The organism is Dickeya parazeae Ech586 (assembly GCF_000025065.1).
Taxonomy (GTDB): domain Bacteria; phylum Pseudomonadota; class Gammaproteobacteria; order Enterobacterales; family Enterobacteriaceae; genus Dickeya; species Dickeya zeae.
The window spans coordinates 115,344-230,686 of the sequence record NC_013592.1; the positions used below are offsets into that span (position 1 = coordinate 115,344).

The following is a 115,343-nucleotide window of genomic DNA, read 5'->3' on the forward strand; positions in this document are numbered from 1 at the left end:
TGAAACCGGGTGATGCGATACGCTATGAATAAACGGAGCAGGCGGTATGCTGCCTGTAGCACCGAAATGTGCGCTCATGGCAGGATACCGGCTGGCACTCCAGTTTCCCGCAACAGAGCCGTTAATAGTTACCACAGATCGATTATGCTGTAAGGGCATCACCGCAGGGGTTGCCTGCGGTGCCACCTGTTAGTGTAAATTTCAGTATGAACCAGAGTGATAAGGACCCGTATGGCGGATAAGCAACATATCCTCATTGTTGATGACGACGCACATATTCTGGCCAGCTTGCAGATGTTACTGTCCATGGAAGGGTATCAGGTCACACTGTGTTCTGCCGTTGAGCAAGTGCCTGTTCAGCTATCCCAGCACGATTTCGATTTGATCCTGATGGATATGAACTATCAGCGCGATACCACATCCGGGCAGGAAGGGCTGGTATTGCTCGAAGAGATCAAACGGTATGACGAGTATCTGCCGGTTGTCGCGATGACGGGCTGGGGAAGTGTCGATATCGCAGTCAGCGCCATGCGGGCGGGTGCGGTCGATTTCATCCAGAAACCCTGGGACAACGAGCGGCTGTTGAATGTTATTCGTCAGCAAATCTCCTTTAGCCTCAGTCAGCGTTCCGGTAAGCGGCTGAAAGAAGAAAACAAACTGCTCAAGCTGGAGCTGGAAGACAACTTCAATGGCGAGTGGGTCGTGGAATCCGCGCCAATGAAGCAGTTGATGCGGGTGGTGGAGCAGGTAGCCGCAACCGAGACCAACATCCTGATTCTGGGCGAAAATGGTACAGGCAAAAGTCTGCTGGCCCGGGTGATTCATCAGCTGTCTTCACGCCGTGACGAGAACATGGTGTCGGTGAACATGGGGTGTATCAACGAAAACCTGTTCGAAAGCGAGATGTTCGGTCATGTGAAAGGCGCGTTTACCGATGCGCGGGAAAGCCGTGTCGGGCGTTTCGAACTGGCGGACAAAGGGACACTGTTTCTGGATGAGGTAGGTAACCTGCCGCTGACCCAGCAAAGTAAATTGTTGCGTATTCTTGAGGAGCGGAGCTTTGAACGGGTTGGGTCATCCCGCACACTGAAGACCAATTGCCGGGTCATTGCTGCGACGAACGCCGACCTCGGTGCCAGAGTGGTGGAGGGGACGTTCCGACAGGATCTGTATTACCGTCTTAATACCATTGAGCTACGAGTGCCGTCGCTGGCGGAACGGCAGCAGGACATTATGCCGCTGGCGCTGAACTTCATTGAGCGATACGCCCGAAAATACAATAAGTCGGCGCCGGGACTCAGTTCGTCCGGACAGGCGGCGTTATATGGATACCACTGGCCGGGGAATATCCGCGAACTGAGCCACTTACTGGAACGGGCGGTGCTGCTGTGCGGATCGTCACGGCTAAACAGTGACGATATTTTTCCGTCACTCCCCACTGCGCCGCAAAAAATGGCGAAAGCCGAGCCGGAGTTCTCTTCCGATGCGACGCTGGCCGATATTGAAGAACGTCTGCTGTGTCAGCGTATGGCGAAATTTGACGGCAACGCCATCAAGGCTGCCCGCTCGCTGGGACTGAGTCGCAGTGCGTTCTATCGACGACTGGAAAAGTACAAAATTAACCATGAGTAAACTCGACTCCTCTTTTGAGCCTCCTCACCTGTTGTCATTCAATGTCGCAGCGATTGCGGGTTTGCTGGGGTATTTCCTGCTATGGCTGTTCCCCGATCAGTCGGTGTATCTTAAGGTACTGACAGTATTTATTATTTTTCTTTGTCTGATCTACAGCAGCTTTACGTTTTCTGAACGTCTGAATGGCAAAATCCATGTTGTGTCTAACCTGTTGGAAGCGCTGGAGCAGGAGAATTTCAGCCTGCGCGGTGTGACCAAGGGCAAAAGTGCGTTTGATAATCTGATCCGCCAGATTAACCAGCTTTCCGGTGCGATGGCGCGCAGCCGTCAGCAGCAAAAAGAAACCTACTATGTGCTGCATAAGGTGATCTCCAATATCAACATCAGCGTATTTGCGCTGGATGCAGAGCGTCGCATCATCTGGTGTAACGATGCGGCGGCGGCGTTGATCAATAAACCGTTGTCGTTACTGGTTGGGCAGCCGGCGGCAGAATTCGGCCTGGAGGGGTTGTTGCAGCAACCATCCGATGCCGAGCCCGTTGACTGGCGTTTTCCTGGGACTCGCGGCATGTTCCAGATTCGCCACGATTCCTTTATTGAAGATGGCCGACAAAACCACCTGTTATTTATCAGTGACGTGAGCAAACTGCTGCGTAACGAAGAGCAGAAAACCTGGCAGAACCTGCTGCGGGTGATTAGCCATGAGATTAATAACTCGCTGACGCCGATCGCCTCCATCAGCCAGACGTTGTTACAGGTATTCCGTAAGGATAACTCGCACCCGTCAGCGCCGGATCTGGTCAATGGGATGGAGATTATCAACAATCGTGCCCGCGAATTGATCACGTTTGTTGGCAGCTATCGTCAGTTAAATCGCCTGCCACCGGCGAACAAGCAGCCGTGTGATATCGCCGGGTTAATGATGCAAATGACGATGCTGTTCCCGCAGCGTAAGCTCGTTTTTGCCGGTGAAGCGCCGCAGCAGGTGATGGTTGATGCCAATCAAATGCAGCAGATGTTCATCAACCTGCTCAAAAATGCCGATGAGGCGATGCCGCCGGGGCAGGGGGAAATTGTGCTGCGTTGGAAAGCGATTGCCCGACAGTTGCACATCGAGATTATCGATCAGGGTAAAGGGGTCGCGAATATCGAAAACCTGTTCGTACCGTTTTATACCACCAAAACGCATGGCAGCGGCATTGGTCTGATTTTGTGTCGGCAGATTGTTGAAGGGCATGACGGACACCTGACGTTGGAGAACCGTAAGGATGCAGAAGGCTGTGTCGTCAATATCTTCCTGCCGTTGGGATGACCTGACGGCAAGAACGTGGCCGTACCCCCATTGTGTGGTGGTATCGCGTGCGCGAGAACCGGACCCGACGATCGTGATGCAAGCGCGTCAGGCCTGCGGTCTCGCGACTGATGCGCCGTTAACATCGCGTCAACTGGCAGAAGGCATGCTGCGTCTTTTGCTGGCACCATTATGCCAGCAGGATGCTTCTGCACTGTGTTTTGCGCGCAACCCGTATGGCAAACCGTTCTTACCACAGCACCCGGCTATTCAGTTCAATCTGTCCCATACCCGTAGCGCTTTCGCGTTTGCTTTTGCGCGTTACAGTCAGGTCGGCGTGGATGTCGAAAGTTGTCAGGGGCAGGCTGACCGTAAACGGGCCGTCGCGAAACGCTTTTTTCACCCTGATGAAATCCGCTGGCTGGAATCGCTTGATGACGTGCAATTTCTGTCGGCATTTACCCGCTTGTGGAGCCGTAAAGAGGCTTATATCAAAGCGCTGGGGATGGGGTTACACAAGCCGCTGGAGTCATTTAGCTGTCTGGCTGACCATCAAGGCGCACTCCAGGTGAGGGATTCCGGATGTGTGATTGCATGCAAACTGAGTGAGGAATGGATCGAGGGAGAACCGGCCGTCGCGTTGAGCTGTTGTCTGTTACCCGATGCATCGACTGACGCGGATGCATGGCGCTTATTGCTATTACAGGATGAAACACCACAAAATAACAGGACTGACTACAAGGTGAGCTGAGCACTGGATGCGTGCTGGCGCAATGAGACGCTGTCGGCTACCTCAGTAGCTAGCAACCATCATGCTCGACCAGTCCGGCGATACCATTGCTGGTCTGAACCAGCGTGTCTGGCGCGACCCGTACTCTGGCGCCTGTCGTGATAGTGCCGCTTAACTGTCGTACCTGACATAATCGTGCATCAACACCCATCGCGATATTCACGACGGCTTCTTGTGCCGAAAATGCCTGTTCATGGGATGTTTTTTCATGGGCGTTAAACGAGGCTCCCATCGCCAGCGACAAATCGAGCCGACGCGTTGTCCCCGCGACATTGACCGCTGTCCCCATACTGCCGTTGACCGCGAAGGAATCCGGTGAAACCGCACAGGCGGGGATGGACATCGTGACACCAGACTGCGCCTTAACCACCGTGATCGGCGCGCTGACCGTTATCCTGACTGTCGCGTCATGATCACGCAGGATGCTGTCATCGCTGGCGTGGTTTTCTATGACTAAACTCTGACCCTGGGGGCGGATGACCAGCTTCTCCAGAACATCCTGTCTGGCGCTGGTCTCCACGCGGTATCCATTACCGCAAACCAGTGTGACATTCAGGCCACGGCTGACATCCAATGTCGTAAAGGAGGGCACATCCACGTTTTGCTGATTCGTTGGTGAACAGGCCACCGTCAATGGCAGCAGTACCAACGCGGAACAAAGCAGCGCTTTCATTCCTCTCTCCTTTTCCGTCGCTATCCTTATCTGCCAGCCTGATATCCTTATCAGGAGGGAACCCGCGGCCAGCCAATCCTTGTCTGGCCAATCCGTCCGATCATTCATCCATAGTACCGGGCGGTGCGGGGCAGTTACGTCCTTGTCTCTTATCGTTGGCAAGCCAACGAAAGCTTTCCCTGATTGCTATTATGCATAGCAGAATTATCCATTGTTGTCTGAGATTGAGAGTTTCCCTAATAAATACGATTAAATGTTGTTCTAAGCCATCCGGCTAATCACACCGGGCTAAACCGCAAGGCATCAACCCGGCACGCCGGTATGGCTGATCCGACAACTGCCGATCCAGGCCCCCAGACCGACGGACAGCATGACATGCGGCTTGCCGGAGCGGATAGCGGGCAAGGCGGCGTGCAATAACAGCAGTGGATCGGTGGTGTAGCAATGGCCGATATCCGGCATCAGGCCCAGTGCGATATTTTCCAGCGGGTGCTGGTGACGACGGGAATAGTTGAGCCAGCTTAACCGATTGACGTTGTGGGGGAGTATAGATAATTGATGTCGCTCTACATCTGGCAGCTGTGAAAGCGCCCCCCATAGCGCGGTATTGACCATGTCGTCGTGAGCGAGATAAAAAGCCTTCAATGCCTCGTCACTGCCGTACAATCCTTCATGAAATTCTGTACGTTGCGTCATGAAGACGGGATCCAGTTGTAGCCCGCCAGGTTCTGATTCCAGCAATAATGCGGCGAAAGCATCTCCAGCAAGCGAGCAACCCGGTACATAACGCTCTTGTATCGGGTAGGCGGCAAAGGTATCGCCAGCAATAATCACCACCCGTTCTGCCCGTTGTTGCGATAACAGCCGTTGCGCCAGATCCAGTGCCCAGAATAGCGTCGCGCAGTTTTGCTGGTCCAGTTCGTAGCAAGGCGCATGTGCATGAATAAAGGGATGTTCACGGCCAAGCTGAGTCAGCCAGTGGGACTGTTCTGCCGACTGAACCGGCATGCCATGTGCGTAAATCAGTACATCAGCCGGGCGTTCGGGGTGTGCCGACTGGTGTTGTAATTCACTGAGCAGCCGATGGAATACCGACGCCAGCGGTATGTCATTATCGAGAGCGGCGACGTGTCGGAAGCCGAACAACTGCGAAAAGACCCGGGCTTCCGATGCGCTGGCACCCGCAGCCTGAATGATGTCGCTGGCACTCAGCCGACGCTCTGGTATCCAGGTAACAAAATGGGTCAGACGCACTATTCCAATCCTTGCAGAGCGACAGCGCTGAGCATGTCCTGATAGTGAACCAATAGCAGATAATCGCAGCCTGGCTGGTAATTTTCCGCCAACGCGACAAACGGTGCGGCACAGACCAAATGCGGATTGGTGGCGATGCCATTCATGGATGGCGGCAAGGTCGCCAGCAATAGCGGTTCTGCCACCACGCACAGGCGGTTTCGCTGTAGATCAAAACGCTGGCATAAGGCCGTGACGGTTTGCGGCAATGTCTGCGCTGTGGGTTGGGGATGACGGCAGAAGCCTCGGTAATGCAGTGCGCGCTCATGACAACAGACGGAAAACAGGCAGGCGTTATTTTCCGGGGCGATCGAGTTGAGCAAATCAGAATGGTATGGCAGGTTGCTTTGGTCGGCTACCAACAACAGCGAGTCGTGGTTATCTTCACGCTGGCAGTTGGCAATACTGGAGAGTGCAAACAGTGCCGCGTCCGGACCGCGATCGCTGATAGTCAGCGCCAGACAGGCCGGTAATCTCAGCGATTCAATAACATAGTTAATCACCGAACTGCCAAGATGCAGGTCCGGCGTCCAGTGTGCCATCAGCACACTGTCAATATGCGACAGATCGTTTCTGGCCCGGTAAACCGGCAGTAACTGGTTGATCATATTGATGAACGCTGTCATATCGCTGGTCTGGCTACCGTGTTGCAGATTGGCCAGCCGTTCATGCCAGTCAAGCCCGTTACTGGCGAAAAACCGAGAGGCATAGCTGTGCCAATAGTACTCCTGCGCCGGGCTTATCGCCTGTCGCGGCATACTGATGGGCGCTGTAAAGCTGCGGTGCAGTATTGACCGTGGGTCAAGATACGTGGGCACAGACGCCTCCCCTGGCGGTATAGCAGCGGAAGCTGTTCATCAGGTGAATATTGGCGGTACCTTCCATATATTCAAATGCCAGTGCGTCACGACAACGGCGGCGTAACGATGTGTCTTCCAGCCAGGCTTGTTCGCTCAACAGGTGCGGCATACGATGTGCAACCGTTTCCACGAACAGCGTGCAGTGCCGTTTGAGCTGGCTGGTGGTGTGATAGTGTGATTGACCTGACTGGTAGCGCACGGCGATGTCCGACAATTGCCGACGCAGCAGGTGGTAAGTTCGCCACTGCTGGGCACGCCAGAGCTGTTGGTCGGCCGTTAAAGGGGCGTTATCCAACACCTGTAGCAGCCCGTAGGCGGTGCCGAGCGCCATCGCGCTAACCATCGGGCGGTGGCGTTCAAACACTTGTCCCAGCGCGGCCAGCCCTTGATTGAGCCCTTTGCGGTCATGACCCAGAATCCGGTCCGGTGTGACAGCGAGTCCGTTAATTTCGAGTTCCGTCAGGTTGGAGCCCTGTAATCCGAACTGTTGCAGCGGCGTGATAGTCATATGGGATGCGGCCTGTTCCGGCTCGACCATGACCAGCAGTTGGCGGTTATCTTCACGGGCGAAAACTAGCCCGACGGATGCCAGCTGCCCGCCACCGATAAATTTCTTACGGGCATTCAGTATGTAACCGTTTTCTGTCGGCGTCAGTAGCGAGGCGATCGATTGTGTATCGGAACCGACATCCGGCTCGGTAACGGCAAAAAACGCCCAGCAAGGTGGCCTATTAAAGCGGGAAAAGAAGAACGCCTGTTGTTCCGGCGTACCCAGTGTCGCCACCGCTCGCGCTGACAGCGACGCCCCAGGCAACATCATCAAACCGCTGGCGTCAAAGCGGCTCAGGTATTCCAGCATATCGATGTGATCGCTGTAGTGGCAGGCCTGATAGTCCCACTGTCGAAAGGGAATAAACTCGGATGGGATGCCGATATAGGCGATGGTATAAAGCAGTTCATCCTCAAGACAGGACAGTGCCTGCTGACGATCGGATTCTACCTGATTGGCGGCGTGCCGTAATTTTTCGCCCAGTGCATCCAATTCTGTTAATACATTCCTGAACGTAAGCGCTTTCATGAGCTGTCCTGTTAGTCGAGTCGCAAAACATACCATTCGCACGATAACTATGTACCTTATCGGGAATAACGGCGGTGAATTGTCCGGTATTGCAATTAGGTCAAATTTCAATCAGCAGCGATGAGTAGGTGGCACCCAACCCGACGCTGACCAGCAATACGGTATCGCCTTTGTGCAGGCGCTGCTGTTGCTGCAACTGGTGCAAATTAATAAACGGATCGGCGCCAAAGCAGTGGCCATAACGCGGGACATTTTCCAGAAAGATTTTTTCCCGTGGAAAATGCATCAATTGCGCCAGACGATGCCATGACGCCAGGTTGACGTTATGCGGTGCTATCCAGTCGACACGGTCCATGGTGATCCCCGCTTTGTCGAGCGCTGCCTGCAGGTGCTGGCGGGTAAAATCCACATAATGTTGTCCAAAATCTGATGTTTCATGTTCATCAGCGCCTTGCTGGATACTGAAGCGGCCATCCTGACCAGTGTAGCGGCTGAGGATGGTAGGACCGTTACCATTACGGGTCAGTAATACTGCACAGGCTGCTTCACCCATCAGTGTCGTGTCTTTGATCAGTTTGACCCTGGGGTGAAACGCTTTCTCGCCGATCAGCATCAAACCAAAAGCGCCGGGTGAGAGCTGCCGGAGTAACCATTCCGCTGCGGTCAGTGGGGTGGCGCAGTGGCCCATGGTCAGGCTGGCAAACTCGGTCTGGCGTGGGAAACGCCCCAGCCATGAAGGGGTCAGGCTGGCGGTGTCGAACACCCGTACACAGGGAACGGTATGACAGTGCACAACATGGCTGATGGCGGAGAAAGCCTGCGGCTGGTTATGTTGTATCTGGTCGACAACCGGCGTCAGTAGATCGTCCAGCGTGCCGGGGCCGCTGTGAAAACGGCGTAGTCCGTAAAAGCGGTCAAACATGCGGACATCGAGTCGACTCAGGCCGACTTCCTGCGCGACATCCTCCAGCGACTGAATGTTGGGGGGAAATGCGATTTCTATCGCTTCAATGTGTCCCAGCACAAGTACGCTCCTGACAGTGGGCAAGGCGGAAAAACGCGAGCAGCGGGTCCGGCGTCGTGGTAAGGGGCATAAGCATGGTCGCGGTGGATAACGTTAGCGCGGGTAAAACCGGCAGTAGCGGTAGGTGACCGGTTGCGCGTCGGCACACGGGCTGACACGACTCAACGGATCGTTCAGGTAGAGTACGGCGCCATCGTGATCCAGCAACGTGCAGGCCAGATCGCGCTCGGCCAGTGCCTGCCCCTGAGCCTTGATCCCCAGACTGCGATGAAAGCCGGGTGCGGCATAGAGCAGGCTTTGCAACAGTGGGGTGCGAAACTGGGGCGGCACGCCATGATACTCATAGAGCAAGATGCTGTTGGCATGGCGGGCACAAAAATGGCGGCAGAGTGTGATCACCTCGGCGGCGTGCAGGCCGGATTCATCACTGTGAACCGGCTGGTGCAAAAACCAGGGAATGTCAGGGTTGGCGTCATTCAGGGCAAACCAGGGCAACAGCAAGGCATGCTGTTCTGCGGTGAGCGGTATGGCACGGGTGGCTACCGTCAGACTGCCGACTTCCTGTGCTACCGAATGGCTAATGGGGGAAATAACGGGAGCTTCCACACTATGCCCCCCGATAACCATGATTAATCAAGTGGATGAAGGTCGTGCCTTCGGTGTACTCAAAGGCCTTCACGTCACGCCAGGCTTTCGCCAGACGGGGATACTCGCCTAGTGCGGCAGGTGGCGCATGATGAATCGCGGCCATCACCACGTGCTCGGCTACCCGGGTGGCGGTAATTTTTGCCAGCCCGGCGTCGCGCCCGCAGTTTTCACCTTGTTCAAAACGCTCACAGACCATGCGTACCTGAGCCATCGCGGCCTGCAATTGGCGTCGGGCTTTCAGTAACCAGGCAGCACGTGGTGTAGACCAACGCTGTTGCAAGGTGAGATCGAGGACGGAACGGGCGATACCGAGCGCGATAGCACCGACGCAAGGGCGTAATGAATCGAACGTTACCATCGCGGAACGGGCAAAACGCTCGGTCGGCTTCAGGTGTTGTCCCAGTAACGCACTGTCCGGTACGAACACATCACGAAGCCTCAGGTGCGATACGTTGCAGCCGGGTATACCGTTGATGGGGATACGTTCGGCGAACACACCATCCTGATGGCGTGGTGAAAACGTGAAGACATTGATGCCGAGTGGGCCGGATGCCGTACGGGCAAACAGTACGCCGGTATCGGCAATGACACCGTTGCCAATCAGATACTTCTCGCCGTTGATCAGCCAGCCGCCCTCCACCTTGACGGCGTTGGTCTGGATTTGCTGAGCGTCGCTGCCGGCTTCCGGTTCGGTCATGGCAAAACAGCTCCAGGTCAGCTCGCGATTAAACTGGGAGAAGAATGCATCACGCTGTTCCTGGTTGCCCATGTTCTCGACGACCAGCGCCGCCATACCGGGGCCAGGGGCGGCGAATAGCAGGTTCGGGTCGATATAACCGAACGATTCATAGGCCTCGCAACGCAGGGGTAACGGCAGCATCCGCAGGGCGTCACCCTGTTCCTCCAGCCAACAGGTTGGCTGGTAATCCGCGGGGACACCCAGCGTATTAAGCATGGGGGCCAGTGAGTATTGCGCCGTCAGGCGCGCTTTCTCTGGGGCAACGTCGATTTGCCCGCCAAGGTGGCGCCCTTCAGACACGGTGTCTTCAATCAGGCGCTTTAAGGGCAAAAGGAAGCGAGCGTAATCATTCACGCGGTTTCTCCTTGTGCGATCAGGCTGGTACTGCCGGACATGATCTCCATGATGCCTGCCTCCGGTTTGTACAGATGACTGGCCAGCGGTCCTTGTGGGTAGGCATGGAACGGGCGCGTCAGCGCCAGCCAGCCATCTGCACGCAACTGCTGGTATTTCTGGTTGAAGTCATCGACTTCAAAACAAATGTGGTACGGCAGGCAATCTTTGCGTTCTTTGTCCAGCATGCCGCTTAACAGCCGGTTTTCCGGCAGCGGCTCCACCAGTTCGATCTGCATATCCTGACGGGTGGTATTCATGAAGGTGACGTAAATCTGCTGGGCGCTGACTTTCTTGCGATACACCGTGATCTGGGGGAAAAAAGCCGTCATCGCAGCGATAGTCGCGTCACTATCTTTGACGATATATCCAAGATGGCTGAATTTCATGACTTTTCTCCCATCAATGCCGTTTGTAACAGACTACCGGCAACAGCGGTTTTTTTTTATGTCTGCTTGCAGGTCGTACCGCTATTTTGGTGAGCTATAGAGCGTCGTGCTATTGCCTTGCTCTGGTGGCACATCGGTTTCGCATTGCTGCATCAACGCCTGTCGATCGGTCTTGCCATGTAATGTCAGGGGAAACGGACCGGTGAAGCGGATAATGCGCGGCATCATGTAAGCGGGTAGCCGTTGCGCCAGAGAACGCCGAAGGCTATCGCGCCGTTCGCGGGTATCGGACAAGAGGTGGATGAATAACACCAGTTCGGTTACATGGTTATCCTGTTTTCGGACAACAACGACAGCTTGCTGTACATCGTCCAATTGGTTTGCCGCCGCTTCGATTTCACCGATTTCTATCCGGTTACCCATCCATTTTATCTGGCCATCATTGCGGCCTTTTACAAATAGATTTCCCTGTGCGTCCAGATAGCCGAGATCGCCAGTATGGTAACTACGTTGGCCTTGCCGCCAGCTAAAAAGGCGATTGCGCTGATCAGATTCCGGCAGGTAGCCAGGGCTGATTTGTGGGCCGAGAAGTACAACTTCACCGGCCATACCGACAGGTAGTGGTTCGCCAAGCTCACCTACAATCATTGCGTTGTTATGACCGTTAGTATGGCCGAGTGATAAAGGAGGTGTGGCGGGGAGGTCGTCTGGTGTCACACGTGCAGCATGTGTCATACAGGTTGCTTCGGTTGGACCATAGCAATGCAACAAGGTCGCTTGTGGAAAACGTTGATGCAGAGTTTGTACCAGTGGTGGCAACAACGCTTCCCCGCCAATGGCGATACATGTCAGATAGGGCAGCGTGAGTTGATTGAAACTTGGGTCTGAGCACATCACTTCAAGAAAACCCGGTGTGGAAAACCAACTGTCTATCTGTAATGCAGGTTGTGTTAGCAGTGAGAGGTTCTTACGTGGGCGGATATTATTGACGTGGTCCAGCATGACCAATGCTTTACCTGCCGCCAGTGTCAGGAAAATATCCATGATGCCCAGATCGAACGATAAGCAGGCATGATTCACATGTACGCCAAGTCGTTGTCCATGCAGTGTCGGTATTGCCCAACTTGCCAACGCATCGTAATTCCTATAACTGATTTTCACCCCCTTCGGCTCGCCGGTGCTGCCGGAGGTGGTCAAAATATAAAATATCTGTTCAGGTGCAGGCCTGACCGGCTGGGTAAGCGACGGGGTATCCGGCAGCGAGGCAGTAGTACAGAGCGGGATGGATAGCGGCGGTAACGCGGTGCGTGGCGGGCAGGCCAGCAATAGCAGGTTCGCCTGTGTCACCGCGACAATATGCGCGATACGGGCAGCTGGATTGGCGATATCGACAAAGGTGAACGTGATGGCCTCAAACGCGCAGGCCAGCATGGCGGCGGCGGCGTCCAGTTGCTTGTGGCCGTAAATCATCACGCAATGCGGTCGGTGCTGCTTTAGCGCCTGACGTATGGCTTCCACCCGCACGCCTAACTGCGCAAAGGTATAGCTGCCTTCATCGTTAACGATGGCGAGATGCTGTGGGTTCTCCCGTATCCGGGTTTGAATCGGATTAAGAACTGACGAAAACATAGCGTTTACCCTTATCAAGCGCCTGTTGCGCGATACGTTGGCGGTCTAGCTTGCTGTTGTGGTTGAGCGCGGCGTGGTCTACCGGATACCAAAATTTGGGCACCATATAGAGCGGAAAGTAGCGGCGTAAATAGTCCGCCAACGCCGGCAAAATATCTGGCTGACTGGACAAGATAAACGCCTGTAACCCTTGAGGCGTATTGTGTAATAGCCAAGGGGTGACAATCGCGTCCTGCACCTGTGGATGTTCACGCAGTGCATTTTCGATGTCGTCAAGGGCGATGCGGTAGCCCTGTATTTTTAACTCGCTATCTTCCCGACCGTGAAAATAGAGCAGGTTATGGCGTAGTGAGCCCAGGTCGCCGGTGCGATAGTGACGCGTGCCGTCGGGATGAACCACAAAGCGTGATGCCTGAATCGGCGATGCGTTCAGGTAGCCTTCGCTCACCGCCGGGCCGCTGATAACGATTTCTCCACGCTCGCTGTCCGCCGGAGCCTCAATGTGCACAATGACGCCCGGGCGCACATAGCCCAGCGGCAGCGGTGTATCGTCATTGAGCATATCGGGGGTGATGTCGCAGGCGGTAATGGCGACTGTGCACTCCGTCGGGCCGTAGGTATTGACGATGCGGCAACCGGGGAAGGTGCGCCATAGCGTGCTGACGACCTCTTTTGTCAGCACTTCACCGCAAAAGATAAAGGTTTTCAGGTGCGGCAGATTGTCCTGACAAAATGCCCGATCCCGCAGATAGTTGCGGGTGAGCGACGGTGTGCTCACCCAGGTCTGGATACCCGCATCGGCATGGCGGGCGATCATTTTGCGGGTATTGATGAAGTCGCGGTAATCCAGCACTGAAATTGGCTGGCGATAATGCCACGCCAGCCACAGCTCGTACTGGGCGACGTCAAAACAGTAACGAATATTGCCGCTGATTGCGCCGGATAGGGGAAAGGCCTCGACTGCCCAGCGAATGAAGTGCGCCAGATTGGCGTAACTCACCTGAATGCCTTTGGGTGCGCCGGTGGTACCGGAAGAAAACATAATGTAGGCGATGCCGCTGACGGCGTGTTGGCCGAACGCCTGCCCCATCTGATGGCAAAAATCAGCCAGTTGGGCGGCGGGCCGACGGGGTGTGGCGTCTGTAGCGTTATTGCCTGCTGTCAGTGACACCGTCAGCGTCGGGATATCACTCTGCAGCCCAGCCTGACTGGTGGCGTTGAGCAGCAACCCGGCCTGAATGCTGCTGGCGATAAAACGCAGGCGCTCGTCGGTGTTATCGGTTTCGACCGGGACCACCGGGTGGCCGGTTAATAGACAGGCCCACCAAGCTACCAGACAGGCCGGGTGCTTGTGCCCGTAGAGGATAACCGGTGCCGGTTGCGTGCGACCACTGGCGACATGATGTGCGCGCAGGTGTTCCGCCAGCGCCAGCGCGCCGAGGTACAACTGGTGGTAGGTCAGTTCACCTTCGATGTGATGGCAGGCTGGGGTGTGCACGCCATCGAAGCGCGCCAGCAGGGAGGTGAGGTATTGCCACGATGCGATCATACACAAGAGACGCCATGCTCCCGCTGTGAGTGAATGAAACGGCTGAGCGAATCGATGGTGCTGAGCTGCTGGCTATCGAGCGTTACCGGGTCTATCGATAATCCCTCGATCATCTCTTCCAGATACATCATCAGCTCGATGAAAATACCGCTCTCAAACCCTAAATCCCGCTCCAGATCGGTGTGCGGATGCAATTCCGACAGATCATCGGTTTCAAGCACCATACCGATCGCCGTGACGATCTTCTGGTAATAAAAATCCGGGTTGTAGTCGGTGGTGGCGGGGCAATCAGTATCATGTGACATCGCGGTTACTCCATCAAACCGGGTTGTGGGCAGGCGGCTACCGTTGTCCCTGCCATCAGTTGTTCCTGCAGCAAAGTCCGGTTGACCTTACCATTGTGATTCAGCGGTAATTGCGGCATCAGCAGGAAACGGTGCGGCACCATATACGACTCCATCTGGGTTTTGCTCCAGCGCGACAATGCCTTTTCGTTCAGATCACCACGGGTAACGACACAGGCGATGATTTCATCGCCGTAAATCGCATGCGGTATACCGACAACGGCTACCTGCACTACTTGCGGATGACGGTTGAGCACGGTTTCCACTTCTTTGGGCGCGACTTTCTCACCGCAGCTTTTCAGCATTTCGTCCCGACGGCCGATGAAATAGAGCAGGCCCTGCTCATCCAGCCGACAGATATCGCCGGTGTAGAGGACGTTTTCGCCCGGCAGCAGACCGGGACGCAGTTTCTCGGCACTCTTCTCGTCATTGCGCCAATAGCCGCACATCACGGTCGCGCCGCGGATCACCAGCTCGCCGGTGGCATTGCGGGTATGGCGCTGACCCTTGTCGTCCACCACCCACAGTTCGGTATTTGGAATCGCGATGCCGACGCTTTGCGGATGGGTGGCAAGGTACTCTGGTGGCAGATAGGTGCAGCGGTGGCACTCGGTCAGCCCGTACATCGAGTAGATGCGTGCGTGTGGAAAGATATGGCGTAATTGGTCGATATCGCCGGTATGCAGCGCGGCGGCAGTGTTGGTGACGGTACGAATCGAAGCGAAGTTGTAGCGCGAGGCCAGCGGTGCTATCAGACGCAGCATGGTCGGCACGATAGGCAGCACTGTCGCGCGCAGGGTGACCATACGTTGCAGCGCTAACAGGGGCCGGCGGAAATCCGGCTCCACGATTAACGTACACTGCGCCAGCGCAGACATAATGACCTGATATAACCCGTAGTCGAAGCTCATCGGAATGAACGACATGATGCGGTCATCGCCGCGCAGTTGCAGGTAACCGGCTACTGAGCTGGCGGCGGTAATCATATTGCGGCGGCTGAGCATCACCCCCTTGGGGTGACCGGTAGAACCGGACGTGTAGATAATACACGCCAGATCAAGGTCAATACCTGTAGCGAGCCGCTCGCACTCAACGGAGATGCGGTACGGTTCGTTCGCCAGTGCCGCAGCCACCTCGTGGCTAAAACAGACCCGGGTGTGGCGATTAAACTGCTGCCAGTGCTCACTGACCTGAGCGATGGTGATTTCATCGTTAAGGGCTGGGTCGGCTATCAGCAGGCGACATCCGGCGTTATCCACCAGCCAGCTGAGTTTACCGGCCTTGGTTTCCGGGTTCAGCGGAATGAAGATCGCGCCCAGATATTGCAACGCCCAGAAATAGAGCACGAACGTCAGTGAATTTGGCATGTAGACGATCACCCGGTCACCTTTCTCCACCCCTTTTTCCCGCAAATAATCCGCCAGTTGTCGGGCTTGCAGGCGCAACATAAACCAGCTGATTTCGCGATCGGTATCGATGACGGCGGTTTTATTGGCCGCTTCTTTGGCGGCCCGGTCAAGCCAGTGAGTCAGATGGGTAATGTTCGTCATGGAGCATCCTTAATGGGGACAGGAGGAGCGGGTGAACATTCCGGTGTGGTGCGGCTGATAACGCAACACACAGGTGGTGAGATGACGCGCTTCGGGTACCACCAGCAAGTAACGGTGACCCGGTTGTGCCTGTTGTTTCAGGTAGACAAAGGGGGCCGCACACAGTAATGACTCTGGCACGCTTACCCGTTGGCAGTGAGGAACGCCGCCTTGCAACGCCTCAATCAGCGCCGGGCTACCCAGTAGTGTTAGCGGCAGCGTCTCTTGCATCGGCAAGCGTGCGAGCAGGTGGCGCAGAGTCACCGTCAGGTCGCCGTTATCGGCGTAAGGCTGGCGATAGTAGCCTTCAAATACCAGTCCGCTGGCCTGCCCGGCTGGCCGTTTTTCTATCCGCATCAGGCAGCAGTTTTTCTGGGGTTGCAACTGTGCCAGTCGTTCGCTGGGATAAGGCGCGATATCCTGATCGGCAATCATCAACAAGGCCTCATGCCGGTCATCTTCGCAGGCCAGATAGTCATCGATGACGTGCAGGGCGAACAACGGAGCTGCCAGGCTGCGATCCGAAACGGAAAACCCGAACGCACGGTGAGCCTCGCACGCGTGGATCAGAGCGTTAGAGACGGCGCAGCCGAGATCGCTATCCGGGGTCCAGTGAGCGAATACCACCACATCAAGCGGCTGTAATGTATGACGCGCCTGCAATTCAGGTAACAGTGCTTGCATCATTGCGGTAAAGGAGTGACCGCTGTTTAGCCAGCGGTTCAGCACCGCGCTGTCCGGTTCCCGCATTTCGCCGTGGGAACGAAAAAAAGCCCGCAGGTAATCCGCCATCAGCTCCTGGCTCGGGTGCGGTGCCAGTGATGCGGCATCACTTTCAGGTGCACTTGCCGATGTAAACGTGCGCCAGACCAGATCATCTGGCTGGATACACAACGTCATGATGCCTCTCCGTGCCAGAGTTCGACAGGCTGTTGACGAGCCAGTAATTGTGCTGTGGTTTCTGGCTGGCGAATCTGAATCAGCCGGTGACCATCCACCATCACTTCCGCCGGGTAACCAAAGCTGAGGAACAAACCGGGTGAGGCGGTTAACCCATAAGCACCGGAATGGGCGATGCCGATCAGGTCGTTGACCGCCAGCGTCGGCAGCAGCACGTTGTCACCCAGCAGGTCGGTAGGGGTGCAAAGCGGTCCGCTGACCTGATAAGGCTGCACCGGCCGGGAGTGATTATCACCCAGCCGTAGTAGTGGGAAATTTTTACGCAGCATGCTGTTCAACCCTGCCGCCGCACTGTGGCAATTGGCACCGCCATCGCAAATGGCGAATGTTTTTCCACCGGCGGTTTTCAGGGTGTTGACCCGGGTCACGAACAGGCCCGCTTCCGCTACCAGATAGCGCCCCAGTTCAATAATGATTTGCGTGTTGGTAGCCTGGCGGCGGAAGTCCGCCACAATCGGCGCGATAGCGTCACCCAGCGCGGGCAGATCCAGCGGCGTTTCCTTGGGGAAATAAGGAACGCCAAAACCACCGCCGATATCGACAAAGTCCAGCGTTAATTGATATTGATCGCGCAGGTTTAGCGCCAATTGCAGAATATTTCGGGTGTTGTTGGCGATAGCCTGAGCGTTGAGAATACGCGTTCCCAGATAGACATGAAAACCGCGCACGGCAAGGGAAGGCCAGCGTGACAGACAGGTCAGCACGGTTTGCAACGTATCCAGCGTCATCCCGAACTGGGTGGGTTTTCCGCTCATCACCAGTCTGGCGTGTTCACTGCTAAAATTCGGGTTGATGCGTAGCGCCACCGTCTGCACGGTGCCAGCCTGTGCCGCCAATTGGTTGATGTTATCCAGTTCGGTGACGGATTCCGCCACAATCGCCCGGATACCGCAATCCATCGCATGCGACAGCGCCGCTAGCGACTTGCCCGGCCCGACATACAGAATGTGTTGCGGCAAAACCCCGGCTGCCAGCGCGGTATCCAGTTCCGCCGGTGAGCACACCTCGCACCCCGTCCCTTGCTCCACCAGCGTTTTCACCACCGACAGGTTCGGGTTCGCCTTCAGAGAATAGTACACCGCGGTGTCGGCTGGCAGTTGCTGATAGAGATGCTGAAGCTGGCGACGTAGCTGGCGGGCGCTGTAGACATAAAAAGGCGTGCCGACATGCCGGGCGATCGTCGCAACCGGTATCTCTTCTACATAGCCGTTGGCAAATAGACCATCGTTAGCAAACAGCGCGTCAGGCTGGGTGGCGGGGTGAGCAGGGTCAGCCATGATGAAGCCGCTCACGCAGGAAAGCTGTCAGACTGGTCAGATTCTGGAAGGCATCGAACACGCGGTCGTCTGTCAGATCAAACAGGTCGCCGGTCAGGTTGTAGGCCGTTTCGCAGTGATCGCTGAGTACGGCAATCAGGCTGACGATATTGATGGAATCCAGCAGCCCTTCGGCACCGAACAGGGCAGCGCCTTGAAAGATCTCGGTTATACGCCCTTTATCGATGCCGATCGCGGTGAGTTTATCACGCAGAAGGGTATGCAATGTGTCATCATCGTGATGAGTCACTACCGTATAATCCATTCTACTCCCCTTATCGTTGTTTTTTTGGGAGTATAACCAGCGTTGTCTTCGGGCGTTTTGTTTGAGATTGCATGCCCGTTGATGTATCGGGAGTTATGTCGTCAGTTAGGCGGCAAAAGGCCCATAATGTATTCTGATGGCAGTATTTCGCGGCGTTTACCGGTGATTTATGTCAGAAGCCTGCGGTGGGGAGAGAGTGGAATAAGAGTGATGGAATAACCGTGGCGGATAAAATGACCTTTCCCCCTCCTGCGAACGGTAACAGGAGAGAGAAGGGTTAAGAATAAAATAACACTATTGACCTGTCATACTTCAGATGACCAGCAAGACTGGCGACCATAATCATCTCCCGTTAGCGGCTTAACACCTACTGTTGGCGATGCGTCTGGTGGCTGCCTGATGGCAATCGAATTATTCTGGGTATAATTAATAGACTAACAAATATTTCCCTGGTGTGCGCCAAATTGGCTTTCCGATCGCTAATAGCGATCAGCGTTTTTTATTTTCATATTTGATGTTATTTTTTGAAAATTCTAAGGATTTTGTATCGGGAAAGATAGTTAGACTTAGGTATAGGTTGATACTATACTTTCGTGCCGTCATGATCAGATTGCACTGTCGTACACGATTTTGGGAGAGTTAGATGTCTATATCATTCTCTAACGTTGACTTCATTAATAGCACAATACAAAACTATCTTAACAGAAAGTTAAAGAGTTATGGCGACCTGAAATACGCCTATTTGATCATGAATAAGAAAAAGCCGACGGATGTGGTCATCATTTCTAATTATCCATCGGAATGGGTTGAAATTTATCGGAATAATAATTATCAACATATCGACCCGGTTATTTTGACGGCGATTAATAGAATATCACCTTTCTCCTGGGATGATGATTTGGTTATCAGCTCAAAATTAAAATTTTCCAGAATATTCAATCTCTCCAAAGAATACGACATTGTTAACGGTTATACCTTTGTGTTACATGACCCAGCTAATAATCTGGCTACATTGTCTTTCATGTTTGAAGAAAACCGCAGCGGAGAACTGGAAGAAATTGTCCAGAATAATAAAGAAAAACTGCAAATGCTGTTGATTTCCGCCCATGAGAAGCTCACCTCCCTTTACCGGGAGATGAGCAAAAACAGAAACAACAGCAAGTCGCAGGAACCTAATCTTTTCTCACAACGAGAAAATGAAATTCTCTACTGGGCAAGTATGGGAAAAACGTATCAGGAAATTGCACTTATTCTTGGTATTACCACCAGCACCGTTAAATTTCATATTGGTAATGTTGTCAAAAAGCTGGGTGTACTGAATGCCAAACATGCTATCCGGCTTGGGGTCGAAATGAACCTGATCAAGCCAGTGGAACCAGTAAAGGCAAGGTCTTAAGCTGCTCGGACTCGGCCTGTGTCATTTGGGTAATTCGCTCAATCAGCGCGTGTCGGCTGTCGTCATCTGTGGGCAGATGCAGCAAATAAATGCGCTCCTGTTTTTCCGAGAGCCCTTGCTGAATGATGGAAATGCGCCAGCCTGAACGTTTTAACAAGGTCAACATCGGGTGGCTGACAATAGTGAGGATGCCGTCGTAGTGGTATTTTCTGGCATAATTAATCATAGCGAGGAATAACGTCAGACATGCCGGATTACGAGTACCAATTAAATTTCTTACCCGATCGCGATCAACAAAAAAACGGCTGGATTCAATATAATTCCCTTCGGGGATCTTGAGGTTATCGAAATAAGAGTAAAACGTACCGGTAATCATATTGGGGTATTTTATTTCTATAAACCGGACGCTACAAATCACCTTTCCCTCCTTGACGCCTAAAAGGTAGGTGGTGTGCTCATTATCATACTCGTCGAACTCCATTCCATTAATACAGTTGACGGCCCAGTCAAGACGGTCCTTAAATGTATCTTTGCGTAGTGTAAACACCTCATCCAGCTTGTTATTTGACATTAAGCTAAAACTCACATCAAATATTTCTAACATATTTCCCCCTGTCCTTAACTTCATGTCTTTTTTTCGCAGAAACTCACCTTGTGGGGAGATATTTTAACGTTTTTATTGCTTGATTTTCCAGCGTGATTATTTGATGTCATTTAAGGGAAACTGATTTTAATTAGTTGACATATTATTTCCCTATCCACTTTTGTGGCGTATGCCAGAAGTGAGATAACTCCCGCAGGGAGCGTGATAATATCCATCCCACAAATAATAATATTTGGAATAATATGCAGGCGTATTGAACAACGCCATGTGTTGTCTCTCCAGCACGTGCCTTATGAACGATGATGAATAGCGTAGCGAACTCGTCGGTAGGGTGGTGCTTATTCTGTGCCTGGGTTCCCAGCCCATGTGCCCGGCAGATTTTCTTTGTCTCCCCCACATACTCAAAAAAACATCCAATCAGATGCGCAGTAATCGACTGAATACACTGCGGTTTCATATTTCTGACATAGGAGTGTGATATGGATCGCACTTTTTGTGAAGTTGGGTATAGTTACCATAGTGATAATTGACTTGTCATTTACGAACACTCTTAACAACGAAGACGTAAAAAAGGAAACTATCATGAACATGAAAACTGTCTTTACTGCCATCGCATTGAGCACCCTGTCCGTCGGCGCTTTTGCTGCAACTGAAATCCAGTACCCGCAGGGTCAGGAAGTCGGCAGCATCTCCGCCAGTGCCAACACGCTCGATAGCCTGCAGGCTAAACTGGCTGCCAAAGCGGATGCCGCTGGCGCTAAATCATTCCAGATCACGTCCGTTCAGGGTGACGACACGCTGCACGGCAACGCGGTTCTGTATAAATAATGTGATTGACGAGGTGGGAAGGGCTCGCTCTTCCCATCCTCACCTGCTGTGATAACCCCCTCCCCTCTTCTGTGTTTATTTTTTAGGTTTTTATTAACCGGGCTCTGCCCGGTTTTTTTATGGCTGATGGGGGGTATGAGAGGGTCGGAGTCCCTGAAGTATCGGAAAGCTGTTGTAAAACATTGATATTTATTTGGGTTTTATGACATCAAAAAAGCCCGCTATGCGGCGGGCTTATTGGTTTTTTGATGGTGGGTGATGCGTTGTGAGGTGTTACTCAATATTCTGAATCTGTTCCCGCATCTGCTCAATCAGCACTTTCAGTTCGATGGCGGAGGCGGTGACGTCGGCGTTGATGGATTTGGAACCCAGCGTGTTCGATTCGCGGTTGAATTCCTGCATCATAAAGTCCAGACGGCGGCCGACGGCTTCCTGCTTGTTGAGGATTTTGTAGGTTTCCCGCACGTGGGCTTCCAGCCGGTCGAGTTCTTCGGCCACGTCGATGCGTTGCGCCATCAGCACCAGCTCTTGTTCCAGCCGGTTGCCGTCGAGCTGCACCTGCGCTTCTTCCAGCTTGCTTTGCAGTTTTTCCCGTTGCCACTGCAGAATGTTCGGCATGTGGGCGCGGACTTTGGCGACTTCGGCGCTGACGCCGACCAGGCGCTGTTCAATCAACGCTTTGAGCGCGTTGCCTTCGCTTTCGCGCGCGAGGATAAAGTCGTCCAGCGCGGCTTCCAGCGCCTGCATCAGCTCCGTGCTGATGACGTCCAGATCCTGCTCCTGTGCCGACATCACTCCCGGCCAGCGCAGGACGTCGAGTGGGTTGACCTCGCCTTCGTCACTTTGCATTTTCACCCAGTTCGCCGCTGCGACCAGCTGTTTGGCCAGCGGCTCGTTGAGGATCAGTTGCCCCTGTGAACGTGGGTCCAGTTCAAAACGCAGGCCACACTCAATTTTGCCTCGGGTCAGACGGTTGCGGATGCGTTCGCGGATTACCGGCTCCAGGCTTCGGAATTGTTCGGGTAAACGGATGTAGGTTTCCAGATAACGCTGGTTTACGGAGCGCAGCTCCCAAGCGGCGCTGCCCCATTCACCCTTGATTTCTCGCCGGGCGTAAGCGGTCATGCTACGAATCATCGGTGCATACCTGTTAAGAAGTGATGGGGTAATTATAACGGGCGCTTTACTAAAAGCGACAGCGGTAACGGGCTGACAAATCACGGCTTCCGGCCGGGCAGTGCCGTGGCCGGAAACGTAAGGAGGGAATCAGGCGGCGTCCAGCAGCGGCTGGCACTGGCTGGCGAGTTCACGGCACTTACTTTTCAGCACCTGTTTGAGTTGCAGGATTTCGCGAGATTGCGGGATATCGCGGCGGCTTATCAGCATCACTTCGAACGGCAGTGGCTGGCTGATGGGCACGATTTTGAGCTGGTCGGCGTAACGACGGGCGGTGAACAGGTCGACAATACCGGTGCCGCCACCTGCCAGTACCATGTCGGCGATCACCGAATAGGTTTTGATGTACAGCGACGCGGCGGGTTTAAGGCGGCGATCATGCAGTGCGCGATGTACCACCTGGCCCAGCGGGTCTTGCTGTTGCATCATCAACAGGTTGTTATGGCACAGCCATTCCAGCGATACCGGCCCTTGTTGCGGGCTGTCTTTCGGCAGGATCGCCACCATACGTGACTGGCACAGCGGTTCGGCCAGTAAATCTGGCGGCACCTGCTGGCCGAACACCAGCGCCAGGTCGAGCTGGTGCTGCTGAATGTTCTGGCACAGGGTGCTGAAGTGCTCGGTGACCAGCTCGATGTTCATGAGCGGCACCTGCTGCTGGAACTCGACCATCGCCGGGGCGACAATCATCTGGCCGAAGGCGTGAGCCGCACCGAGCCGCATGGTTTCGCACTGGCCTTTGCGAATGTTCTCGGTCAGGCGGGAAATCGCCTGCAACTGGCTGTAGAGCTGTTCTATCTCCGGCATCAGCCGTTGCCCTTCCACCGTGGGCACTAAGCCTTGCGAACGCCGTTCGAACAGCGCGAATCCTAATTGCTGTTCGGCGTGATTCAGCACCCGGCTGACGTTGGGTTGGGAAACGTTGAGTAGCCGTGCTGCACCGCTGATGGTGCCGGCCTGAACGATCGCCTGAAAGACTTCGATGTGGCGTAAACGCATAACCTGAGTCCTGTGTATGGTGTGTTCCCGACCGGCCCGATGGAGCACGATCCAACGTATAAACAAGCAAAATTCACGCCAGATAATTGAAAAACGCGGTGCAACCGCTGTAAGCCGCGCCCGCTGGCTATTCGCCCCAGGTGGCTTCCAGCACGCGCAACCAGTTGCCGTAACAGATTTTCTCCAGAAGAGTGCGTGAGTAGCCCCGCCCGGCCAGTGCTTGCACCAAAATGGGGAAACCGGCCACATCCTTCATGTCTCCGGGGATGGTGGTGCCATCCAGATCAGAACCGAAGCCGACGCCATTTTCTCCCAGTTTTTCCAGCAGATACTCCACATGACGGACGATCTCCTGCACCGTAGCTGCCGGGTCTTTACGGCCGTCGGCACGCAGGAAGGAGGTACCAAAATTGACGCCGACAAACCCGTCGCGTTCGCGAATCGCCGCCAGTTGGCTGTCCGTCAGGTTGCGCGACTGGGCGCACAAGGCGTGGGCATTGGAGTGGCTGGCTACCAATGGTGCATCGGAAACCGCCGCCGTTTGCCAGAAGCCTTTTTCATCCATGTGGGAGAGGTCCACCAGAATGCGTTTGGCGTTGCAGGCGCGTACCAGTCGCAGCCCGGCGTCGGTCAGGCCGTCACCGGTATTCGGGGAGGAAGGAAAGCGAAAGGGCACTCCCTGACCGAAGATATTCGGTCGGCTCCACAATGGCCCCAAGCTGCGCAGCCCGGCGGCATAAAGAATATCCAGCAGATCCAGGTCGGCATCCAGCATCTCGGCACCTTCAATGTGCATCACGGCGGCCACCACGCCTTCTGCCATGCAGCGGCGGATATCCGCCACGCTGCGGCAGACTCGCAGTTGCCCGCCAGACGCCGCTTCAAGACGTATCAGAGTGGAGAGCATCCAGAAGCTGATGTCACGCGCCTGCGCCATCGATGGAGTCGTTAATGAAACGTTACCATCTGGTATGGATGTTGCATCACCATTGGCAGAAGGAACGTAGGTGGCGAACAGGCCGCCAGCGAATCCGCCCTGCCGGATCCGGGGCAGGTCAATGTGACCTTGCGACGGCCCGTTCAGAAAGGCATCGGTCGGATTATCGCGATGAAGCCGCCACAGACGTGATAACACGTCGTTGTGACCATCAAAGACAGGGAGTGCGGCGTGCTGCTCAAGCGGCTTGTCTGACACAGGCGAATCTGACATGGATGAAGTACCGATACTGGATTGAAGGAAAATGATTTTCTGAGATGGAACCTGATGTGCACCTTCCTGGTGCAGGTCATTCAGGCGGAGAAATTTTGTTCGCCGCGTCACCATTTAAGCCAGCGCCCGTGATGTCTGTCAAGCCGCAAAAAGAAAAAATATCTTTTTTTGTATTTTAAAATCAGACACTTGGGGGATTAATGGTTACCAGAAGACGTTTTCTTGCCGGTTGCGCTACCGTACCTTTCCTGTCCTGGCTTAATGTGAACACCGCGTTCGCCGATACGCCGCCATCCATGCTGGTGATGGCGATGCAGCTTGATAACATGACCAGCCTTGACCCGCAGGAAGGGTTCGAGGCGGTGGGAACTGAAATTATCGGCAATCTGTACCAGCGTCTGGTGATGCCGAATCCGACCAACCCGCAAGAGGTGATTGGCGATTTGGCTGTCAGCTGGGAAGTGGCCAACGACAGCAAGACTTTTACTTTTCACCTCAACCCAAAGGCCCAATTCGCTGATGGCTCGCCGGTGACCGCCGCCGATGCGGCCTTTTCGCTGCAACGTGCGGTGAAGCTGGATAAAAGCCCGGCGTTCATCATCAACCAGTTCGGTTTTACCAAAGATAATGTGGAGCAGCACATTACCGCGCCGGATGACAGCACGCTGGTGATAAGCCTTGATAAACCGGCGGCGGAAACCTTCCTGTTGTATTGCCTGTCGGCCCCGGTGGGCAGCATAGTGCAGAAAAAAGCCGCACTGGCGAATCAGCAAAATGACGATCTGGGCAACCAGTGGCTGAAGCAGAATAGCGCCGGTTCCGGCCCGTTCTCACTGGTGAGCTGGAAGGCCAGCGAAAGCATCATTTTGCAGAAAAACGATCACTTCCCGGCGAACAACGCCTTCAAACGGGTGCTGATTAAACACATTGTTGACCCGTCCGCCCAGTTGCTGATGTTGCAAAAAGGGGACGTGGATATCGCCCGCAACCTGACCACCGAGCAGATCCGTCCGTTGGTGAACGACAGCAACTACCATTTGGTGCGCGAGAGCATCGCCAGCGTGATGTTGCTGTCTTGCAATACCGCCAACGAGTTCCTGAAAAAGCCGCAGGTATGGCAGGCTATCAAGTGGGCGCTGGACTACGACAGCATCCAGAAAAACATTCTGCCGCTCACGCACAAGGTTCATCAGAGCTTCCTGCCGGGCGGCTTCCCGGCGGCGCTGGACGATAACCCGTTCCACCTGGATGTCGCCAAAGCCAAAGCGTTGCTGAAAGACGCCGGTTATCCCGATGGTTTTGACATTACCCTGGATCACTACTCCGCGCAGCCGTACCCGGATATCGCGCAGGCAATCCAGACCCAGTTGGGCGCTATCGGCATCCGCGTGAAACTGATCGCGGCGGAAAACCGTCAGGTACTGACCAAAATGCGCGCCCGCCAGCAGCAACTGGCGCTGACAGCGTGGGGGGCCGACTATTTTGACCCGAACTCCAACGCCGAAGCGTTTTGCATCAACACCGACAACAGCGATGGTGCGCGCAACCGAACGCTGGCGTGGCGTTGCAACTGGTCGGATGAAAAATTCAATCAGTTGACCGAGCAGGCGCTGCATGAGCAGGACCCGGCCAAACGCATCGCGCTGTACGAAACCCTGCAACGTAACCACCGTGAGCAGAGCCCGTTCACACTGATGATGCAGGATGAGAAAACGCTGGCCTGTCGCAAGAACCTCAGCGACGTCACTATGACGGTCTTAAGCAAGGTGCCTTACCAGCAGGTGAAGAAAGCCTGATGCAGATACTGATTCGTTTTTGCAGTACGCTCGGCAGCCTGTTGTTGACCCTGTTGGGGCTTTCGGTACTGACCTTTTTCATCGGTCGGATTATGCCGACCGACCCGGTGCTTGCCGCCGTTGGGGACAATGCCCCGCAGGCGGTGGTGGAGCGGGTGCGTCAGGAAATGGGGCTGGATCAGCCCCTGTGGGTGCAATACGGTCACTACCTGAATCAACTGCTGCACGGCGATTTAGGTCGTTCGGTCCTGACCTCTAACCCAGTCACCACCGATATTGCTCGTTATTTCCCTGCCACGCTGGAACTGGCGACCGCGGCGATCATCGTCGCGGCGCTGGTCGGCATTCCGCTTGGGGTGTGGGCGGCGGTGCGCCAGGGGCGCTGGGTCGATCAGGTGATTCGCGTCATCTGTCTGGCGGGCCATTCACTGCCGGTGTTTGTGCTGGCGTTACTCAGCCTGCTGGTTTTCTATGCGGTGCTGGGCATTGCGCCGGGGCCGGGGCGGCAGGACATCCTCTTTCAGGATATGGTGCCGCATGTGACCGGGTTGCTGACGGTAGATTCGCTACTGGCGGGTGACTATGACGCACTGCGTGACGCGCTGGCGCACATGGTGCAGCCGGTGCTGATTCTGGCGTATTTCAGCATGGCGTATATCACCCGTATGACCCGTACCTTCATGCTGAATGCGCTTAGCGGCGAGTTTGTGATCACCGCCCGCGCCAAAGGACTATCGTCCCGTCGGGTGGTCTGGCGGCACGCGTTTCCCACGGTTGCGGTACAGCTGGTCACCGTACTGGCGTTGACCTACGCCGGGCTGCTCGAAGGCGCGGTGGTGACAGAAAACGTCTTCTCCTGGCCGGGGCTGGGCCAATACCTCACCACCGCATTGCTCAACGCAGACATGAACCCGGTGGTGGGTGCCACGTTGCTGGTAGGCGCAGTCTATGTGCTGCTGAACCTGCTGGCTGACATTTTCTATCGACTTTTGGATCCCCGCGTAACATGAGTTTTTTGGTCTCACGAGCCTGGTTGCTCGACGAAACGCCCGCCACGCGCCGTCAGGCGGTGTGGGGGCAGCGTTACCGCCTGTGGCTGGGGTTTCGCACCAATCCGCTGGCGGTGATAGGGTTGATTATCATTGCGGTGGTGATGCTGCTGGCACTGGTGGCCCCCTGGCTGGCCCCTTACGACCCCGGTTTTCAGAACCTGTCTAACCGGTTGGCCGCACCGTCTGCGGCGCACTGGTTCGGCACCGATGAACTGGGGCGTGATGTGTTCAGCCGTATTGTCTACGGCGGGCGTACCACGCTGGGTATGGTGCTTGCGGTGGTGGCGCTGACTGCACCCATCGGCCTGCTGGTTGGCTGTATCGCCGGTTATGCTGGTGGGTGGCTGGATAAAATCCTGATGCGGTTGACTGATATCTTTCTGGCCTTTCCTCGACTGGTGCTGGCGCTGGCGTTTGTCGCAGCGCTGAAGCCGGGAGTGGAAAGCGCCATTCTGGCGATTGCGCTGACCGCCTGGCCGCCGTATGCCCGGCTGGCGCGAGCGGAAACGCTGCAATTCCGTCATACCGATTTTATCGCCGCCAGCCGCCTGACCGGTGCTGCGCCGCTGCGCATCATTCTGCGTCACATCATGCCGTTGTGTGTGCCGAGCCTGATTGTGCGGGTGACGCTGGACATGAGCTCCATCATCATCACCGCCGCCAGCCTGGGCTTTCTTGGCATGGGGGCACAGCCGCCGTCACCGGAGTGGGGCACGATGATCGCCACCGCGCGTCGTTTCCTGTTCAACGCCTGGTGGGTGCCGCTGGTGCCTTGCGTCGCCATTTTCCTGACCTCGCTGGCCTTCAACTTTTTGGGTGATGGCCTGCGTGATGTGCTGGACCCGAAGGAGCGCTAAATGCTGGTGGAAATTGAGAATCTCCGTATCGCGTTTGCCAACCGGACGGAAACGTTTGAGGCGGTACGTGGCGTTAGCTTCAGCGTTGGTAAGGAAAAATTCGCTATCGTCGGTGAAAGCGGTTCCGGTAAGTCGCTGACGGCCCGTAGCCTGATGCAACTGCTGCCGGGCAGCGCCCGTGTTCAGGCCGACAAACTGAGTTTTGACGGTATCGACCTGCGCGGTGCCAGTGAAAAAACGCTACGCCAGATCCGTGGCAAGCGGGTCGGTTTTATCCTGCAAGACCCGAAATATTCGCTGAACCCGGTAATGACCATCGGCCAGCAGGTGGCGGAAGCCTGGCGCGAGCACAAAGGCGGTAGCCGCCGTGCGGCGATGGAGGCGGCCATCGACCTGTTGGATCAGGTGCGCATTCGCGACCCGCAGCGGGTGGCGGGGCGTTATCCGCATGAGGTGTCGGGCGGTATGGGGCAACGGGTGATGATCGCCATGATGCTGGCACCGGACCCGGAATTACTGATTGCCGATGAACCGACCTCGGCGCTGGATGCTACCGTGCAGGCGGAGATCCTCTGCCTGATTGACGATCTGGTTTCGCAACGTGGTATGGGGCTTATCCTGATCAGTCACGATCTGCCGCTGGTGTCGCACTTTTGTGATCGCGTCGCGGTGATGTACGCCGGGCGGATCGTCGAACTGCTGCGTGCCAGCGAACTGTTACAGGCGCAGCACCCGTATACACAAGGGTTGCTGGCTTGCCTGCCGTCGTTGAAACACCCGCGCGCCCGGCTGCCGGTGCTGCAACGCGACCCGGCCTGGAGGAATGCGTGATGGGGAAAATGCATGATTAACGTAGAAAACCTGCGCATTGCCTTCGGTAACCTCGAGGTGGTGAAAGGGGTGTCCTTCGCGCTGGAGAGCGGCGACAGTTTCGGGATGGTGGGCGAAAGTGGTTCCGGCAAATCCACCATTTTACGTGCGCTGGCCGGGCTCAATACCCACTGGCAAGGGCGCATCGAGTTTGGCGGTATGGCGCAATTAGCCCGACGGGATCGCAGTTTTTTCCGGCAGGTGCAGATGGTGTTTCAGGATCCGTATGGATCACTGCATCCACGCCAGACTATCGATCGTATTTTGCATGAGCCGCTGCTGGTGCACCGCTTCGATCGTGCCGAACAGCGTATCACCCAGGCGCTGGATGAAGTCGGCCTGCCTGCCGCGGCGCGTTTTCGTTTTCCCCATCAGCTTTCCGGCGGCCAGCGCCAGCGGGTGGCGATTGCCCGCGCACTGATCGCCGAGCCGGAAGTGCTATTGCTGGATGAGCCGACCTCGGCGCTGGATGTCTCGGTACAGGCGGAAATCCTCAACCTGCTGACAGACCTGCGTCAGGCGCGTAGGCTGACCTATATCATGGTCAGCCACAATCTGGCGGTGGTGTCGCATTTGTGCCAGCGCGTCGGCGTGATGCAGCATGGCGAAATGGTGGAACAGCTCAGTGTGGAAGACTTGCGGGCGCGTAACCTGCATCACCCCCACACGGCGGAACTGTACGATTTAAGCATGACGCTGGAGGAACCGGCATGACATTACACTGGCAGCGCGCCATTGATGAAGCGAAGGCGATCACACAATCCTGGCATCAACCCGGTGAGCCGGGCGGTGCTATCACATTATTCGATAGTGAACAGATCCGGGCTGCCTGTTGCGGTGGGTTGGCGGATTTGGCGCAGAACACCCCGTTTACCCCCCAGAGCGTGGTACGTTTCGCCTCAGTCACCAAGCACCTGTTTGCTTCACTGGTGACGGGGGCGGCCAGTCAGGCACTGGCGTTGACGGACCGTCTCGAGAGGCATCTGCCGCAACTGACTGGCGAAAACGGTCAGGTGACGGTCGGGCAGGCGCTGGATATGACATCCGGCCTGCCGGATGTGCGCGAAAGCCTGTCGCTGCTGGGGCTATCGGTGTACAACGCCACCTCGGCTGACAGCCTGCTGGCGTTTCTGGCGGAGAACGGCGAGCTGAACTACCCGGCGGGCAGTGAGATCTCCTATACCAACACCGGCTACCGGCTGGTGGAAGAAGCGTTGAAAGCCAAGGGCATTTATTTTGCCGACCTGCTGCGCCAGCACATCAACCAGCCGTTGGGGATTGCCCTCAGCGCGCCAGAAACCTGGTTTGATATCGTCCCCGGACTGGTGCCGGGCTACTGGCGAGCGCCGCAGGGCTGGCAGTTATCCTGCGCCGGGTTGCATCTGTCCACCTCGGGTTGTGTCACCGGTAGCGTGCATGACCTGACCGTCTGGCTGCAAGCGTTGTTAATGAATCAGGGGCCGGGTGAAGGCGTGCTGGCACGATTGTCCCAGCCGCGCTACCTGCGTGATGGCCGCGTGACCGGTTACGGGCTCGGTGTGGCGCACAGCCGCATTGGGTCGGCACAACTGGTAGGGCACGGCGGCTCCCATGCCGGTTACAAGAGTTACTTCCTGCTCGACCCGGTATCACAGGCGGGGGTCGCGCTGGTCGCTAATCGCGAAGATGTCGCTACCTACGACAGTGTGCTACGGGTGATGTCGGCGCTGCTGGGCCAGCCACTGCCCACGCGCGGCCATGACCTGACGCCGGGGCTGTATGTTGCAGAGCAGGGCGGGCACTGGCTGGAGGTGAAAGGCCCAGGCGCCTGCTGGCTGGGGGCGACGGAAACGCTGTATCGCGGCGAAGAGCCAAATGTAGCGGTGTCATTGTCCAGCCATCTGCCAATGAAATTACGGCAGGACGGCATGGCGATAGCCGGAGAAATCGGCCACGCACCGTGTCGTTTCTGGCCGGTGGAAGCTGACGATAGCGTGGCGCGGCTGCAAGGCCGCTGGTACTGGCCGGACACCCGTAGCGAACTGGTGATCGACGGTGACCGTATCGTGATGGGGCTCGGTCCGGCGGCGATAGCCGGTTCTCTGCAACCGCTCGGTAACGGCCGTGCACTGGCGACCGTGCAAGACGGGCCGTGGGAAAAACGGTTCTCGGTGTTGATACAAGACGGCTACCTGACGCTGTTACTGAATCGCAGCCGGGTGGTGCGGTATCAGCGCGGGTGACAGCAGTCACACAACCCATCATTATCATTAGCGGAATCGCTAATTCATAAATAAATTTAAAGTTTACATTGTTCTGGTCGTTAACCTCTTCAGTGTTTTATTGCTGATGACGTAGAGCCTATCCCAGTAGGCGTTATTGGCGTAGCCAGTTTGGACACGGACAGCGCGGAGAACCCGCAGCGTACACGGAGTACGTGAGGAGTTCGAGCACTGCCCAGGGCCAAAATGGCAAGTGAAATAGCCCTAATGGGATAGGCTCTTAAAGGGACTTTGCGTGAGCTGAGGTGTTCTTCACGGAAGACAAGGGCTGCAAAGTGACCGGGAAGGATTTACAGCACCTGCTGTAGACCGGACAGAGCAGGCGTGAGTGCTGCTCTGTGACAGAAATAATGTCAACACATGGAAACTATTAATATGTTAAGCAAAAAAAATATCCTGGGTGCCGCAATGACGGCGGTAATGATGTCTGCGGCGGGTGCTGCGTATGCAGGGCCTGCGGTGAGCATTACGTTTAAGAACTTGAGTGATGAAATCGCAACCTATAAGCCGATTACCACTAATGAAATTAGCACCAATGCTATTGCTACCCCAAAGCCTACGACTCAAGTAGCAGCTAAGAATTCGATTACTTATACCGTACAAAACACAATCAGCCCTGACGCTAACGCTGCTGTGGTGCGCTATACCATCGGTGGAAAGACCTGCGTATTTAGTACCACCTTTCTCAACACCATCGTGCCGGGCAGCGCGTTAACCGGCAAAATTCTGAAGTCGCCGAAGTGGACCAAGAATGCTGAAGCGAGTGGTGGGGCGGTATGTAATGCCACTATTACCTCACAAAGCCTTTCTACCTATGCGTGGAGCGTTGAGTTCACGATGAAGTAATCCCCATCTGGCGTTGCCTTTCTCCCCTGATGCGTATAGCGGAGAGGGGCAACCCTATCCTGCCGATAATATCAAGCCAGGAGCCTGATGAAACGACACCTTGCGTTATTAACAGGAGCAGATTATGACCAATATTAATACCTTGAATTCCTCCTCTGCCTATAGTGAGGCGGCGTCGCTGACGCGTTCATCAACAGCGGCACAGCCTGCTACCGCCAGCACCGTGGCAGACGCCGCGCAGGCAACCGGTAGCGGTGGTGTGCAACTCTCCGACATGGCGCGGTTACTGAGTGAGGCGGCGACACGTGCTGCGGCTCGCGATGCCAGCACGGACCGTAGTGGGCTGAAGGCGATAGCGGATGCGACTATCGAAAAACTGCTGGGGCCCGGTTATAACCAGAACAAGGCCGCCTACGATGCCGAAGTGCCGGACTCAACGGACCCGCAGCGGCTGGCGCAGGCTACACAGGCGACTGATTTTTTGAACGGTAAAGGGACGAACCCGTTCAAGGGGATGTCACGCGACCAGCTGGCGCTGATCACCTACGACGACAGCGGCGCGTTTACCGTCAATGAGCGTCGGGCTGCCTGGGAAGAAGCATATGATCAACATGCGAGTTGGTCACGTGAAGTATCAGCCAGGATAATGGAAGAATATGAGCGCAAAGGCCGGGTATCGTCCAGCACCTATCAGTCGATTCTGGATCACTACCAGTCGCTGCCAGCGATAGAAGAAGCGCAGTTGCCGGATGGTTACGCGTCGCAACTGATGACGCTGATCCAGCAAGGTGGCAGTGATGATGCCCTGACTCGCCAGCAGGAGGCGCTGCGCCCGTTACTGAATGCCCTGACACTGCGGGCCGAGCAGGCGCAAGCAGCCCAGTCCTGACAGGTGATAAGAACAACGATGGCTAACATCAATACTCTGAATTCGTCCTCTGCCTATAGTGAGGCGGCGTCGCTGACGCGTTCATCAACAGCGGCACAGCCTGCTACCGCCAGCACCGTGACAGACGCCGCGCAGGCAACCCCTAGCGGTGGTGTGCAACTCTCCGGCATGGCGCGGTTACTGAGTGAAGCGGCGACACGTGCCGCGGCTCGCGATGCCAGCACGGACCGGCAAGGGCTGGCAGCGATAGCGGATGCGACTATCGAAAAACTGCTGGGGCCCGGTTATAACCAGAACAAGGCCGCCTACGATGCCGAAGTACCGGATTCAACGGACCCGCAGCGGCTGGCGCAGGCCACACAGGCGACTGATTTTTTGAACGGTAAAGGGACGAACCCGTTCAAGGGGATGTCACGCGACCAACTGGCGCTGATCACCTACGACGACAGCGGCGCATTTACCGTCAATGAACGTCGGGCTGCCTGGAAAGAATCTAATGCCCAACATCAAGAATGGAAACGTGCTGTCGTGGCTAGGATGAATGAGGAGTACGAGCGCAAAGGCCGGGTATCAGGCAGCACCTATCAGTCGATTCTGGATCACTACCAGTCGCTGCCAGCGATAGAAGAAGCGCAGTTGCCGGATGGTTACGCATCGCAACTGATGACGCAGATCCAGCAAGGCGGCAGTGATGATACCCTGACCCGCCAGCAGGAGGCACTGCGCCCGTTACTGAATGCCCTGACGCTGCGGGCCGAGCAGGCGCAGACCACATCCAGATGACAAGGGTTGGGGATAGCGCTGAATGAGTCATCTATCTGAAGAAATAGTGCAGAGTAACGCACGATAAAAACAAAAGGATAAAGGACAGGATGCCTGAGGCTGGCATAACGGATGCGCTTTGTTTCGAACACATTACTTATGCCTATGCGGCAGGGACATCAGCGGTGCGACCGGTACTGCATGATGTCTCATTGTCCATCCCTAAAGGGCAGTCCTGCGCGATTGTCGGTGCATCGGGGTCGGGTAAAAGCACCTTATTGAACATCGCCGGTTTGCTGGATAGACCCACTTCTGGCCACTTGTGGCTGGCGGGTTATGAAATGACCCAGGCGAGCGCCGATGAACGAGCTGTGATGCGTAACCAGGCCATCGGCTTTGTGTTTCAGAGCTTCAACCTGCTGCCCCGGCTGGATATTCTGGACAACGTGGCATTGCCGCTGTGTTACCGGGGCATACCTTCCCATTCAGCCAGACAAAGAGCCCGGCACCAACTGGTGCGCGTCGGGTTGGCTGACCATCTTCATCATCGCCCTGCCAGTCTGTCGGGTGGGCAACGTCAGCGTGTCGCCATTGCCCGCGCGCTAGTGGGGGAACCGGCCCTGCTGTTGGCGGATGAACCTACTGGTAATCTCGATAGCGAAACCGCACGCGACATTATCGATTTGCTACTTACCCTTAATCGTGAGCAGGCGGTGACGCTGGTGATCGTGACACACGATAGGGAGATTGCCGGGCGCATGCAGCGGTGCATTCAGGTTCAGGATGGCCGGGTATGGGAGCGGTCTCATGCGTGAGATGGTGCCTGTGGCTTACGGGCCTTCACTGCGCCAGCGATTAATAGAACCGCTTGAGAGCCTGCGGATGCTGGGACGCCGTGCGGTGCTGGCGTTGTTAGGGATTGCTATGGGGTGTGGAGCCGTGGTGGCGTTGATCAATGTTGGCTATAACGCCGAGGCACAGGCGATGTCGGTATTCAGGAATATGGGCAGCGATCTGCTAGTGGCGAATATCCAGTTACCTGCCGGTAATCAAACACGACATTACACACCGGAAATACTGGACATCGCCGCGTTGTATCAGGTGATACCCGATATCCTGGGGGCCTCTGCGCTGACGATGACATCGGTTGAAGCCCGCGTGCAAGGGCGCTCCTTCAATACGGTGGTGGTTGGGGTAAATCCTGCACTGGTACGGGTGTTGGACTTACAAACGGCGCAAGGTCGCTTTCTGAGTCAGTATGATGCTCGCAGTACTTACGCCGTGTTTGGCGCTCATATCGCGGCTGAACTGCTCGCGAAAGGCATTTCTGTCACGCCCGGTGAGAGAGTGCAATTGGGCGATTATCTGTTTCAGGTGGTGGGGATCCTGCAACCCCGGGAGCAGAACCCGATGGTGGTGGTGTCGGTTGATGACAGCATTTTAGTGCCGGGAGAGAGTATGCGTCGTCTGGTTCCCTCGCCGCAAATCAATATGTTACTGGCCCGTAGCCATAGTAGCGATACGCTGGAGCGCATAGCGCCGCCACTACACGACTGGCTGCTGAGCGCACTGCCGGGTCGTCAGATAGAGGTACAAATACCACAACAATTATTATCGGGTATTGCACAACAGTCGCGTATGTTTTCCTGGTTGCTGGCAGGCCTGGGCGGTATTTCTCTGCTGGCAGGCGGCGTTGGCGTGATGAACGTGATGCTGATGAATGTCTCGGAGCGTCGGCGTGAGATTGGTGTGCGCGTGGCACTGGGGGCGCGTTCCCGTGATATTGCCAGCCTGTTTCTGCTGGAGGCCATCGCACTGGCGGTGGTGGGCGCGTTGGTGGGGGCTGTCGGCGGCATTGGTGCAGCCTGGTTATTTGTGATGGTTTCCGACTGGGCGAGCTTTGCCCTTTCCCCCCTCTCGTTGCCATTGGGAATAGGCAGTTCGGTGCTCACCGGCCTGTTTTTTGGTCTCAATCCGGCGTTGTCAGCGGCGCGCCTTCAACCGGTACAGGCGTTACGCGATGAATAAGGTGCTGTTCTGCTTGTGGTTACTCATGTTGTTCGGTGCGTGTGCCAGGGCGGATACGCGACTGACTCCCTCTCAGCCGACGCGTTCCGGCGCGTCTTCACCGGCCACTGCCCGTGTGTCGCTCAATGAACAGACCATTGATCTGACGCTCAGCGATGCCATCTACCTGGGATTACGCGATAACCGGGCTATCCGCAGTGCCTATCTGTATCGGGTGGCTCAAAAGTTCGATCTGCGTGTGGCTGAAGATCGCTTTACACCCAAGCTGGTGCTCAGCAGTAGCTATTTGTCGACCAGAAATCAGTCGGATCGTTATCGCCAGGGCAATCTGACGCCGACGTCAACCTTGCTCACACCTTATGGTACGCGTGTGAGTCTGGGATGGGCTTACCGGCGTACTGACGCGAATGTGGCAGGTGTGTCGCGTAATGATGGGGTAAATCTTTCAGTTATCCAGCCACTGCTGCGCGGTGCAGGACGAGATGTCGCAACCGCACCGGTACGGCAGGCCCGGTTGGCTGAACAGATGAACCGGCTCAGCCTGAAGTCGACGGTTTCACAGACCATTACCCAGATAATCACCGCCTATCGTGAGTTACTGCGCGCGCAGGAGCAGGTACAGATTGCGCGGGACGCGCTGGCGCGGGCCAGACAATTGGTTGAGGTCAACCGCGCCATGATAGCCGCCGGTAGGATGGCGGAGTTCGAGATAGTACAAACCGAGGCTGAAGTCGCCAATCAGGAACTGGGTTACGAAGATGCCCGTAATCAATTGGATACGACACGTCTGGCGCTACTGCAATTACTGGCTTTGAATCTGGATACGCCGATTGTAGCGACAGAGGCCATGCAGGCATCGCGCGTTGACGTGAATGCTGCGCAGGCGCTGGGCCAGGCCGAGTCGTTGCAGCCTGCTTATCTCAGCCATCTGATTGCCAGCGAGCAGGCGCAAATCAATCTGACGGTCGCGCGTAATGACCAGTTGTGGGACGTATCGCTGGTCGGTGGGACTAACCAGGTTAATGACCGAAACACGCAGAGCGGTAATGCGCGTACCTGGGAAAACTATGTTGGCGTTCAGGTGGATATTCCAATCGGCGATCTGAGCCGTCGGCAAGCCGAAGTGCAGGCGCAAGTCGGGGTGCGCGATCAGGCGCTGCAACTGGCTGAAGCCCGCCAGCAGCTTGAGCGTGATGTGACCAATGCGGTTCGGGATATTGGTGTGCGATGGCGGCAGTTTGAAATAGCACAGCGTGCCCGTGATTTATCGCGTCGCAAGCTGGACATTGAGCGGGAAAAACTCGCGGTCGGCCGCTCCAGTAACTTTCAGGTGCTGAGTTTTGAAAACGATCTGCGCAATGCGGAAAATGCGCGGCTTAATGCCCTGATAGGTTATATGAATGCTCAGGCGGTATTGGATGAGGCACTAGGGACTACGCTGGAAAGTTGGGATATCGCGCTGAATGATTAATATCAAGACACGAAAACAACGTTTACTGGCGCTGGGGATGGTTGTGTTAGCCCTGCTTGTCGCTGGAGTGTCTTTTCGCCATGCCGATACAGGGGCTGCCGATAGCGTACCGGCGCAATGGGTGCGTATTGAACCGCAGCGTCTGGAAAACCAGCTTGGTCTGGTTGGGCAAATTCAGGCAGCGACCAGGATAACGCTGGCGGCCCCCTTTGAAGGCGTTGTCCGAGAGGTGCGGGTACGAGAAGGTCAGTCGGTTGTCAGGGATCAAATCCTGCTTTCCCTCGATCCTGCCTTGCTTGAAATCCAGATGCGTCAGGCTCAGGCCGATGTCCTCAAGGCTCAGCGTGAGGTCCAGCAATACCGGCAATGGGAAAAAGGCGCTGAGGTGTCTCGTGCACGGCGCGCTGTCGCAAATGCCAGACAGGAATTGAGCAATACCGAAGCCAGTTTACGCGATACGCAAACGCTGTTTGCGCGCGGTATTGTGGCGCGAATGGAAGTGGATGCACTCACGCAACAAGTACGCACGCAGCGTCAGGAACTGCTTGCGGCACAGGAAGAACTTGCCACGGTGTTAGCGCGTGGGCAGGGTGAGGAACGTAAGATTGCCGAGATGGAGCTGCTCAATGCACAGGCGCGTTATCAGGCGCTGGAAGTGATGTACGCGCACCGGGATATTACCGCACCGGTCGCGGGTTTTATTGTCCGGCCCACCACACCGGAAAACAGCCGACCGGTGATGGTGCAGCCAGGCGTTCAGGTGGCGCAGGGAACGCCGCTACTGACGCTGATTGGACAGGATCGTTTCCAGGTACTCGCGCGTGTAGAGGAAACAGACTTGCACTTGTTGCAGGAAGGCATGCCGGTACAAATTACCGGGGATGGTTTTGCTGGTCAGGAACTGGTCGGGCACATAGCTTCTATCGCCGTTCAGGGTAGCGAAACGGATGTGCAGAGCGCTGGCGCGCGCTACGACATCGTGGTTTCGGTCGATAGCGCGTTGTCGGACTTTACGCCCCCCATTCGCCTCGGGATGAGTGCACGGCTGGCGGTTATCTTGTATCGCAGTGAACAGGGCATGGCCGTCGCACCAGAGGCGATACAGACTGATGAGCATGGCCAGCCCTACGTGTTTTACCGCCCGACACCGGATGCACCGGTTTCCAGAGTCCTTGTCACACCCGGTCGGTCTGTGGTTCAAGGGGTGGAAGTACAAGGTCTGCAAGCCGGTTATGTTCAGGTGTTTTCCCGATAAATCCCCACCACGATATGTTTGTTACTTTCCTGCTACTCGAATTATTTTTGATATAGTGAATTTTGATTGGGGGATTTATAATTATCTTTCATTGTCTTTATATGGATTTTCATCTAACAGATGTTCAATCTGATAAAGAAACGCCATAGCCAGTATAAAAGTAAAAAAGAAATGAATATTATAGTGCTTGTTTTTTTAAATCGCTCTTTAAAGAGAATTATAAAAAATGGAAGTATAAGAAGAAAAAATGAAATCGGTGCAGTAACATCACGTATATCATCAGTTACAAATGTCTTAAATGCCATGCAGGCGTTGAGAACCTCTTTTCCATCAATGTAGGATTCCTCCTTAAATAAAGAGAATAAATGTAACAACGAAATAAATAAGATAAAAATAAAAAATTTTACCTGGATTCGCATGTCATCTTCCTCTCAGTATTTTATTGATAGATTCTTTTCTCTCAACTATCTTTCTGCCGTAAGAGCTGTATTCTCGTTGTGGTGAACCAATGGGTGACGACAATGAATTGATAAAGTCTTCTTTTTTTCTCTCAATGCCTCTATTATACCTTGACCCAGCTAAAATGACTTGTTCATCAGTTAGGTGGCCGGTGTCAGCTATATCAGGATAGTCATGTAGGATGAGTGTTTTGATGTGTTTAGCAACGACTCTTATATTAAAATTATCTGATAATAAACAATTAGACAGTTGCAACTGCTGTCTTGATGTTAATGTCGCAGGGTTTATACCAATAGTTTCTGCTGCAGCTCTTAGCTGAATAGCGAGCGAACCTACTGACGTAGCATTTGAAGATGTATTGTTGCCGTTGAAATTGTCATTAATCATTTGCCTGATTTGTAATACACCATAGGCTTTAAATCGCTCTGGTGTGCCACCCACTTCCGCCAAGGCTATACCAGCTAATAAAAATGCTGGTATGTTTTCTTCATGCGCATATTGTATAATTCTTTCTCTGTTATAAGTCACATAAGCCGTTTTATAAGCCCATAAGTAGTATTTTCCGGTAATAAGTCTAGGGTTATCTGGTAGTTGCCATCTGATGACGTCGAATCCATTAAATTTTGGAAAGCCGAGCTCGTCTACATCACAGAATTGATTTTTCATGTTATTCCCTTAGAAGCCACTCTCTCCCCATATACTGTATCCTGATGTTCTGGCAATGTGGTGGCTCCACTGAATATCAGAGTATTTTATACTTATGAGTTCTTCAGGTTGGTTATCAGCATGATTTATAGCGTGGGGATAGATAACACTTAATTTAACAATAAAGGCTTTATTTATTTTTATTGAATAGTAAAGTTCAACTCCGCCGGTTTCTGATGTTCTATAAAACTTAAAGTGCAACGAGAGTTCCTCATTTTCTGTTATCGCTACACCAAGTAATGGGGATGATTTATCAATGAGTTTTGTGAACGAAACAGGCATGTGATTGATATTCATCGCCCTTGTCATGTCGTGCTCAAACGATAGGACAAATATTTCATCGCCATGTGCTTTCTGGTATTTATTACCTATTGATTCAAATGTAGAACATCCGGAAGAAATTAAACCTTGGTTTTTTCCTTCGATCGTTAAATAGATTAAGTTAGCCATAATTTACCAACGCTCCTTGTTGTTAATTAGCGCACTTAACCATATTTATATCCTTTTGTCTAAATTTTTTTATTTATGATATGGGTGTAAATATTAGCTGGAGGGTAATTTGAAAAGAAAACCGTGTTGACTCTGCCACTCGTTAACAATCAGCGCGGGTGAGGTTGATGGATTGATCTATTGGTACCAGAAAGGAAAACGGGTTTTCCTTTCTGGTGTGCTACTTCCTTCGCCGACGGGTGTTTAATCTCGATAAATCCCCACCACGGCTTCTTCGCCGACATAACCGTAACCGCGGTACATGCCTTCGCTGTTAAACGGCAGCGCGATGTTGCCCTGATGATCAACGGCGATAAGCCCGCCGCTACCGCCCAGTGCCAGCACGTTTTCCATCACGACTTTATCAGCGGCTTGCGACAGCGGCAGGTTGGCGTATTCCATCAGTGCGGAGACATCATAGGCGGCGACGGTACGCATGAACACCTCGCCGGTGCCAGTGCAGGAGACCGCGACGGTGCGGTTGTTGGCGTAGCAGCCAGCGCCGATGATCGGTGAGTCGCCGACGCGTCCAGCGCGTTTGTTGGTCATGCCGCCGGTGGACGTAGCCGCCGCCAGATTCCCGGCGGCGTCCAGCGCAACGGCACCCACCGTACCGAATTTGCGATCCGGATCGAGCGGATCGGCGCCCTGCTGTGTTTGTCGTTCGCCGTCGTGATCCAGCAGGATCTTGTCATTGCCTGCCTGCGCTTTTAGCAACTGCTGGTAACGTTCGTCGGTGGAGAAAAAATCTGGCTCGACCATTTCCAGACCTTGCTCACGGGCGAAGGTTTCTGCGCCTTCTGCCGTGAACATCACGTGCGGGCTGCGTTCCAGCACGGTGCGAGCGGCCAGAATCGGGTTGCGGATATGGTTTACCCCGGCAATGGCACCGGCGTCCAGCGAGCGGCCATCCATAATACTGGCGTCCAGTTCGTGGGTGCCACGGTGGGTAAACACGGCACCTTTGCCAGCATTGAACAACGGGCACTCTTCCAGCAGACGTACGGCTTCGGTGACCGCATCCAGCGCGCTGCCGTTGGCCGCCAGAATCTCCTGCCCGCGGGTGACAATCGCCTGCAACGCGGCGCGATAGCGCTGTTCTTTTTCACTGTCCATCGCCGTGCGGCTCAGCGCGCCTGCGCCGCCATGAATCACAATGACCGGTTTCATCTTGGATGTGCTTCCTTATGTTCAGGGCATTAATTCTGCGTGGTCGCCAGATAGGAAAAGGCACCCAGCAAGCTGACGATCGGCGCGATGGTGGGTGACTGGTAACCCACGGTGATGGCATCTTTGCGAACGACGCCGGGGATCAGGCAGAACAGGTCTGCCAGTACCGGTTTGGCGACCATCAGTTCCAGCTCATACGGTGGCTGCAAACGGGTGGTGGTTTCTTTATGCGCTTTTTGCACTGCCTGGGTTGCTGCCAGCCGGATAGCGTTGCGGGCGGCCTCCGGGCTGAGTGATTCCGCCGCGGTCTGGGAAATGGCGCGTTTCACGCAGGCATAATCGGCCGCCGGGTAGTAGCGGTTGATCCAGCTTTGCAGTGTGTCGTCGCCGCTGACCAGCCACAGCGGGGTGTTCAGTTCGGCACCTGCTGCGGCGTAGATATCGCTTTCGCCCATCACTTCGCCGTTGATACGCACCCGGTAAAACGCCCGGCCGTTAATGGTGTGCGCCAGTACGCCGTGCTCACCGGCGGCGCTGTGGTAACCGATGAACATCAAACCATCGAATTGCTGCTGTTGCAGCCCTTCCACCATCGACAAACCGCGTGGTTTGCCCTGCACCAGACGGGCGCGTGGATCGATGTTTTCAGCGCGCAGGTTGGTCATGGCAGCATGACTGTCGGCCACTACCACTTCGCTGGCACCACCGGCGAACGCGCCTTCGATAGCGGCGTTCACTTCCTGTTCCATCAACCCGCGTGCTATCTGGTGTTCCGGCGTGCCGGGGCTGCATTGTTCCGGTCGCATCACACCCGCGATGCCTTCGATATCCGCAGAAATAAATACTTTCATGTCAGCGTCCTTATCGCCTGTGCTCAGGCGGTTATGCGAAATCTTGTGCCAGACGGTCCAGTACCTGTGTCAGGGCCGGGCGATGGTGGCCGCGAAAACCGGTGACGGCTTCGGCGTGTAACAATGCATCCAGCACCGCGTGTTCGGTGGCGTCGGCCGCGGCATTCAGTAGCGGCTCCAGTTGCGCGTCTTCCGGTGGCCGCGGTGTGGGTTGGGTGGAAAAGGCCACCGCGATATCGCCGGAACCGTGACCCCAATAGCTGCCGAGTCGGCCGAGCCCGGCACCCGCACGGCGGGCGATGCGGGTCAACTGACGGGCATCAAGTGCGGCGTCAGTTGCCATAATAATGATGATGGAACCGGCATCCTGCTGCGGTGTCAGTTCCGGCAGCAGAGGTGCAATGGCGTCGCCAACCTGCACGCCGTCCAGCGTCAGGGCGGGCAGTGTGCCGAAATTGGCCAGCACCAGTACCCCGAGGGTAGCGTCCAGTTTCGCAATCTGCCGCGAGGCGGTGCCGATGCCGCCTTTGAGCGCGAAGCAACTCATGCCGCGCCCGGCGCCAACGCTGCCACGAGCGAAATCCGCCGTGGCGTTATCCAACGCGGCACGCGCCATCGCTTCGGTGACGGCCAGCGCCTGAATATCATTGAGCCAGCCGTCGTTGCACTCCAGCGCCAGCGGATTGACGGTCGGCAAACGGCGGCCCAGTTCGGGATTGCGGGCAATGGCGTCGCGTACCAGTGTGGTGAAGAGCGTGCCGACCGACAGGGTGTTACTGAGCAGGATGGGGGTTTGTAATTGTCCCAGTTCTTCAATTTGCACCAGCCCCACCGGTTTGGCGAAACCGTTGAGCACCGCCGCGCCGCAGGGCAGCGGTTGTATAAACAGGTTATCGCTGTTTGGCACAATGGCGGTCACGCCGGTCTGAATCTCGCCTTCGGCCAACGTAGCATGGCCCACCCGCACGCCGGGTACGTCGCTCAGGCGATTATGCGTGCCGCAGGGCAGGCGCGGTGTGCCGAGTTGTCGCTCTGTCCGCCAGCGTTGCAGCAGCGGTACCAGTTGCGCCTGTTGATAAGGTGTCATGTTCGGTTCGCTCAGCTTTTCAGTTTCGGGTCCAGCGTATCGCGCAGCGCATCGCCCAGCAGGTTAAAGGCCAGCACGGTGCAGAAAATCGCTAAACCGGGGAAGACGCTGACGTGCCACTGGCCTGCCATCATCATGCTGCGGCTCATCGCCAGAATGTTACCCCATTCAGGCACGTCCGGCTCCGGCCCCAGGCCGATGAAGCTCAGCCCGGCAGCGGTCAGAATACTGGTGCCGATACGCATGGTGAAATACACAATCACGTTCGGCAAGGTACCCGGCAGGATATGGCGCAACAGGATGACCCGGTCCGGCGCACCAGCGCAGCGGACGGCTTCAACGTAGGCCGCCTGTTTGAGTGAGAGTGTGGAGGCGCGCACAATGCGGGCGAACACCGGTACGCTGAATACCGCTACCGCGATAATCACGTTATTCAGGCCGGGGCCGAGGATTGCCACCACGGCAATCGCCAGCAACATGCCGGGGAACGCGAACAATACGTCGCAGCCGCGCATGATCAGCATGTCGATAGTGCGGCCATAGTAGCCCGCCAGCAAGCCGAGGGCGATGCCTACCACCATACCCAGCGTGACGGAGACAATACCGATGTACAGCGAAATGCGTGCGCCGTAAATGATGCGGCTCATCACATCGCGGCCCAGATCGTCGGTGCCCATCCAGTGGCTGGCGGAAGGCGATGCGCCGAGCGCCATCCAGTCCGGCTCCATCGGGTTCCAGGGTGCCAGCCAGGGTGCGAACACCGCCACCAGCACCAGCAGTAACACAAAACCGCCGGAGGCTAGCGCCATCGGGTTGCGGATGAACGCATGCAGAAAATCGCGCCACGGTGAACGAATCGTACTGTCGTTCAGGGCGGAGGAGGGTGCCACGATCGGTTCTTGAGAGGTGTTCATCGCAGCTCCTAACGCAGACGAATGGCTGGGTTCACCACTGCGTACAGCAGGTCGACCAGCAGGTTGATCAGGATAAATTCAAATACGAACAGCATCACCAGTGCCTGAATCACCGGCTGATCCTGGCTCTTGATGGATTCAATCAACAGCCAGCCGAGCCCCGGCCAGTTGAACACGCTTTCCACCACAATCGAACCACCCAGCAGAAAGCCGAACTGCAACCCGAGCATGGTGATAACCGGGATCAGCGCGTTACGCATCACGTGTTTCCAGACAATCAATCGCTGGCGCAGCCCTTTGGCGCGGGCGGTGCGCACGTAGTCTTCCTGCATGACTTCCAGAAACGCCGAGCGGGTAAAGCGCGCCATCACCGCCGCGACCGAAGCGCCCAGCGTCAGCGCGGGCAGAATAATGTCGGTCGGCTTGTTGAAACCGCTGACCGAGAAAAGACCGAACGGCATAGCGACAAACTGAATTAACAACAGGCCGAGCCAGAACGGTGGCATCGAGATGCCACCTACGGCCAGACTCATCAAAGACCAGTCCTGCCATTTTCCGCGTTTAAGCGCGGCAAACACGCCGATCAGCAGGCCGAGGATCACCGACCAGACGAAACCGGCCAGCGCCAGCCACAGCGTTGGCAGAAAACTTTTTTTGATGACACTCAGCACCGGCTGCTGGGTACGGTAGGTGATGCCAAGGTCACCGTGTACCAACCCGGTCAGCCAGTGGAGATACTGCTGCGGCAGCGGATCGTTCAACCCTAAATGCTCACGGGCGGCTTCCACCGCCTCGATAGGAGCGTCGGGGCCGGCATAGATCCGTGCCGGGTCACCCGGTAACAGCTTGATAAAACCGAACACCAACAGGGAGATCACCAGCAAAACCGGGATCATTTCCAGCAAACGTCGGACGATATAAGCAAACATGGCGATCCCCTGTGCGATTACTTGAACTCAGCCTGATCGAAAATCAGAGAACCGTCCGCCAGCATGTAAACGCCAGACAGATTTTTCACTTTACCGACCAGGTTGTCCGGTACACCCAGGAACACCACCGGCGCGTCTTTCCAGATCAGTTTCTGGGCATCGGCATACGCGGCAGCACGTTTGCTGTTATCTGAGGTAGCCAGACCGGCGACGATCGCTTTGTCCACATCCGGGTTGCTGTAGTAAGACACGTTATAGGCTTTCGGCACCCAGGACTCGGTCGCGAACAGCGGACGCAGCGCCCAGTCGGCATCGCCGGTAGACGGTGACCAGCCACCGTAGTACAAGTCGAATTCAGCCTGTTTCGGGTCTTTCACGCCGAACAGTTTTTCGTTACGGGTACCGGAATCCATCGGGGTCACGGTGACTTTGATGCCGACCTGCTCAAGCTGCTGTTTGAAGAACTGCGCACTGCGCACAGCGGAGGTAGCGTTGCTGACCCACAGTTTCAGTTCCAGCCCGTTTTCGTAACCGGCTTCTTTCAACAGCTCCTTGGCTTTCGCAGGGCTGTAGGTATAGTTCGGCTCGCTCTGGCTGGAGAAGAACTGCACACGCGGTGCCATGGCCGAGGCAGCAGGCAGGCCCATACCGGCGAAACCCACTCTCAGCCACATAGTCCGGTTGATGGCAAAGTTCAGCGCCTGGCGTACCCGCACGTCACTCAACGGCCCGTGTTGGGTATTGATAGCCATATAGTACAGATAGATGCTGGGGTCACGCTGGATAGCCAGCTTGGTGTCATCTTCAACGGTTTTCACCAGGTCGGACGGCAGCGGGTAGATAGCGTCAGACTGGCCGGATTTCAAGGCGGCGACGCGGGTGGCGTCTTCCGGCGACGGGTAGAAAGTCACGTTATCCACTTTCGGCCAGCCTTTCTGCCAGTAGTTGTCGTACTTGGTCAGTTTGACGTCTTTGCCCTGCTGCCATTCGACAAACTTGAACGGACCGGTACCGACCGGGTGTACGCGCAGTTGGGTTTCATCCGGGTACTGTTGTAACGCGGCCGGGCTGTGCATCACCGCAGACGGGTGCGCCAGGGTGTTGATAAACGCACCGAAGGATTTATTCAGCTCGACTTTGACCTGTGTCGGCGATACGACCGTCACGCTCTTGATCATATTAAACAGGCTGTTGCGCTTGAGCCCTTTGCTCTGGTCAGCCAGACGGTCAAGGTTGGCTTTGACCGCATCAGCGTTGAACGGCGTGCCGTCCTGAAAGGTCACGCCCTCGCGCAGCGTGATGGTGTATTCGGTCGCATCGGCGTTGCCGGTGTAACCGGTTGCCAGTTGCGGCACCAGTTTCATCTGGTCGTCGAACTGGAACAGACGTTCAAAGATCCCGCTCTGGATGGAGTAGCTCAGCGTATCCGAGGTGTCGTGCGGATCCAGCCCGGTGATGTCGGCGTACATGGAAATGCGCAGATCCTGAGCCTGAGCGGCAGCGGCGGCTAAACACAATGACAGCCCCAGTGCGACAGCGGAACGACGTGAAGTTACTGCGGGTAGTAACGATTTCATGGTGTCTCCTGTAAATGGTGTGAGTTGCTGGTTGTTGTGCTGCTTTCTATTATTGTTTGTTTTTATTACTGTTTAATTTTCACCGTGGTCAGTACGTTGCCGACGTGGTGACTGCCCTTGGGCAGTTAGGGTGTCCCTGGTGTTGGACGGTGCTACGGTTTACTACTGACGAGCAATAATGTCTTACGGTCAATAACGTCTTACGATCAATAACGTCAGGCCCCTGTTGATGGCGACCCGAACCCGGCTTCGCTGACCCAATGGTGCGGGGCGACTTCGCGATAGCGGGCTTTTTCCACCACCTCGTTCGCTTTACGCAACGGTGAGGGAATTTCGCTGTCGTCCAGTTCACGGGTATAGCGACGGTCAGGGTCGGCGATCGGTACCGAGGCCAGCAGACGCCGGGTATACGGATGCTGCGGGTTGTTGAACACCGACTGACGCGGGCCGATTTCCACTATTTGACCGAGGTACATCACGGCCACGCGGTTGGCGATGCGTTCCACCACCGCCATGTCATGGGAGATGAAAATCCACGACACGCCGGTCTTCTGCTGTAAGTCCATCATCAGGTTGACCACCTGTGCCTGAATCGACACATCGAGCGCCGACACGGCCTCGTCAGCAATGATCACCTGAGGGTGCAGCGCCATCGCACGGGCGATAGCAATACGTTGACGCTGGCCGCCGGAAAATTCGTGCGGATAGCGCTGTGCGTGTTCTGGTTGCAGGCCGACGCTTTTCAGTAGCGCCTGTACCTGCGGGGTAGCCTCTTCCAGCGACTTCACCAGTCCGTGCAGCAGCAGCGGCTCGGCAATGGTGAAACCTACCGTCAGACGGGGGTTGAGCGAGGCGTAAGGATCCTGAAACACCATCTGCATTTTGCGGCGCAGCGGCTGGAAGTCGCGGTCGCGTAAACCGGCAATCTCCTGACCGTCGAACAACAGGCTATCTGTCTGGCTTTCCACCAGACGTAGCAGCGCGCGCCCGGTGGTGGATTTGCCACAACCGGATTCGCCGACAATCGCCAGCGTTTCCCCCGGCCAGACGGCGAAATCAATTTGCTCTACCGCATGTACCCGGTGGGTGACGGAAGAGAAAATGCCGCTGCGGATGGGGTAGTACACTTTCAGGCCACGAATATCGAGCAACGGCGGAGCGTCATAACGCGCGGTCATGTGATCCGGTTCCGCCGTCGCGTTTTGCTGCCCTAGCAGCGGGAAGCGCCTGGGCCAGGCGCTGTCGCGCATATCGCCCAGCCGTGGCACCGCTGCCAGCAGTGCTTTGGTGTAGTCGTGCTGCGGACGATTGAAAATATCCTCGACCCGACCTTGTTCCACCACCTCACCGCGATACATGACTACTACGCGGTCCGCGATTTCCGCCACCACGCCCATGTCGTGGGTAATGAACAACACCGACATGTTGCTCTGGCGTTGCAGGTTGCGCAGGATTTGCAGGATGCGTGCCTGTACCGTCACATCCAGCGCGGTGGTGGGTTCGTCGGCGATCAGTAACTGCGGGTCGCAGACCAGCGCCTGGGCTATCATCACCCGCTGGCGCATCCCGCCGGACAGCGAATGTGGATAGCTGTTCATCACCCGGTCGATATCCGCGATCCGCACTTTGCGCAGCAGTTCGCGTGCTTTGCTATCGGCGCTGGCCGCGTCGCACATGTTGTGGTCCAGCAAGGCCTCGGTGAGTTGATCACCCACTTTCAGCACCGGGTTGAGGGAGGTCATCGGCTCCTGAAAGATCATCGCCATATCGCGACCGCGCAGGCGGCGACGGGCATCGTCCTTCAGGGTCAGCAGGTCATGGCGGCGACCGGTGCTATCGGTAAAGCGAATGCCGCCACGTTCAATACGGGCGGACGCGGCCAGCAGCCCCATGACCGTCAGCGAGGTGACGGATTTGCCGGAGCCGCTTTCGCCGACCACGGCGACCACTTCCCCTTTGTTGAGGCTGAAGGATACGCCCTTGAGCGCCACATGCGTGCCGGAGCGGCCGCTGAAGCTAACGCTCAGATCGTCTATCTCCAGCACCGGCTGCGGTGTCGGGGCAGACGCCGTCGCAGCAGGGATTGCGGTTAGGGTGGTATCCGTCATCGTCACTCCGGTAGGTTCTGTCACAGCCAGATGCGGCCAAGGTTATACGTCAGGTAAGGCGAGCTGTCGGCGGCCAGCCAAATCGGGCCGTCCAGATCAACGTGTTCAGCCGCCAGCGCTACTGGCAGAGCGGCTTCCATCGCCAGCGAGGAGCCGAGCATGCAGCCGACCATGATGCGTAGGTCGTGCTGGCGCGCTTGCGCCACCATCGCCAGTGCTTCGGTCAGCCCGCCGCATTTGTCCAGCTTGATGTTGATCATCTCGTAGCGGTCGCACAGCGCGGCGATGTCGCCCCGGTGATGGCAGCTTTCATCGGCGCATACCGCAATCGCGTGTTCAAACGTCGCCAGCGCGCTGTCCTGCCCGGCAGGTAACGGTTGCTCGACCATCGCGATGCGATGTGCGGCTAACTGGCGCAGCAACGATGCCAGATCCAGCCCGCTCCAGGCTTCGTTGGCATCGACAATCAACGTGACATTGGGGGCTGCCTGGCGGATTGCTGCCACTTTTTCCAGAATCTGATCCCGGTCGAGCTTGATTTTCAATAACAAGGCACCGCGCGACACCGCGTCTTTGGCGGCATTCGCCATGTTTTCCAGCGTGTCGAGGCTCAGGGTCTCGGCGGTAATGATCGATTGCGGCGGCGCGATGGCGAGGTGCTGCCACAGCGTTTGTCGGGCAAGCGCGGCATTCAGTCGCCACAGCGCGCAATCCAGTGCGTTGCGCGCCGATCCCGGCGGCAACGACTGTTGCAGTGCTTCCAGACTGATACCGTTTTCCACTGCCTGACGCACGGTTTCCAACTGACGGGTGACGCTGTCAGCCGTTTCCTGATAGTGCGCGGTGGGTGTGCATTCCCCCCGTCCGATAAAACCGCGCTCTTCCAGCGTGACCCGCACCACGGTAACGGCGGTACGGGTACCGCGTGAGATGGCGAACGGACGGGCCAGCGGCAGCTCTACGGTTTCAATTTGCATCTGTCGCATCGGGTTATCCCTGGGTTTTCAGCAGCGTCGCAATGTCATCAATACCGAAACGGATCGGGTCGGTGGCAGGAACACCGAAGCGTTCGCTCAGGCCGCGGCAGTACTCACGCGCTTCCTGTTCGCCATAGTTGGAGGTGTTGATGGCGAAACCCGCTAACTGCACCTCCGGGTTGGTCACACGGGCAGCGCGCAGGCAGGCATCCACACACTCATCCAGTTCCACCATCGGTTGATGCGGCAGGTGGCGCATGTGCGGGCGACCCATTTCGTGGCACATCACCAGCCAGTGCGGCTGGGCACCGTGGATAAGACCGGTGGTCACTCCAGCGTAGGATGGATGAAACAGCGACCCCTGGCCTTCAACGATGTCCCAGTGGTCATCGTCATTGGCAGGAGACAACGCTTCTGCCGCACCGGCGATAAAATCGGCGATCACAGCGTCAATGGCGATACCGTCGCCAGCTACCAGCACCCCGGTTTGACCGGTGGCACGGAAATCCGCCTTCATCCCCTGCGCACGCATGGCGGCTTCCAGCGCCAGCGAGGTGTACATTTTGCCAACTGAGCAGTCGGTACCGACGGTCAGTACGCGTTTACCGCTGCGTTTCTTACCACTGCCGACGGTTAATTCCGGGCGCATGTGACGAATATCGAACAGCTCCACCTGATGCTGCTCTGCCAGCGCCTGTAAACCGGGGACATCAATCAGCCGCTGGTGCAGACCATTGGCAACATTCATACCGGCCTCGATGGCGGTACGCACGGTGTCCAGCCAGTGTGGCGGCAGAAAGCCACCGGCGTTGGCGGTACCCAGTACCAGCGTTTTAGCGCCACGCGCCACCGCGGTGGGGATATCCAGATCATCGAGCCCCAGTGACACCGTGCTGCCCGGCAGGCGTAACTGGCCTACACACTGTTCGGGGCGCCAGGTGTGAATACCGCGTGCCGTTTTCACCGCCAGCGGGTCGGTCACATCGCCAAGAAAAAGCAGGTAAGGTTGTGGAATCAGCATGATGTCTTATCCGTGGTTGCATAGTGATGACATGAGAGAAGATGTCTAAGACTATTCCACGATGCTTTTTTTCTGACGAATGCTTGTTTATGGGTAGGGTATAACCTGATGTTATGGAGTTGTTTTTAATTAGTTATTTGTTATTTAAAGATTTTTTATTGCAAATACTCGCAGGGTATACCGATGGGTTATGCCAAAACAGGCAGATCAAAATCTTTTGTATTGACGATAAATCCGTTGAGGGATTGTGCTTAGCCAGTCGTGAACCCCACCAACAGGCTCAATGCCGTGACCAGCACCATAAGTACCAGCAGTTGCATCATTCGCATGGATTGCCGGGTACAAGGGTGACCATAGTGCTGTAGCGCGCGCAATCGCAGACGCGACCAGATATACGTGACCAGCGCCATCACCAGCAGGAACAACCCGGTAGCGAGCATCAGCGGCTGGGTGGTGATCGAACCGGCTTTGAGCAGTAAAAGGCTGTTGATCAGCAGCACAAAGGCGGTACGCGACCAGGCAAGCCGCGTGCGTTCCGGTTGCAGGCCAGGGTCGCGCGGCGGGGTATCGGCAGGTGTGGTCATGGCGGCTACATCAGCAGGATAATCAGCGCCAGTGCAACTGACGTCAGGCTCACGACGCTGGCGACGGCGACAAGTAGACGGGTATACGGCAGCGCTTGCCCGGCACGCATCGCCCGCTCGTTATCGGCCCAGCGTTGGTAAGCCATCCACGCCAGCAGCGCCGCTGCCAGCGCCAGAAAAGCTGACATACCGGCTCGGATGGTGGGTGACCCCAGCGTGGGGGCAAACTGGTCAATGGCGATGGCACCGGCCAGAAACGCCAGCGCGGTACGAATCCAGGCCAGAAAGGTGCGCTCGTTAGCCAGCGAAAAGCGATAATCCGGCGTGGTTCCCTGTTGCTGCCAGGGAATTTTCTTGCCTGACGGCGTGGGTGAAGGTGGTGAAGAGACGGAGTCACTCATGAACATCAGCAGCCTGCGGATAAATAATGCCGGTATTCTACATGGCTGACTGGCGGCTCTCCAGCCGATGGCACGGATGGCACCGGAAAAGTTGATGAAATTTTAATCGTGACTGGCGGTAGGCAGGGCAGGGGGAAGACCGTATAATGCGCGCCAGTTTAATGAACCTGCCCGGAGACGAGCCATGCGCCCAACAGGCCGAAGTGCCCAGCAAATTCGCCCTCTTACATTCACCCGTCATTACACCAAACATGCTGAAGGATCGGTATTGGTGGAGTTTGGCGATACCAAAGTGCTGTGCAATGCCACGGTAGAAGAAGGGGTTCCGCGTTTCCTGAAAGGTCAGGGACAAGGCTGGATTACCGCTGAATACGGCATGCTGCCGCGATCCACCCATAGCCGTAACGCCCGTGAAGCGGCAAAAGGCAAACAAGGTGGCCGCACGCTGGAAATTCAGCGTCTGATCGCCCGCTCGCTGCGTGCCGCCGTAGACCTGAACAAATTGGGTGAATTCACCATTACGCTGGACTGTGACGTATTGCAGGCCGATGGTGGCACCCGTACTGCCTCTATCACCGGTGCCTGCGTGGCGCTGGCGGATGCGCTAAACGGTATGGTGGCCAGCGGTAAGCTGAAAGCCAGTCCGTTGAAAGGCATGGTGGCGGCGGTATCGGTCGGGATTGTTAACGGTGAAGCGGTGTGTGACCTGGAATACGTGGAAGATTCCGCCGCAGAAACTGACATGAACGTCGTGATGACCGAAGATGGCCGCATGATAGAGGTGCAGGGCACCGCGGAAGGTGAGCCGTTCAGCCACGACGAATTGTTGTCGTTACTGGCGCTGGCGCGTCAGGGCATCGAAGATATTGTCAGAGCGCAGAAGGCCACCCTGGCCGATTGATTGTTAAAGCGACCCAGGTGGTCGCTTTTTTATGCCATCCATTTTTATGCTATGCAGTCAGAACGGTGGGAAACTACCGTCGTAACAGGAGAGGGAGTCATGAAAGCCTATCAGCGTCAGTTTATCGAATTCGCACTGAGCAAACAGGTTCTGAAGTTCGGCGAATTTACCCTGAAATCCGGGCGTATCAGCCCCTATTTCTTTAATGCCGGGTTATTCAATACCGGGCGTGATCTGGCGTTGCTGGGACGCTTTTACGCCGAGGCGCTGGTGGATGGCAATGTAGAATTCGACGTGCTGTTCGGCCCGGCTTACAAGGGGATTCCGATTGCTACCACGACGGCGGTGGCGCTGGCGGAACACCATGACCGTGATGTGCCCTACTGCTTTAACCGTAAAGAAGCCAAGGATCACGGCGAAGGCGGCAATCTGGTCGGTAGCCCGCTGAAAGGCCGCATCATGCTGGTGGACGATGTGATTACCGCCGGTACGGCTATCCGCGAATCGATGGATATCATCGCTGCACAAGGGGCGACGCTGGCTGGTGTACTGATTGCGCTCGACCGGCAAGAGCGTGGTCGTGGCGAACTGTCCGCGATTCAGGAAGTGGAACGCGATTATCAGTGCAACGTGACGTCCATCATCACGCTGGGCGACCTGATTAGCTGGCTGGCGGAAAAACCGGAAATGGCTGCGCATCTGGACGCGGTGAATGCTTACCGTGCGCAATTCGGCGTATAACCCGGCGGGGATGAAATAAGCGGCGTGGCGGTGCGCCACGCGGTGCATTTACTGAAGCTGGGCGGCCAGCAAGGGCCAGCGGGTTTCGAAATCCTGCGTGGGCAGGGTACGGAACTCGGAGCGGGTAAAGCGGGAGAGCATCCCTTCGCAGAACGCCAGTAACTGGCTCGCCAGCAACGTTTCGTCATGGCGAAACGCTTCGCCGCCGCGTAGTTTGTGTTCGCGCAGTACCTGACGCAATTGCGATTCAATGCGGTCAAACAGCTGGTTGATGCGACCCTGCAACCGGTCCTGTTCGAACATCAGCGCATGGCCGGTGAGAATGCGCGTCAAACCGGGGTTTTTCTCGGCAAAGCCGAGGATCAGCAACAAAATGAGCCGCAGCCGATTAAAGGTGTCTTTTTCATCCTGCAGGATCAGGTTGATACGGGTGGTCAGGCTGTCTTCAATAAATTCGATCAGGCTGTCAAACATGCGTGTTTTGCTGGGAAAATGCCGATAAAGAGCGGCTTCTGAAACGCCAACGGTGGCGGCCAGCTTAGCGGTGGTGATGCGTTGACTGCCATCGCTGGATTCCAGCATCTGCGCCAGTGCCTGCAGAATTTCCTCGCGACGGTTCCTTTTCGTATTTTCTTTCTCTGCCATGTCAGAAAAGACCCTTGATAAAAATGTGACGGACAAACACCAGATAGCGCCACAGTCGCATCAACGCTGTGGCTTTATAATTTTCCTGGGAGGCAGGGGAATGTGTCTTAGTGGCGACCGGAATGGCCGAAACCACCTTCTCCCCGCTCGCTGTCGACGAAATCGTTAACCAGATTGAATTCGGCCTGCACTACCGGTACGAACACCATCTGGGCGATGCGCTCGCCGGGTTCGATGGTGAAAGACTGACTGCCACGGTTCCATACCGACACCATCAACTGCCCCTGATAGTCGGAATCGATAAGCCCCACCAGATTACCCAGCACCACACCGTGTTTGTGACCGAGGCCGGAGCGAGGCAGGATCACCGCCGCTAATGACGGGTCGGCGATATGGATAGCCAAACCGGTCGGCACCAGCGTGGTTTCGCCTGCGGCCAGCACGATAGCGCTGTCCAGACAGGCGCGTAAATCCAGCCCGGCAGAGCCTGGGGTCGCATAGGTTGGCAGCGGGAACTGTTGCCCGATACGCGCATCAAGAATTTTTACGTCGATTTTTTTCATCATAACGGCTGACAATCTCGTCAATTAACTGTTGGCCCAACAGGTGTTTGCTGCTGTGCGGCAGGCGTTTGTCCCCACCCGGCCAGAAAAGGTGTAATGTATTATTTTCCGAGTTAAACCCCTGATCGGAAAGGGATACATCATTCGCGCAAATCAGATCCAGCTGTTTGCGGGCCAGCTTCTGGCGCGCGTATTCTTCCACATTACTGGTTTCGGCAGCAAACCCGATGACGTAAGGCCTGTTTTCGCTCATTGCCGCCACATCGGCGATAATATCCGGATTTTTGACCAGAGTGACACTGATTTCATCACCCTGCTTTTTGATCTTTTCATCAGCGACGGTGTGTGCCCGGTAGTCCGCTACGGCAGCGCACCCGATAACGATATGCTGCTGAGCGGCGCGCGACATCACCGCCTGATGCATATCCTGAGCACTGATAACATCGACACGAGTGACATGGTCTGGTGTCGGTAAATTGACCGGGCCCGCTATCAGCGTGACCTGTGCCCCACGTGCTGCAGCAGCAGCGGCGATGGCAAAACCCATCTTCCCTGAGCTGTGATTGCTGATGAACCGTACCGGGTCCAGTGCTTCACGTGTCGGCCCTGCCGTGACCATAACATTCAGGTGTTGCAGATCATTGACACGGGAAAAGTGTGCGTCGGCGTACGCCACTATCGTTAGCGGGTCAATCATGCGGCCTGGCCCGACGTCACCACACGCCTGGCTGCCGCTATCCGGCCCCCAGATCAGCATGCCGCGCGCCGCCAGCACGCCCAGATTGTGTTGTGTTGCCGCAGCGCGGAACATCTGCTGATTCATAGCAGGCGCGATGGCGATGGGCGCGGCAGTCGCCAGACAGACGGTGCTGAGCAGATCATTGGCCATACCCGCCGCCAGCCGGGCGATCAAATCCGCTGATGCGGGTGCCAGGATCACCAGGTCTGCCCATTTCCCCAGCTCAATGTGGCCCATCGCCGCCTCGGCAGCGGGATCCAGCAGATCGTTCGACACCGGGTGGCCGGAGACCGCCTGCAGCGTCAGTGGCGTGATAAACGCGCCAGCAGCGGGTGTCATCACCACTCGCACCTCAGCGCCCCTCTCGCGCAGACGCCGCACCAGTTCCGGGCCTTTGTAGGCAGCGATGCCGCCGCTGATACCCAGTACGATATGTTTTCCCGCAAGCGATGCGCCGGAAAGCCCGTGCAGACTGGAAGAATCTGTCATCGTTATATCCGTTTTTCAGCCCAAAAGAGCCAGCATTTTATCATAGTGTTGGCAATCCAGCGTGGTGATGATGGCATGCCCGGCGGCACGGTTTTCGTGATGCGATTTTACCGCCACGCTCACAAAGAGGGGCGTGGCACAGACGTAACGAGCGTTATTGGCACTGTTTAAATGCAGGCAGGTGATTCTGCTGGGAAGCATCGCGCAGCCGCTGGAAAACTAATGTGATGTCCTGATGTGAACTGACGGCAGGCAGTAGTGTTTTGTCATATAACACCTGATTAGCGATTTCTGCATCAACCCCCATTTTGCAGGCTTCCTTCAACGTCGCTGGCAGCGTGTTCTTCATTTCTGTACTGCCGGATAATGTGTTGGGCGGCACGGACATACCATGATTTTGCATCAGCTGCGCTAACGCATGGGCGTGATTCTGCTCAGCCCGCATGATGTTATTAAAAGGGGCAACCTGACCAAACTTCTCGATGGCCGCGGCATAGAGCGCTTCGGTGTGATATTCATGGTACAGCGCCGTCTGGAGTGCGTTTTTAGCCGCGTTATCCAACGGCTGCTGTGCATAAAGTGGGGTGATGGATAAGGTGACGAGTAATAGACAGGCTTTGCTAAGCAATTGGCTCTTCATCAAAAAAGATACTCCTGTGTGAGGTGTCACGATGATGCGTCAGTCACTTTTATCACTGCCGTGTGACGCAATAGCGTGAGCGGTATCTGGTTTATGAGGTTTTCTTCTGCTTGCAGAAATCATTGCGAGCGTTACCGCACTGGTGCAATACGGTTATCGAGAGCCGATTTCCCACGTGGGATGATGGGGCCATTCTGAAAAGGAGTGGCTATGACATGGAATGACGGTGGCGCACCACGTGAGAAATTGATGTCCCTTGGCGTAGAGGCGCTCAGTGATGCCGAGCTGCTGGCGATTTTTTTGCGCACGGGAGTGGAAGGGATGCACGTGATGGAACTGGCGCAGAGTCTGTTAGCGCAGTTTGGTTCGTTGTATCGGTTGATGACGGCTGATTGGGCGGCGTTTAATGCGGTGCGAGGGGTCGGCATTTCCAAATATGCCCAATTGCAGGCGGTGGCGGAACTGGCCCGCCGGTTGTTTTCTTCGCATCTGGCGCGAGAGGATGCCATGCTGAATCCGGACGTCACGCAACAGTATCTGCAATTGCTGCTGGCTCATCAGGAGCGGGAAGTTTTTTTGGTCATGTTTCTGGATAATCAGCATCGGGTGATTTGTCACCAGGAGATGTTCGCGGGCACGATAAGCCGTGTGGAAGTGCATCCGCGTGAAATCGTGCGCGAAGCGCTCAAAGTCAATGCCGCTGCACTGATTCTGGCGCACAATCATCCTTCCGGACGGGCAGAGCCCAGTCAGGCCGATCGTTCCATTACCGAAAAAATCGTACAAGCCTGCCAGTTAATGGAGATTCGGGTGCTTGATCATCTGGTAATCGGGCGTGGCGAGTACGTTTCTTTTGCCGAGCGCGGGTGGCTTTAAGAGATATTTCCGCGATCCTGGGGGATCTTTAGTTGTTCGGGACTTGAGCGCATACGCTTCAGAGCGTATACTACGCCACCTTTGAGAATCTTGGGTGTGGCGTTAAGAGCCTATCTCAGCAGGTTTATCCTGATGACAGAGTCTTTTCAGTGAAGTTGCTGAGATGGGCTCTAGAGCCTGACGAGGCGGCCAACACCCTATACGAAGCTCGAGCTGATTTGATTTTTGGAGAATAGACATGTCCCGAGTCTGCCAAGTTACTGGCAAGCGTCCGGTGACCGGTAATAACCGTTCCCACGCAATGAATGCGACTAAACGCCGTTTTCTGCCAAACCTGCATTCCCATCGTTTTTGGGTTGAAGGTGAGAAGCGTTTTGTAACGCTGCGCGTATCTGCTAAAGGTATGCGTGTTATCGATAAAAAGGGTATCGAAGCGGTTCTGGCCGATCTGCGTGCCCGTGGTGAAAAGTATTAAGGAACTGAATCATGGCTAAAGGTGTTCGCGAGAAGATCAAGCTGGTTTCTTCTGCTGGTACTGGTCACTACTATACCACTACGAAGAACAAGCGTACTAAGCCGGAAAAACTGGAACTGAAAAAGTTCGATCCAGTTGTCCGTCAGCACGTTCTCTACAAAGAAGCTAAAATCAAGTAATTTTAGTGGATCTGAAAAACCCGGCTTCGGCCGGGTTTTTTTATCGCTTCAATAAAACTCAAGTTACCCGTGACTTCAGCAAGATAGCGCTCAGGAGGATATATGCCTGAATTACCCGAGGTGGAAACCAGTCGTCGGGGCATTTCGCCCTGGCTGGTCGGCCGTACCATTTTGTATGCTGAGGTGCGCAACGCGCGTCTGCGCTGGCCTGTATCCCCTGAAATTCTGTCGCTGAGCGATACGCCGGTGCTGAGTGTGCAACGGCGCGCTAAATATCTGCTGCTTGAGCTACCGACGGGGTGGATCATCATCCATTTGGGTATGTCCGGTAGTCTACGCGTGTTGCCCGAATACAGTGAGCCGGATAAGCATGACCATGTCGATTTGGTGATGGATAGCGGCAAAGTGCTGCGTTATACCGATCCACGTCGTTTCGGTGCCTGGTTATGGTGTGACGATCTGGCAAACAGTTCTGTGCTGGCGCATTTGGGGCCGGAACCATTGAGCGATGACTTTTCAGGTGATTATCTGTTTAGCCGCTGCCATGGCCGTAAAACGCCAATCAAGCTGTGGATTATGGATAACAAACTGGTGGTGGGGGTTGGTAACATCTATGCCAGTGAGTCACTGTTTAATGCCGGTATTCTGCCGGAGCGGCCTGCCGGTTCCCTGTCGCAGCAAGAGGCGCATCAGTTGGTGCAGTCCATCAAGCAGGTATTGCAGCGCTCCATTGAACAGGGTGGGACCACGTTGCGTGATTTCCTACAGTCTGATGGCAAACCGGGTTACTTCGCGCAGGAGTTGCAGGTCTATGGCCGCAATGGCAAGCCTTGCCATCACTGCGGCACATTGATCGACAGCATTAAGCAGGGACAGCGCAGCACCTTCTTTTGCAAGCGGTGCCAGCGTTAGGAAACGGCTGTTCCCGCTTGATGTCGGTGGCTTTAGCAGACAGGACGTGCTGTCTTTAGGCTAATTTTTCCTGCAACGCGGCAGCGATAGGGGGCGGTAAAAAGTGCGACACATCGCCGCCATGACGAGCGACTTCTTTAACCAGCGATGATGAAATGAAAGACCACTGCTCTGATGGCATCAGGAATACGCTTTCCAGGGTCGGCATCAGGTGGTGGTTCATTTTGGCTAATTGCAGCTCGTATTCAAAATCAGAAACGGCGCGCAGCCCCCTGACCAGAATGGTCGCTTTCCGCTGCCGGGCGAATGTGGCCATCAGGTCGGTAAACCCCTCGACTTCGACATTCGGCAGATGTCGTGTGGCTTCTTTCGCCAGCGCGACACGTTCTTCCAGTGTAAACAGCGTGTTTTTGCTGGGGCTGGAGGCAATTGCCAGAATCAGGTGGTCAAACATGCTGGTTGCACGTGTCAGGAGATCCAGATGGCCGTTGGTCATCGGGTCAAATGTACCGGGGTAGATAGCTCTAGTCTTCATGGTGCAGGTGCTCCTGGCGAGTCTCCCGCCGGTTATTTAAAGCCCATAGTCCAGTATATTTGTTAAACGTGTACTGCGCATTCACGATAGCCAGTAGCCACCCTTGTTTTCCGTCGAGGAAGCCGGCGCGCAATAACCAGGTTTTGATGAAAGCGCCAAGGGTGTGCAATACGATCGCGGTGAAACCGCAGCGTTTGCCCTGAAGGAAACGCTCGTTGGCCCAGCTTTGCGCGTAAGCGAGCTGTTTTTTCTGAAAGCTGAACAAGTCGCGGCAGGTGAGGTGCTTCAGATCCCCGTCCAGAGAGACCACCCGGGCTGAGCCATGATCAAGGGATTCATGCACGGCATTGTTGTTGTAGTGGTAGTGCCTGGGATAGAGACGGATGACCTCATCGGGATACCAGCCGCTGTGACGCATGAAACGCCCCAGAAACAGGTTTCGACGGGCGCAACGGTAGACGACATCGCTCTGCGGGGATTCGAGCACCGCTTCGATGGAATGCCGTAGCGCTGGAGTGACCCGTTCGTCGGTATCAATCATGAAGATGTAATCGCCGCTGGCATACTGCTGCGCCAGTTGGCGCTGTTTGCCAAAGCCGGGCCAGTCGGTGTTCTGATAGACCTGTGCGCCATGGCGACGGGCGATATCCAGCGTGTCGTCACTGCTACCGGAGTCCAGCACAATAATTTCATCAGCCCAGGCCACCGACGCCAGACAGTCAGGCAGCAGTTCCGCTGCATTATGGCTTATCAGAACGACGGACAGACGTTTTCGGCTCATTACTGGCTCCGCGGCGGCAGATAGGGCTCCAGCAGGGTCAACAGGCTTTGCAGAGCGCCCTGATTTTTATGCAGTACGTCTACCGCGTGGTGGCCGTGGTAACGGCGATAGTCGTCATCCGACAGCAGAGTGGTGACCTGTTCCACCAGTGAAGCGGTATCCCGCACGGTGATCAACCCATCGGATTGCTGTAAGCGGGCACAGATATCCTTGAAGTTGAACGTATGCGGCCCCATCAGCACCGGTATAGCGTGTGCAGCAGGCTCCAGCGGGTTATGCCCACCTCGTTCAATCAGGCTGCCTCCGACAAACGCCAGGTCGGCAATACCGTACAGTAGCATCAATTCACCCATAGTATCGCCAATCACCACGTGTGATGACGCCGGGGGAACAGTGCCAGCGCTACGCAGGGTATATTCCAGACCAGCCTTACGGACGATGGCTTTGGCATCGTCAAAGCGGTCAGGGTGACGCGGCACCAGGATCAGCAATAGCGTGGGAAAGGTTTTCAGTAATTCAGTATGCGCGTCGACGATAATCTTTTCTTCGCCTTCGTGAGTACTGGCGGCTATCCACACCGGACGCTGCGGTGCCCACTGACGACGCAACGTGACGGCGCGGGCGGCCAGTTCTGGTGTGACAGAGATATCGAATTTCAGGCTACCGGTCACATTCAACTGTGAGCGCTTCAGACCCAGATTGATAAAGCGCTCGCCGTCTTCTTCATTTTGTACCGCAATGAGGGTAATACGGCGCAGCAGTGTGCGCATAAAGCGGCCGAGTTTGCGATAACCGTTAGCGGAGCGTTCTGACAGGCGCGCGTTGGCGATGATAAGCGGGATCTCACGCTGGTGAAGCGCGGTTATCATGTTCGGCCACAGCTCGGTTTCCATGATGATGACCAGGCGCGGTTTGACATGATCAAGAAAGCGCGACATCGCACCGGGCAGGTCGTAAGGCAGGTAAACGTGGTAAACATCTTTGCCGAATGCGGACAATGCGCGCTCGGAACCCGTCGGCGTCATGGTGGTGACGGTAATTGGTAATGACGGGTAGCGATGGCGTAAGGCGCGAACCAACGGTACTGCTGCTAAGGTTTCTCCAACAGAAACGGAGTGCAACAGTATGCCTTCGGGTTTTACCTGACTCTGGTAGAAGCCGTAGCGTTCCCCCCAGCGTTTGCGGTAAGCGGGGATTTTGCGACCCCGGAGCCATAGACGCAGCCAGATAAGCGGCTGGATCATGTAAAACAAAAAGGTGTACAGCGTTTGTAACATAATCATCGGTATTAGAGTCGGCGATAGCGAATTCTATATATTTATAGCGGCTAAATCTATCATTTTAACCGGGCATGGTCGGTGTACTCCTTTGTGCCAGAAAATCAGGAATTAGCGTTGGAATTTGTATCGTTACGGACTGGGTTACTGCTTGATGATAAAAAAGATTATTCATTAGGTGAGAGGGGTAAGACCGAGTAAATACGATAAAAAAATAAAATATAAAATCGGAGTGAATAAATATTATTTCTGATTTTTATTTTGCAGTTTTATGTATTTTCACGTTGATTTGGGAGCGTAGAAAATAATGTTTTTATTGTGATGGTTTATTTCCATTTATGTGCGTCTGGTATGGATAAACGACGCGTCGTTATCGAAAAATGGCAGGAAGTTGAACAGCCTGGCGGCATTCCGTTTCGTGGTTTCTATCTTAAATAAATCCTCTCTGTACGCTATAAAGAAGGCATTTTGTACAGGATTCTTCGCTAACCTTCATGTATTATAGGCGGTTTATGATTTAAGGCTTATCTGATATAGGTATAAAAGATGTTAGACACATCTTTAAATATATTACATACCGAGTCCTCTTGTGGCTGGGGCGGGCAGGAAATTCGTATTCTTACGGAATCTCAGGGAATGATGAAGCGTGGCCACAAGGTCACCATTCTGTGTTGCCCGCACTCGACTATTTATCGCGAAGCGCAAGCGCGCGGCATTGCCGTTGTCGGGCTACCGATTGAGAAAAAACGGCTATCGTCGTTGATGGCGCTGGTGGGCTGGTTGCGTCAGTATGGTGGCGCGTTTGATATTATCAATACCCACAGTTCCACCGATGCCTGGCTGGTGGCGGCGGCAAGCGTGATACTGAGAAAACGGGTGCCGCCGATGGTGCGTACCCGCCATGTTTCTACCGACATCAACCGCTCGCTGACCACCCGCTGGTTGTATATGACGGCTACCCGCCATATCGCCACCACCGGTGAGCGGTTGCGTCAGCAACTGCACCGGGATAACCGTTACCCGTTGTCGCACATGACGTCGGTACCGACCGGTATCGACCTGAATTTTTATCGTCAATCTGACCGGCAGACTGCCCGTAAGACCATTGCGGTACCGGACCGGCCGACGCTGGGGATTCTGGCGACCATGCGTTCCTGGAAAGGGCATACCTATCTGCTGGAAGCCTGGCAGACGTTGACGAAGGATTTCCCCGACTGGCAATTGCTGATGGTGGGCGATGGGCCGCAGCGTCAGGCTCTGGAACAGCAGGTTGTGGCGATGGGGCTGGCTGACAGCGTTATTTTCCTGGGTAACCGTGACGATGTACCGGATTGTCTGAACAGCATGAACCTGTTTGTGCTGCCTTCTTACGGTAATGAAGGTGTACCACAGAGTATCATGCAGGCGATGGCGTGTGGTTTGCCGGTGGTGTCGACCAACGTTGGCGCGATTGACGAAGCGGTAGTGAACGAGCAGACCGGGTACTTGATCGAGCCGAAAAATACTGCACTGCTGGAGCAAAAACTGCGACAACTGATGGGCGACGACGTATTGCGTGCCCGGTTTAGCGAAGCGGCGCTCAAGCGTGCATCCGAGCAGTTCGGCGCAGACATTATGCTCGACAAAATGACGACGATTTTTCGCAATAGTTTGCGCTCGGCACGTCCATGAGTAAATTCTCTGCCCGGTTGCGGATTTTTCCGCGTGCCTTGTTGGCGTTGTTGAAAAAGCCCTGGCGACGACCACCGTCGACGGTGAAGCGCATCCTGATCGCCCATAATCTGTTGCTGGGCGATACGGTGATGCTAACGCCGTTGCTGGCCAAATTACGTCGTCATTATCCACAGGCAGAGATTGTGCTGTTGTGCAAACCGGCGTTTGTCGAGGTTTATCGCCTGAACCCCTATGGTGTGGTACCCATGCCATATCAACCGGCGTCGGCAGCCTCGGTCGCGGCGATTGTTAACAGCGGGCCTTATGATCTGGCGTTGATCCCGGGTGATAACCGCTACAGCTGGCTAGCTTTGGCTGCGGGGAGTCGTTGGATAATAGCCCATCGTCCCGCTCTGCATAACGCTAAGAGCTGGCCGGTCAATGAATACCGCGACTATCCAGACGAACCGATGGCGTGGGGTGATGCGGTAGCGACGCTGGCGGACGGCGAATTGCCTTTTCCTCAGCGTTGGGCCGCTCCAGCGTATGATTTCCCGCCGCCTGCCTCGCCTTTTGTTGTGTTGCATGTCGGGGCCAGTAATCCGGTGCGTTTCTGGTCACCGGAACAGTGGCTGGCGCTGGCTGACTGGCTGGCGGCACAAGGCTATACCCCAGTATGGAGCGGTGGTGGCAACGAGCGACATATCGTTGATTCGATTGACCCAACCCGGCGTTATCGTAGTTTCGTCGGCGAGTTATCGTTGTCGCAATTGCTGGCGTTGCTGGCAGGGGCGAAAGCGCTTATCTGTGCTGATACCGGTGTGGCACATCTGGCGAAATGGGTTGATACCCCGACGATGACACTCTATGGCCCAGGTAATCCGATTGCGTTTGGCCCCGGCCATTTCTGGCGCAATAACCCGATTATCAACGTCGGTTTTCACCCCATTTCCTGTCGTGATCAACACACCCTGTTTGGTCGCGAATTACCCTGGCTTGAGCGGTGTAACAGGAATGAAGCGAACTGCCAGCAGTTTTGTAATGGACAGTCAGCGTGCATGCAACACATTACCCTTTCTGAAATTCAGACGGCTTTTATCCATTTGTTGAGAAAGATTCAATGACAACTCAGTTATCGTTTAGCACCCGACGTACCGATAATCAAGGCCTGTATTTTCTCAGCGCACTGGCTATCTTTGTTAACCCGTTGGCTGAAGCGCCCAAGAATATCGCCATGGCGTTGTTGTTGCTGTGGGTCATTGTCCAGGCGGTGATGAATAAGCAAACGCGCACATGGTCAGGATGGGATCTGTTTTTTGCTCTCTACATGCTCTCGTTCCTGGTGGGACTGCCCTTCGCTGCCTACCACACGGATATCGGCTCGCTGACTGATGTTGCCCGTTACAGTTTGTTTGGCTGGGTGATTTATCGCGCCAGCTTTAACGAGAAGCAGAAAATCGGTCTGGTGTTCTGGGCCATGATGGGCACGTTTGTGGGATTGATTTATGGGGCGTGGGCGCATTTTTACACCGGTAGCGAGCAGTACTGGACGCTCAACTCGGTCGGCCACGTCAACCATGCCGCTATCTATAACGCCATTATTTGTGGGATGGCGCTAGCGTTTTTGTTCAGCTACTGGACGGCGCTGACTGCGGGTAAGAGATTGATGTGGATTGTGATGCTGGCATTGTCTCTGGTTTATGTGGCATTCGGTGAGAGCCGCGCTACATTCGGTGCGGTTCTTGTCGTGGTGCTGATATTGGGTGTGGGTTTTGCCAAAAAAAGTAAAAAATTCCTGCTGTTGCCTGCGGTTTTTATTGCCGGGTTAATTGCCGTCGCCGTTCTCAGTAACGCGCGTGTGGTGGTGAAGCAGGAGCAAAATGAGGCTACTGATAACGTACTGAGTTATCGCGACGTTATCTGGAGTTCAGCGTTTGATGTCATCAAACAGCACCCTTTGTTTGGCATCGGGAAGGAAAACTTCAAGAAAATCGATATCAACAAATGGCCGGATAAGCCGCTGTTCACGCACGTTTCCCACGCCCATAATATCTTTATCAACGTATTGACAGAGAACGGTATCTGGGGAGCCTTCTGGATCTTTGGTCTGTTTGGTGCCATGGGGGTGACGCTGGTGCGCTATGTACCGAAGAGACATGCGTCGCCGGTCTCCTGGTTGACATGGGGTACTGCGTGCTCAGCATTGGTGGTGACGCTGGTGGTGGGTCTGGTGAATACCACGTTCCACCATGAACACGCCAACCTGAGTATGTTCTGTTTTGCGCTATGGCTTAGTCAGTATCGTTACGATAATCAGCGTTTTATCTAAAACTGACAACGTGTGGCAGGCGCATCGCTGGTGCGCCTGCCACACCGCCATTAAATCAACTGTTCATAAAGGCTGAGCATGTTGTCGCTCAGAAAGCGCAGATCATAGCGTTCCACTTTCGCTCTGGCCTGCTCGCCGAAACCATCAAATCCCGTTTCACACGCCAGCCGTACCGACTGACGTAACCCCTCGTAATCTAGCGAATCACAGACGAATCCATTCACGCCTGACTGGATGAATTCTTTGCCGCCACACTGTTGTGATGTAATCACACCCAGTCCACTGGCCATGGCTTCCAGCACCACGTTGGGGAACGGATCATACAGCGTGGGCAACAGTAACATGTCCGCTGCGCCATAATAAGGACGGGTATCTGGCTGCATACCGACGAAATGCACCTGCCCGGCGACACCTAGCCGGTGCGCCAGTTTCTGATAACGGCGACTGTGCTTATCTTTCCCCACTACAATCAGGTGCGGATGTTGGGGAACCTCGCTTATCGCATGGATAGCGCCTGCCAGCCCTTTGCGTTCGAAGCCGGAACCGACAAATAGCATTACTGGCGCATCGTTTGCCACACCCAGTTGCTGGCGCAGAGTCTGCCGGTAAGTGTTGCGCAGCTCGGGAGTAAACGTACTGGTATCCACCCCGTTATAAATCAGATGAATTTTGTCGGCAGGCACACCAAAGTGGTGGCGAATTTCATCTGCAACCATCTGCGAGTTGCAGATCACGGCCTTGAGCGAGGGATGCTGATACATCGCCTGTTCTTGCGCCATCACGTAACGATGAAAACCAGACCACCATAACAGCCGCCGTTGCAACGGGTTAAGCACCCGTGAACGCTGTGTCAGCCAGACTTGATGGACGCCATCGCCAGCACGATAAATATGGCAGCCTGGGATCCGTTCATGGCTCTGCACCAGATCGAACCCGGCGAAATGTTGTTGGGCTGCCTGTGCAAAGGCACTTTCACGTTGAATCCGGCCGGTAATACGTGGGTTACAGATGATGACATTGCGGTTGACCTGCTCAGCACCTTCCCAGCTACGGGTAATCACGCTGACATCCAACGATCGATGATTGCTGAGCGCATCGAGCGCTCTGGAAACGAAGCGTTCCGCTCCACCGTCAGGACGGTATTTCTGCCGCACGATGGCCAGTTTCATGCTTGTGCCTCCAGTAATGCTGAATCAACCGCCAGTAGCACCTGTTGGACGCTGATCTGTTGCAGACAGTCGCTCACCTTGCTGCCACCGCACCCGTCTTTACCACAAGGGCGGCAAGGGTGGCGGTCAGACACGATCACCCGGTTGATGGTCATCCAGGGTGCCCATTCGGTTTCTCCGCTGGGGCCAAACAGCGCTACTACGGGGGTTTGCATCGCAGATGCGATATGCATCGGTACGGAGTCTACACCCAGCAACAGTTGTGCTTTGCCGATAAGACTCGACAGTTGTTTGAGCGTTAACTGACCGGCGAGATCCAGTACCGGGTGGGTCAGTTGCGACTTGATATCGGCAATCATCGCCATCTCGCTTTCCGCCGGTGAGGCGCTGAGGACGACGGTGTGCCCGCGTTCGCACAGGGTATTGATGGCCTGCGCCATCGCGCTGCTTTTCCAGCATTTGAACAGCCAACGGGATGTCGGGTGCACCACGATAAACGGCTGCCCCTGCCACTGTTGATCCCGTAGTTTCTGGTCTACCGCCTGATCGGCCGCATCACCGGCAACCAGTTGCAACCGTCGCTCTTCCAGTTCTGGCTGAATCCCCAGTACCCGCAGTGTGTCCAGATGGGATTCGACGGTGTGGCGGCGCGAAATTCGCGGTACGCGGTGCTGGAACGTCTTTTTCCAAAATGACAGTTTATCGCGTGCGCTATTGCGAAAGGTGACGCCCAGTGGAATGCCTGCGAAACGGGCTATCCATAAGCCACGCATACTTTCGGTAAGGTGGATGATGGTGTCATAACGTTGCGCCCGCAGCGTTTTCAGCAACGCCCACTCTTTTGCCAGATGGCCGAACACACCCAGTTTTTTCCATTTCTTGTCGACGGTATAAAGGTGGTCGATAGCCGGATGCAACGACAGCATTTCCGCCGTATCAGCAAACACCAGCGCGTCGATTTGGGCGTCCGGGTAGCGCTGGCGCAGAATGGAAAATAGCGGTGATGTCAGCAGAACATCGCCATGATGGCGGAATTTGGTAATCAGGATTCGCCGGAGTTCAACCTTGTGCGGTGAGGTCACAGTAAAACCGCCTTATTCAGTCAATAAAGAAGCACAGTGTTGCCACACATCGGCCGCCTGGAGATCGGCCAGATTGCGGCTATTCGCCGGACGGCAGACATGCTGGTTTTGGCCGTAGCCACCAATCAATCCCGGATCGGTTGGCCCATAGAGCGTGATGTTGGGCCGGTCCAGCGCAGCGGCAAGATGGCTGAGCCCGGTATCGACCGAGACAACGGCCTTCGCACCAGCTAACACGCCTGCGACCTGTTCCAGACTCAATCGCGGCAGAACCTCGACGTGAGAAAATCCAGCCGCCAGCCGTTGTGCCCGCTGGTGTTCGTGTTCCGCCCCCCAGGGTAATTTAATGCGTAATCCACGTGCTTCCGCTAGCGCTATCAGCTTGCGCCAGTGCGCCTCCGGCCAGTGTTTTTCGTCTCGCGTCGTGGCATGCAGAAAAACCAGATACGATTGGCTGTCGGCAGGCTGTGCCGACAAGAAGCGTGCGGCAATCGCATAATCGCCTTGTTCTGTGGGCTTGCGGTAGTTCAGGCTGAAGGAAAACAGCTCCCGTATACGCTCTACCGCATGTTGCTGTCTGGCGATCGGGTGCCGATATTGATAAAACCAACTGGCCAGCGGCTCGCGGGCGCTTTTCCAGTCCAGACCGTGCTTATTGCCGTAAGCCAGGCGGGTCACCAGCACGGCGCTTTTTAGTAACCCTTGTGCATCGATAACCGCATCGTAGTGTTTTTCTCGTAGCTGTGTTTTAAACGCCGCGCGCTCTGCACGGGTTTCCCGGCTGAACCAGCTTTTGCGCCAGCGGCGAAGCGCCACCGGAATGACGCGATCAACCGCCGGATGCCAACTGGGAATTTGGGCAAACCCTTCTTCGACTACCCAGTCAAACTGGATGCCGTGAATGACCTGCATAGCGTCGGTCAGGGCAGGCAGTGTGTGCAACACATCCCCCATCGACGACGTTTTGACGATCAAGACCCTCATGCGAGCTCCCCTTTGACGGGCAGATAGCATGACAGGGCATCCAGTACCTGTTGTGGCTGAATATCGATGAGACTCTGGTGATACCCTTGTTCGGCATCGCCTTTGCGGACACGGTGATAACCGGTAATAAGCCGGATAACGTCGGCCTGATGAGACAACGGCGGGGTAAAATCCGGGCTACTGGGGCCGTAGAGTGCGACCAGCGGACGGTTAAGTGCTGCCGCCACATGCATCAGACCCGAGTCGTTACTGACAACCGCCTGACAGGCGGCGATCAGCACTACGGCTTGATCTAACGTGGTCTGTCCGGCCAGATTAAGGCAGTGGTCTTTCGCGTCATCACTGAGGGTTTGCCGGATATCGTCCCCAGCCTGATGGTCGTTTTTCGAACCGAATAGCACCACCTGATAGCCTTGATCAATAAGCGATTGCGCCAGTGAGCCGTAATGGTAATGCGGCCAGCGTTTGGCCGGGCCGAACTCGGCGCCAGGGCAGAAACCGATAATCGGTCGGGCATCGGTAAGATTAAATGCGGCGGCGATATCGGCGATTTCCGCGTCGTCCACGGTAAGCTGAGGCCACAATAAAGGCTGTGGTAAATCAGCCGCGCTGTGGACACGTTGCCGGTCATAGGCTAGCGCGACATAACGTTGCACCATTAAGGGGTACGCTGCTTTGTCCAGTAGCCGCAGGTCGTTCAGCAAACCGTAGCGCATTTCACCACGCCAGCCGGTGCGGTGTGGGATAGCGGCAAAAAAAGGTACCAAGGCTGATTTGAAGGAGTTAGGCAGCACATAGGCGCGATCGTATTGCTGCTCACGCAGTGAAACGCCCAGTCGTCGCCGCTCGCCGAGCGCTAGCATGCCGTGGCCGAGTGGCATGGACAGTGCCTGACGCACTTCGGGCATGCGTGCCAGCAACGGACGACACCAGGCCGGTGCCATCACGTCAATGATGGCGTCCGGGTGTTCGGCCTTCAGGGTTCGGTAAAGGCTGTGCGACATCATCATATCGCCCACCCAGGAAGGACCGATAACCAGAATTTTCATACCGTTCGTGTTTCCTTACGGCAAAGTGAGTCAGGCTTTACGGTTCAGCCAGGCCATATAGTCGGCGACCCCTTCCGCTACGGTTTTGAACTGTTTGTCGTAACCCGCCGCGCGCAGGTTGGTCAGGTCTGCTTGCGTGTAGGCCTGATAACGGCCTTTCAGTTTTTCCGGGAAGGGGATGTATTCCACCTGGTCTTTGTTGTGCCAGGCCAACACGGCGTCTGCCACCGCCTGGAAGGATTCGGCGTGGCCGGTACCGCAGTTGAAAATGCCGGAAACGTTGTGCTGCCAGAACCACAGATTGACGGCGGCGACGTCACCGACGTAGATGAAGTCACGTTTGAAGTTTTCGCTGCCAGCGAACAATTTCGGGTTTTCGCCCTGATTGATCTGATTGTTCAGGTGGAACGCGACGCTGGCCATGCTGCCTTTGTGGCTTTCGCGCGGCCCGTAGACGTTAAAGTAGCGGAAGCCGCAAATCTGCGAGTCGGCCTGCGGCAGAATGTCGCGCACATATTGGTCGAACAGGAATTTGGAGTAACCGTAGACGTTGAGCGGTTGTTCGTACTGGCGGTCTTCCACAAAATTGTCGGTGCGACCGCCGTAGGTGGCGGCGGAAGAGGCGTACAGGAACGGGATACCGCGCTCCAGACAGTAGTGCAGCACTTCTTTGGAGTACTGATAGTTGTTATCCATCATGTACTTGCCGTCCCACTCGGTGGTGGATGAACAGGCTCCTTCATGGAAGATGGCGTCGATATCACCCAAATCGTCACCGGCAACGATACTGGCAATGAAGTCTTCTTTATCCATGTAGTCGGCGATGTCCAGATCGACCAGATTGACGAACTTGGTGCCATCCTTCAGGTTGTCGACCACCAGGATATCCCGGTGTCCGTTATCATTCAGCGCCTTTACGATGTTGCTGCCGATGAAACCGGCACCGCCAGTTACGATAATCATGGGAGTTACCTTGCTAAACGTGCTGGTGGGGCACCGCGCCCCACACCTGTTGAGCGCTATCATAACATTTCGGCGCACGACAGACATCCCACGCTGCTTTTTCCACCGTTTTCTTGCCAACCGCTTCGCATTTCCGACGTGACCGCGGTGGCATTTTGTGGTCAACCCGCCAACCCGTTCCGCGTTTCTCCACTACCTTTAGCTTCATGAGTGCGATGAGCGTTGCCTTATTCAACCAGCCGCTACCCGGTGGGAATGCCCGTGAGGACAAAAAGGAGAGCCGTGCCATGCCTGATGCGTTTTATCAACAACTGACTACCCAGCTTGCTGCGCTACGCGACGACGGGTTGTTTAAGGACGAACGGCTGATCACCTCGGCGCAACAAGCGCTGGTGACGGTGGCGGATGACGGCGAGCTGATTAATTTCTGCGCGAACAACTATCTGGGGCTCGCCAACCATCCGGCGTTGATAGACGCGGCGAAGGCCGGTCTGGATAGCCACGGCTTTGGTATGGCGTCGGTGCGTTTTATCTGTGGCACTCAGGATATTCACCAGACGCTGGAGCAGCAGTTGGCCGCATTTCTCGGCATGGAGGACGCCATACTGTATTCCTCCTGCTTTGATGCTAACGGCGGGCTGTTTGAAACCCTGATGGGCGAGGAGGACGCGATTGTGTCTGATGCACTCAATCATGCGTCGATTATCGATGGCATCCGACTGTCAAAAGCACGCCGTTATCGCTATGCCAACAACGATATGTCTCAATTGGAGACCCAACTACAACTGGCCCGTGCAGAAGGGGCGCGCAATCTGATGATTGCCACTGACGGCGTGTTTTCGATGGATGGCGTGATTGCCAATCTGAGAGGGATTTGCGATCTGGCCGAGCGCTACGACGCGCTGGTGATGGTGGACGACTCTCATGCCGTGGGGTTTGTCGGTGAGAATGGGCGCGGTACCCATGAGTACTGTCAGGTGATGGGGCGGGTCGACATTATTACCGGTACGCTGGGAAAAGCGCTGGGCGGCGCGTCCGGTGGTTATACCGCCGCACGGCGTGAGGTGGTGGCCTGGCTGCGCCAGCGATCCCGGCCGTATCTGTTTTCCAATTCGTTAGCGCCGTCGATTGTTAGCGCTTCGATCCGCGTGCTGGACTTGCTGCGTGACGGTCAGGCGCTACGTCGGCGATTGTGGCAGAACGCCAGCCTGTTTCGCCAGCGGATGACCGAAGCCGGTTTTACGCTCGCCGGTGCGGATCACGCCATTATTCCGGTGATGCTGGGCGATGCCCGACTGGCACAGACCTTTGCTGCCGAGTTACGGCAGGAAGGGATTTACGTCACCGGCTTTTGCTATCCGGTGGTGCCGCACGGGCAGGCGCGCATTCGTACCCAGATGTCGGCGGCGCACACGATAGCGCAGATTGAACAGGCCGTGACGGCGTTTGTCCGAGTAGGACGTCGTCTGAACGTGGTGAAGTGAGGACGCGACGATGAAAGCACTGGCGAAACTACGCCCGGAGCCGGGCATCTGGCTGACGGATGTTCCGGTACCGGAACCGGGCCACAACGACGTGATGATTAAAATTCGCAAAACCGCGATTTGCGGCACCGACGTGCATATTTACAACTGGGATGCGTGGTCGCAAAAAACCATTCCGGTGCCGATGGTGGTGGGTCATGAGTATGTCGGTGAAATCGTCGCGATTGGTCAGGAAGTGGAAGGGTTCAGGATTGGCGATCGGGTCTCGGGTGAAGGACATATTACCTGCGGTTATTGCCGTAACTGCCGGGCTGGGCGTCGCCATTTGTGTCGCAATACCTCGGGGGTCGGTGTGAACCGACCGGGGGCATTCGCCGAGTATCTGGTGATCCCGGCGTATAACGCCTTTCGTCTTCCGGCGGCGATCCCGGATGAGATAGCCGCTATTTTCGATCCGTTTGGCAATGCCGTGCATACCGCGCTGGCGTTTGATTTGGTGGGGGAAGATGTACTGGTGAGCGGTGCCGGGCCGATTGGTGTGATGGCAGCGGCGGTGTGCCGCCATGTCGGTGCTCGCCACGTGGTGATTACCGATGTTAACGATTACCGGCTGGCGCTGGCGAGACAGATGGGGGTGACCCGCACGGTGAATGTAGCGCGGGAGTCGCTGACGGACGTAATGCGGGAACTGGGGATGACCGAAGGGTTTGACGTGGCGCTGGAGATGTCCGGTTCACCTGCTGCTTTTCGCACCTTGTTATCGGTCATGAACCACGGCGGGCGTATTGCCATGCTGGGGATCCAACCGGAAGCGGTCGCGGTGGACTGGAGCGATATTATTTTCAAGGGGTTGGTCATTAAGGGGATTTATGGCCGGGAGATGTTCGAAACCTGGTACAAAATGGCGGCCCTGATCCAGTCAGGGTTGGACCTGTCACCCATGATTACCCATCGCTACGCGATTGATGGCTTTCAGCAAGGTTTTGATGTGATGCGCTCCGGTCAATCCGGCAAAGTGGTATTGAGCTGGGAGTCGTAGTTATGCGCCGTTCATGGGGGAGAACGGCGCGTCTTGTTATCCCAGCCAGGTTTGCCAGTGTTGCTTCAGGTAACTGACGGCCGGGCTGGTCACGATATTGTGTCCAAGTTGCCGCCACAGTTCATGCTGAGAAATAGCCGGTAAAGGACGTTTAACGGCGCAGACCTGAATCGGGCGCAGGCGTTTTGGTGCCGGGGCGGTTGGCTGTGATGCGAGGTACGTCGGTACCGGCGCATAGCGTGGCTCCGGTTCGTTCAGCAACTGACTGGGACGGACCAGTACGATATCGGCAGGCAATGTCGGCAGCATCTGCTGCAATACCTGAATCGTGGTGGGATGCGGATGACCGATGGCGATGGCGTAACCGCTGCGTTGCGCTATCTCTACGGCACGGCTGAACTGGCGTCGGATATCGGCGACGTTCTGGGTATCATCCAAAAACACCTTACGCTTGAGCACCTTGATACCGGTCCCTGCCGCTGCCTGGCTGGCCTGACTGCTGCCGATGGTCATACTGTCGAGAAAGTAGAGGTGGTAGGCGCTCATCGCCTGCATCACCTTTTGCATGCCGGGCAGGCTGGCGGTCATGGCGCTGCCCATATGGTTGTTGAGCCCAACGGCATAAGGCACCTTGTTGACCGCATCACGCAGGATGCGTGCGATTTCCTCACTGCTCATGTCAGGGCGTAACGTGTCCCTTTCCAGTGGCTGTTTGCTCATGGGGGCCATCGGCAGGTGAATCAACACTTCCCGGCCCTGAGCATGGGCTTTTGTTGCCATTTCCCGGGCGTATGGCGCATTTGGCAACACCGCCACGGAAATCGCCGTCGGCATCGCCAGCACCTGGTTTTCGTTATGCGGACGGTAACCAAAATCATCGATCACCAACGCCAGTTTGCCTGCCCACACGGGAAGTGCCAGCAATACGGCAGTAAGAGTCAGCAGACGAGGGAGTAATGGACGCACACCTACCTTCCTAGCCAGGGTAAAGGGTTGACCGCCTGTCCCTGACGCCGAATTTCAAAATAAAGAGCAGGCTGATTCTGCCCGCCGCTGGTGCCGACTAACGCTATCGGCTGACCGGCTTTCACCTGAGCACCTACCGATACCAGCGCGCTCTGATTATAGCCATAAAGACTCATATCGCCTTTGCCATGCTCCAGCACGACAACCTGACCGTACCCCTGTAGCCAGTCGGCCATCAGCACGGTACCGTCGGCGATGGCGTGTACTTCGGTTCCTTCGGCGGCACCGATGACCAGCCCCTTCCAATGCAGCTCGCCCTGCAACGTCTCGCCAAACCGATGTAACGTGCGGCCACGTACCGGCCAGACATATTGACCGGCTGGCTGGCCCAGACCACCCGTCCGCGCCATTAATGAGCGCTCTTGTTCGCTGGGTTTATAACTGGACCCACTGCGTTTGGCCTGTTCTTCTTTTTCATGCAACCGGGCGGCTTCACGGGCTTCGCGTTCGGCGCGGGCTTTGGCTTCGCGCTCGGCACGAGCAATCTGATCGCGCAGACGGGTTTCGTTCTGGCGTAGCTCCGTCAGCTGTTGCTGGTCTTTTTCCAGCGCGTTTTCCAGCGCACCCAGGGTTTTATGGCGCTCGCTTTGGGCCTGCTCCAGAGCGTTTTGTTGCTGCTGCTGGTCACCGAGCAGACGTTTTTGTTGTGTCTGCTTTTGTTCCAGTTGTTGTTTCTGAGTAGCAAGCTGGGTGCGGGTTTGCTGAAGCTCGGTGATGGATTTTTCACGGGCTTTATTCAGGTAGTTAAAGTAGGCGAGGATGCGTTCACGACGCTGGCTTTCTTCACCGCTGAGGATCAATTGCAGCGCACCGTGCTGGCCCTGACGGAAGGCCGCATCAAGCTGCTGTGCCAACAGGGTTTCCTGTTTTTTTTGCCGGGTTTGCAGTGTCGCGATTGAGCTATTCAGACCGCTGATATCCTGATTTAGCCGTTCAAGCGTCGCGCGGGTTTCACGTAACTGGCGGGTCGACTGGGCGATTGACTGCTCCTGCTTTTTCAGTTGCTCAAGCAGGGTACTGCGGCGTTGCTGCTGCTCCCGAACACTTTTTTCTTTCTCGGCGATGTCTTGTTGCAGCGATTTCAACTGCTGTTGGCTGTCGTCGCTCCAGGCGGAGCATGGCAATAGCAGCACGCCAACACAAAGCACACTGGCGCACCGGATTAACAGTTTGTCACGACCCGTTCGCAACGGTACAGAGAACGCTTTTCTGCTCATGGCGAAAGATTATTCCACGATGAACAGCGCCTTACCAGTTGTATGGTCAGGGATTTCTATTTCCATCCATGACAACCGCGCACGCAACCGCACCGCCGGATCACGCGGATAAATGCAAGCCGCCGCGCAGAATCATGATGCGATGTTGGCTTACAGGCTGTAATTGCAGTATCGCACAGGTATACTCAGACACCCTGTATTTGAATTGCTTAACTGATTTCGGAGTCGTTACACCCCATGCAAGAGATTATGCCATTCATCAGCCGACACCCGATTCTGAGCCTGGCCTGGATTGCCCTGCTGGTCGCTGTCATTGTGCTTACGGTGAAGAGTAAACTGTCCAAAGTAAAAGAAGTGGCTCGTGGTGAAGCGATCCAACTGATTAATAAAGAAGATGCGGTGGTGGTCGACACCCGTAATCGTGACGATTATCGCCGTGGCCATATCGCTGGCGCCATAAACTTGTTGCCGAATGACATCAAGAACGGCAGCGTGGGCGAGCTGGAAAAACATAAAGCACAGCCGGTGATCGTGGTGTGCGCTAACGGTATGTCGGCGCGTGAGTCAGCCGAACACCTGTTCAAAGCAGGGTTTGAGCGCGTCATGGTGCTGAAAGACGGGCTGGCTGGCTGGAGCGGCGAAAATCTCCCGCTGGTGCGCGGTAAGTAATGTGGCGGCCCTGATAAGGGGTGCTAGTGTGTTTTATGGCGTGTCCTTCCTGGCGAAAGGAAGCGCGCAAGGAAATCTAACGAAAGGGTATTATTCACATGTCTGAACAAAACAACGTCGAACTGACTTTCCAGATCCAGCGTATTTATACCAAGGATATCTCTTTTGAAGCGCCGAATGCGCCTCAGGTGTTTCAGCAGGAATGGAACCCGGAAGTGAAACTGGATTTGGATACCGCCTCCACCCAGTTGGCTGATGATGTGTACGAAGTGGTGCTGCGTGTAACCGTGACATCCACCCTGGGCGAAGAAACGGCGTTCCTGTGCGAAGTACAGCAGGCCGGTATCTTTACGGTCGCAGGCATTGAAGGGACCCAGTTGGCTCACTGCCTGGGCGCTTACTGCCCGAACGTGCTGTTCCCGTACGCGCGTGAGTGCATCACTAGCCTGGTTTCTCGCGGTACTTTCCCGCAGTTGAACCTGGCTCCGGTTAACTTTGACGCGCTGTTCATGAATTATCTGGAACAGCAGGCTGGTCAGGACGGCGCCGCAGCACAGACGCTGAATGCCTGATGAGCCAGTCTGACGCTGCAATGACGGTGATCGGTGCCGGTTCCTACGGCACCGCACTGGCGATCACGGTGGCCCGCAACGGCCACCGCGTAGTGCTCTGGGGGCATGACCCAGCGCATATTCAGGCGTTACAGGCGGCACGTTGCAATCAGGCGTTTTTGCCTGATGTGCCGTTCCCGGATACGTTGCAGCTGGAAGCCGACCTGTCTCAGGCACTGGCGGCCAGCCGCAACATTCTGGTGGTGGTGCCAAGCCATGTGTTTGGCGGTGTACTGCGCCAGCTTAAGCCTCACCTGCGTTCAGATGCGCGTCTGGTGTGGGCGACCAAAGGGCTGGAAGCGGAGACTGGGCGTCTGTTACAGGATGTCGCCCGTGAAGCGTTGGGTGATAGCATCCCGCTGGCGGTACTTTCCGGGCCGACGTTTGCCAAAGAGCTGGCGGCCGGGTTACCTACCGCGATTGCGCTGGCCTCCACTGAACCGTCGTTTTCCGACGATTTGCAACATCTGCTGCATTGCGGCAAAAGTTTTCGCGTCTACAGCAACCCTGATTTTATCGGCGTGCAGCTGGGTGGCGCTGTAAAAAACGTGATTGCCATCGGTGCCGGTATGTCTGACGGTATGGGGTTTGGTGCCAACGCGCGTACTGCGCTGATAACCCGTGGTCTGGCGGAAATGACGCGGCTGGGTGTCGCACTCGGTGCGGATCCCACCACATTTATGGGCATGGCAGGCCTGGGTGACCTGGTGCTGACGTGTACCGACAACCAGTCACGTAACCGCCGTTTCGGCATGATGCTGGGGCAAGGGATGGATGTGGTCAGTGCCCAGAATCAAATAGGTCAGGTGGTGGAAGGGTATCGGAATACCAAGGAAGTGATGGCGCTGGCGCAGCGTTACGGTGTGGAGATGCCAATCACTGAGCAACTCTGGCAGGTGTTGTATTGCGCGAAAGACGCCCGCGAGGCGGCGTTAAGCCTGCTTGGTCGTGCACGTAAAGACGAAAGCACCAGCCTGTGACGGTGAGTTATTGTTCGGGCCTTCCCACGGGAGGCCCGTTGTTGTTTTATTCTGATAGTGCATGGTGAAAGTTGTCGGTAATAGTCAGCATTAACGCGGTAGATTGACGGTTTTTCAAAGAGGTGTCGCGATGTCGAATGATGAGCTGGAGCTGGTTTGGAAACACATAAAGGAAGAAGCGCGCAGTCTGGCGGAGTGTGAACCGATGTTGGCCAGCTTCTTTCACGCGACGCTGCTAAAGCATGAAAATCTGGGTAGCGCGTTGAGCTATATGCTGGCGAATAAACTGGCCAATGCCATTATGCCGGCCATTGCTATTCGTGAAGTAGTGGAAGAGGCTTACCGTGCTGAGCCACAGATGATTGCGTCTGCGGCACGCGACATTATGGCGGTGCGACTGCGCGACCCGGCGGTGGATAAATATTCGACGCCGCTGCTCTACCTGAAAGGGTTTCATGCGTTGCAAGCCTATCGCATCGGGCACTGGCTATGGCGTCAGGACCGTCAGGCGCTGGCTATCTATCTGCAAAACCAGATTTCCGTGTCGTTTGGGGTCGATATCCACCCGGCGGCGCGTATCGGTTGTGGCATCATGCTCGACCATGCCACCGGCATCGTAATCGGTGAAACGGCGGTGGTAGAAAATGACGTGTCGATTTTGCAATCGGTGACCCTGGGGGGAACCGGCAAAACCAATGGCGATCGTCACCCTAAAATCCGTGAGGGGGTGATGATAGGCGCAGGTGCCAAGATTCTGGGTAATATTGAAGTGGGCTGTGGTGCCAAGATTGGCGCAGGCTCGGTGGTGTTACAGCCGGTGCCGCCGCACACCACTGCGGCAGGTGTACCAGCGCGGATTGTTGGCCGCCCGGAAACTGATAAACCCTCACTGGATATGGACCAGTATTTCAACGGTTCGCTGCGTGGTTTTGAGGACGGCGACGGTATTTAATATTTTTCGGTTTGCCTGTACGGCAAGCCGAATCCCCACCCATGAACATCACCCTTTTCCTCGTCTTCCTGCTGTTTACCCTATGTTTTCGCTAAGAAACTTCTCAAAAACCCTGTATTAACCCGGCATTTCCGTTTTAGAGGTATTTAACCCGGTCAGAATCATTGTATATCAGTGTCTGGCCCATGGCGTGCGGTGGTAAGCCCGCGCCAGACAGCCCGAGCGGGTTGTGGGCGATTGACTTTTGGGAATGTTGTTTATGCGATTAATACTGATATCACACAGCCGCCTCTTCGCGTTGTCTGCTCTGTTCTTGATTCCGACGTTTGATTCTCTGTCTGCTGAAAATACCCTGACCGATAGCACTACGCTGATCGATCGTACTACTCAGAGTGATAGTACTACCCAGCGTGATAGTAAGACCCGGCGTGATCCGGCCCCGAGCTTCTGGCAACGCGCCAGTAATAACCTGTCGGAGACCTGGCAACACCCTCAGTCTCAGGACTTGTATGTGCCAGCGATTACCTGGCATAACCGCTGGACTTACGACAGGGCAAAAACCGATAAGTACAACGAGCGCCCTTGGGGAGCAGGGTTCGGCGTATCGCGGTTGGATAGCGACGGCGACTGGCATGCCTTGTATGTTATGGCGTTTAAAGATTCGTTCAATAAGTGGGAGCCGATTGGCGGTTATGGGTATGAAAAACGCTGGCGGCCGCTGGAAAATCAGGATATCCAGTTCGGGCTGGGGTTTACCGCAGGTGTCACCATGCGGGATAACTGGCACTATATTCCAATCCCGGTGCTCTTGCCGCTGGCATCGGTGAGCTATCAACGGCTGTCTTTTCAGGCTACCTATATTCCTGGCACCTATAACAACGGCAACGTATTTTTCGCCTGGCTACGCTGGCAATTCTGAGTAGTTGAGTGGTTGTATTTTGTTCTGATGTAAACCACATTGAGGAAAATTCAGCCGCCTGACTCGACTACAATGCTTCATCTGTTCCGTGTTATAGAGTGAGTCACGCCGTGCCGTTATTAATCATTACCACTATTATCTGGTCGTTTTCGTTCAGCCTGATAGGCGAATACCTGGCCGGTCAGGTTGATAGCTGGTTTTCCGCCATGTTCAGACTGGTGCTGGCGGCGTTAGTCTTCCTGCCTTTCCTGCGCTGGCGTGGTTATTCCCCCAAAGTGCTGGGGTTATATTTGCTGGTGGGGGTTTTCCAGCTTGGCGTCATGTACCTGTTCCTGTTCCGTAGTTACCTTTACCTGAATGTACCGACAATTCTACTGTTTTCGGTTATGACGCCGCTGTACGTCACACTGATTTATGACCTTTTGAGCGGGCACCGTTTGCGTTGGGGGTATGCCTTCAGTGCGTTGCTGGCGGTACTGGGCGCGGCGGTGATCCACTACCACGGCGTCAGCGATCATTTTTGGTGGGGTTTGTTGCTGGTTCAGGCGGCGAATATCTGTTTTGCCTTGGGGCAAGTAGGGTATAAGCGGCTGATGGAGGTTTATCCGATGCCGCAGCACAGCGCCTTTTCCTGGTTCTATCTTGGTGCGGCGCTGGTGACACTGGTGGCCTGGGCGCTGTTTGGCAATATGGCCAAACTGCCCACCGCGCCGGTACAGTGGGGTGTATTGGTGTTTCTCGGCGTGGTGGTTTCGGGCCTGGGCTATTTTATGTGGAACTATGGCGCGACGCAGGTGGATGCCGGTACGCTAAGTATTATGAATAACTTTCACGTCCCGGCCGGGTTGCTGGTCAACTTCGCGTTCTGGCAAAAAACACCGAACTGGACCAGCTTTGCTATCGGGTCGGCGATTATTGCTGTTGCCTTGTGGGTGCACCAGCGTTGGGTCGTGAAGCGTCCCGCACAAACGGCAGATGTTCACAAGCATGCTGGCGCGCAGAACGAATAAACGCTTCGATAACCGGTTGACGCTGCTCGCCGTCGCGCACCGCAGCGTAGAGTCGGCTCCATAAGCCGTCCCCCAGGGTTTTGGTGACCACCAGACCCTGGCGTTCAAAACTCTCCACCACCCAGTGCGGCAACGCGGCGATGCCCATGCGTGCCGCCACCATTTGGATCAACAGCAGGGTATTGTCCACACTTTTTAGTGACGGGCTGACCCCGGCGGGTTGCAGGAAGTGGCGCCATACATCCAGTCGTTGGCGTTGAACCGGGTAGATCATGAGTGTTTCCTGTGCCAAGTCATCGGGCTCGATGACAGCCTTGGCAGCCAGCGGATGATCCGGCGATAACACCAGCCGCACCTCAAAATCAAACATCGGCGAATAGTGCAGGCCGCTACGCGGCAGAATGTCGGAGGTCATCACCAAATCCAGCTCACCCTGTTGCAGGGCGGGTTGTGGGTCAAAGGTGACGCCGGATTTGAAGTCCATGGCCACTTGCGGCCAGCTCTGGTGAAAGCGCTCCAGCGCCGGTGTTAGCCACTGGATACAACTGTGGCATTCGATAGCCAGTCGCAGGGTGGTTTGATGCGGTTCGTTGCAGGCCTGAAGTGCCTGTTGAATCTGCGGCAGGATCTGCTCAGCCAGCTGCAGTAGAATTTCCCCCTGCGGCGTAAAGCGTAGCGGCTGACTCTTACGGACGAACAAACGGAACCCCAACCGTTGTTCCAGATCGCTGAATTGATGCGACAAGGCCGATTGCGTCTGATGGAGCTGTGCAGCAGCGGCGGCTAACGATCCCGTGGTGCGCAGTGCCTGTAGTGTCCGTAAGTGTTTGAGTTCGATCATGAGAGTCCTTCACAGTGACGGTGAATAAATTGCGCTTGTACTGACTACACTACCTGCGGATTATGGATGTGTAAACATCTGGACGGCTAAATGGGGATTCAAGCATGGCAATTCTAAATCACACTCTCGGTTTTCCACGCGTTGGTCTGCGTCGTGAGCTGAAAAAAGCACAGGAAAGCTATTGGGCAGGGAACAGCACGCAGGAAGAACTGCTGAATGTGGGCCGTGAGTTGCGTGCCCGTCACTGGCAACAGCAAAAAGACGCTGGCGTTGAACTGCTGCCGGTGGGCGATTTTGCCTGGTATGACCATGTGCTGACCACCAGCCTGTTGCTGGGGAACGTACCGGCCCGTCACCAGAATGCGGATGGCTCCGTGAATCTGGATACCCTGTTCCGCATCGGCCGTGGCCGAGCCCCGACCGGTAATCCGGCGGCGGCGGCCGAAATGACCAAATGGTTTAACACCAACTACCACTACATGGTGCCGGAATTTACCCAAGGCCAGCAGTTCAAACTGACCTGGACCCAACTGCTGGATGAAGTCGATGAGGCATTAGCGTTGGGCCACAAGGTAAAGCCAGTGCTGCTGGGCCCGGTAACCTACCTGTGGCTGGGGAAAGTTAAAGGGGAAGCCTTCGATCGTCTGGAGCTGTTGAGCGCGGTATTGCCGGTGTACCAGCAGGTACTGGCTGAGCTGGCTAAACGCGACATCGAATGGGTGCAGATTGATGAGCCGGTATTGGCGTTGGAACTGGATGCTGAATGGAAAGCGGCATGTAAACCGGCTTACGATGCGCTGCAAGGTCAGGCGAAGTTACTGCTGACCACTTATTTTGACAGCATCGGCCAGAATTTGGACGTGATCAAGGCGTTGCCGGTGCAGGGGCTGCATGTCGACCTGGTTCACGGCAAAGACGACGCCGCCGCGCTCAATGCACAGTTGCCTGCCGACTGGGTGTTGTCGCTGGGGGTCATCAACGGTCGTAATGTGTGGCGTGCCGATCTGGCGAGCTGGTTCGAGCGTCTGCAACCGTTGCTGGGCAAGCGTACATTGTGGCTGGGTAGTTCCTGCTCTTTGTTGCATAGTCCGATTGATCTCAGCGTTGAAACTCGTCTGGACGAGGAAGTGAAGAGCTGGTTCGCTTTTGCGATTCAGAAGTGTCAGGAGCTGGCGTTGCTGACCAGGGCGCTCAATAGCGGCAATGGCGATGAGCTGGTGGCATATAGCGCACCGATCCGCGCCCGTCAGACGTCGACCCGTGTGAATAACCCGGAAGTGGCGAAGCGTCTGGCCGCGATCACGGCACAGGACAGCCAGCGTCAGAACCCGTATCCGGTTCGTGCACAAGCGCAGCGTGCGCGTTTCCAGCTACCAGACTGGCCGACCACCACCATCGGTTCGTTCCCGCAAACCACCGAAATCCGTGGCCTGCGTCTGGATTTCAAACAGGGCCGTCTGGATAGTCAGAACTACCGCATCGGTATTGCCGAGCACATCAAACAGGCGATTGTGGAACAAGAACGTCTGGAACTGGACGTACTGGTGCACGGTGAAGCCGAACGTAACGACATGGTGGAGTACTTCGGCGAGCATCTGGATGGCTTCGTGTTCACCCAGAACGGCTGGGTGCAAAGTTACGGTTCCCGTTGCGTTAAACCGCCGGTGGTGATTGGCGACATCAGCCGTCCTGAGCCGATCACGGTTGAGTGGGCGAAGTACGCTCAGTCGCTGACCAGCAAGCCGGTAAAAGGCATGCTGACTGGTCCGGTTACGATTCTGTGCTGGTCCTTCCCGCGTGAAGACGTCAGTCGTGAAACTATTGCTAAGCAGATTGCGCTGGCGCTGCGCGACGAGGTGGCGGATCTGGAACAGGCCGGTATCGGCATCATCCAGATTGATGAACCGGCGCTGCGTGAAGGGCTGCCGCTACACCGCTCCGACTGGGCGGCGTATCTGGAATGGGCTGTTGATGCGTTCCGCCTGAATGCCGCGGTCGCGAAGGACGATACTCAGATTCACACCCACATGTGCTACTGCGAATTCAACGACATTATGGATTCCATCGCGGCACTGGATGCGGACGTGATCACCATCGAAACTTCACGTTCTGATATGGAACTGCTGGAATCGTTCGAAGAGTTCGAGTACCCGAATGAAATCGGCCCAGGTGTGTACGACATTCACTCGCCGAACGTGCCGAGCGTCGAATGGATTGAAGCGTTGCTGCGTAAAGCGGCTCAGCGTATTCCGGCAGAACGCCTGTGGGTGAACCCGGACTGCGGCCTGAAAACGCGTGGCTGGCCGGAAACCCGTCAGTCACTGGCGAACATGGTGCAGGCAGCCAAGCGCCTGCGCGAAACAGCGGAATAAGTCAGCCGAAAACGGTGATGGGGAATGGCGCAAAAGATGACAGGACGCGCGTGAACGACAGGACGTGACGCTTAGGGCTGAGGCGTTGCGCATCACCGCCTGAAATAACAAGGGAGACGACAGTGTCTCCCTTATTTTTTCTTTTCGCTTTATCGGTGGAATTACACCACGCCGTAGCGGGCAAACCACGCCAGCATACGTTGCCAGCCGTCTTTGGCGGAGGCTTCATGGTATGTCGCACGGTAGTCGGCATGGAAGGCGTGATCGGCATCGGGATAAACCACGATTTCTGCATCCGCATTGACTGCCCGTAGTGCCTGACGCATGGTTTCCACCTGTGTCAGCGGGATGCTTTTATCCTGTCCGCCGTATAGCCCAAGCACCGGGGCATTCAGATCTTTGGCGACATCTACCGGATGTTGGGGCGAGGTCAGTGTTTTTTCGGCCACCAGCTTGCCGTACCAGGCAACCGCGGCTTTTAACTGCGGATTGTGTGCGGCGTACAACCAACTGATGCGTCCACCCCAGCAGAAACCGGTAATCGCCAGACGTTTAGCATCGCCACCCTGGCGTACCGCCCAGTGTGCGGTATGGTCAAGGTCAGATAAGACCTGATTGTCTGGCACCTTGCTGACCAGTTCACTCAGTAATGTAGGGATATCGCTGTATTGCTGCGGGTCGCCCTGCCGGAAATAGAGTTCCGGTGCGATGGCCAGATAGCCCTGTTTAGCCAGCCGCCGACAGACATCACGAATATGCTCATGTACACCGAAGATTTCCTGCACGACCAGTACAATCGGTAATGGGCCGTCGGTGTGTTCGGGTTTGGCAAGATAAGCCGGCAGATTATCACCCTGTGAAGGTATCGTGGTTTCACCGGCCACCAGCCCGACGGCATCGGTGGTAATGGCAGAAGAAGCCAGCGGCATGACAGCTGGCGAAAATGCCCGTGTGGTCTCTCTGAGTGTCAGTAGCTCATCGGTTTTCATTGCCTTTCCTTTATCAAGACTGGAATCTGCCAGCGGGACATGTCGCACCCGCGTTAAGCAAGTGTAGGAACTTTGTAGTGTATTGCGAATTTCGGCAACCAGATAGGGCAATCGGTGCCACACGCTGTGCCACATTGTGTGGCGCAATAGCGGATGATTACAGTCTAAAGTGTGATTAAAATCACGTTATTAATGTAAATAGATGTTCGTTACTTTCCAATGAGCGACGTGCTTCACTTAACGGTGAGAATCTGTGCGCTAAGATGGTGCTGTACCTGACAGCTTGCCTGGGAGGCGTTTATGTCCGATGTATTTCATCTCGGTTTAACAAAACAAGATTTGCAAGGAGCCTCGCTGGCGATAGTGCCCGGCGACCCGGCTCGCGTGGAAAAGATTGCCCGCTTGATGGAGAACCCGGTCTTTCTGGCGTCGCACCGGGAGTTCACTTCCTGGCGTGCGGAACTGGCGGGCAAACCGGTGATTGTCTGCTCCACCGGTATTGGCGGCCCCTCTACCTCGATTGCGGTAGAAGAACTGGCGCAACTGGGTGTGCGTACCTTCCTGCGTGTCGGCACGACCGGCGCTATCCAGCCGCATATCGCTGTGGGCGATGTGCTGGTCACTACCGCCGCGGTACGTCTGGACGGTGCCAGCCTGCACTTTGCACCGCTGGAGTTCCCGGCAGCGGCGGATTTTGCCTGTACCTGCGCACTAGCGGAATCGGCGCGTGAAGCAGGGGCGACGCTGCATGTCGGTATTACTGCTTCTTCAGATACCTTCTATCCGGGTCAGGAACGTTACGATACCTATTCCGGTCGGGTCGTGCGGCGTTTTCAGGGGTCTATGGCGGAATGGCAGAGCATGGGCGTGCTGAACTATGAAATGGAGTCCGCTACGCTGCTGACGATGTGTGCCAGTCAGGGGCTGCGTGCCGGTATGGTCGCGGGCGTAATAGTCAACCGCACCCAGCAGGAAATTCCTGATACCGCTACGATGCAAAAAGCGGAACACGCGTCCGTCAATGTGGTGTTGTCGGCGGCTCGCAAATTGCTGAGCGCCTGAGTGTTGTAATGCCACCAAGCGTTGTAATGTCATCAAGAGTTGTGATGCTATCGCTGGGTCGCTAGCCCGGCAGGGCGGTACGAGCATGTTCGTACCGCCTTTTGTTTTTCTGCACACCGACCCCACGAGCTGTTCATCGGTTTGTCGGCCTTCATGCTAATTTAATTGTCAGGCCGGATAATACCCGTCAGTAGCCATCGTTCGGCGATGGTTTAACCGTAATCATTCAGCACAGATAACGGATCCTTGATAGCTAACCCTTGATAACTCATTTTTGATAACGACAGGGAAAGGTATGACTTCATCCTCATTGTTACATCCCTCGTTGCTGCCGCTTGATGGCGGCGTCAATTTTCGTGATTTGGGCGGTATCCGCGTGGCGGATGGGCGGCAGATCCGGCGTGGCAAGCTGTTTCGTTCTGGAGCGCTGGATATGCTGAGCGAGCGTGACATCGACCATCTCGCCAGCGTGCCGGTGGCCCATGTGGTGGATTATCGTGATCAGGACGAAGCAGCGTTGCGGCCCGATCGTCTGTGGTCTGGCGCGCGTTACCATCCGGTACCGGCTAATCCGCTGCGTCATGAGGTCACCGCCAGTCTGGAAACGCTAGGCTCGGAAAAACTCGAGGCATTCGACTCCCGTGCGTTCATGATGGAGCTGTATCGCCGTTTACCGTTTGGCAATCCGGCGTATCAGCATCTGGTGGCGTTGTTGCGCCAGCCGGATGACGGTGCGTTAGTGCAACATTGTGCGGTAGGCAAAGATCGTACCGGTATCGGTTCGGCGCTGGTGCTGTTCGCTCTGGGGGCGGATGAGCAAACGGTGATGGAAGATTATCTGGTCACCGAATCCACGCTGATTCCGTTTCGCCGCCAGTTGTTGGAAGACCTGGCGTCCAGCCTGAGTGAGAAAGCGCTAAAGCGGTTTGATTTCGTCCTTTCCGCCCGCGAAGAATTTCTGGTGACGGCGCTGCACACCATCCGTGAGAAGCATGGGTCGGTGGATAACTGGCTGGCGCAGGATTACGGTCTGGATGCCTCATCGCGTGATGCGCTGCGGGATAAATATCTGGCGTAGTATTTTATTGATACAGGTGGTTTGCTTATTAAAAATATAAATTACTATGAAATAGTGATTGTTGTTTATTATTTTCTATAACTATTTATTTAATTTTATCGTATTAATAAAATGCGCCTGTTGAATTGAATATTCAGCAGGCGTATTTTTATTTTTAAAAGGTGAATCATGTTAGAGTTAATAATAGATGCTATAAATAAAAGGAAAGAGATAATATTTACCTATAGTGGACTGAATCGAACTGCTCAACCTGCGGCGGTTGGAGTATCTACTGCAGGAAATATTGTTTTAAGGTGTTTTCAGACCAAGGGAGCTCATGTAACGGCAGGGCATGAGTGGGATCTTTGTCGTGTAGATCAGATTAGTAATTTGAGCATTACTGAGAATGTTTTTGATGATGATCCTCCTAATTACCGTAAAGGTGATCGTGGTATGCAGAAAATATTTGCAGAGTTATAATTATTGAGTTTATTTTCACAAAGCAAATTTGAAACTCTTTGGGTTGGCTTTAATTTAAATATAAATTTTGTGGTTAATAAAAATTGTATTTAAATTAAATTGTGGCTTGTTTCTAACTACTGAGACTCCAAGTCTCTACAGTGTTCTACTGCTCTTACTCGCCTTGTCAAGCTAGCCCGAAAATGGAATAGCTTAAAGCTACCTTATAACCCGTTAAATAAAATAGAATAATTACTATGAAATTCGCGATTACTTTCTTATTTAGTGCCTTTACCACTTGCTCTGTCGTGGCTTAGTCCTTCTTACGCGAGCCAGTCGCGGAATCATCAGTTGGTACGCGACAGCAGAGTGGAGGCGTATTAAGCTATCGGCCAGTTGAAATCGCTGAGCGTCACGTTCCTGATCCCCGCTTTCGGCATGTTATGGGCATGGATCGGATTGGGCGAGCAGTAGTCCACTTATGTGGTTGTTGGCGGAATAATCATTGGCATTGCCGTGTGGCTAGTGTCGCATTCGCCGACATTGCAGAAAATGAAAGAAAAAACACGCGGGTAACGCAGTTGGTTTGTCTATTGACAGCGCGCGCGGGGCAGTGACTGACCCCGCGCTTGATTGTGCCAGCGACTAGCCGGTATTGCGCATCCCGGCTGCGACGCCCGCGATGGTGACCATCAGCGCTTGTTCTACCTGTGGGTCCGTCATGTCTTGCTGGCGAGAACGGTGCAGCAATTCTGCCTGCAATACGTTGAGTGGGTCGGTATAGACGTTACGCAACGCGATGGATTCGGCAATCCACGGCAGGTCGGCCATCAGATGGTCGTCGTTGGAGATAGTCAGCACCGCCTGGATGTCTTTTTCCAACTGTTCACGCAGCTGTTTGCCCAGCGACCACAGTTTTTCGTCCACCAGCCGCTGGTCGTAGTATTCCGCCAGCCACAGGTCGGCCTTGGCAAATACCATCTCCAGCATGCCGATACGGGTGGAGAAGAACGGCCAGTCACGACACATGGTTTCCAACTGGCTCTGATGCCCTTTGTCGATCACGTCTTGCAACGCTGCACCAGCACCCAGCCAGGCGGGCAGCATCAAGCGGTTCTGGGTCCAGGCGAAAATCCACGGAATAGCGCGCAGGCTTTCCACACCGCCATTCGGCCGACGTTTGGCCGGGCGTGACCCCAGCGGCAGTTTGCCCAGCTCCAGTTCCGGCGTGGCGGCGCGGAAGTAGGGCACGAAGTCCGGATTTTCCCGCACGTAACCACGGTACATGTCGCAGGAGATACGCGACAGCTCATCCATGATGTGATGCCACTCTGGCTTCGGTTCCGGTGGCGGCAGCAGGTTGGCTTCCAAAATGGCGGAAGTGTAAAGCGACAAACTGCTGATGGTGACTTCCGGCAAACCGAACTTGAAGCGGATCATCTCGCCTTGTTCGGTCACACGCAGGCCACCTTTCAGGCTGCCCGGCGGTTGGGAGAGCAGTGCAGCGTGAGCCGGTGCGCCGCCACGGCCAATCGAACCGCCGCGACCGTGGAACAAGGTCAGTGCGATACCGTATTTTTCGCAGGTTTTGATCAGTGCGTCCTGTGCACGGTACTGCGCCCAGGAGGCCGCCATCACCCCGGCGTCTTTGGCTGAGTCGGAATAACCAATCATCACCATCTGTTTGCCCTGAATGAAGCCGCGATACCAGTCGATATTGAGCAACTGGATCATCACGCTGTCGGCGTTATTCAGGTCGTCCAGGGTTTCGAACAGCGGGGCGACCGGCAATGAGTACGGGCAACCGGCTTCTTTTAACAACAGATGTACCGCCAGCACGTCGGACGGGGTACGCGCCATCGAGATAACATACGCGGCAATGGAGTCGCGTGGGGTTTCGGCAATGACCCGGCAGGTTTCCAGCACTTCTTGCGTGTCAGCACTCGGTTCCCACTGCCGCGGCAGCAACGGACGCTTGGAGTTCAGCTCGCGGATCAGGAACGCCTGCTTGTCGGATTCAGACCAGCTTTCATAATCCCCCAGCCCCAGATAGCGGGTGATTTCCGCCAGCGCGTCGGTGTGACGAGTACTTTCCTGACGCACATCGATGCGCACCAGCGGCACACCAAAGCAGCGTACCCGGCGCAGCGTATCCAGCAATTGCCCATCGGCGATGATCCCCATGCCGCAGGCGTGCAGCGACTGGTAACAGGCGTAAAGCGGTTCCCATAGCTGGTCGTTAGTGACCAGCAGATCGTTGGGCGGCACCCGCTGTTCGCCCTTCAGGCGTGCGTCCAGATAGTCCAGTGTGGCGGTTAACTGCGCACGCAGGTTTTTCATCAATTCGCGATAAGGTTCCTGCACCTCGTCGCCGCCAGCAAGTTGTTGTAGTTTGGGCGTGCACGTCGTCATCGACAGTTCAGATACCAGCACCTGCACGTCTCGCAGGAACAGGTCGGCGGCTTTCCAGCGGCTTAACAGCAGCACACGACGGGTGATTTCAGAGGTCACGTTCGGGTTGCCATCGCGGTCGCCACCCATCCAGGACGTAAAGCGCACCGGCACCGAATCTACCGGCAGGCGGTAGCCCAGCTCCTTGTCCATCTGCTCGTCGAGTTCACGCAGGAACGCAGGCACCCCTTCCCACAGGCTGTTTTCCACCACCGCAAAGCCCCACTTGGCCTCGTCTACCGGCGTCGGGCGGATTTTACGGATTTCATCGGTATGCCAGTACTGGGCAATCAGCTGGCGCAGACGGCGCATGATCTGATGGCGTTCGTAGTCGGCCAGGTCGTTGTGATCGAGCTGCTTGAGACAGGTATTGACCTCTACCAGCTTGTGGATCAGCGTGCGGCGGGTAATTTCCGTTGGGTGTGCGGTCAGTACCAGCTCGATAGACAGTGATTCCACTGCATTGCGGATGTCTTTGTCGCTCAGATTGTCGCGGCTTTTCAGGTTGCGAAACACCGTCGCCAGTGCTTCCGGGTTACTGGCCGCTTCGCCGTGCGGAGAAATACTGTGGTACTGCTCGGCGGTGTTGGTCAGGTTAAGGAACTGGCTGAACGCACGGGCGACCGGCAGCAGTTCCTCGTTGGACAGGTTTTGCAGCGTGGTCAACAGTTCCTGACGGTGTGTTTCACTCCCCGCCCGCGACGCTTTGGATAGCTTGCGGATGGTTTCAACCCGCTCAAGGATATTGGCACCCAGCGCATCCTTGATGGTATCGCCGAGCAATTTACCCAGCATGCTGACATTGCTCCGCATGGCGGAATATTGTTCATTCATAGTTACCCTGACCCACCTCATGATTTTGTAAATTTATTACACACAATAATTGTGTGGTTACTGTCTTTTATCTAGCCATGTTCGCCATTGTTCGTCAATGAACGTCTTTTAATCACTACAGTTGTACCCGTTTAACCGGTACAAAGGCAATTTGTGAAATTTAATTACAAAAGCTTGCTGATAAGTGACACTTATCTTATGGCGCTGGAGAAAGCAAGCATGCGGCGAGCCATTGGACGATAAAACGGCAATAAGAAGGCAGAAACGACGAGGGACTGCGGTGCTGAGACTAACGGTTTGGCTGTCAGGAGATTGCCCGGCACTTAAGGCCGGGCAAGTGATGAGCACGCTCAGTACGTGAAATCGGCGGGCGAAATCAGTGCTGGCAGAAGTGGTGCACCAACTGGGTAATCAGGGTGCGAGTGGGTTTGATGAACGACATATCGATAAATTCATCTGGCTGATGCGCCTGATTGATAGAGCCGGGGCCAAGCACCAGCGTCGGGCACAGCTCCTGAATGAATGGCGCTTCGGTACAGTAATTCACCACATCGGTCGGTTGCCCCACCAGTTTTTCCACCACCTGTGCCAGTTGATGGTCCGCCGGGCATTCATAACCGGGGATCGGCGGGTGCAGTTCGCTGATGGTCAGTCGGCCCGGCCAGCGCTCACTGACTGGTGCCAGGGCTTCACTCAACAAGCCGTTGAGATCGCTGAGCGTCATGCCAGGCAGTGGGCGGATATCCATGTGCAGATCACAGCAGGCGCAAATGCGGTTAGCGGCATCACCGCCATGAATATGGCCGAAATTCATGGTCGGGTAAGGAATGTGGAACGCCGGGTTGTGGTAGCGCTGTTGTAGTGTGTTACGCAGCCCCATCAGTTCAGAGATGGCCTCGTGCATCAGCTCAATGGCGTTAACACCGCGTGACGGGTCGCTGGAATGACCGGACTGGCCCTGAATGCGAACGACATTCGACATGTGGCCTTTGTGGGCGCGTACCGGTTGCAGCGAGGTGGGTTCGCCGATAATCGCGCAATCCGGGCGGATGCCGGTCGACTCGGAGAAGTATTTGGCACCCGCCATCGTCGTTTCTTCATCTGCGGTGGCCAGAATGTACAGCGGCTTGGTCAGCTTACTGGCATCCACATTGCGCAGCGCATCAAGAATAAAAGCGAAAAAGCCTTTCATGTCGGCGGTGCCGAGCCCGTAGAGCTTATTGTCGTGCTCAGTGAGGGTAAAAGGGTCACGCGTCCAGCGTCCATCGTCGAACGGCACCGTGTCGGTGTGACCGGCCAACAGCAGCCCGCCGTTACCTTCACCCAGACGGGCCAACAAATTGAATTTATTAAACGTACCGGGAACCGGCTGCACATCGACATGAAAACCCAGATCGCTAAACCATCCCGCCAACAGATTGATTAAGGTCTCATTGCTTTGATCCAGTGCGCGCTCGGTGGCGCTGATGGACGGAGTGGCGATCAATGCCCGGTAGAGCTCCATAAAAGGGGGTAAATTCATCTTCACTGTTGACAGCCTCTGGGTTAGGATAGTATCAATATTCATGCATTTATTGTGAATAAAAATACAATAATGCCAGGCGAAATGAAATCACAAGCTGTGCGGCGAGGCGAGATTGTCGCATAATCGTTTCTTCTGGCTGTTGTGGGTGAACGGCGTGGCCGCGCTGATGAGCCTGCTTACTGTTCCACCTATCTGGCAATAAAGGTATACCGAACTCATGCTGAACACGTTGATCGTTGGTGCAAGTGGCTATACTGGCGCTGAACTGGCCTTGTACCTGAACCGTCACCCACAGATGAACATAACCGCTTTAGCGGTCTCTGCGCAAAGCGTTGATGCGGGAAAACGCATTTCCGACCTGCACCCTCAGCTTAAAGGCATTATTGATTTGCCGGTGCAACCGTTGACCGACTTGGCTGAAGCCGCCAAAGGCGTCGATGTCGTGTTTCTGGCAACCGACCACAAGGTGAGCCACGATCTTGCACCGCAATTCCTGAACGCCGGTTGTACCGTGTTCGACCTGTCTGGCGCATTCCGCGTGCAGGATCCTGAATTTTATACCCGTTACTACGGCTTCGAGCACCAGCACACCGACTGGCTGGCGCAGGCGGTGTATGGCCTGGCGGAATGGCAGGCAGAGTCTATCAAGCAAGCGCGGCTTATCGCTGTGCCGGGGTGTTACCCCACCGCGTCTCAACTGGCACTGAAACCGCTGGTGGAAGGCGGTTTGCTGAACCCGAACCAGTGGCCGGTGATTGATGCCACCAGCGGCGTCAGCGGTGCGGGTCGTAAGGCGAGCATGACCAACAGTTTCTGTGAAGTCAGCCTGCAGCCGTATGGCATCTTCAATCATCGCCATCACCCGGAAATCGCCACCCATCTCGGTATTCCGGTGATTTTCACCCCGCATCTGGGCAATTTCCCTCGTGGTATTCTGGCGACGATTACCTGTCGTTTGCAGCCGGGCGTCACCGCGCAGGACGTGGCGGAAGCCTACCACAATGCTTATCACGACAAACCGCTGGTGCGGTTGTATGAGAAAGGCGTACCGGCACTGAAATCAGTAGTCGGACTGCCGTTCTGCGATATCGGCTTCGTGGTGCAAGACGAGCACCTGATCGTGGTCGCTACCGAAGATAACCTGCTCAAAGGTGCGGCGGCGCAGGCGGTACAGTGCATGAACATTCGCTTCGGTTTCCCTGAAACCCAATCCTTACTCTGATGACACCCTGAGGCGCAAAGACCGATGAATCCGTTAATTATCAAATTAGGTGGCGTATTACTGGATAGCGAAGAGGCGCTGGAGCGCCTGTTCACCGCGCTGGTCGCTTACCGTCAACAGCATCAGCGCCCGCTGGTGATCGTTCATGGCGGCGGTTGTCTGGTCGATGACCTGATGAAGAAACTGTCGCTGCCGGTGGTCAAGAAAAACGGCCTGCGTGTGACGCCAGCCGATCAAATCGACATTATTACCGGCGCGCTGGCCGGTTCTGCCAATAAAACCCTGCTGGCCTGGGCGATTCGTCACGGCATCAACGCGGTGGGCCTGAGTCTGGCGGATGGCGGCAGCACCGTGGTGACACAACTGAATGATGAGCTGGGCCATGTGGGCAAAGCGCAAGCGGGTTCTCCGGCACTGCTCAATACCCTGCTGAGTGCCGGTTATCTGCCGGTTATCAGCTCCATCGGTATTACCGTTGGCGGTGAACTGATGAACGTTAACGCCGATCAGGCTGCCACCGCGCTGGCACAGACGCTGGGCGCGGATTTGATCCTGTTGTCCGACGTGAGCGGCATTCTGGACGGTAAAGGTCAGCGCATTGCGGAAATGACCGCCGGTAAAGCGGAAGAGCTGATCGCTCAGGGCATAATTACCGACGGTATGATTGTTAAAGTGAATGCGGCACTGGACGCGGCGCGTGCGCTGGGTCGTCCGGTCGATATCGCCAGCTGGCGTCATGCCGAGCAGTTACCCATGCTGTTCAACGGCGTGTCTATCGGTACCCGCATTCTGGCGTAATCCGTCAGCATGTTATACGTGTTCTTCCCGCGTAAGTCGCCGGAAGAACACGGCAGTTCAATCGCGGGCTGAACGGGAGTCGGCCCGCTTTTATCAGAGAGACCGGGAGTGTAGTTATGGCTTTGTGGGGCGGACGGTTCACGCAGGCGGCAGATAGGCGTTTTAAACAGTTCAACGATTCACTGCGGTTTGATTACCGTCTGGCGGAGCAGGATATTATCGGGTCCATCGGCTGGTCTAAAGCCCTGGTGACGGTAAATGTACTGAGCGCTCAGGAGCAGCAGCAACTGGAGCAGTCACTCAATGCGTTGCTAACCGAGGTGCAGGCAGACCCGGAAGCTATCCTGCAAAGCGATGCGGAAGACATCCACAGCTGGGTCGAGCAGAAACTGATCGAGAAAGTCGGCGATCTGGGCAAAAAACTGCACACCGGGCGCAGCCGTAACGACCAGGTGGCGACGGACCTGAAACTGTGGTGCAAGGCGCAGGTGAGTGAGCTGGCGCAGGCGATTCGTCATCTGCGAGCGGCGTTGGTTGTTACCGCCGAAGCGAATCAGGATGCGGTGATGCCGGGCTATACCCACCTGCAACGCGCACAGCCGGTGACCTTCGCTCACTGGTGTCTGGCTTACCATGAAATGCTCGCACGTGATGAGAGCCGTCTTGAGGATACGCTCAAGCGTCTGGACGTCAGCCCACTGGGCTGCGGCGCGCTGGCGGGCACCGCTTATCCTATCGACCGCGAGCAACTGGCTGGCTGGTTGGGCTTTGCCTCTGCTACCCGCAACAGTCTGGATACGGTCTCTGACCGTGATCACGTGCTGGAACTGCTGTCCGATGCGTCTATCGGTATGGTGCATTTGTCGCGCTTTGCCGAAGATTTGATTTTCTTCAACAGCGGTGAAGCGGCGTTTGTCGAATTGTCTGACCGTGTGACTTCCGGCTCTTCCCTGATGCCGCAGAAGAAAAACCCGGATGCACTGGAACTTATCCGCGGTAAATGCGGCCGTGTACAGGGCGCGCTAGCCGGTATGCTGGTTACGCTGAAAGGGCTGCCGCTGGCTTATAACAAAGATATGCAGGAAGACAAGGAAGGGTTGTTCGATGCGCTGGATACCTGGCACGACTGCCTGTTGATGGCGTCACTGGTGCTGGAAGGCATTCAGGTGAAACGTCCGCGCTGCCAGGAAGCGGCACAGCAGGGCTATGCCAACGCGACTGAACTGGCTGATTACCTGGTTGCCAAAGGTGTGCCGTTCCGTGAAGCGCACCACATCGTTGGTGAAGCGGTGGTGGAAGCGATTCGTCAGGGTAAAGCGCTGGAAGCGCTGTCACTGGCGGATCTCAAACAGTTCAGCACAGTCATCGAAGATGATGTCTATCCCGTGCTGTCGTTGCAATCTTGTCTGGATAAGCGCGCTGCACAGGGCGGGGTGTCGCCGCAGCAAGTCGCACGCGCGATTGCCGACGCGAAGCAACGTCTGGCGTAATCCCGTTTATCGATATCAGAACCGGCCTGCGGGCCGGTTTTGTTTTTTCTGTCTTCTCCTTCTTTTTTGTCTTCGACCTTTTCTGCTTTCTGATGTCGGCTCGCATTTTCTCGCTATTCGACGGCTTTTCCGGCTGATTTCGCACATAACCTCTGGACAGATATACAGCCTCACTTTACCTTGGCGGGCAGTGGTACTGATAACCTGGAGGCGGTGTGGATATCTCCTTGTTTTATGGCATCGGCGGTGGCGTTGTGGGGCTGTTGCTGGGCTGGCTGGCTGCCAGCTTGCTGCAACAGCAGCGTCAGGCGCGGCATGATACTGAGTTTCGGTTACAGCAGCAGGCGCTGGAACAGACGCGCCAGCAACTGAGCGAAAACCAGCAGGCGCGGCAGCAAGACCAGCAGCGGTTGGATCAACAGTCGCAGGAGTTACGTTCGCTACACGCACAACTGGCGGCGGGTGAGGAGAAACTGCGGCAACTGGCAGAGTTGCGTGAAGAGTGCGCCCAGCTCAATCAGGAGTTGCGTGCGTTGCGTGAGGCCAACGGTGCGCAGGAAGCAGAGCTGCGTGAAGTCACCATTCGTCTTGAAGAGACCCGACTGGCGGCGGAAGAGAAGCAGCGGTTATTGATGAATAGCGAGCAGCGTTTATCTACTCAGTTTGAAAACCTCGCCAACCGTATCTTTGAGCAGACCGGGCATAAGGTGGACCAGCAAAATCAGCAGAGCATGGAGAAGCTGTTGACGCCATTACGCGAGCAGTTGGATGGTTTCCGTCGTCAGGTGCAAGAGAGCTTCGGGGCGGAATCCCGAGAACGACACACGCTGGCGCATGAAATCCGTAATCTGCAACAACTCAACGCCCAAATGGCGCAGGAAGCCATTAACCTCACCAATGCGTTAAAAGGTGACAACAAAACCCAGGGGAACTGGGGGGAAGTGGTGCTGAGCCGGGTACTGGAAAGTTCCGGATTGCGTGAAGGACATGAATATGAGACTCAGGTCAGCGTCCAGACCGCGAGCAATAGCCGCCTGCAACCCGATGTGATTGTCCGGTTGCCGCACGGCAAAGATGTGGTTATCGATGCCAAAATGTCGCTGGTGGCTTATGAGCGCTATTTCAACGGCGATAATGAAGCTGAACGAGCGGCGGCACTGAATGAGCACCTGTTATCTATCCGTAATCATATGCGGTTGCTGGGCAGCAAGGATTACCAGCAACTGCCGGGATTGCGTTCTCTCGACTATGTGTTGATGTTTATTCCCGTCGAACCGGCGTTTCTGGTGGCTATCGATCGTCAGCCGGATCTGATCACTGAGGCATTACGCCACAATATTATGCTGGTCAGCCCCACGACTTTACTGGTAGCGTTACGGACGATTAACAATCTCTGGCGTTATGAGCAGCAAAGCCGCAATGCGCAGTTAATCGCCGAACGCGCGTCACGGTTGTACGACAAACTGCGTTTGTTCGTTGATGATATGGCGTCGCTGGGGCAAGGGCTGGATAAAGCGCAGGCAGGTTATCGTCAGGCGATGAAGAAGCTGGCCTCCGGGCGCGGCAATCTGATAGGCCAGGCCGAAGGGTTCAGGGCGTTGGGGGTGGAGATTAAGCGGCCTGTCAATGTCCCCATGATGCAGGATGAGCCTTTAGCGCCTGATGCGTTGTTCGCCTTGTCACAAGACACGCGTGATGATGATGAGAGTGAACACAGTGTAGATGGCATGGATGATGTGCCGAATGGCACGGCGGTATGATGTTGATCAGGTTCAGCGCACAGGGTGGAAAGAAGGGCGGTCGCTTTTGGGCGGGGTCTGGTACACTCTCTACCCATTAATGCTACCCATTAATGGGTAATGCGATCCTGAAGTTGAAAAAGCAGGTGGATAACATGGTAGACGATTCGGATAAGACGACACATTTTGGTTTTCGCACGGTAGCGAAAGATGATAAGGAAGCCATGGTGGCGGATGTTTTTCACTCTGTGGCTGCCAAATATGACCTGATGAATGATCTGATGTCATTTGGCATTCACCGTGTCTGGAAACGGTTTACCATTGAATGCAGCGGTGTGCGCCGTGGCCAGCGCGTGCTGGATCTGGCGGGTGGCACCGGCGATCTTACCGCTAAATTCTCCCGTTTGGTGGGGGATGAAGGTGAAGTGGTATTGGCGGATATCAATGCGTCAATGCTGAAAGTAGGGCGCGAGAAGCTGCGCAATAACGGTGTGGTGGGCAATGTCAGTTATGTTCAGGCCAATGCTGAAGCGCTGCCGTTTCCAGAGAATTTTTTCGACTGCATTACTATCTCGTTTGGGTTGCGTAACGTAACCGAAAAAGAGCGAGCACTGCGCTCCATGTACCGGGTGCTGAAACCCGGTGGCCGCCTGCTGGTGCTGGAATTCTCGAAGCCGACCGTGAAAGCGCTGAGCAAGGTATACGACGCTTATTCCTTCCATGTGCTGCCACGTATTGGCGAGATGGTTGCCAGCGATGCCGGTAGTTACCGTTATCTGGCGGAGTCCATCCGTATGCATCCTGACCAGGAGACATTGAAAGGGATGATGGCCGATGCCGGTTTTGACAGCGTGGATTACTTCAATCTGACCAGCGGTATCGTGGCGCTACATCGCGGATTTAAATTCTGAGTTGGATACTCCCATGTTGATAATGCCTGTGTTGACGGCGGCACTGGAAACAGCGCTCAATCAGCTTTTGTTCCGTGAACGGAGTCTGAAAGTCGCCCGTCAGCGTTTGCACGGAAAAACGTTGCGAGTTGATGTCGCGGAACTGGGTACGCCGTTGGTATTGGTTTTTTCCGAATATCGCCTTGATGTGGTGAGCCAGTGGGCAGCGCAGCCAGACTGTTGGCTGCAGACCCGCTTACCGGCACTGATGAAATTGCGCGATCGGCAGCAATTGTCTGCGCTGATGCGTAGTGGTGAACTGGTGCTGGAAGGGGATATTCAGGTGGCGCAGCAGTTCGTCACCTTGCTGGATCTGGCGGAGTTTGACCCGGCAGAATGGCTTTCACCCTGGCTGGGTGATGTGGTGGCGGAAGGGCTGAGTCAGGCGGCGGGTAAGGTTTCAGGCACGGTGATGCGTTCGGCATGCCGCCAGCAGCAGGCGTTGTCGGAAACAGTTACCGAGGAGTGGCGTCTGGTGCCAGGCAAGCTGGAAGGGCTCTGGTTTGCTGACGAGGTTGAAGCGTTGGCGCAATCGGTGGAGACACTGTCCGCCAGGCTGGCAAAACTGGAGGGAGCACCATGACGCCGGGAGAATTGTTGCGGTTGTACCGGATTATCCGGGTGTTGCTGAGCTATGGGCTGGATGAACTGATTCCGCGTATTCCTCTTACCATGCCGCTACGCCTTTGGCGTTGTTTACTGTTCTGGTTACCGAATCGTCACAAAGGCCAGCCACTGGGCGAGCGTCTGCGACTGGCGTTGCAGGAACTCGGTCCCGTGTGGATCAAGTTCGGTCAGATGATGTCCACACGCCGTGATCTCTTTCCTCCCGCCATTGCCGATCAACTGGCGATGCTGCAAGACCAGGTTGAGCCGTTTGATGGTGAACTGGCTCGTCATCAGATTGAAACGTCAATGGGCGGCAAGCTGGAGACCTGGTTTGATGATTTTGACGCTAAGCCGCTGGCATCGGCGTCGATTGCTCAGGTACATACCGCCAGACTGAAAACGACGGGTAAAGATATCGTCATCAAGGTCATTCGCCCGGATATATTGCCGGTCATCAAGGCGGATATGCGTCTGATGAATCGGCTGGCTGGCTGGTTACCGTTATTGCTGCCGGATGGTCGTCGCTTGCGACCGCGTGAAGTGGTACGCGATTACGAAAAAACGCTGCTGGATGAGCTAAACCTGCTGCGCGAAGCGGCCAACGCCATCCAGTTGCGGCGAAACTTTGAAAATAGCCCGATGTTGTACGTCCCGGAGGTGTATTCCGACTACTGCAACGAGCAAGTGCTGGTCATGGAGCGTATCTACGGTATTCCGGTGTCGGACGTCGATGCGTTGAAGCGGCATGGCATCAATATGCCGTTGCTGGCTGAACGGGGTGTACAGGTCTTTTTTACTCAGGTATTCCGCGACAGTTTTTTCCATGCCGATATGCACCCCGGCAATATCTTCATCAGTTATGAACATCCGGAAGATCCGCAGTATATCGGGATTGACTGCGGGATTGTCGGCTCGCTGAATAAAGAAGATAAGCGCTATCTGGCGGAGAACTTTATTGCTTTTTTCAACCGTGACTACCGCCGCGTCGCTGAATTGCACGTAGATTCTGGTTGGGTACCGGCTGATACCAACGTAGAAGAGTTCGAATTTGCTATCCGTACCGTTTGTGAGCCCATTTTTGAAAAGCCGTTAGCAGAAATTTCTTTCGGTCATGTATTATTGAACCTCTTTAATACGGCGCGTCGCTTCAATATGGAAGTGCAACCCCAGTTGGTGTTGCTCCAGAAGACGTTACTGTACATTGAGGGCGTCGGGCGTCAGCTCTACCCTCAGCTGGATTTGTGGAAGACGGCGAAGCCCTTTCTGGAAACCTGGCTGAAGGATCAAGTCGGCTTGCCTGCCATGTGGCGGGCATTTAAAGAGAAAGCGCCGTTTTGGGCAGAAAAGCTGCCCGAGATCCCCGAATTGTTCTATGACAGTTTACGTCAGCATAAAATGTTGAAGCAGAACATGGAGTTATTGACCGGCGAGTTGCGCACGCAACGTACCCGATACGGTCAGGCGCGTTATCTGCTGGGCGTGGGGGCGACGTTGCTGCTGAGCGGGACGATACTGCTGGTGAGTCAGGTCGAATCGGATATCATACCGGCTGGCCTGTTCGCCGCGGGTTTTGTGGCCTGGATTATCGGCTGGCGCAGTACTCGTTGAATCGTTGTACCCATTGAATAAACGCCTCATCAGGAGCCCGACGTTGCCTGATGAACGTGTTACATGAATTCCTTTTGAGTAAAGAGGTAAGCATAGTATGGGCGGTATTAGTATCTGGAATCTATTGATTATCGGGGTGATCGTGGTGTTGCTGTTTGGCACCAATAAGCTGAGAACCCTGGGGTCAGATTTGGGCGCGTCAATCAAGGGCTTCAAGAAAGCAATGAGTGACGATAAGCCTGCTGCCAATGATGACAAACAACAAGACGCTGACTTTGCGACTAAGTCCATTTCGGAGCACAAGCCGCAGACAAGTCAGGAAGAGAAAAGCCAGCATAAAGAGCAGGTGTAACCGGTGTTTGATATCGGGTTTGGTGAACTGCTGTTGGTGATGGTGATCGGTCTGGTGGTACTGGGACCTGAACGCCTGCCGATAGCGGTAAAAACGGTGGCCGGGTGGATACGGGCGCTGCGCTCGTTGGCATCGACGGTACAAAATGAACTGGCGCAGGAGATGAAACTGCAGGAATTGCAGGAAAGCCTGAAAAAAGTGGAACAGGCCAGCCAGTTGCAAAATTTGTCGCCGGAGCTGAAAGCGTCGATGGATGAGCTGAAAGAGGCCGCTGAAGCGATGAAGCGTCTGCACAGTATCAAGCTGGATAACAGCGATGCGCCAGGGCATGTGCCGCTTGCCGATCCAGAAGCTGTGCATGATGGCGTGCTGGAAGTTGAGCTGAAAGCGCAAAGCCATGCGCAGCAGAATGTGACGCCGGATATGGCTCCCCCATCTTCCGTTGCGGCTGTTCCGGCTACTGAGCCGGCTGCGCAGGCAGAAATACAGGCAGAGACAAAGGTGCCGAACGTACCAGAGTCAAATGTACCTGTGTCGGCGGCTCCGGTTTCGGAAAACGTCAGCCATACTGCCAGCCATACTGAAAGCAAGGCCAAACCTGAACAGGTGCTGCCCGCTTCTTCCTCCCAACCTTCTGGTGATCGTTAACCTATGGCTGTTGATCAAACTCAACCGCTGATAAGCCATCTGATCGAACTGCGTAAGCGGTTGTTAAATAGCATTATCAGCGTACTGGTCGTGTTTCTGGCACTGGTTTACTTTGCCAATGACATCTACCAGTTTGTCTCTGCGCCACTCATTAAACAGCTGCCGGCTGGGGCCAGCATGATTGCGACCGATGTGGCCTCACCGTTTTTCACCCCGATAAAGCTGACGCTGATCGTGTCGGTGTTTTTATCTGCGCCACTGGTGTTGTATCAGGTGTGGGCGTTTGTGGCTCCGGCCTTGTACAAACATGAACGCCGCTTGATGATGCCGTTGCTGGTGTCCAGCAGCCTGTTGTTTTACATGGGGATGGCGTTCGCTTATTTCATCGTCTTTCCGCTAGCGTTCAGTTTCTTTGCCCAGACCGCGCCGAAGGGGGTCTTGATTGCGACCGATATCAATAACTACCTTGATTTCGTCATGGCGCTATTTATGGCGTTCGGTGTGTCGTTCGAAGTGCCGGTCGCTATCGTGCTGCTGTGCTGGAGCGGGGTTGTTACACCGGAAAGTCTGAAACAGAAACGGCCTTATGTGTTGGTGGGGGCGTTTGTGGTGGGGATGCTGTTGACGCCACCGGATGTGTTCTCCCAGACACTGCTGGCCATTCCGATGTATTTGCTGTTTGAAATCGGCGTGTTTTTCGCCCGGTTCTACGTTGGTAAACGGCGTCGGCCAGAAGAAGAGGAAGACGTTGACGAATCTGCGCCGTCTTCCTGAGTGGCATCTCGCCGTCAAACGGCGGTATTCTTACTGTGACACCTCTTTCGGGAGGTGTTGTTTTTTTGGGGGTGTCCACGGTGATCACCATAACGGATTTTGGGATATCTGCGCATGTTCGATATAGGCGTTAATCTGACCAGCCCTCAGTTTCGTTCAGACCGCGAGCAGGTGGTGAGTAGGGCGCGTCAGGCAGGTGTGACGGGCTTGTTGTTGACTGGCACCAATGCCAGTGAGAGTGGGCAGGCGTACCTGCTCGCCGCGCAATATCCTGATTACTGTTGGTCAACCGCCGGTGTGCATCCACATGATGCCAGCAGCTGGAGTGACGACACTGCGGCGCTGATTCACCAACTGGCAGGACGTGAGCAGGTGCTGGCGATTGGCGAATGCGGGTTAGATTTTAACCGTAACTTTTCCACCCCCGAAGAACAGGAGCTGGCATTTAGCGCACAACTAGCGATTGCCGCTGAGCATGACATGCCGGTGTTTTTGCACTGCCGCGATGCGCATGCGCGTTTTATGGCGCTGTTGACGCCGTGGCTCGATAAACTGCCCGCAGCGGTGTTGCACTGTTTTACCGGCTCAGGCGACGAGCTGTATGAGTGCCTGCGTGCCGGATTGATGATCGGCATTACCGGCTGGGTGTGTGATGAACGTCGTGGGTTAGCGCTACGCGCGCTACTCCCCCGGATTCCGGACGATCGGTTGTTGCTGGAAACCGATGCGCCCTATCTGTTACCCCGGGATTTACATCCTAAACCTGCATCCCGCCGTAACGAACCCTGTTTTCTGCCGCATATCGTCCATCAGGTTGCGCTCTGGCGTGGCCAGGATGCGCAATGGCTTGGCAGAAATGTGGATGAAAACGCCCGTCGGATTTTCCGCCCGGGCCAGAAAGGAGAATAATGATGAGTAATGTTTTTCCCGGTGCGTTTCCAGGACGTCGCCTGCGCCGTCTGCGTCGCCATGATTTCAGCCGCCGTCTGGTGGCAGAACATCAGGTTACGGTTAACGACCTCATCTATCCGGTGTTTGTCATGGAAGGCAAGCAGGGACGTCAGGAAGTACCCTCCATGCCGGGCGTGTATCGCCTGACCATTGATGAGCTGGTAAGAGAAGCGGAAGTGATTGCCAAACTGGGTATCCCAGTGCTGTCGCTGTTCCCGGTGATCGAAGCAGATAAAAAGTCGTTGCTGGCTGAAGAGGCCTACAATCCGGATGGGTTGGTGCAGCGTGCGGTGCGTGCGCTGAAAGATGCCGTGCCGGAACTAGGGCTGCTGACCGATGTGGCGCTGGATCCTTACACGACTCACGGTCAGGATGGTGTCATTGATGAAGACGGCTATGTGGTCAACGACATTACCAAAGAGATTCTGGTGCGTCAGGCGTTATCTCATGCACAAGCCGGTGCAGAGATCGTGGCCCCCAGCGACATGATGGATGGCCGAATCGGTGCGATTCGCGAACAGCTGGAAGAGCAAGGGCTGGTGAATACCCAGATCATGGCGTATTCCGCCAAGTACGCGTCTTGTTACTACGGGCCATTCCGCGATGCATTGGGTTCCTCGGGCAACCTGAAAGGCGGCAACAAGAAAACCTATCAGATGGATCCGGCCAACACCAATGAGGCGTTGCAGGAGATCGCACAGGATCTGCAGGAAGGCGCTGATATGGTGATGGTGAAACCGGGTATGCCGTATCTGGATGTGGTCCGTCGGGTGAAGGACACCTTCGGTGTGCCGACCTTTGCTTATCAGGTGTCTGGCGAGTATGCAATGCAGATGGCGGCAATCCAGAATGGCTGGCTGCAAGAACAGCCGCTGGTGATGGAATCGCTGCTGTGCTTCAAGCGTGCCGGTGCGGATGGGGTGCTGACCTATTTCGCCAAACGCGTGGCCGAATGGTTGCGTGATGACGCGTTACGCCGCTGATGGCATCACGGTAATCACTGTACTGTAATTACTGTTGATGACAGCATGCCGTCAGGGCCAGGCCCTGACGGTTCAGACTTTTCGAAACTGTCGATTGTCGATACTCTGCCGCACCTGCTTATTCAGCAAATTGAGCAGCAGCATGGAGCGTGCCTCGCCATCCGGCTCGGTATAGATGGCCTCTAAGCCACTGAATACCCCTTCGGTGATGGTGACCTGATCGCCGGGTTGAGGTGTTTCCGGGTCGACATGGGTGGTGCACTGATGGTGTTGCAAATCCTCAATGACCTGCTGAGGGACCAACGCCGGCAGGTTGCCGAAACGGACAAAATGACTCACGCCACGTGTTGAACTGATGGTAGTGGTGTGTATGTGCTCCGGGTCGAATTCAACGAACAGATAATTGGGGAACAGCGGTTCGCTGACCTCGGTTCGTTTTCCTCGTACGATTTTCTCCAGCGCGATCATCGGGCTCAGGCAGACCACGTCCTGACGCTCCAGATGTTCTTTGGCCCGCAATAATTGGCCGCGCTTGCAATAAAGTAGGTACCAGGCTCGCATAGTTTCACTTTTTTCTGTGGCTTTTATCGCGGGAGAGGATAGCAAAAGCGTTACGCCTTGCGGGATAAAATTGTTGCGGGAAATTCCTAAATATAGGCGGTGCCGATTATCCGTATCAGCGGGGGTGGTGCCAGAAATAGCATGGTCGGTAAGCGACAGCATGACCAAGAGCCTTTATAATACCTCCACCACTGACCTTTCTGATGATCAGCATGAAATACCGTGACTTACGTGAATTTCTCGCACAGCTTGAAGCGAGAGGCGAACTCAAACGCATCCACCAACCGATAGATCCTTATTTGGAAATAACGGAAATTGCCGATCGCACCTTGCGTGCTGGTGGCCCGGCTTTGCTGTTTGAAAATCCCAAAGGTTACGCTATGCCAGTGCTGTGCAACCTGTTCGGTACGCCGAAACGCGTGGCGTTAGGTATGGGGCAGGAAGACGTCGGCGCGTTGCGGGATGTCGGCCGCTTGCTGGCGTTTTTGAAAGAGCCTGAGCCGCCACGTGGTTTTCGCGATTTGGTGGATAAGCTGCCCAAATTTCGCCAGGTGCTAAATATGCCGACTAAGCGGCTGTCGAACGCACCCTGTCAGGAGCAGGTATGGGAAGGTGAGGATGTGGATCTGGGACGGATTCCGATCATGCATTGCTGGCCGGGCGATGTCGCCCCGTTGGTCACTTGGGGGCTGACGGTGACGCGTGGGCCTTTCAAGGAGCGCCAGAATCTGGGGATTTACCGCCAGCAGTTGATTGGTCGCAACAAACTGATTATGCGCTGGTTGTCACACCGCGGTGGTGCGCTGGATTTTCAGGAGTGGTGCCAACAGCACCCGGGTGAGCGCTTCCCAGTGGCGGTGGCGTTGGGGGCTGATCCGGCCACGATCCTCGGGGCGGTAACGCCGGTGCCGGATACGCTGTCTGAATATGCCTTTGCCGGGTTGTTGCGTGGTCACAAGACCGAAGTCGTGAAATGCCTGTCCTGCGATCTGGAAGTACCGGCCAGTGCTGAAATCGTGCTAGAGGGCTATATCGACGCGGATGAAATCGCGCCGGAAGGACCTTATGGCGATCATACTGGCTATTACAACGAAGTGGATCATTTTCCTGTCTTTACCGTTACTCATGTTACCCAGCGTCGTGACGCTATTTACCATTCCACTTATACCGGTCGCCCGCCTGATGAACCGGCGGTGCTGGGGGTGGCGCTGAACGAAGTGTTCGTACCGCTGTTACAAAAGCAGTTCCCGGAAATTGTCGACTTCTATTTGCCTCCGGAGGGCTGTTCTTACCGTCTGGCGGTCGTTACTATGAAAAAACAGTATGCCGGGCACGCTAAACGAGTGATGATGGGCGTCTGGTCTTTTTTACGCCAGTTTATGTATACCAAGTTTGTTATCGTCTGCGATGACGATATTAATGCCCGCGACTGGAAAGATGTGATCTGGGCGATCACTACGCGTATGGATCCGGCGCGTGATACGTTGCTGGTGGAAAATACGCCAATCGACTACCTGGATTTTGCTTCACCGGTTTCTGGGCTCGGATCCAAAATGGGTCTGGATGCAACCAATAAATGGCCGGGAGAAACACAGCGTGAATGGGGTCATCCTATTACCAAAGATCCGTCGGTTGTCGCCCGTGTGGATGCCATATGGGACGAGTTAGCCATATTGAATAACAGTGGTAAGCCGCGCTGACGGCGCTTATCCTGTTCCCCATTTTGCTTTGACCCTACAGAGGGATCGCATGACAACGTTGAGCTGTACAGTAATGTCGGTGGACGCTATCACCGATACGGTTTACCGGGTGCGCTTATTGCCATCGGCACCTTTTTCCTTCCGTGCCGGGCAATATCTGATGGTAGTTATGGACGAACGTGACAAGCGCCCGTTCTCTATGGCTTCAACGCCTATTGAGCAAGAGTCTATTGAATTGCATATCGGTGCTTCTGAGATGAACCTGTATGCGATGGCAGTGATGGAGCGCATCCTGAAGGAAAAATCGCTGGTCGTCGATATTCCTCACGGCGACGCCTGGCTACGTGAAGACAGCGACCGGCCGTTGATTTTGATAGCAGGTGGGACAGGTTTTTCTTACGTGCGCTCGATTTTACTGACGGTGCTGGCACGCCAGCCGGAGCGTCAGGTTTCCGTCTATTGGGGCGGACGTGAACTGCGTCATTTATACGATTTGGGCGAGTTGCAGTCGCTGGCGCAGGTGCACACCAACCTGAACGTGATCCCGGTAGTTGAACAGCCGGACGAGCAGTGGCATGGACGTTCCGGTACCGTGTTAAGCGCTGTTCTCCAGGATTTCGGCTCACTGGCCTCGCATGATATTTACATCGCAGGGCGTTTTGAAATGGCAAAAATCGCCCGTGAGCGTTTTTGTAATGAACGTGGCGCCCAGCCTGCGCACATGTACAGCGACGCGTTTTCCTTCATCTGATCCTGCTTGCAGTTCCGTCGTGGCCGGGTTGTTGTACCCGGCCACGTTGTTTTGGCTCAGACAGCATACTGGTGCGGGTGGCTTACTGCGCTATATGCGTTCAGGCCCCCCGGCGTAATGGTGCCGACATAGCGATGAAGAGTAGGCATTGATAGCTGGGGGGCATCAATACAGACGCGTTATACCCGCTCCAGCACCGTGGCGATACCCTGACCCAGACCGATACACATGGTCGCCACACCGAATTCTACGTCTCGTTGCTCCATCAAATTGATGAGCGTAGTGATAATGCGCGCACCGGAGCACCCCAGCGGATGACCCAACGCGATGGCACCGCCATTCAGGTTGACCTTATCATCCAGGCTATCCATCAATCCTAATGCCTTGATACAGGGCAGTGTTTGGGCGGCAAACGCTTCATTGAGTTCAAACAGACCAATATCGCTCAGAGAAAGGCCTGCCCGTTGTAGCGCTTTTTGAGTAGCAGGTACCGGACCGAATCCCATCACGGAAGGGTCACAGCCAACGACCGCCATCGCCCGCACACGTACCCGTGGCGTTAACCCCAACGCCAGCGCACGGGATTCGCTCATCACCAGCAGCGCGGCGGCACCATCTGACAATGCCGATGAGCTACCGGCTGTGACCGTACCGTTCACCGGGTCAAATGCCGGGCGCAGAGCTGCCAGAGCGTCGAAACTTGTGTCCGCCCTGACGACTTCGTCGTAGTCAAAGGGGTGTAACGCGCCGTCGGCGTTATGACCGGTGGTAGGGATAATTTCATGGCGAAACGCGCCGGACTGGGTCGCCGCCCAGGCGCGCTGGTGTGAGCGGGCGGCGAAAGCGTCCTGCATTTCACGACTGATGTGGTGCTGGCGTGCCAGTAGCTCTGCTGTCAGCCCCATCATCGCGGCGGCTTTCGCGATGTTTTTGCCAAGGCCGGGGTGAAAATCAACACCGTGGCTCATCGGCACATGTCCCATATGCTCGACGCCGCCGACCAGACACACATCAGCATCACCGGTCATGATGGTTCGTGCCGCGTCGTGCAATGCCTGCATGGATGAACCGCACAGACGATTGACGGTGACGGCAGGTACCGAATGGGGAATTTCGGCCAGTAATGCGGCATTACGTCCCACATTGAAGCCTTGCTCTAGCGTCTGTTGCACGCATCCCCAGTAGATGTCGTCGATTTTATCCGCTTCCAGCGCTGGGGTACGACTCAGCAGGCTGCGCATCAAATGCGCGGACAGGGTTTCAGCCCGGACCTGGCGAAACGCACCACCTTTGGAGCGACCCATCGGGGTGCGCACTGCATCAACAATCACTGCATTTTCCATCGTCGTGCGTCCTTATGCCGGTTGGTGAAGAGAAAGGTCGGCGTGAGGTTTAACCGCCGGGTAGTAGCGCTGCTGGTGCTGCGCCATCTGCAACAAGCTTTCCGGTATGGCGTAAAGCGGCCCCAGCGACACCAGCGACTGGGCAATGTCCACGTAGTGCTGGCTGCCCAGTGTGTCCAGATAACGGCAGGCACCGCCATGGAACGGTGGAAAACCCAGCCCGTAAAGCAGAGCCATATCGGCTTCCGCTGGCGTGGCGACGATCCCCTCTTCCAGACAACGTGCGACTTCGTTGAGCATTGGCACCATCAGGCGATGGATAATCTCTTGCGCGCTGAAGGTCCGCTTCGACTCGCAGACAGCATCCAGCAAGATATCGGTCTGTTCGTCCTGCTCCCGGCGTGGTTTGCCTTTCGCATCCGGGCTGTAACGGTAGAAACCAGCACCGCTTTTCTGACCTAAACGCTGGTGTTCTACCAGGACATCGACCGCGTCGCGGTAGGTTTTTGCCATGCGTTGAGGAAAACCTGCCGACATCACCGCCTGTGCATGGTGGGCGGTATCCAGCCCGACCACGTCCAGCAGGTAAGCCGGTCCCATCGGCCAGCCGAATTGTTTTTCCATCACGGCATCAACATCGCGGAAATCCGCACCGTCACGCAATAGCAAACAGAACGCGGCGATATAAGGGAACAACACACGGTTGACGAAAAATCCGGGGCAGTCATTCACTACAATCGGGGTTTTCCCTATTTTGGTGGCGTAAGCGACTACGCGAGCCAGCGTTTTCTCATCGGTCTGGGGGCCGCGAATCACTTCTACCAACGGCATCCGGTGTACCGGGTTGAAAAAATGCATGCCGCAGAAATTTTGTGGTCGTTGCAAGGCGGTGGCCAACTGCCCGATAGGAATGGTCGAGGTATTGGAAACGATCAACGTCTGCTCACTGACGCAGGTCTCGACATCGGCCAGTACCCTGGCCTTTATTTGTGGGTTTTCCACCACCGCTTCGATAACCAGGTCAGCCTGCTCCAGCCCATTGTTATTCAATGTCGGATGGATACGAGCCAGTATTCCCATCATACTCATGGCATCCAGCTTGCCGCGCTGTAGCTGTGCATTCAGTAGCTTGGCGGCTTCCTCCATCCCTAATGTCAGTGCTTTTTCGTTGATATCTTTCATCCATACCGGCACCCCTTTGCGTGCCGACTGACAGGCAATACCGCCGCCCATGATCCCGGCACCGAGCACCGCAACGCGTGCTGGTGGCGATGCGTCACCCGCCCATTTTTTTGCTGTGTTTTTTACCGCTTGTTCGTTCAGGAAGACACCGACCAACGCATACGCCGCTGTGGTTTGAGTCAGCGTAACGAAATTGTCGGTTTCCAGCTTCAGCGCGGCATCGCGCTCTAATCTGGCAGCGGCTTCAATGGTTTTGAGCGCCATCATTGGCGCAGGGTAGTGAGGACCGGCTGCTTGCTGTACCAGTGCGCTGGCGGTGGCAAAACTCATGGTTGCCTCGATGCGATTAAGCCGTAGCGGCGCTTGTTTCTGGCGGCGACGGGCTCGCCAGTCAAGTTTATCCTCCGCCGCCAGACGCAACATATGCAACGCTGACGATAACAGCTTGTCGCTGCTGGTAACCGCATCAATTAACCCGACTTTCAGGGCCTCGTCGGCAGACAGATCTTTACCCGCGGTGATGATTTCCAACGCACCGTCTGCACCCAGTAGTCGCGGTAATCGAACCGTGCCGCCAAACCCTGGCATGATCCCCAGTTTCACTTCCGGCAGGCCGATGCGAACGTCGGGTGTCGCCAGGCGGAAATCGGTCGCCAGCACACACTCGCACCCACCGCCTAGCGCATAACCGTTGATGGCGGAAAGCGTCGGCACTGGTAAGTCTTCCAGTTGGCTGAAAATGGCGTTGGCGTCGGTCAGCCACTGATGAAGGGTTTCTGGCGGTGCGGCGAACAATGACAAAAATTCGGTGATGTCCGCTCCGGCAATAAACGCGGGTTTGTCCGAGCGCAGCAACAGGGCGCGAAGCGAAGCGTGTTGCGTCAGGTGATTCAGGGCTTCGCCAAGACTGGCTACCGTACGGGTGTCCAGCTTATTGACGCTGCCAGGCGCAGCAAAAACCAGTTCGGCAATGCCGTCTTCCAGCCAGTTGAGGTACAGCGTGTCGCCTTGATAGATCATGGTGTTCTCCACGGTTATCCGTTATCTGGTATGACCAGATAGTGAAGAAAATTGTGGGTTTGATGTTAATGAAATGCAAACAGTGCGTGAGGGATTTGCCGGGAGGATCACAAGCTGAGCAACGCTGCCGTCATCGGGGCGCTGTGTTACACTGGAAAACAGGTTGTTATCAATGGGGATTATGATGGAAACGCTGGCTTCTTTGTATCATCAACATGTGGCGACCCTGCAGCAACGCACGCAGGCAGTTCTGGCTCGGCATAATCTGGATGCCTTATTGATCCACTCCGGTGAGTTGATGATGGCGTTTTTGGATGACCATGCCTATCCGTTCAAGGTCAATCCACAGTTTAAAGCCTGGCTGCCGGTGACGCAGGTGCCGAATTGCTGGTTGTGGGTGGATGGGGTCAATACGCCGAAGCTGTGGTTCTATTCCCCCGTTGATTACTGGCATAACGTGGCATCAGTGCCGGATAGTTTCTGGACGACGTCGTTGGATATCCAGGTGCTGCGCAAGGCTGATGATATTGCGGCACAACTGCCTGCCCAGCGTCAGCAGGTTGCCTATATCGGTTCCGCTTCACAACGTGCGCTAAGCCTGGGGATTACGCCGGAACACGTCAATCCGAAAGGCGTACTGGATTATCTGCATTACCACCGTGCCTACAAAACGGATTATGAACTGGCTTGTATGCGTGAAGCGCAGAAAACCGCGGTGGTTGGTCATCGTGCTGCTTACGAAGCGTTCCAGTCCGGTATGAGCGAGTTTGATATTAATCTGGCGTACCTGACCGCCACGGGGCACCGTGATACCGATGTGCCTTATGACAATATCGTTGCTCTTAACGAACATGCAGCGGTGCTGCACTACACCCAACTGGAACACCGTGTGCCAACGGAAATGCGCAGTTTCCTGCTGGATGCAGGCGCGGAGTATAACGGCTATGCGGCAGATATCACCCGCACTTACGCCGCTCAGCATGACAATGAGTATGCGGCGCTGGTGAGGGACCTGAATCACGAGCAACTGGCGCTGATCGATACGATGAAAGCCGGTGTGCGCTATACCGATTACCATTTGCAGATGCATCACCGTGTTGCGTCGCTACTTAAACGTCATCAACTGGTGACCGGGTTGAGCGAAGAAGCGATGGTAGAGCAGGGGGTAACTTCGCCGTTCCTGCCGCATGGTCTGGGCCATCCGCTTGGCCTGCAGGTACACGATGTCGGCGGGTTTATGCAGGATGATACCGGCACTACGTTGCCTGCGCCGTCTGCACATCCCTATCTGCGCTGTACCCGTATTTTGGAACCGCGCATGGTGCTGACTATCGAACCGGGTATCTATTTCATCGATTCTCTGCTTGAACCCTGGCGCCGGGGTGAGTTGCGCCAGCATTTCAACTGGCAGAAACTGGATGCGTTACGTCCGTTTGGTGGTATCCGTGTTGAAGACAATATCGTGGTCCATGACAAACGTATTGAGAACTTAACGCGTGCGCTCGATCTGGCCTGATGCAGTCATATCCAGTGCCCGCGGCGTCTGTCAGCGTCGATGAAGAGATTAAAAAGAGCCGTTTTATTACTCTGCTCGCACCCGCCTGTGGAGTGGAAGCGGCTCGATACGTGATTCAGCAGGCTCGCGAGCAGCATCCCTCGGCGGCTCACCATTGCTGGGCCTATGTCGCAGGTTCCCCCGTCGACTCTCAACAACTCGGCTTTTCTGATGACGGAGAACCTTCGGGCACCGCAGGTAAGCCAATGCTGGCCCAATTGATGGGGAGTGGCATCGGTGAAATCGTGGCGGTAGTAATACGGTATTATGGCGGTATCAGGTTGGGTACCGGTGGGCTGGTCAAAGCCTATGGCGGCGGCGTTCAGCAAGCGTTGAAACAACTGCCCGTTCAGCAGAAAGTGATGTATCAGAAATATCGATTGCAGTGCGACTATGCGTTGCTCCCACAGCTGGAGAGCGTGGTGCTGGCATTACAGGGGCTCATCGTCTCAACGGAGTACGCCGGTGACGTTACCCTCCAACTGGCGTTTCCGATAACGACAGTGGAAGAGGCAGCGCGGCGACTACGCGATATTAGTCGTGGTGCGTTGCATTTGCAGTCAATTTCACAATAATCCAGCACGTAATCTTGAACCATTAAAGGAAGGCTCCCTGATGCACTTGCGTGCCATAACCCGCATTGTCGGACTGCTGGTCATCCTGTTTTCCGGCACCATGTTCGTTCCAGGCATGGTGGCGTTGATCTACCGTGACGGCGCCGGTCGGGCATTTATCCAGACATTCATTGTCGCGTTGGTTATGGGGCTGCTGTTGTGGCTGCCCAACCGTAAACACCGGCATGAGTTGAAAACCCGTGAAGGGTTTTTAATTGTCGTGTTGTTCTGGACGGTGCTGGGCAGCGTTGGGGCGTTGCCTTTTTTGTTTGCTGAACGGCCCAATCTCTCGGTGACAGATGCGTTTTTTGAATCCTTTTCCGGCCTGACAACTACCGGCGCTACTACGCTGGTCGGGCTGGATTCCCTGCCGAAGGCCATTTTGTTCTATCGACAGATGCTGCAATGGATGGGCGGTATGGGGATCATTGTACTGGCGGTGGCGATTCTGCCGATTCTGGGCGTCGGGGGGATGCAGCTTTATCGTGCTGAAATGCCAGGTCCGCTGAAGGACAATAAAATGCGCCCCCGCATCGCGGAAACCGCCAAAACCCTCTGGCTGATTTATGTTTTGCTGACGGTGGTATGCGCATTCTCTTTGTGGCTGGCTGGCATGTCGGTCTTCGATGCAATCAGTCACAGTTTTTCGACTATCGCCATCGGTGGATTTTCAACCCATGACGCCAGCATCGGCTATTTCAACAGCCCCACCATCAATACCATTGTCGCGGTATTTCTGCTGATTTCCGGCTGTAATTTTGGTTTGCACTTTGCGGTGCTAAGCGGTCGCAGCTTGCGCGTATACTGGCGTGACCCCGAATTCCGTATGTTTATCTTCGTGCAGATGTCGCTGGTTGTGATTTGTACCCTCGTTTTGTGGGTACATGGTGTGTACAAGACGGGGATGGAAACGCTGAACCAGGCGTTTTTTCAGGTGGTGTCGATGGCAACGACTGCAGGCTTTACTACCGATAGCATTGCCTCCTGGCCATTGTTCTTGCCGGTATTGCTGCTTTGCTCGGCGTTTATCGGTGGTTGTGCCGGTTCAACCGGCGGTGGCCTGAAAGTCATTCGTATCCTGTTACTGTTTTTACAGGGATCGCGTGAGCTGAAGCGATTGGTTCACCCGAATGCGGTATATACCATCAAGCTCGGCCAGCGCGCGTTGCCGGAACGAATTCTGGAGGCCGTATGGGGGTTTTTCTCAGCGTATGCGCTGGTGTTTATCATCAGCATGCTGGCGGTGATTGCGACAGGGGTCGACAATTTCTCTGCTTTTGCTGCTGTCGCTGCCACCCTTAACAATCTTGGCCCCGGACTTGGGACAGTAGCCGACAATTTCACTTCCATGAATGACGCCGCCAAATGGATTCTGATTGTCACTATGTTATTTGGTCGTCTGGAAGTGTTTACCATGCTGGTGCTATTTACTCCCACCTTTTGGCGGGAATAACGGATAAAGGAAACGTGCTATGAAAGCATTAATATTGTTTTCCAGTCGGGATGGTCAAACACGGGCGATAGCGTCTTACATCGCCAATAACCTGAAAGGGACGCTGGAGTGTGATGTGGTCAACATTCTGAGCGCTCATGAAGTCGATCTCGATAAGTACGACAAGGTGATGATTGGCGCATCCGTGCGCTACGGACATTTTCACCCAGCCCTGGAAAAATTCATCCGTCAGCACCTCTCCTTATTACAGCAAAAACCCAGTGCGTTCTTTTCTGTCAATCTGACGGCCCGTAAGCCTGAGAAGCGCTCGTTACAAACCAACGCGTATACCCGCAAGTTTTTGCTGCGCTCTCCCTGGCAGCCCGATTTGGGCGCTGTGTTTGCGGGAGCGTTGCGCTATCCCCGTTATCGTTGGTTCGACCGTGTCATGATTCAACTGATTATGCGCATGACGGGCGGCGAAACCGACAGTACGAAAGAGATTGAGTATACCGACTGGGAGCAGGTGGCGCGCTTTGCCCAGTCGT

112 protein-coding genes (2 of these 112 cut by a window edge) are annotated in these 115,343 nt (G+C 55.4%); 58 read left to right on the top strand and 54 right to left on the bottom strand.

Translation table 11 applies throughout. The features are described from left to right. The 4 genes from DD586_RS00460 to DD586_RS00475 form a co-directional block, all read left to right on the top strand. Positions 1-32, top strand: the end of a protein-coding gene (locus DD586_RS00460; RefSeq protein WP_012882843.1) for an ABC transporter permease. It extends 2,410 nt beyond the left edge of the window; 32 of the gene's 2,442 nt are visible here — the last part of the coding sequence; its start codon lies off the left edge, out of view; it ends in the stop codon at positions 30-32. Between the two features lie 199 nt (positions 33-231). Continuing rightward, positions 232-1,632 (top strand): two-component system response regulator VfmH, encoded by a 1,401-nt coding sequence (gene vfmH, locus DD586_RS00465; protein ID WP_012882844.1) that lies wholly within the window; start codon positions 232-234, stop codon positions 1,630-1,632. Continuing rightward, positions 1,625-2,944 carry a two-component system sensor histidine kinase VfmI gene (gene vfmI / locus DD586_RS00470; RefSeq protein ID WP_012882845.1) on the top strand — a complete coding sequence of 440 codons (1,320 nt, stop codon included), beginning with the start codon at positions 1,625-1,627 and terminating at the stop codon, positions 2,942-2,944. Before vfmH ends, vfmI begins: the two co-directional genes overlap by 8 nt. Next, complete coding sequence (locus DD586_RS00475) at positions 2,913-3,674, top strand: 4'-phosphopantetheinyl transferase family protein (protein WP_228669730.1); 762 nt, start codon at positions 2,913-2,915, stop codon at positions 3,672-3,674. The genes vfmI and DD586_RS00475 overlap by 32 nt, the downstream gene beginning before the upstream one ends. Positions 3,675-3,723: 49 nt before the next feature. Here the strand turns inward: DD586_RS00475 and DD586_RS00480 are convergent, their stop codons facing one another. The 15 genes from DD586_RS00480 to DD586_RS00550 form a co-directional block, all read right to left on the bottom strand. Next, a complete protein-coding gene (locus DD586_RS00480; protein ID WP_012882847.1) occupies positions 3,724-4,386 on the bottom strand; it encodes a GIN domain-containing protein in 663 nt (220 codons plus the stop codon). Positions 4,387-4,689: 303 nt separating this feature from the next. Continuing rightward, the gene (locus DD586_RS00485; protein WP_012882848.1) at positions 4,690-5,640 is read right to left on the bottom strand and encodes a beta-ketoacyl-[acyl-carrier-protein] synthase family protein; all 951 of its coding nucleotides are present in this window, start codon (positions 5,638-5,640) and stop codon (positions 4,690-4,692) included. After that, the gene (locus DD586_RS00490; RefSeq protein ID WP_012882849.1) at positions 5,640-6,497 is read right to left on the bottom strand and encodes a hypothetical protein; all 858 of its coding nucleotides are present in this window, start codon (positions 6,495-6,497) and stop codon (positions 5,640-5,642) included. The genes DD586_RS00485 and DD586_RS00490 overlap by 1 nt, the downstream gene beginning before the upstream one ends. Continuing rightward, a complete protein-coding gene (locus tag DD586_RS00495; protein ID WP_012882850.1) occupies positions 6,481-7,617 on the bottom strand; it encodes an acyl-CoA dehydrogenase family protein in 1,137 nt (378 codons plus the stop codon). Before DD586_RS00495 ends, DD586_RS00490 begins: the two co-directional genes overlap by 17 nt. Before the next feature lie 100 nt (positions 7,618-7,717). Then, the gene (locus DD586_RS00500) at positions 7,718-8,641 is read right to left on the bottom strand and encodes a 3-oxoacyl-[acyl-carrier-protein] synthase III C-terminal domain-containing protein (protein WP_012882851.1); all 924 of its coding nucleotides are present in this window, start codon (positions 8,639-8,641) and stop codon (positions 7,718-7,720) included. Between the two features lie 93 nt (positions 8,642-8,734). After that, positions 8,735-9,268: a hypothetical protein gene (locus tag DD586_RS00505; protein ID WP_012882852.1), complete on the bottom strand. Its 534-nt coding sequence runs from the start codon at positions 9,266-9,268 to the stop codon at positions 8,735-8,737. Next, positions 9,249-10,382 carry an acyl-CoA dehydrogenase family protein gene (locus tag DD586_RS00510; RefSeq protein ID WP_012882853.1) on the bottom strand — a complete coding sequence of 378 codons (1,134 nt, stop codon included), beginning with the start codon at positions 10,380-10,382 and terminating at the stop codon, positions 9,249-9,251. The genes DD586_RS00505 and DD586_RS00510 overlap by 20 nt, the downstream gene beginning before the upstream one ends. Continuing rightward, a complete protein-coding gene (locus DD586_RS00515) occupies positions 10,379-10,810 on the bottom strand; it encodes a VOC family protein (RefSeq protein WP_012882854.1) in 432 nt (143 codons plus the stop codon). Before DD586_RS00515 ends, DD586_RS00510 begins: the two co-directional genes overlap by 4 nt. Positions 10,811-10,891: 81 nt before the next feature. Further along, on the bottom strand, positions 10,892-12,439 hold the full coding sequence (locus DD586_RS00520) for an AMP-binding protein (protein ID WP_012882855.1): 1,548 nt from the start codon (positions 12,437-12,439) through the stop codon (positions 10,892-10,894). After that, on the bottom strand, positions 12,420-13,988 hold the full coding sequence (locus tag DD586_RS00525; protein WP_012882856.1) for an AMP-binding protein: 1,569 nt from the start codon (positions 13,986-13,988) through the stop codon (positions 12,420-12,422). The genes DD586_RS00520 and DD586_RS00525 overlap by 20 nt, the downstream gene beginning before the upstream one ends. Further along, positions 13,985-14,293, bottom strand: a complete 309-nt coding sequence (locus DD586_RS00530) for an acyl carrier protein (RefSeq protein ID WP_012882857.1) — start codon at positions 14,291-14,293, stop codon at positions 13,985-13,987. The genes DD586_RS00525 and DD586_RS00530 overlap by 4 nt, the downstream gene beginning before the upstream one ends. A 5-nt stretch (positions 14,294-14,298) precedes the next feature. After that, the gene (locus DD586_RS00535; RefSeq protein ID WP_012882858.1) at positions 14,299-15,882 is read right to left on the bottom strand and encodes a class I adenylate-forming enzyme family protein; all 1,584 of its coding nucleotides are present in this window, start codon (positions 15,880-15,882) and stop codon (positions 14,299-14,301) included. A 9-nt stretch (positions 15,883-15,891) separates the two neighbouring features. Next, complete coding sequence (locus tag DD586_RS00540; RefSeq protein WP_012882859.1) at positions 15,892-16,821, bottom strand: hypothetical protein; 930 nt, start codon at positions 16,819-16,821, stop codon at positions 15,892-15,894. Beyond that, positions 16,818-18,158, bottom strand: a complete 1,341-nt coding sequence (locus DD586_RS00545; RefSeq protein ID WP_012882860.1) for a type III PLP-dependent enzyme — start codon at positions 18,156-18,158, stop codon at positions 16,818-16,820. Before DD586_RS00545 ends, DD586_RS00540 begins: the two co-directional genes overlap by 4 nt. Next, positions 18,151-18,462 (bottom strand): hypothetical protein, encoded by a 312-nt coding sequence (locus DD586_RS00550; RefSeq protein ID WP_012882861.1) that lies wholly within the window; start codon positions 18,460-18,462, stop codon positions 18,151-18,153. The genes DD586_RS00545 and DD586_RS00550 overlap by 8 nt, the downstream gene beginning before the upstream one ends. 643 nt (positions 18,463-19,105) lie before the next feature. Here DD586_RS00550 and DD586_RS00555 point away from each other — a divergent pair. After that, positions 19,106-19,858 carry a helix-turn-helix transcriptional regulator gene (locus tag DD586_RS00555; protein WP_012882862.1) on the top strand — a complete coding sequence of 251 codons (753 nt, stop codon included), beginning with the start codon at positions 19,106-19,108 and terminating at the stop codon, positions 19,856-19,858. Here the strand turns inward: DD586_RS00555 and DD586_RS00560 are convergent. Next, a complete protein-coding gene (locus tag DD586_RS00560; RefSeq protein ID WP_012882863.1) occupies positions 19,824-20,462 on the bottom strand; it encodes an acyl-homoserine-lactone synthase in 639 nt (212 codons plus the stop codon). The genes DD586_RS00555 and DD586_RS00560 overlap by 35 nt on opposite strands. Positions 20,463-21,044: 582 nt before the next feature. On the opposite strand from DD586_RS00560, the gene bhsA reads away from it, so the two are divergent. Continuing rightward, a complete protein-coding gene (gene bhsA / locus DD586_RS00565; protein WP_012882864.1) occupies positions 21,045-21,290 on the top strand; it encodes a multiple stress resistance protein BhsA in 246 nt (81 codons plus the stop codon). Between the two features lie 273 nt (positions 21,291-21,563). Here bhsA and DD586_RS00570 read toward each other — a convergent pair whose 3' ends face one another. The 3 genes from DD586_RS00570 to DD586_RS00580 all read right to left on the bottom strand — a co-directional run bounded on the left by DD586_RS00570 (position 21,564) and on the right by DD586_RS00580 (position 24,675). Continuing rightward, positions 21,564-22,427: a YicC/YloC family endoribonuclease gene (locus tag DD586_RS00570; RefSeq protein WP_012882865.1), complete on the bottom strand. Its 864-nt coding sequence runs from the start codon at positions 22,425-22,427 to the stop codon at positions 21,564-21,566. A 129-nt stretch (positions 22,428-22,556) separates the two neighbouring features. Further along, positions 22,557-23,465, bottom strand: a complete 909-nt coding sequence (locus tag DD586_RS00575) for a LysR family transcriptional regulator (protein WP_012882866.1) — start codon at positions 23,463-23,465, stop codon at positions 22,557-22,559. Between the two features lie 127 nt (positions 23,466-23,592). Next, complete coding sequence (locus tag DD586_RS00580; RefSeq protein WP_012882867.1) at positions 23,593-24,675, bottom strand: dipeptidase; 1,083 nt, start codon at positions 24,673-24,675, stop codon at positions 23,593-23,595. Positions 24,676-24,875: 200 nt separating this feature from the next. Between DD586_RS00580 and DD586_RS00585 the strand changes: the two genes are divergently transcribed. The 13 genes from DD586_RS00585 (at position 24,876) to DD586_RS00645 (ending at position 38,762) form a co-directional block, all read left to right on the top strand. Then, positions 24,876-26,471 carry an ABC transporter substrate-binding protein gene (locus DD586_RS00585; RefSeq protein ID WP_012882868.1) on the top strand — a complete coding sequence of 532 codons (1,596 nt, stop codon included), beginning with the start codon at positions 24,876-24,878 and terminating at the stop codon, positions 26,469-26,471. Beyond that, the gene (locus tag DD586_RS00590) at positions 26,471-27,481 is read left to right on the top strand and encodes an ABC transporter permease (RefSeq protein WP_012882869.1); all 1,011 of its coding nucleotides are present in this window, start codon (positions 26,471-26,473) and stop codon (positions 27,479-27,481) included. Before DD586_RS00585 ends, DD586_RS00590 begins: the two co-directional genes overlap by 1 nt. Then, on the top strand, positions 27,478-28,380 hold the full coding sequence (gene nikC / locus DD586_RS00595; RefSeq protein ID WP_012882870.1) for a nickel transporter permease: 903 nt from the start codon (positions 27,478-27,480) through the stop codon (positions 28,378-28,380). The genes DD586_RS00590 and nikC overlap by 4 nt, the downstream gene beginning before the upstream one ends. Next, on the top strand, positions 28,381-29,211 hold the full coding sequence (locus DD586_RS00600; protein WP_012882871.1) for an ABC transporter ATP-binding protein: 831 nt from the start codon (positions 28,381-28,383) through the stop codon (positions 29,209-29,211). It abuts the gene before it with no gap. A 12-nt stretch (positions 29,212-29,223) separates the two neighbouring features. Beyond that, on the top strand, positions 29,224-29,964 hold the full coding sequence (locus DD586_RS00605; RefSeq protein WP_012882872.1) for an ABC transporter ATP-binding protein: 741 nt from the start codon (positions 29,224-29,226) through the stop codon (positions 29,962-29,964). After that, positions 29,961-31,472: a serine hydrolase domain-containing protein gene (locus tag DD586_RS00610; RefSeq protein WP_012882873.1), complete on the top strand. Its 1,512-nt coding sequence runs from the start codon at positions 29,961-29,963 to the stop codon at positions 31,470-31,472. Before DD586_RS00605 ends, DD586_RS00610 begins: the two co-directional genes overlap by 4 nt. A gap of 399 nt (positions 31,473-31,871) precedes the next feature. Further along, positions 31,872-32,357 carry a hypothetical protein gene (locus DD586_RS00615; RefSeq protein WP_228669732.1) on the top strand — a complete coding sequence of 162 codons (486 nt, stop codon included), beginning with the start codon at positions 31,872-31,874 and terminating at the stop codon, positions 32,355-32,357. 124 nt (positions 32,358-32,481) lie between these two features. Further along, on the top strand, positions 32,482-33,246 hold the full coding sequence (locus tag DD586_RS00620) for a hypothetical protein (protein ID WP_012882875.1): 765 nt from the start codon (positions 32,482-32,484) through the stop codon (positions 33,244-33,246). Between the two features lie 18 nt (positions 33,247-33,264). Next, on the top strand, positions 33,265-34,029 hold the full coding sequence (locus DD586_RS00625) for a hypothetical protein (RefSeq protein WP_012882876.1): 765 nt from the start codon (positions 33,265-33,267) through the stop codon (positions 34,027-34,029). A gap of 89 nt (positions 34,030-34,118) precedes the next feature. After that, positions 34,119-34,823 carry an ABC transporter ATP-binding protein gene (locus tag DD586_RS00630; protein ID WP_012882877.1) on the top strand — a complete coding sequence of 235 codons (705 nt, stop codon included), beginning with the start codon at positions 34,119-34,121 and terminating at the stop codon, positions 34,821-34,823. Beyond that, positions 34,816-36,036, top strand: coding sequence for an ABC transporter permease (locus tag DD586_RS00635; RefSeq protein ID WP_012882878.1), 1,221 nt, complete (start codon positions 34,816-34,818; stop codon positions 36,034-36,036). The genes DD586_RS00630 and DD586_RS00635 overlap by 8 nt, the downstream gene beginning before the upstream one ends. Then, a complete protein-coding gene (locus tag DD586_RS00640) occupies positions 36,029-37,507 on the top strand; it encodes a TolC family protein (protein WP_012882879.1) in 1,479 nt (492 codons plus the stop codon). Before DD586_RS00635 ends, DD586_RS00640 begins: the two co-directional genes overlap by 8 nt. After that, on the top strand, positions 37,500-38,762 hold the full coding sequence (locus tag DD586_RS00645) for an HlyD family secretion protein (RefSeq protein ID WP_012882880.1): 1,263 nt from the start codon (positions 37,500-37,502) through the stop codon (positions 38,760-38,762). The genes DD586_RS00640 and DD586_RS00645 overlap by 8 nt, the downstream gene beginning before the upstream one ends. A 113-nt stretch (positions 38,763-38,875) precedes the next feature. Here the strand turns inward: DD586_RS00645 and DD586_RS00650 are convergent, their stop codons facing one another. From DD586_RS00650 to DD586_RS00715, 14 genes are all read right to left on the bottom strand, one after another. Then, positions 38,876-39,181: a DUF2645 family protein gene (locus DD586_RS00650; protein WP_012882881.1), complete on the bottom strand. Its 306-nt coding sequence runs from the start codon at positions 39,179-39,181 to the stop codon at positions 38,876-38,878. A 1-nt stretch (position 39,182) separates the two neighbouring features. Next, entirely contained in the window at positions 39,183-39,887 is a 705-nt protein-coding gene (locus DD586_RS00655; RefSeq protein WP_012882882.1) for a hypothetical protein, read from the bottom strand. A 9-nt stretch (positions 39,888-39,896) separates the two neighbouring features. Continuing rightward, positions 39,897-40,376, bottom strand: coding sequence for an Hcp family type VI secretion system effector (locus DD586_RS00660; RefSeq protein WP_012882883.1), 480 nt, complete (start codon positions 40,374-40,376; stop codon positions 39,897-39,899). 243 nt (positions 40,377-40,619) lie between these two features. Further along, a complete protein-coding gene (locus tag DD586_RS00665; protein WP_012882884.1) occupies positions 40,620-41,585 on the bottom strand; it encodes an isoaspartyl peptidase/L-asparaginase family protein in 966 nt (321 codons plus the stop codon). Between the two features lie 29 nt (positions 41,586-41,614). After that, complete coding sequence (locus DD586_RS00670) at positions 41,615-42,436, bottom strand: M55 family metallopeptidase (RefSeq protein ID WP_012882885.1); 822 nt, start codon at positions 42,434-42,436, stop codon at positions 41,615-41,617. Between the two features lie 31 nt (positions 42,437-42,467). Continuing rightward, positions 42,468-43,523 carry a DmpA family aminopeptidase gene (locus tag DD586_RS00675; RefSeq protein ID WP_012882886.1) on the bottom strand — a complete coding sequence of 352 codons (1,056 nt, stop codon included), beginning with the start codon at positions 43,521-43,523 and terminating at the stop codon, positions 42,468-42,470. Between the two features lie 11 nt (positions 43,524-43,534). Further along, positions 43,535-44,437 carry an ABC transporter permease subunit gene (locus DD586_RS00680; protein ID WP_012882887.1) on the bottom strand — a complete coding sequence of 301 codons (903 nt, stop codon included), beginning with the start codon at positions 44,435-44,437 and terminating at the stop codon, positions 43,535-43,537. 8 nt (positions 44,438-44,445) lie between these two features. Continuing rightward, positions 44,446-45,366, bottom strand: coding sequence for an ABC transporter permease (locus DD586_RS00685; protein ID WP_012882888.1), 921 nt, complete (start codon positions 45,364-45,366; stop codon positions 44,446-44,448). Positions 45,367-45,383: 17 nt separating this feature from the next. Beyond that, a complete protein-coding gene (locus tag DD586_RS00690; RefSeq protein ID WP_012882889.1) occupies positions 45,384-46,943 on the bottom strand; it encodes a glutathione ABC transporter substrate-binding protein in 1,560 nt (519 codons plus the stop codon). Positions 46,944-47,158: 215 nt separating this feature from the next. Further along, positions 47,159-49,051 (bottom strand): ABC transporter ATP-binding protein, encoded by a 1,893-nt coding sequence (locus DD586_RS00695; RefSeq protein WP_012882890.1) that lies wholly within the window; start codon positions 49,049-49,051, stop codon positions 47,159-47,161. A gap of 20 nt (positions 49,052-49,071) precedes the next feature. Next, entirely contained in the window at positions 49,072-50,037 is a 966-nt protein-coding gene (gene dgcA / locus DD586_RS00700; RefSeq protein ID WP_012882891.1) for an N-acetyl-D-Glu racemase DgcA, read from the bottom strand. A 4-nt stretch (positions 50,038-50,041) separates the two neighbouring features. Then, positions 50,042-51,049 (bottom strand): N-acetyltransferase DgcN, encoded by a 1,008-nt coding sequence (dgcN, locus tag DD586_RS00705; RefSeq protein WP_012882892.1) that lies wholly within the window; start codon positions 51,047-51,049, stop codon positions 50,042-50,044. A gap of 251 nt (positions 51,050-51,300) precedes the next feature. Further along, entirely contained in the window at positions 51,301-51,633 is a 333-nt protein-coding gene (locus tag DD586_RS00710; protein ID WP_012882893.1) for a DUF202 domain-containing protein, read from the bottom strand. Between the two features lie 5 nt (positions 51,634-51,638). Beyond that, positions 51,639-52,040: a YidH family protein gene (locus tag DD586_RS00715; RefSeq protein WP_012882894.1), complete on the bottom strand. Its 402-nt coding sequence runs from the start codon at positions 52,038-52,040 to the stop codon at positions 51,639-51,641. A gap of 178 nt (positions 52,041-52,218) precedes the next feature. Here DD586_RS00715 and rph point away from each other — a divergent pair, with 178 nt between their 5' ends. Continuing rightward, complete coding sequence (gene rph, locus DD586_RS00720) at positions 52,219-52,935, top strand: ribonuclease PH (protein WP_012882895.1); 717 nt, start codon at positions 52,219-52,221, stop codon at positions 52,933-52,935. 99 nt (positions 52,936-53,034) lie between these two features. Continuing rightward, the gene (gene pyrE / locus DD586_RS00725) at positions 53,035-53,676 is read left to right on the top strand and encodes an orotate phosphoribosyltransferase (RefSeq protein ID WP_012882896.1); all 642 of its coding nucleotides are present in this window, start codon (positions 53,035-53,037) and stop codon (positions 53,674-53,676) included. Between the two features lie 48 nt (positions 53,677-53,724). On the opposite strand, the gene slmA is transcribed toward pyrE, so the two are convergent. The 4 genes from slmA to DD586_RS00745 all read right to left on the bottom strand — a co-directional run bounded on the left by slmA (position 53,725) and on the right by DD586_RS00745 (position 56,752). Beyond that, on the bottom strand, positions 53,725-54,321 hold the full coding sequence (gene slmA, locus DD586_RS00730; protein ID WP_012882897.1) for a nucleoid occlusion factor SlmA: 597 nt from the start codon (positions 54,319-54,321) through the stop codon (positions 53,725-53,727). Between the two features lie 107 nt (positions 54,322-54,428). Next, entirely contained in the window at positions 54,429-54,887 is a 459-nt protein-coding gene (dut, locus tag DD586_RS00735) for a dUTP diphosphatase (RefSeq protein ID WP_012882898.1), read from the bottom strand. Then, positions 54,856-56,112 carry a bifunctional phosphopantothenoylcysteine decarboxylase/phosphopantothenate--cysteine ligase CoaBC gene (gene coaBC, locus DD586_RS00740; protein ID WP_012882899.1) on the bottom strand — a complete coding sequence of 419 codons (1,257 nt, stop codon included), beginning with the start codon at positions 56,110-56,112 and terminating at the stop codon, positions 54,856-54,858. The genes dut and coaBC overlap by 32 nt, the downstream gene beginning before the upstream one ends. Before the next feature lie 154 nt (positions 56,113-56,266). Next, positions 56,267-56,752, bottom strand: a complete 486-nt coding sequence (locus tag DD586_RS00745) for a ferritin-like domain-containing protein (RefSeq protein WP_012882900.1) — start codon at positions 56,750-56,752, stop codon at positions 56,267-56,269. A gap of 210 nt (positions 56,753-56,962) precedes the next feature. Here DD586_RS00745 and radC point away from each other — a divergent pair, with 210 nt between their 5' ends. The 4 genes from radC (at position 56,963) to mutM (ending at position 59,194) form a co-directional block, all read left to right on the top strand. Then, positions 56,963-57,628, top strand: a complete 666-nt coding sequence (gene radC / locus DD586_RS00750) for a RadC family protein (RefSeq protein ID WP_012882901.1) — start codon at positions 56,963-56,965, stop codon at positions 57,626-57,628. Between the two features lie 238 nt (positions 57,629-57,866). Further along, positions 57,867-58,103, top strand: coding sequence for a 50S ribosomal protein L28 (gene rpmB / locus DD586_RS00755; protein ID WP_012763801.1), 237 nt, complete (start codon positions 57,867-57,869; stop codon positions 58,101-58,103). Between the two features lie 11 nt (positions 58,104-58,114). Then, a complete protein-coding gene (gene rpmG, locus DD586_RS00760) occupies positions 58,115-58,282 on the top strand; it encodes a 50S ribosomal protein L33 (protein ID WP_012882902.1) in 168 nt (55 codons plus the stop codon). Between the two features lie 102 nt (positions 58,283-58,384). Next, positions 58,385-59,194, top strand: coding sequence for a bifunctional DNA-formamidopyrimidine glycosylase/DNA-(apurinic or apyrimidinic site) lyase (mutM, locus tag DD586_RS00765; RefSeq protein ID WP_012882903.1), 810 nt, complete (start codon positions 58,385-58,387; stop codon positions 59,192-59,194). Positions 59,195-59,249: 55 nt separating this feature from the next. Here the strand turns inward: mutM and coaD are convergent, their stop codons facing one another. Genes coaD through waaA form a run of 3 tightly spaced genes read right to left on the bottom strand, consistent with a single transcriptional unit; the run spans position 59,250 to position 61,787 of the window. Then, positions 59,250-59,729: a pantetheine-phosphate adenylyltransferase gene (gene coaD, locus DD586_RS00770; RefSeq protein ID WP_012882904.1), complete on the bottom strand. Its 480-nt coding sequence runs from the start codon at positions 59,727-59,729 to the stop codon at positions 59,250-59,252. Beyond that, positions 59,719-60,510, bottom strand: coding sequence for a glycosyltransferase family 2 protein (locus DD586_RS00775; RefSeq protein ID WP_012882905.1), 792 nt, complete (start codon positions 60,508-60,510; stop codon positions 59,719-59,721). Before DD586_RS00775 ends, coaD begins: the two co-directional genes overlap by 11 nt. Next, positions 60,510-61,787 (bottom strand): lipid IV(A) 3-deoxy-D-manno-octulosonic acid transferase, encoded by a 1,278-nt coding sequence (gene waaA, locus DD586_RS00780; protein ID WP_041164225.1) that lies wholly within the window; start codon positions 61,785-61,787, stop codon positions 60,510-60,512. The genes DD586_RS00775 and waaA overlap by 1 nt, the downstream gene beginning before the upstream one ends. Positions 61,788-62,333: 546 nt before the next feature. Between waaA and DD586_RS00785 the strand changes: the two genes are divergently transcribed. Genes DD586_RS00785 through DD586_RS00795 form a run of 3 tightly spaced genes read left to right on the top strand, consistent with a single transcriptional unit; the run spans position 62,334 to position 65,769 of the window. Further along, positions 62,334-63,458, top strand: coding sequence for a glycosyltransferase family 4 protein (locus tag DD586_RS00785; protein WP_012882907.1), 1,125 nt, complete (start codon positions 62,334-62,336; stop codon positions 63,456-63,458). After that, entirely contained in the window at positions 63,455-64,564 is a 1,110-nt protein-coding gene (locus DD586_RS00790) for an ADP-heptose--LPS heptosyltransferase (protein WP_012882908.1), read from the top strand. The genes DD586_RS00785 and DD586_RS00790 overlap by 4 nt, the downstream gene beginning before the upstream one ends. Continuing rightward, positions 64,561-65,769, top strand: coding sequence for an O-antigen ligase family protein (locus DD586_RS00795; protein WP_012882909.1), 1,209 nt, complete (start codon positions 64,561-64,563; stop codon positions 65,767-65,769). Before DD586_RS00790 ends, DD586_RS00795 begins: the two co-directional genes overlap by 4 nt. A 50-nt stretch (positions 65,770-65,819) precedes the next feature. Here the strand turns inward: DD586_RS00795 and DD586_RS00800 are convergent, their stop codons facing one another. From DD586_RS00800 to rfaD, 5 genes are read right to left on the bottom strand one after another with little or no spacing between them, the layout of a single operon-like run. Continuing rightward, a complete protein-coding gene (locus DD586_RS00800; RefSeq protein WP_012882910.1) occupies positions 65,820-66,938 on the bottom strand; it encodes a glycosyltransferase family 4 protein in 1,119 nt (372 codons plus the stop codon). After that, the gene (rfaQ, locus tag DD586_RS00805) at positions 66,935-68,020 is read right to left on the bottom strand and encodes a putative lipopolysaccharide heptosyltransferase III (protein WP_012882911.1); all 1,086 of its coding nucleotides are present in this window, start codon (positions 68,018-68,020) and stop codon (positions 66,935-66,937) included. Before rfaQ ends, DD586_RS00800 begins: the two co-directional genes overlap by 4 nt. Before the next feature lie 12 nt (positions 68,021-68,032). Then, positions 68,033-69,004 (bottom strand): lipopolysaccharide heptosyltransferase RfaC, encoded by a 972-nt coding sequence (gene rfaC, locus DD586_RS00810; protein ID WP_012882912.1) that lies wholly within the window; start codon positions 69,002-69,004, stop codon positions 68,033-68,035. Then, entirely contained in the window at positions 69,001-70,053 is a 1,053-nt protein-coding gene (gene rfaF / locus DD586_RS00815) for an ADP-heptose--LPS heptosyltransferase RfaF (protein ID WP_012882913.1), read from the bottom strand. The genes rfaC and rfaF overlap by 4 nt, the downstream gene beginning before the upstream one ends. A gap of 30 nt (positions 70,054-70,083) precedes the next feature. Further along, complete coding sequence (gene rfaD, locus DD586_RS00820) at positions 70,084-71,016, bottom strand: ADP-glyceromanno-heptose 6-epimerase (protein WP_012882914.1); 933 nt, start codon at positions 71,014-71,016, stop codon at positions 70,084-70,086. Between the two features lie 287 nt (positions 71,017-71,303). On the opposite strand from rfaD, the gene DD586_RS00825 reads away from it, so the two are divergent. Together DD586_RS00825 and tdh are read left to right on the top strand one after the other, a co-directional pair. Continuing rightward, on the top strand, positions 71,304-72,500 hold the full coding sequence (locus tag DD586_RS00825; RefSeq protein WP_012882915.1) for a glycine C-acetyltransferase: 1,197 nt from the start codon (positions 71,304-71,306) through the stop codon (positions 72,498-72,500). A 10-nt stretch (positions 72,501-72,510) separates the two neighbouring features. Beyond that, complete coding sequence (gene tdh, locus DD586_RS00830) at positions 72,511-73,539, top strand: L-threonine 3-dehydrogenase (protein WP_012882916.1); 1,029 nt, start codon at positions 72,511-72,513, stop codon at positions 73,537-73,539. A gap of 36 nt (positions 73,540-73,575) precedes the next feature. Here the strand turns inward: tdh and DD586_RS00835 are convergent, their stop codons facing one another. Both DD586_RS00835 and envC read right to left on the bottom strand, forming a co-directional pair. Beyond that, on the bottom strand, positions 73,576-74,505 hold the full coding sequence (locus DD586_RS00835; protein WP_012882917.1) for a divergent polysaccharide deacetylase family protein: 930 nt from the start codon (positions 74,503-74,505) through the stop codon (positions 73,576-73,578). Between the two features lie 2 nt (positions 74,506-74,507). Next, positions 74,508-75,782, bottom strand: a complete 1,275-nt coding sequence (gene envC / locus DD586_RS00840) for a murein hydrolase activator EnvC (protein ID WP_012882918.1) — start codon at positions 75,780-75,782, stop codon at positions 74,508-74,510. Between the two features lie 237 nt (positions 75,783-76,019). Between envC and DD586_RS00845 the strand changes: the two genes are divergently transcribed. The 6 genes from DD586_RS00845 (at position 76,020) to DD586_RS00870 (ending at position 80,923) form a co-directional block, all read left to right on the top strand. Beyond that, positions 76,020-76,451, top strand: coding sequence for a rhodanese-like domain-containing protein (locus tag DD586_RS00845; RefSeq protein ID WP_012882919.1), 432 nt, complete (start codon positions 76,020-76,022; stop codon positions 76,449-76,451). Positions 76,452-76,549: 98 nt separating this feature from the next. Beyond that, a complete protein-coding gene (gene secB / locus DD586_RS00850; RefSeq protein ID WP_012882920.1) occupies positions 76,550-77,023 on the top strand; it encodes a protein-export chaperone SecB in 474 nt (157 codons plus the stop codon). Then, entirely contained in the window at positions 77,023-78,042 is a 1,020-nt protein-coding gene (gene gpsA, locus DD586_RS00855; protein ID WP_012882921.1) for an NAD(P)H-dependent glycerol-3-phosphate dehydrogenase, read from the top strand. Before secB ends, gpsA begins: the two co-directional genes overlap by 1 nt. Positions 78,043-78,172: 130 nt before the next feature. Then, positions 78,173-78,994 (top strand): serine O-acetyltransferase, encoded by an 822-nt coding sequence (gene cysE, locus DD586_RS00860; protein WP_012882922.1) that lies wholly within the window; start codon positions 78,173-78,175, stop codon positions 78,992-78,994. A gap of 259 nt (positions 78,995-79,253) precedes the next feature. Then, positions 79,254-79,913 carry a lipid IV(A) palmitoyltransferase PagP gene (gene pagP, locus DD586_RS00865; RefSeq protein WP_012882923.1) on the top strand — a complete coding sequence of 220 codons (660 nt, stop codon included), beginning with the start codon at positions 79,254-79,256 and terminating at the stop codon, positions 79,911-79,913. Between the two features lie 110 nt (positions 79,914-80,023). After that, positions 80,024-80,923, top strand: coding sequence for a carboxylate/amino acid/amine transporter (locus DD586_RS00870; RefSeq protein WP_012882924.1), 900 nt, complete (start codon positions 80,024-80,026; stop codon positions 80,921-80,923). Here DD586_RS00870 and metR read toward each other — a convergent pair. Continuing rightward, positions 80,826-81,764 (bottom strand): HTH-type transcriptional regulator MetR, encoded by a 939-nt coding sequence (gene metR, locus DD586_RS00875; protein WP_012882925.1) that lies wholly within the window; start codon positions 81,762-81,764, stop codon positions 80,826-80,828. The two genes, DD586_RS00870 and metR, sit on opposite strands and share 98 nt — an antisense overlap. Before the next feature lie 104 nt (positions 81,765-81,868). Here metR and metE point away from each other — a divergent pair, with 104 nt between their 5' ends. Beyond that, positions 81,869-84,136, top strand: a complete 2,268-nt coding sequence (gene metE / locus DD586_RS00880; RefSeq protein ID WP_012882926.1) for a 5-methyltetrahydropteroyltriglutamate--homocysteine S-methyltransferase — start codon at positions 81,869-81,871, stop codon at positions 84,134-84,136. 161 nt (positions 84,137-84,297) lie between these two features. On the opposite strand, the gene DD586_RS00885 is transcribed toward metE, so the two are convergent. Continuing rightward, complete coding sequence (locus DD586_RS00885; RefSeq protein ID WP_012882927.1) at positions 84,298-85,125, bottom strand: dienelactone hydrolase family protein; 828 nt, start codon at positions 85,123-85,125, stop codon at positions 84,298-84,300. A gap of 300 nt (positions 85,126-85,425) precedes the next feature. Between DD586_RS00885 and udp the strand changes: the two genes are divergently transcribed. The 3 genes from udp (at position 85,426) to DD586_RS00900 (ending at position 87,724) form a co-directional block, all read left to right on the top strand. Beyond that, on the top strand, positions 85,426-86,187 hold the full coding sequence (gene udp / locus DD586_RS00890) for a uridine phosphorylase (RefSeq protein WP_012882928.1): 762 nt from the start codon (positions 85,426-85,428) through the stop codon (positions 86,185-86,187). A gap of 295 nt (positions 86,188-86,482) precedes the next feature. Then, positions 86,483-87,265, top strand: a complete 783-nt coding sequence (locus DD586_RS00895) for a tyrosine-protein phosphatase (RefSeq protein ID WP_012882929.1) — start codon at positions 86,483-86,485, stop codon at positions 87,263-87,265. A 168-nt stretch (positions 87,266-87,433) separates the two neighbouring features. Next, positions 87,434-87,724: a WYL domain-containing protein gene (locus tag DD586_RS00900; RefSeq protein ID WP_012882930.1), complete on the top strand. Its 291-nt coding sequence runs from the start codon at positions 87,434-87,436 to the stop codon at positions 87,722-87,724. 624 nt (positions 87,725-88,348) lie between these two features. On the opposite strand, the gene ppc is transcribed toward DD586_RS00900, so the two are convergent. Then, the gene (ppc, locus tag DD586_RS00905; protein WP_012882931.1) at positions 88,349-90,988 is read right to left on the bottom strand and encodes a phosphoenolpyruvate carboxylase; all 2,640 of its coding nucleotides are present in this window, start codon (positions 90,986-90,988) and stop codon (positions 88,349-88,351) included. A gap of 376 nt (positions 90,989-91,364) precedes the next feature. Then, positions 91,365-92,516, bottom strand: coding sequence for an acetylornithine deacetylase (gene argE, locus DD586_RS00910; protein WP_012882932.1), 1,152 nt, complete (start codon positions 92,514-92,516; stop codon positions 91,365-91,367). A gap of 214 nt (positions 92,517-92,730) precedes the next feature. Between argE and argC the strand changes: the two genes are divergently transcribed. The 12 genes from argC to hemB all read left to right on the top strand — a co-directional run bounded on the left by argC (position 92,731) and on the right by hemB (position 104,637). Beyond that, positions 92,731-93,735, top strand: coding sequence for an N-acetyl-gamma-glutamyl-phosphate reductase (gene argC, locus DD586_RS00915; protein ID WP_012882933.1), 1,005 nt, complete (start codon positions 92,731-92,733; stop codon positions 93,733-93,735). 24 nt (positions 93,736-93,759) lie between these two features. Continuing rightward, positions 93,760-94,533, top strand: a complete 774-nt coding sequence (gene argB / locus DD586_RS00920) for an acetylglutamate kinase (RefSeq protein WP_012882934.1) — start codon at positions 93,760-93,762, stop codon at positions 94,531-94,533. 116 nt (positions 94,534-94,649) lie between these two features. Further along, positions 94,650-96,023 (top strand): argininosuccinate lyase, encoded by a 1,374-nt coding sequence (gene argH, locus DD586_RS00925; RefSeq protein WP_012882935.1) that lies wholly within the window; start codon positions 94,650-94,652, stop codon positions 96,021-96,023. A gap of 215 nt (positions 96,024-96,238) precedes the next feature. Next, positions 96,239-97,783, top strand: coding sequence for a DNA recombination protein RmuC (gene rmuC, locus DD586_RS00930; protein WP_012882936.1), 1,545 nt, complete (start codon positions 96,239-96,241; stop codon positions 97,781-97,783). 134 nt (positions 97,784-97,917) lie between these two features. Next, positions 97,918-98,673 carry a bifunctional demethylmenaquinone methyltransferase/2-methoxy-6-polyprenyl-1,4-benzoquinol methylase UbiE gene (ubiE, locus tag DD586_RS00935; RefSeq protein WP_012882937.1) on the top strand — a complete coding sequence of 252 codons (756 nt, stop codon included), beginning with the start codon at positions 97,918-97,920 and terminating at the stop codon, positions 98,671-98,673. 13 nt (positions 98,674-98,686) lie between these two features. Then, positions 98,687-99,295, top strand: a complete 609-nt coding sequence (gene ubiJ / locus DD586_RS00940) for a ubiquinone biosynthesis protein UbiJ (RefSeq protein WP_012882938.1) — start codon at positions 98,687-98,689, stop codon at positions 99,293-99,295. Then, complete coding sequence (gene ubiB / locus DD586_RS00945; protein WP_012882939.1) at positions 99,292-100,929, top strand: ubiquinone biosynthesis regulatory protein kinase UbiB; 1,638 nt, start codon at positions 99,292-99,294, stop codon at positions 100,927-100,929. Before ubiJ ends, ubiB begins: the two co-directional genes overlap by 4 nt. Before the next feature lie 97 nt (positions 100,930-101,026). Next, the gene (gene tatA, locus DD586_RS00950) at positions 101,027-101,281 is read left to right on the top strand and encodes a Sec-independent protein translocase subunit TatA (RefSeq protein ID WP_012882940.1); all 255 of its coding nucleotides are present in this window, start codon (positions 101,027-101,029) and stop codon (positions 101,279-101,281) included. A 3-nt stretch (positions 101,282-101,284) separates the two neighbouring features. Continuing rightward, positions 101,285-101,929, top strand: a complete 645-nt coding sequence (tatB, locus tag DD586_RS00955; protein ID WP_012882941.1) for a Sec-independent protein translocase protein TatB — start codon at positions 101,285-101,287, stop codon at positions 101,927-101,929. A gap of 3 nt (positions 101,930-101,932) precedes the next feature. Beyond that, on the top strand, positions 101,933-102,703 hold the full coding sequence (tatC, locus tag DD586_RS00960) for a Sec-independent protein translocase subunit TatC (RefSeq protein WP_012882942.1): 771 nt from the start codon (positions 101,933-101,935) through the stop codon (positions 102,701-102,703). Between the two features lie 114 nt (positions 102,704-102,817). Further along, positions 102,818-103,612 carry a 3'-5' ssDNA/RNA exonuclease TatD gene (gene tatD, locus DD586_RS00965; RefSeq protein WP_012882943.1) on the top strand — a complete coding sequence of 265 codons (795 nt, stop codon included), beginning with the start codon at positions 102,818-102,820 and terminating at the stop codon, positions 103,610-103,612. 2 nt (positions 103,613-103,614) lie between these two features. Then, positions 103,615-104,637, top strand: a complete 1,023-nt coding sequence (gene hemB, locus DD586_RS00970) for a porphobilinogen synthase (RefSeq protein ID WP_012882944.1) — start codon at positions 103,615-103,617, stop codon at positions 104,635-104,637. A gap of 72 nt (positions 104,638-104,709) precedes the next feature. Here hemB and rfaH read toward each other — a convergent pair whose 3' ends face one another. Further along, on the bottom strand, positions 104,710-105,198 hold the full coding sequence (gene rfaH / locus DD586_RS00975; protein ID WP_012882945.1) for a transcription/translation regulatory transformer protein RfaH: 489 nt from the start codon (positions 105,196-105,198) through the stop codon (positions 104,710-104,712). Between the two features lie 203 nt (positions 105,199-105,401). Between rfaH and ubiD the strand changes: the two genes are divergently transcribed. Next, the gene (ubiD, locus tag DD586_RS00980; protein WP_012882946.1) at positions 105,402-106,898 is read left to right on the top strand and encodes a 4-hydroxy-3-polyprenylbenzoate decarboxylase; all 1,497 of its coding nucleotides are present in this window, start codon (positions 105,402-105,404) and stop codon (positions 106,896-106,898) included. Positions 106,899-106,947: 49 nt separating this feature from the next. Beyond that, on the top strand, positions 106,948-107,649 hold the full coding sequence (fre, locus tag DD586_RS00985; protein ID WP_012882947.1) for an NAD(P)H-flavin reductase: 702 nt from the start codon (positions 106,948-106,950) through the stop codon (positions 107,647-107,649). 179 nt (positions 107,650-107,828) lie between these two features. Here fre and fadA read toward each other — a convergent pair whose 3' ends face one another. After that, positions 107,829-108,992, bottom strand: a complete 1,164-nt coding sequence (fadA, locus tag DD586_RS00990) for an acetyl-CoA C-acyltransferase FadA (RefSeq protein WP_012882948.1) — start codon at positions 108,990-108,992, stop codon at positions 107,829-107,831. A gap of 12 nt (positions 108,993-109,004) precedes the next feature. Then, on the bottom strand, positions 109,005-111,194 hold the full coding sequence (fadB, locus tag DD586_RS00995) for a fatty acid oxidation complex subunit alpha FadB (RefSeq protein ID WP_012882949.1): 2,190 nt from the start codon (positions 111,192-111,194) through the stop codon (positions 109,005-109,007). Between the two features lie 184 nt (positions 111,195-111,378). Between fadB and pepQ the strand changes: the two genes are divergently transcribed. The 4 genes in view from pepQ to hemG are tightly spaced (at most 40 nt apart) and all read left to right on the top strand, a layout consistent with a single transcriptional unit that may run on beyond the window. Then, positions 111,379-112,710 carry a Xaa-Pro dipeptidase gene (gene pepQ, locus DD586_RS01000; RefSeq protein ID WP_041164721.1) on the top strand — a complete coding sequence of 444 codons (1,332 nt, stop codon included), beginning with the start codon at positions 111,379-111,381 and terminating at the stop codon, positions 112,708-112,710. Then, positions 112,710-113,324, top strand: coding sequence for an IMPACT family protein (locus DD586_RS01005; RefSeq protein ID WP_012882951.1), 615 nt, complete (start codon positions 112,710-112,712; stop codon positions 113,322-113,324). The genes pepQ and DD586_RS01005 overlap by 1 nt, the downstream gene beginning before the upstream one ends. 40 nt (positions 113,325-113,364) lie before the next feature. Next, positions 113,365-114,816 carry a Trk system potassium transporter TrkH gene (gene trkH / locus DD586_RS01010; protein WP_012882952.1) on the top strand — a complete coding sequence of 484 codons (1,452 nt, stop codon included), beginning with the start codon at positions 113,365-113,367 and terminating at the stop codon, positions 114,814-114,816. A gap of 19 nt (positions 114,817-114,835) precedes the next feature. Beyond that, positions 114,836-115,343, top strand: partial view of a menaquinone-dependent protoporphyrinogen IX dehydrogenase gene (gene hemG / locus DD586_RS01015; RefSeq protein ID WP_012882953.1) — the 5' portion only. The gene runs 32 nt beyond the window's last position; only the first 508 of its 540 coding nucleotides appear in the window; its start codon is at positions 114,836-114,838; its stop codon lies off the right edge, out of view.

Coding starts and splice junctions, on each gene's coding strand:
- vfmH (WP_012882844.1), top strand. CDS start 232: ATGGCGGATAAGCAACATATCCTCATTGTTGATGACGACGCACATATT.
- vfmI (WP_012882845.1), top strand. CDS start 1,625: ATGAGTAAACTCGACTCCTCTTTTGAGCCTCCTCACCTGTTGTCATTC.
- DD586_RS00480 (WP_012882847.1), bottom strand. CDS start 4,386: ATGAAAGCGCTGCTTTGTTCCGCGTTGGTACTGCTGCCATTGACGGTG.
- DD586_RS00495 (WP_012882850.1), bottom strand. CDS start 7,617: ATGAAAGCGCTTACGTTCAGGAATGTATTAACAGAATTGGATGCACTG.
- DD586_RS00505 (WP_012882852.1), bottom strand. CDS start 9,268: ATGGTTATCGGGGGGCATAGTGTGGAAGCTCCCGTTATTTCCCCCATT.
- DD586_RS00515 (WP_012882854.1), bottom strand. CDS start 10,810: ATGAAATTCAGCCATCTTGGATATATCGTCAAAGATAGTGACGCGACT.
- DD586_RS00520 (WP_012882855.1), bottom strand. CDS start 12,439: ATGTTTTCGTCAGTTCTTAATCCGATTCAAACCCGGATACGGGAGAAC.
- DD586_RS00525 (WP_012882856.1), bottom strand. CDS start 13,988: ATGATCGCATCGTGGCAATACCTCACCTCCCTGCTGGCGCGCTTCGAT.
- DD586_RS00530 (WP_012882857.1), bottom strand. CDS start 14,293: ATGTCACATGATACTGATTGCCCCGCCACCACCGACTACAACCCGGAT.
- DD586_RS00535 (WP_012882858.1), bottom strand. CDS start 15,882: ATGACGAACATTACCCATCTGACTCACTGGCTTGACCGGGCCGCCAAA.
- DD586_RS00540 (WP_012882859.1), bottom strand. CDS start 16,821: ATGACGTTGTGTATCCAGCCAGATGATCTGGTCTGGCGCACGTTTACA.
- DD586_RS00545 (WP_012882860.1), bottom strand. CDS start 18,158: ATGGCTGACCCTGCTCACCCCGCCACCCAGCCTGACGCGCTGTTTGCT.
- DD586_RS00550 (WP_012882861.1), bottom strand. CDS start 18,462: ATGGATTATACGGTAGTGACTCATCACGATGATGACACATTGCATACC.
- DD586_RS00555 (WP_012882862.1), top strand. CDS start 19,106: ATGTCTATATCATTCTCTAACGTTGACTTCATTAATAGCACAATACAA.
- DD586_RS00560 (WP_012882863.1), bottom strand. CDS start 20,462: ATGTTAGAAATATTTGATGTGAGTTTTAGCTTAATGTCAAATAACAAG.
- bhsA (WP_012882864.1), top strand. CDS start 21,045: ATGAACATGAAAACTGTCTTTACTGCCATCGCATTGAGCACCCTGTCC.
- DD586_RS00570 (WP_012882865.1), bottom strand. CDS start 22,427: ATGATTCGTAGCATGACCGCTTACGCCCGGCGAGAAATCAAGGGTGAA.
- DD586_RS00575 (WP_012882866.1), bottom strand. CDS start 23,465: ATGCGTTTACGCCACATCGAAGTCTTTCAGGCGATCGTTCAGGCCGGC.
- DD586_RS00580 (WP_012882867.1), bottom strand. CDS start 24,675: ATGTCAGATTCGCCTGTGTCAGACAAGCCGCTTGAGCAGCACGCCGCA.
- DD586_RS00585 (WP_012882868.1), top strand. CDS start 24,876: ATGGTTACCAGAAGACGTTTTCTTGCCGGTTGCGCTACCGTACCTTTC.
- DD586_RS00590 (WP_012882869.1), top strand. CDS start 26,471: ATGCAGATACTGATTCGTTTTTGCAGTACGCTCGGCAGCCTGTTGTTG.
- nikC (WP_012882870.1), top strand. CDS start 27,478: ATGAGTTTTTTGGTCTCACGAGCCTGGTTGCTCGACGAAACGCCCGCC.
- DD586_RS00600 (WP_012882871.1), top strand. CDS start 28,381: ATGCTGGTGGAAATTGAGAATCTCCGTATCGCGTTTGCCAACCGGACG.
- DD586_RS00605 (WP_012882872.1), top strand. CDS start 29,224: ATGATTAACGTAGAAAACCTGCGCATTGCCTTCGGTAACCTCGAGGTG.
- DD586_RS00610 (WP_012882873.1), top strand. CDS start 29,961: ATGACATTACACTGGCAGCGCGCCATTGATGAAGCGAAGGCGATCACA.
- DD586_RS00615 (WP_228669732.1), top strand. CDS start 31,872: ATGGAAACTATTAATATGTTAAGCAAAAAAAATATCCTGGGTGCCGCA.
- DD586_RS00620 (WP_012882875.1), top strand. CDS start 32,482: ATGACCAATATTAATACCTTGAATTCCTCCTCTGCCTATAGTGAGGCG.
- DD586_RS00625 (WP_012882876.1), top strand. CDS start 33,265: ATGGCTAACATCAATACTCTGAATTCGTCCTCTGCCTATAGTGAGGCG.
- DD586_RS00630 (WP_012882877.1), top strand. CDS start 34,119: ATGCCTGAGGCTGGCATAACGGATGCGCTTTGTTTCGAACACATTACT.
- DD586_RS00635 (WP_012882878.1), top strand. CDS start 34,816: ATGCGTGAGATGGTGCCTGTGGCTTACGGGCCTTCACTGCGCCAGCGA.
- DD586_RS00640 (WP_012882879.1), top strand. CDS start 36,029: ATGAATAAGGTGCTGTTCTGCTTGTGGTTACTCATGTTGTTCGGTGCG.
- DD586_RS00645 (WP_012882880.1), top strand. CDS start 37,500: ATGATTAATATCAAGACACGAAAACAACGTTTACTGGCGCTGGGGATG.
- DD586_RS00650 (WP_012882881.1), bottom strand. CDS start 39,181: ATGCGAATCCAGGTAAAATTTTTTATTTTTATCTTATTTATTTCGTTG.
- DD586_RS00655 (WP_012882882.1), bottom strand. CDS start 39,887: ATGAAAAATCAATTCTGTGATGTAGACGAGCTCGGCTTTCCAAAATTT.
- DD586_RS00660 (WP_012882883.1), bottom strand. CDS start 40,376: ATGGCTAACTTAATCTATTTAACGATCGAAGGAAAAAACCAAGGTTTA.
- DD586_RS00665 (WP_012882884.1), bottom strand. CDS start 41,585: ATGAAACCGGTCATTGTGATTCATGGCGGCGCAGGCGCGCTGAGCCGC.
- DD586_RS00670 (WP_012882885.1), bottom strand. CDS start 42,436: ATGAAAGTATTTATTTCTGCGGATATCGAAGGCATCGCGGGTGTGATG.
- DD586_RS00675 (WP_012882886.1), bottom strand. CDS start 43,523: ATGACACCTTATCAACAGGCGCAACTGGTACCGCTGCTGCAACGCTGG.
- DD586_RS00680 (WP_012882887.1), bottom strand. CDS start 44,437: ATGAACACCTCTCAAGAACCGATCGTGGCACCCTCCTCCGCCCTGAAC.
- DD586_RS00685 (WP_012882888.1), bottom strand. CDS start 45,366: ATGTTTGCTTATATCGTCCGACGTTTGCTGGAAATGATCCCGGTTTTG.
- DD586_RS00690 (WP_012882889.1), bottom strand. CDS start 46,943: ATGAAATCGTTACTACCCGCAGTAACTTCACGTCGTTCCGCTGTCGCA.
- DD586_RS00695 (WP_012882890.1), bottom strand. CDS start 49,051: ATGACGGATACCACCCTAACCGCAATCCCTGCTGCGACGGCGTCTGCC.
- dgcA (WP_012882891.1), bottom strand. CDS start 50,037: ATGCGACAGATGCAAATTGAAACCGTAGAGCTGCCGCTGGCCCGTCCG.
- dgcN (WP_012882892.1), bottom strand. CDS start 51,049: ATGCTGATTCCACAACCTTACCTGCTTTTTCTTGGCGATGTGACCGAC.
- DD586_RS00710 (WP_012882893.1), bottom strand. CDS start 51,633: ATGACCACACCTGCCGATACCCCGCCGCGCGACCCTGGCCTGCAACCG.
- DD586_RS00715 (WP_012882894.1), bottom strand. CDS start 52,040: ATGTTCATGAGTGACTCCGTCTCTTCACCACCTTCACCCACGCCGTCA.
- rph (WP_012882895.1), top strand. CDS start 52,219: ATGCGCCCAACAGGCCGAAGTGCCCAGCAAATTCGCCCTCTTACATTC.
- pyrE (WP_012882896.1), top strand. CDS start 53,035: ATGAAAGCCTATCAGCGTCAGTTTATCGAATTCGCACTGAGCAAACAG.
- slmA (WP_012882897.1), bottom strand. CDS start 54,321: ATGGCAGAGAAAGAAAATACGAAAAGGAACCGTCGCGAGGAAATTCTG.
- dut (WP_012882898.1), bottom strand. CDS start 54,887: ATGATGAAAAAAATCGACGTAAAAATTCTTGATGCGCGTATCGGGCAA.
- coaBC (WP_012882899.1), bottom strand. CDS start 56,112: ATGACAGATTCTTCCAGTCTGCACGGGCTTTCCGGCGCATCGCTTGCG.
- DD586_RS00745 (WP_012882900.1), bottom strand. CDS start 56,752: ATGAAGAGCCAATTGCTTAGCAAAGCCTGTCTATTACTCGTCACCTTA.
- radC (WP_012882901.1), top strand. CDS start 56,963: ATGACATGGAATGACGGTGGCGCACCACGTGAGAAATTGATGTCCCTT.
- rpmB (WP_012763801.1), top strand. CDS start 57,867: ATGTCCCGAGTCTGCCAAGTTACTGGCAAGCGTCCGGTGACCGGTAAT.
- rpmG (WP_012882902.1), top strand. CDS start 58,115: ATGGCTAAAGGTGTTCGCGAGAAGATCAAGCTGGTTTCTTCTGCTGGT.
- mutM (WP_012882903.1), top strand. CDS start 58,385: ATGCCTGAATTACCCGAGGTGGAAACCAGTCGTCGGGGCATTTCGCCC.
- coaD (WP_012882904.1), bottom strand. CDS start 59,729: ATGAAGACTAGAGCTATCTACCCCGGTACATTTGACCCGATGACCAAC.
- DD586_RS00775 (WP_012882905.1), bottom strand. CDS start 60,510: ATGAGCCGAAAACGTCTGTCCGTCGTTCTGATAAGCCATAATGCAGCG.
- waaA (WP_041164225.1), bottom strand. CDS start 61,787: ATGTTACAAACGCTGTACACCTTTTTGTTTTACATGATCCAGCCGCTT.
- DD586_RS00785 (WP_012882907.1), top strand. CDS start 62,334: ATGTTAGACACATCTTTAAATATATTACATACCGAGTCCTCTTGTGGC.
- DD586_RS00790 (WP_012882908.1), top strand. CDS start 63,455: ATGAGTAAATTCTCTGCCCGGTTGCGGATTTTTCCGCGTGCCTTGTTG.
- DD586_RS00795 (WP_012882909.1), top strand. CDS start 64,561: ATGACAACTCAGTTATCGTTTAGCACCCGACGTACCGATAATCAAGGC.
- DD586_RS00800 (WP_012882910.1), bottom strand. CDS start 66,938: ATGAAACTGGCCATCGTGCGGCAGAAATACCGTCCTGACGGTGGAGCG.
- rfaC (WP_012882912.1), bottom strand. CDS start 69,004: ATGAGGGTCTTGATCGTCAAAACGTCGTCGATGGGGGATGTGTTGCAC.
- rfaF (WP_012882913.1), bottom strand. CDS start 70,053: ATGAAAATTCTGGTTATCGGTCCTTCCTGGGTGGGCGATATGATGATG.
- rfaD (WP_012882914.1), bottom strand. CDS start 71,016: ATGATTATCGTAACTGGCGGTGCCGGTTTCATCGGCAGCAACATCGTA.
- DD586_RS00825 (WP_012882915.1), top strand. CDS start 71,304: ATGCCTGATGCGTTTTATCAACAACTGACTACCCAGCTTGCTGCGCTA.
- tdh (WP_012882916.1), top strand. CDS start 72,511: ATGAAAGCACTGGCGAAACTACGCCCGGAGCCGGGCATCTGGCTGACG.
- envC (WP_012882918.1), bottom strand. CDS start 75,782: ATGAGCAGAAAAGCGTTCTCTGTACCGTTGCGAACGGGTCGTGACAAA.
- DD586_RS00845 (WP_012882919.1), top strand. CDS start 76,020: ATGCAAGAGATTATGCCATTCATCAGCCGACACCCGATTCTGAGCCTG.
- secB (WP_012882920.1), top strand. CDS start 76,550: ATGTCTGAACAAAACAACGTCGAACTGACTTTCCAGATCCAGCGTATT.
- gpsA (WP_012882921.1), top strand. CDS start 77,023: ATGAGCCAGTCTGACGCTGCAATGACGGTGATCGGTGCCGGTTCCTAC.
- cysE (WP_012882922.1), top strand. CDS start 78,173: ATGTCGAATGATGAGCTGGAGCTGGTTTGGAAACACATAAAGGAAGAA.
- pagP (WP_012882923.1), top strand. CDS start 79,254: ATGCGATTAATACTGATATCACACAGCCGCCTCTTCGCGTTGTCTGCT.
- metR (WP_012882925.1), bottom strand. CDS start 81,764: ATGATCGAACTCAAACACTTACGGACACTACAGGCACTGCGCACCACG.
- metE (WP_012882926.1), top strand. CDS start 81,869: ATGGCAATTCTAAATCACACTCTCGGTTTTCCACGCGTTGGTCTGCGT.
- DD586_RS00885 (WP_012882927.1), bottom strand. CDS start 85,125: ATGAAAACCGATGAGCTACTGACACTCAGAGAGACCACACGGGCATTT.
- udp (WP_012882928.1), top strand. CDS start 85,426: ATGTCCGATGTATTTCATCTCGGTTTAACAAAACAAGATTTGCAAGGA.
- DD586_RS00895 (WP_012882929.1), top strand. CDS start 86,483: ATGACTTCATCCTCATTGTTACATCCCTCGTTGCTGCCGCTTGATGGC.
- DD586_RS00900 (WP_012882930.1), top strand. CDS start 87,434: ATGTTAGAGTTAATAATAGATGCTATAAATAAAAGGAAAGAGATAATA.
- ppc (WP_012882931.1), bottom strand. CDS start 90,988: ATGAATGAACAATATTCCGCCATGCGGAGCAATGTCAGCATGCTGGGT.
- argC (WP_012882933.1), top strand. CDS start 92,731: ATGCTGAACACGTTGATCGTTGGTGCAAGTGGCTATACTGGCGCTGAA.
- argB (WP_012882934.1), top strand. CDS start 93,760: ATGAATCCGTTAATTATCAAATTAGGTGGCGTATTACTGGATAGCGAA.
- argH (WP_012882935.1), top strand. CDS start 94,650: ATGGCTTTGTGGGGCGGACGGTTCACGCAGGCGGCAGATAGGCGTTTT.
- ubiE (WP_012882937.1), top strand. CDS start 97,918: ATGGTAGACGATTCGGATAAGACGACACATTTTGGTTTTCGCACGGTA.
- ubiJ (WP_012882938.1), top strand. CDS start 98,687: ATGTTGATAATGCCTGTGTTGACGGCGGCACTGGAAACAGCGCTCAAT.
- ubiB (WP_012882939.1), top strand. CDS start 99,292: ATGACGCCGGGAGAATTGTTGCGGTTGTACCGGATTATCCGGGTGTTG.
- tatA (WP_012882940.1), top strand. CDS start 101,027: ATGGGCGGTATTAGTATCTGGAATCTATTGATTATCGGGGTGATCGTG.
- tatC (WP_012882942.1), top strand. CDS start 101,933: ATGGCTGTTGATCAAACTCAACCGCTGATAAGCCATCTGATCGAACTG.
- tatD (WP_012882943.1), top strand. CDS start 102,818: ATGTTCGATATAGGCGTTAATCTGACCAGCCCTCAGTTTCGTTCAGAC.
- hemB (WP_012882944.1), top strand. CDS start 103,615: ATGAGTAATGTTTTTCCCGGTGCGTTTCCAGGACGTCGCCTGCGCCGT.
- rfaH (WP_012882945.1), bottom strand. CDS start 105,198: ATGCGAGCCTGGTACCTACTTTATTGCAAGCGCGGCCAATTATTGCGG.
- ubiD (WP_012882946.1), top strand. CDS start 105,402: ATGATCAGCATGAAATACCGTGACTTACGTGAATTTCTCGCACAGCTT.
- fre (WP_012882947.1), top strand. CDS start 106,948: ATGACAACGTTGAGCTGTACAGTAATGTCGGTGGACGCTATCACCGAT.
- fadA (WP_012882948.1), bottom strand. CDS start 108,992: ATGGAAAATGCAGTGATTGTTGATGCAGTGCGCACCCCGATGGGTCGC.
- fadB (WP_012882949.1), bottom strand. CDS start 111,194: ATGATCTATCAAGGCGACACGCTGTACCTCAACTGGCTGGAAGACGGC.
- pepQ (WP_041164721.1), top strand. CDS start 111,379: ATGGAAACGCTGGCTTCTTTGTATCATCAACATGTGGCGACCCTGCAG.
- DD586_RS01005 (WP_012882951.1), top strand. CDS start 112,710: ATGCAGTCATATCCAGTGCCCGCGGCGTCTGTCAGCGTCGATGAAGAG.
- trkH (WP_012882952.1), top strand. CDS start 113,365: ATGCACTTGCGTGCCATAACCCGCATTGTCGGACTGCTGGTCATCCTG.